General features: G+C 62.7%; 97 protein-coding genes. 46 read left to right on the forward strand and 51 right to left on the reverse strand.

Annotated elements, in window-relative coordinates; translation table 11 throughout:
- The first annotated feature begins 8 nt into the window (after nucleotides 1-8).
- The 7 genes from cpdA to OEG79_RS18315 all read left to right on the forward strand — a co-directional run bounded on the left by cpdA (nucleotide 9) and on the right by OEG79_RS18315 (nucleotide 8,059).
- Nucleotides 9-824 (forward strand): 3',5'-cyclic-AMP phosphodiesterase, encoded by an 816-nt coding sequence (gene cpdA / locus OEG79_RS18285; protein WP_264146359.1) that lies wholly within the window; start codon nucleotides 9-11, stop codon nucleotides 822-824.
- A gap of 61 nt (nucleotides 825-885) precedes the next feature.
- Nucleotides 886-1,497 carry a YqiA/YcfP family alpha/beta fold hydrolase gene (locus OEG79_RS18290; RefSeq protein WP_264146360.1) on the forward strand — a complete coding sequence of 204 codons (612 nt, stop codon included), beginning with the start codon at nucleotides 886-888 and terminating at the stop codon, nucleotides 1,495-1,497.
- A gap of 15 nt (nucleotides 1,498-1,512) precedes the next feature.
- The gene (gene parE / locus OEG79_RS18295) at nucleotides 1,513-3,411 is read left to right on the forward strand and encodes a DNA topoisomerase IV subunit B (RefSeq protein WP_264146361.1); all 1,899 of its coding nucleotides are present in this window, start codon (nucleotides 1,513-1,515) and stop codon (nucleotides 3,409-3,411) included.
- The gene (locus OEG79_RS18300) at nucleotides 3,411-4,394 is read left to right on the forward strand and encodes an esterase-like activity of phytase family protein (protein ID WP_264146362.1); all 984 of its coding nucleotides are present in this window, start codon (nucleotides 3,411-3,413) and stop codon (nucleotides 4,392-4,394) included. Before parE ends, OEG79_RS18300 begins: the two co-directional genes overlap by 1 nt.
- Nucleotides 4,391-4,915, forward strand: a complete 525-nt coding sequence (locus tag OEG79_RS18305; protein WP_264146363.1) for a TIGR02281 family clan AA aspartic protease — start codon at nucleotides 4,391-4,393, stop codon at nucleotides 4,913-4,915. The genes OEG79_RS18300 and OEG79_RS18305 overlap by 4 nt, the downstream gene beginning before the upstream one ends.
- A gap of 7 nt (nucleotides 4,916-4,922) precedes the next feature.
- Entirely contained in the window at nucleotides 4,923-7,172 is a 2,250-nt protein-coding gene (gene parC, locus OEG79_RS18310; protein ID WP_264146364.1) for a DNA topoisomerase IV subunit A, read from the forward strand.
- Between the two features lie 164 nt (nucleotides 7,173-7,336).
- Nucleotides 7,337-8,059, forward strand: coding sequence for a membrane integrity-associated transporter subunit PqiC (locus tag OEG79_RS18315; RefSeq protein ID WP_264146365.1), 723 nt, complete (start codon nucleotides 7,337-7,339; stop codon nucleotides 8,057-8,059).
- A 184-nt stretch (nucleotides 8,060-8,243) separates the two neighbouring features.
- Here OEG79_RS18315 and hldE read toward each other — a convergent pair whose 3' ends face one another.
- Genes hldE through msbA form a run of 5 tightly spaced genes read right to left on the reverse strand, consistent with a single transcriptional unit; the run spans nucleotide 8,244 to nucleotide 14,637 of the window.
- The gene (hldE, locus tag OEG79_RS18320; RefSeq protein WP_264146366.1) at nucleotides 8,244-9,665 is read right to left on the reverse strand and encodes a bifunctional D-glycero-beta-D-manno-heptose-7-phosphate kinase/D-glycero-beta-D-manno-heptose 1-phosphate adenylyltransferase HldE; all 1,422 of its coding nucleotides are present in this window, start codon (nucleotides 9,663-9,665) and stop codon (nucleotides 8,244-8,246) included.
- A 59-nt stretch (nucleotides 9,666-9,724) separates the two neighbouring features.
- Nucleotides 9,725-10,483 (reverse strand): lipopolysaccharide kinase InaA family protein, encoded by a 759-nt coding sequence (locus tag OEG79_RS18325; RefSeq protein WP_264146367.1) that lies wholly within the window; start codon nucleotides 10,481-10,483, stop codon nucleotides 9,725-9,727.
- 23 nt (nucleotides 10,484-10,506) lie between these two features.
- Complete coding sequence (locus tag OEG79_RS18330) at nucleotides 10,507-11,907, reverse strand: PIG-L deacetylase family protein (RefSeq protein WP_264146368.1); 1,401 nt, start codon at nucleotides 11,905-11,907, stop codon at nucleotides 10,507-10,509.
- Nucleotides 11,908-11,911: 4 nt separating this feature from the next.
- Entirely contained in the window at nucleotides 11,912-12,808 is an 897-nt protein-coding gene (locus tag OEG79_RS18335; protein WP_264146369.1) for an antimicrobial resistance protein Mig-14, read from the reverse strand.
- Nucleotides 12,808-14,637 carry a lipid A export permease/ATP-binding protein MsbA gene (msbA, locus tag OEG79_RS18340; protein ID WP_264146370.1) on the reverse strand — a complete coding sequence of 610 codons (1,830 nt, stop codon included), beginning with the start codon at nucleotides 14,635-14,637 and terminating at the stop codon, nucleotides 12,808-12,810. Before msbA ends, OEG79_RS18335 begins: the two co-directional genes overlap by 1 nt.
- Before the next feature lie 35 nt (nucleotides 14,638-14,672).
- Here msbA and OEG79_RS18345 point away from each other — a divergent pair, with 35 nt between their 5' ends.
- Nucleotides 14,673-15,284, forward strand: a complete 612-nt coding sequence (locus OEG79_RS18345; RefSeq protein WP_264146371.1) for a toluene tolerance protein — start codon at nucleotides 14,673-14,675, stop codon at nucleotides 15,282-15,284.
- On the opposite strand, the gene OEG79_RS18350 is transcribed toward OEG79_RS18345, so the two are convergent.
- From OEG79_RS18350 to glnE, 17 genes are all read right to left on the reverse strand, one after another.
- Nucleotides 15,254-16,441, reverse strand: coding sequence for an O-antigen ligase family protein (locus OEG79_RS18350; protein ID WP_264146372.1), 1,188 nt, complete (start codon nucleotides 16,439-16,441; stop codon nucleotides 15,254-15,256). The genes OEG79_RS18345 and OEG79_RS18350 overlap by 31 nt on opposite strands.
- A gap of 91 nt (nucleotides 16,442-16,532) precedes the next feature.
- Nucleotides 16,533-17,633 carry a capsular biosynthesis protein gene (locus OEG79_RS18355; RefSeq protein WP_264146373.1) on the reverse strand — a complete coding sequence of 367 codons (1,101 nt, stop codon included), beginning with the start codon at nucleotides 17,631-17,633 and terminating at the stop codon, nucleotides 16,533-16,535.
- 53 nt (nucleotides 17,634-17,686) lie between these two features.
- Nucleotides 17,687-18,820, reverse strand: a complete 1,134-nt coding sequence (locus tag OEG79_RS18360; RefSeq protein ID WP_264146374.1) for a glycosyltransferase — start codon at nucleotides 18,818-18,820, stop codon at nucleotides 17,687-17,689.
- Between the two features lie 185 nt (nucleotides 18,821-19,005).
- On the reverse strand, nucleotides 19,006-19,800 hold the full coding sequence (locus OEG79_RS18365; RefSeq protein WP_264146375.1) for a lipopolysaccharide core biosynthesis protein: 795 nt from the start codon (nucleotides 19,798-19,800) through the stop codon (nucleotides 19,006-19,008).
- Nucleotides 19,794-20,861 carry a polysaccharide pyruvyl transferase family protein gene (locus tag OEG79_RS18370; RefSeq protein ID WP_264146376.1) on the reverse strand — a complete coding sequence of 356 codons (1,068 nt, stop codon included), beginning with the start codon at nucleotides 20,859-20,861 and terminating at the stop codon, nucleotides 19,794-19,796. Before OEG79_RS18370 ends, OEG79_RS18365 begins: the two co-directional genes overlap by 7 nt.
- 44 nt (nucleotides 20,862-20,905) lie before the next feature.
- Entirely contained in the window at nucleotides 20,906-21,775 is an 870-nt protein-coding gene (locus OEG79_RS18375; RefSeq protein ID WP_264146377.1) for a DUF6625 family protein, read from the reverse strand.
- Nucleotides 21,772-22,896: a glycosyltransferase gene (locus tag OEG79_RS18380; RefSeq protein ID WP_264146378.1), complete on the reverse strand. Its 1,125-nt coding sequence runs from the start codon at nucleotides 22,894-22,896 to the stop codon at nucleotides 21,772-21,774. The genes OEG79_RS18375 and OEG79_RS18380 overlap by 4 nt, the downstream gene beginning before the upstream one ends.
- Nucleotides 22,883-24,637, reverse strand: coding sequence for a carbamoyltransferase (locus OEG79_RS18385; protein ID WP_264146379.1), 1,755 nt, complete (start codon nucleotides 24,635-24,637; stop codon nucleotides 22,883-22,885). The genes OEG79_RS18380 and OEG79_RS18385 overlap by 14 nt, the downstream gene beginning before the upstream one ends.
- 12 nt (nucleotides 24,638-24,649) lie before the next feature.
- Nucleotides 24,650-26,095: a lipopolysaccharide kinase InaA family protein gene (locus OEG79_RS18390; RefSeq protein WP_264146380.1), complete on the reverse strand. Its 1,446-nt coding sequence runs from the start codon at nucleotides 26,093-26,095 to the stop codon at nucleotides 24,650-24,652.
- Nucleotides 26,095-26,838 carry a lipopolysaccharide kinase InaA family protein gene (locus OEG79_RS18395; protein ID WP_264146381.1) on the reverse strand — a complete coding sequence of 248 codons (744 nt, stop codon included), beginning with the start codon at nucleotides 26,836-26,838 and terminating at the stop codon, nucleotides 26,095-26,097. Before OEG79_RS18395 ends, OEG79_RS18390 begins: the two co-directional genes overlap by 1 nt.
- Nucleotides 26,835-27,569: a lipopolysaccharide kinase InaA family protein gene (locus OEG79_RS18400; RefSeq protein WP_264146382.1), complete on the reverse strand. Its 735-nt coding sequence runs from the start codon at nucleotides 27,567-27,569 to the stop codon at nucleotides 26,835-26,837. The genes OEG79_RS18395 and OEG79_RS18400 overlap by 4 nt, the downstream gene beginning before the upstream one ends.
- The gene (gene rfaP, locus OEG79_RS18405; protein ID WP_264146383.1) at nucleotides 27,569-28,375 is read right to left on the reverse strand and encodes a lipopolysaccharide core heptose(I) kinase RfaP; all 807 of its coding nucleotides are present in this window, start codon (nucleotides 28,373-28,375) and stop codon (nucleotides 27,569-27,571) included. Before rfaP ends, OEG79_RS18400 begins: the two co-directional genes overlap by 1 nt.
- The gene (locus tag OEG79_RS18410) at nucleotides 28,372-29,496 is read right to left on the reverse strand and encodes a glycosyltransferase family 4 protein (RefSeq protein WP_264146384.1); all 1,125 of its coding nucleotides are present in this window, start codon (nucleotides 29,494-29,496) and stop codon (nucleotides 28,372-28,374) included. Before OEG79_RS18410 ends, rfaP begins: the two co-directional genes overlap by 4 nt.
- Nucleotides 29,497-29,505: 9 nt before the next feature.
- Nucleotides 29,506-30,510, reverse strand: a complete 1,005-nt coding sequence (gene rfaC / locus OEG79_RS18415; RefSeq protein WP_264146385.1) for a lipopolysaccharide heptosyltransferase RfaC — start codon at nucleotides 30,508-30,510, stop codon at nucleotides 29,506-29,508.
- Nucleotide 30,511: 1 nt separating this feature from the next.
- Nucleotides 30,512-31,555: a lipopolysaccharide heptosyltransferase II gene (gene waaF / locus OEG79_RS18420; RefSeq protein ID WP_264146386.1), complete on the reverse strand. Its 1,044-nt coding sequence runs from the start codon at nucleotides 31,553-31,555 to the stop codon at nucleotides 30,512-30,514.
- A 60-nt stretch (nucleotides 31,556-31,615) separates the two neighbouring features.
- Entirely contained in the window at nucleotides 31,616-32,539 is a 924-nt protein-coding gene (locus tag OEG79_RS18425; protein WP_264146387.1) for a branched-chain amino acid transaminase, read from the reverse strand.
- A 64-nt stretch (nucleotides 32,540-32,603) separates the two neighbouring features.
- Complete coding sequence (gene glnE / locus OEG79_RS18430) at nucleotides 32,604-35,546, reverse strand: bifunctional [glutamate--ammonia ligase]-adenylyl-L-tyrosine phosphorylase/[glutamate--ammonia-ligase] adenylyltransferase (protein ID WP_264146388.1); 2,943 nt, start codon at nucleotides 35,544-35,546, stop codon at nucleotides 32,604-32,606.
- A gap of 270 nt (nucleotides 35,547-35,816) precedes the next feature.
- Between glnE and aceE the strand changes: the two genes are divergently transcribed.
- The 3 genes from aceE (at nucleotide 35,817) to OEG79_RS18445 (ending at nucleotide 41,035) form a co-directional block, all read left to right on the forward strand.
- On the forward strand, nucleotides 35,817-38,462 hold the full coding sequence (aceE, locus tag OEG79_RS18435) for a pyruvate dehydrogenase (acetyl-transferring), homodimeric type (RefSeq protein ID WP_264146389.1): 2,646 nt from the start codon (nucleotides 35,817-35,819) through the stop codon (nucleotides 38,460-38,462).
- An 11-nt stretch (nucleotides 38,463-38,473) separates the two neighbouring features.
- Entirely contained in the window at nucleotides 38,474-40,444 is a 1,971-nt protein-coding gene (gene aceF, locus OEG79_RS18440) for a dihydrolipoyllysine-residue acetyltransferase (protein ID WP_264146390.1), read from the forward strand.
- A gap of 150 nt (nucleotides 40,445-40,594) precedes the next feature.
- Nucleotides 40,595-41,035, forward strand: coding sequence for a CopD family copper resistance protein (locus OEG79_RS18445; RefSeq protein ID WP_264148747.1), 441 nt, complete (start codon nucleotides 40,595-40,597; stop codon nucleotides 41,033-41,035).
- An 8-nt stretch (nucleotides 41,036-41,043) separates the two neighbouring features.
- Here the strand turns inward: OEG79_RS18445 and OEG79_RS18450 are convergent, their stop codons facing one another.
- A complete protein-coding gene (locus OEG79_RS18450; RefSeq protein ID WP_264146391.1) occupies nucleotides 41,044-41,550 on the reverse strand; it encodes a hypothetical protein in 507 nt (168 codons plus the stop codon).
- A 152-nt stretch (nucleotides 41,551-41,702) separates the two neighbouring features.
- Between OEG79_RS18450 and OEG79_RS18455 the strand changes: the two genes are divergently transcribed.
- From OEG79_RS18455 to OEG79_RS18465, 3 genes are read left to right on the forward strand one after another with little or no spacing between them, the layout of a single operon-like run.
- Nucleotides 41,703-44,408, forward strand: a complete 2,706-nt coding sequence (locus OEG79_RS18455; RefSeq protein ID WP_264146392.1) for a putative bifunctional diguanylate cyclase/phosphodiesterase — start codon at nucleotides 41,703-41,705, stop codon at nucleotides 44,406-44,408.
- Nucleotides 44,409-44,459: 51 nt separating this feature from the next.
- Nucleotides 44,460-45,113 (forward strand): peptide-methionine (S)-S-oxide reductase MsrA, encoded by a 654-nt coding sequence (gene msrA, locus OEG79_RS18460; RefSeq protein ID WP_264146393.1) that lies wholly within the window; start codon nucleotides 44,460-44,462, stop codon nucleotides 45,111-45,113.
- Nucleotides 45,114-45,126: 13 nt separating this feature from the next.
- Nucleotides 45,127-45,324: a putative motility protein gene (locus tag OEG79_RS18465; RefSeq protein ID WP_264146394.1), complete on the forward strand. Its 198-nt coding sequence runs from the start codon at nucleotides 45,127-45,129 to the stop codon at nucleotides 45,322-45,324.
- A 63-nt stretch (nucleotides 45,325-45,387) separates the two neighbouring features.
- On the opposite strand, the gene OEG79_RS18470 is transcribed toward OEG79_RS18465, so the two are convergent.
- On the reverse strand, nucleotides 45,388-46,236 hold the full coding sequence (locus OEG79_RS18470) for a 23S rRNA (adenine(2030)-N(6))-methyltransferase RlmJ (protein WP_264146395.1): 849 nt from the start codon (nucleotides 46,234-46,236) through the stop codon (nucleotides 45,388-45,390).
- A gap of 107 nt (nucleotides 46,237-46,343) precedes the next feature.
- Here OEG79_RS18470 and OEG79_RS18475 point away from each other — a divergent pair, with 107 nt between their 5' ends.
- From OEG79_RS18475 to OEG79_RS18520, 10 genes are all read left to right on the forward strand, one after another.
- A complete protein-coding gene (locus OEG79_RS18475) occupies nucleotides 46,344-47,396 on the forward strand; it encodes an NAD(P)H-dependent flavin oxidoreductase (RefSeq protein ID WP_264146396.1) in 1,053 nt (350 codons plus the stop codon).
- 119 nt (nucleotides 47,397-47,515) lie between these two features.
- Nucleotides 47,516-49,321: an acyl-CoA dehydrogenase gene (locus tag OEG79_RS18480; protein ID WP_264146397.1), complete on the forward strand. Its 1,806-nt coding sequence runs from the start codon at nucleotides 47,516-47,518 to the stop codon at nucleotides 49,319-49,321.
- Nucleotides 49,322-49,445: 124 nt separating this feature from the next.
- On the forward strand, nucleotides 49,446-51,191 hold the full coding sequence (locus OEG79_RS18485) for a potassium/proton antiporter (protein ID WP_264146398.1): 1,746 nt from the start codon (nucleotides 49,446-49,448) through the stop codon (nucleotides 51,189-51,191).
- Between the two features lie 125 nt (nucleotides 51,192-51,316).
- Nucleotides 51,317-54,664: a mechanosensitive channel MscK gene (mscK, locus tag OEG79_RS18490; protein ID WP_264146399.1), complete on the forward strand. Its 3,348-nt coding sequence runs from the start codon at nucleotides 51,317-51,319 to the stop codon at nucleotides 54,662-54,664.
- Nucleotides 54,665-54,681: 17 nt separating this feature from the next.
- The gene (gene selO / locus OEG79_RS18495) at nucleotides 54,682-56,145 is read left to right on the forward strand and encodes a protein adenylyltransferase SelO (RefSeq protein WP_264146400.1); all 1,464 of its coding nucleotides are present in this window, start codon (nucleotides 54,682-54,684) and stop codon (nucleotides 56,143-56,145) included.
- Between the two features lie 254 nt (nucleotides 56,146-56,399).
- Nucleotides 56,400-58,190 carry an SLC13 family permease gene (locus tag OEG79_RS18500; protein WP_264146401.1) on the forward strand — a complete coding sequence of 597 codons (1,791 nt, stop codon included), beginning with the start codon at nucleotides 56,400-56,402 and terminating at the stop codon, nucleotides 58,188-58,190.
- Nucleotides 58,191-58,312: 122 nt separating this feature from the next.
- Nucleotides 58,313-59,590 carry a bifunctional O-acetylhomoserine aminocarboxypropyltransferase/cysteine synthase gene (locus tag OEG79_RS18505; protein ID WP_264146402.1) on the forward strand — a complete coding sequence of 426 codons (1,278 nt, stop codon included), beginning with the start codon at nucleotides 58,313-58,315 and terminating at the stop codon, nucleotides 59,588-59,590.
- 59 nt (nucleotides 59,591-59,649) lie between these two features.
- Nucleotides 59,650-60,084: a thioredoxin TrxC gene (trxC, locus tag OEG79_RS18510; protein ID WP_264146403.1), complete on the forward strand. Its 435-nt coding sequence runs from the start codon at nucleotides 59,650-59,652 to the stop codon at nucleotides 60,082-60,084.
- A gap of 91 nt (nucleotides 60,085-60,175) precedes the next feature.
- Nucleotides 60,176-60,619, forward strand: a complete 444-nt coding sequence (locus OEG79_RS18515) for a PaaI family thioesterase (RefSeq protein ID WP_264146404.1) — start codon at nucleotides 60,176-60,178, stop codon at nucleotides 60,617-60,619.
- Between the two features lie 103 nt (nucleotides 60,620-60,722).
- Nucleotides 60,723-61,520, forward strand: coding sequence for a universal stress protein (locus OEG79_RS18520; protein WP_264146405.1), 798 nt, complete (start codon nucleotides 60,723-60,725; stop codon nucleotides 61,518-61,520).
- 45 nt (nucleotides 61,521-61,565) lie between these two features.
- Here the strand turns inward: OEG79_RS18520 and OEG79_RS18525 are convergent, their stop codons facing one another.
- The 12 genes from OEG79_RS18525 to OEG79_RS18580 all read right to left on the reverse strand — a co-directional run bounded on the left by OEG79_RS18525 (nucleotide 61,566) and on the right by OEG79_RS18580 (nucleotide 78,208).
- Nucleotides 61,566-62,336, reverse strand: a complete 771-nt coding sequence (locus OEG79_RS18525; RefSeq protein WP_264146406.1) for a ParA family protein — start codon at nucleotides 62,334-62,336, stop codon at nucleotides 61,566-61,568.
- 219 nt (nucleotides 62,337-62,555) lie between these two features.
- A complete protein-coding gene (gene hemE / locus OEG79_RS18530) occupies nucleotides 62,556-63,623 on the reverse strand; it encodes a uroporphyrinogen decarboxylase (RefSeq protein ID WP_264146407.1) in 1,068 nt (355 codons plus the stop codon).
- Between the two features lie 229 nt (nucleotides 63,624-63,852).
- Nucleotides 63,853-65,271, reverse strand: a complete 1,419-nt coding sequence (locus tag OEG79_RS18535; RefSeq protein ID WP_264146408.1) for an FAD-dependent oxidoreductase — start codon at nucleotides 65,269-65,271, stop codon at nucleotides 63,853-63,855.
- A 34-nt stretch (nucleotides 65,272-65,305) separates the two neighbouring features.
- A complete protein-coding gene (gene gltB / locus OEG79_RS18540) occupies nucleotides 65,306-69,751 on the reverse strand; it encodes a glutamate synthase large subunit (RefSeq protein WP_264146409.1) in 4,446 nt (1,481 codons plus the stop codon).
- Nucleotides 69,752-69,990: 239 nt separating this feature from the next.
- Nucleotides 69,991-71,565 carry an AAA family ATPase gene (locus OEG79_RS18545; RefSeq protein ID WP_264146410.1) on the reverse strand — a complete coding sequence of 525 codons (1,575 nt, stop codon included), beginning with the start codon at nucleotides 71,563-71,565 and terminating at the stop codon, nucleotides 69,991-69,993.
- 10 nt (nucleotides 71,566-71,575) lie between these two features.
- Nucleotides 71,576-72,679 (reverse strand): 3-dehydroquinate synthase, encoded by a 1,104-nt coding sequence (aroB, locus tag OEG79_RS18550; protein ID WP_264146411.1) that lies wholly within the window; start codon nucleotides 72,677-72,679, stop codon nucleotides 71,576-71,578.
- 51 nt (nucleotides 72,680-72,730) lie between these two features.
- Nucleotides 72,731-73,249 carry a shikimate kinase AroK gene (gene aroK, locus OEG79_RS18555; protein WP_264146412.1) on the reverse strand — a complete coding sequence of 173 codons (519 nt, stop codon included), beginning with the start codon at nucleotides 73,247-73,249 and terminating at the stop codon, nucleotides 72,731-72,733.
- 5 nt (nucleotides 73,250-73,254) lie between these two features.
- Nucleotides 73,255-75,375: a type IV pilus secretin PilQ gene (gene pilQ, locus OEG79_RS18560; RefSeq protein ID WP_264146413.1), complete on the reverse strand. Its 2,121-nt coding sequence runs from the start codon at nucleotides 75,373-75,375 to the stop codon at nucleotides 73,255-73,257.
- A gap of 55 nt (nucleotides 75,376-75,430) precedes the next feature.
- Complete coding sequence (pilP, locus tag OEG79_RS18565; RefSeq protein WP_264146414.1) at nucleotides 75,431-75,955, reverse strand: type 4a pilus biogenesis lipoprotein PilP; 525 nt, start codon at nucleotides 75,953-75,955, stop codon at nucleotides 75,431-75,433.
- Nucleotides 75,955-76,575, reverse strand: a complete 621-nt coding sequence (gene pilO, locus OEG79_RS18570) for a type 4a pilus biogenesis protein PilO (RefSeq protein WP_264146415.1) — start codon at nucleotides 76,573-76,575, stop codon at nucleotides 75,955-75,957. Before pilO ends, pilP begins: the two co-directional genes overlap by 1 nt.
- A complete protein-coding gene (gene pilN, locus OEG79_RS18575; protein WP_264146416.1) occupies nucleotides 76,572-77,144 on the reverse strand; it encodes a type 4a pilus biogenesis protein PilN in 573 nt (190 codons plus the stop codon). Before pilN ends, pilO begins: the two co-directional genes overlap by 4 nt.
- Nucleotides 77,144-78,208: a pilus assembly protein PilM gene (locus tag OEG79_RS18580; RefSeq protein WP_264146417.1), complete on the reverse strand. Its 1,065-nt coding sequence runs from the start codon at nucleotides 78,206-78,208 to the stop codon at nucleotides 77,144-77,146. Before OEG79_RS18580 ends, pilN begins: the two co-directional genes overlap by 1 nt.
- 184 nt (nucleotides 78,209-78,392) lie before the next feature.
- Here OEG79_RS18580 and OEG79_RS18585 point away from each other — a divergent pair, with 184 nt between their 5' ends.
- Entirely contained in the window at nucleotides 78,393-80,801 is a 2,409-nt protein-coding gene (locus OEG79_RS18585; protein ID WP_413247556.1) for a penicillin-binding protein 1A, read from the forward strand.
- 102 nt (nucleotides 80,802-80,903) lie between these two features.
- Here OEG79_RS18585 and OEG79_RS18590 read toward each other — a convergent pair whose 3' ends face one another.
- From OEG79_RS18590 to rpmE, 4 genes are all read right to left on the reverse strand, one after another.
- Complete coding sequence (locus OEG79_RS18590) at nucleotides 80,904-82,172, reverse strand: malic enzyme-like NAD(P)-binding protein (protein ID WP_264146419.1); 1,269 nt, start codon at nucleotides 82,170-82,172, stop codon at nucleotides 80,904-80,906.
- Nucleotides 82,173-82,276: 104 nt separating this feature from the next.
- Nucleotides 82,277-83,713, reverse strand: a complete 1,437-nt coding sequence (locus tag OEG79_RS18595; RefSeq protein WP_264146420.1) for a M48 family metalloprotease — start codon at nucleotides 83,711-83,713, stop codon at nucleotides 82,277-82,279.
- Nucleotides 83,710-84,510, reverse strand: coding sequence for a thermonuclease family protein (locus tag OEG79_RS18600; RefSeq protein WP_264146421.1), 801 nt, complete (start codon nucleotides 84,508-84,510; stop codon nucleotides 83,710-83,712). Before OEG79_RS18600 ends, OEG79_RS18595 begins: the two co-directional genes overlap by 4 nt.
- A 26-nt stretch (nucleotides 84,511-84,536) precedes the next feature.
- Nucleotides 84,537-84,749, reverse strand: coding sequence for a 50S ribosomal protein L31 (gene rpmE, locus OEG79_RS18605; RefSeq protein ID WP_003459015.1), 213 nt, complete (start codon nucleotides 84,747-84,749; stop codon nucleotides 84,537-84,539).
- A 158-nt stretch (nucleotides 84,750-84,907) separates the two neighbouring features.
- Between rpmE and OEG79_RS18610 the strand changes: the two genes are divergently transcribed.
- The 11 genes from OEG79_RS18610 (at nucleotide 84,908) to OEG79_RS18660 (ending at nucleotide 97,719) form a co-directional block, all read left to right on the forward strand.
- Entirely contained in the window at nucleotides 84,908-87,127 is a 2,220-nt protein-coding gene (locus tag OEG79_RS18610; RefSeq protein ID WP_264146422.1) for a primosomal protein N', read from the forward strand.
- A gap of 105 nt (nucleotides 87,128-87,232) precedes the next feature.
- Complete coding sequence (gene argS / locus OEG79_RS18615) at nucleotides 87,233-88,972, forward strand: arginine--tRNA ligase (protein WP_264146423.1); 1,740 nt, start codon at nucleotides 87,233-87,235, stop codon at nucleotides 88,970-88,972.
- Nucleotides 88,973-89,647 carry an SPOR domain-containing protein gene (locus OEG79_RS18620; RefSeq protein ID WP_264146424.1) on the forward strand — a complete coding sequence of 225 codons (675 nt, stop codon included), beginning with the start codon at nucleotides 88,973-88,975 and terminating at the stop codon, nucleotides 89,645-89,647. It begins immediately after the preceding gene.
- A 96-nt stretch (nucleotides 89,648-89,743) separates the two neighbouring features.
- Nucleotides 89,744-90,274: an ATP-dependent protease subunit HslV gene (gene hslV, locus OEG79_RS18625; RefSeq protein WP_037049870.1), complete on the forward strand. Its 531-nt coding sequence runs from the start codon at nucleotides 89,744-89,746 to the stop codon at nucleotides 90,272-90,274.
- A 44-nt stretch (nucleotides 90,275-90,318) separates the two neighbouring features.
- The gene (hslU, locus tag OEG79_RS18630) at nucleotides 90,319-91,659 is read left to right on the forward strand and encodes an HslU--HslV peptidase ATPase subunit (protein ID WP_264146425.1); all 1,341 of its coding nucleotides are present in this window, start codon (nucleotides 90,319-90,321) and stop codon (nucleotides 91,657-91,659) included.
- A 143-nt stretch (nucleotides 91,660-91,802) separates the two neighbouring features.
- Nucleotides 91,803-92,174: a DUF971 domain-containing protein gene (locus OEG79_RS18635; protein ID WP_264146426.1), complete on the forward strand. Its 372-nt coding sequence runs from the start codon at nucleotides 91,803-91,805 to the stop codon at nucleotides 92,172-92,174.
- A gap of 291 nt (nucleotides 92,175-92,465) precedes the next feature.
- Nucleotides 92,466-94,148, forward strand: coding sequence for a class II poly(R)-hydroxyalkanoic acid synthase (gene phaC, locus OEG79_RS18640; protein ID WP_264146428.1), 1,683 nt, complete (start codon nucleotides 92,466-92,468; stop codon nucleotides 94,146-94,148).
- A gap of 143 nt (nucleotides 94,149-94,291) precedes the next feature.
- Nucleotides 94,292-95,149, forward strand: coding sequence for a poly(3-hydroxyalkanoate) depolymerase (gene phaZ, locus OEG79_RS18645; protein ID WP_264146429.1), 858 nt, complete (start codon nucleotides 94,292-94,294; stop codon nucleotides 95,147-95,149).
- 29 nt (nucleotides 95,150-95,178) lie between these two features.
- Nucleotides 95,179-95,316 (forward strand): hypothetical protein, encoded by a 138-nt coding sequence (locus tag OEG79_RS18650; protein WP_264146430.1) that lies wholly within the window; start codon nucleotides 95,179-95,181, stop codon nucleotides 95,314-95,316.
- 36 nt (nucleotides 95,317-95,352) lie between these two features.
- A complete protein-coding gene (gene phaC / locus OEG79_RS18655) occupies nucleotides 95,353-97,035 on the forward strand; it encodes a class II poly(R)-hydroxyalkanoic acid synthase (RefSeq protein ID WP_264146431.1) in 1,683 nt (560 codons plus the stop codon).
- Nucleotides 97,036-97,104: 69 nt separating this feature from the next.
- Complete coding sequence (locus OEG79_RS18660; RefSeq protein WP_264146432.1) at nucleotides 97,105-97,719, forward strand: TetR/AcrR family transcriptional regulator; 615 nt, start codon at nucleotides 97,105-97,107, stop codon at nucleotides 97,717-97,719.
- Nucleotides 97,720-97,808: 89 nt separating this feature from the next.
- On the opposite strand, the gene OEG79_RS18665 is transcribed toward OEG79_RS18660, so the two are convergent.
- From OEG79_RS18665 to OEG79_RS18675, 3 genes are all read right to left on the reverse strand, one after another.
- On the reverse strand, nucleotides 97,809-98,717 hold the full coding sequence (locus OEG79_RS18665; RefSeq protein WP_264146433.1) for a phasin family protein: 909 nt from the start codon (nucleotides 98,715-98,717) through the stop codon (nucleotides 97,809-97,811).
- Nucleotides 98,718-98,727: 10 nt separating this feature from the next.
- On the reverse strand, nucleotides 98,728-99,174 hold the full coding sequence (locus tag OEG79_RS18670) for a phasin family protein (RefSeq protein ID WP_264146434.1): 447 nt from the start codon (nucleotides 99,172-99,174) through the stop codon (nucleotides 98,728-98,730).
- A gap of 163 nt (nucleotides 99,175-99,337) precedes the next feature.
- Complete coding sequence (locus OEG79_RS18675; RefSeq protein WP_264146435.1) at nucleotides 99,338-99,613, reverse strand: polyhydroxyalkanoic acid system family protein; 276 nt, start codon at nucleotides 99,611-99,613, stop codon at nucleotides 99,338-99,340.
- 148 nt (nucleotides 99,614-99,761) lie between these two features.
- Between OEG79_RS18675 and ubiE the strand changes: the two genes are divergently transcribed.
- The 9 genes from ubiE to OEG79_RS18720 all read left to right on the forward strand — a co-directional run bounded on the left by ubiE (nucleotide 99,762) and on the right by OEG79_RS18720 (nucleotide 105,622).
- Entirely contained in the window at nucleotides 99,762-100,532 is a 771-nt protein-coding gene (ubiE, locus tag OEG79_RS18680; protein ID WP_264146436.1) for a bifunctional demethylmenaquinone methyltransferase/2-methoxy-6-polyprenyl-1,4-benzoquinol methylase UbiE, read from the forward strand.
- Entirely contained in the window at nucleotides 100,532-101,149 is a 618-nt protein-coding gene (locus tag OEG79_RS18685) for an SCP2 domain-containing protein (RefSeq protein ID WP_264146437.1), read from the forward strand. Before ubiE ends, OEG79_RS18685 begins: the two co-directional genes overlap by 1 nt.
- On the forward strand, nucleotides 101,146-102,732 hold the full coding sequence (gene ubiB / locus OEG79_RS18690) for a ubiquinone biosynthesis regulatory protein kinase UbiB (protein ID WP_264146438.1): 1,587 nt from the start codon (nucleotides 101,146-101,148) through the stop codon (nucleotides 102,730-102,732). The genes OEG79_RS18685 and ubiB overlap by 4 nt, the downstream gene beginning before the upstream one ends.
- Before the next feature lie 70 nt (nucleotides 102,733-102,802).
- A complete protein-coding gene (hisI, locus tag OEG79_RS18695) occupies nucleotides 102,803-103,201 on the forward strand; it encodes a phosphoribosyl-AMP cyclohydrolase (protein ID WP_264146439.1) in 399 nt (132 codons plus the stop codon).
- On the forward strand, nucleotides 103,194-103,526 hold the full coding sequence (locus OEG79_RS18700; RefSeq protein ID WP_264146440.1) for a phosphoribosyl-ATP diphosphatase: 333 nt from the start codon (nucleotides 103,194-103,196) through the stop codon (nucleotides 103,524-103,526). The genes hisI and OEG79_RS18700 overlap by 8 nt, the downstream gene beginning before the upstream one ends.
- A 22-nt stretch (nucleotides 103,527-103,548) precedes the next feature.
- Complete coding sequence (tatA, locus tag OEG79_RS18705) at nucleotides 103,549-103,782, forward strand: twin-arginine translocase TatA/TatE family subunit (protein ID WP_024306614.1); 234 nt, start codon at nucleotides 103,549-103,551, stop codon at nucleotides 103,780-103,782.
- A 3-nt stretch (nucleotides 103,783-103,785) separates the two neighbouring features.
- On the forward strand, nucleotides 103,786-104,124 hold the full coding sequence (tatB, locus tag OEG79_RS18710) for a Sec-independent protein translocase protein TatB (protein WP_264146441.1): 339 nt from the start codon (nucleotides 103,786-103,788) through the stop codon (nucleotides 104,122-104,124).
- A complete protein-coding gene (gene tatC / locus OEG79_RS18715) occupies nucleotides 104,121-104,915 on the forward strand; it encodes a twin-arginine translocase subunit TatC (protein ID WP_264146442.1) in 795 nt (264 codons plus the stop codon). Before tatB ends, tatC begins: the two co-directional genes overlap by 4 nt.
- A complete protein-coding gene (locus tag OEG79_RS18720) occupies nucleotides 104,912-105,622 on the forward strand; it encodes a 16S rRNA (uracil(1498)-N(3))-methyltransferase (protein ID WP_264146443.1) in 711 nt (236 codons plus the stop codon). Before tatC ends, OEG79_RS18720 begins: the two co-directional genes overlap by 4 nt.
- Nucleotides 105,623-105,661: 39 nt before the next feature.
- Here OEG79_RS18720 and dtd read toward each other — a convergent pair whose 3' ends face one another.
- Nucleotides 105,662-106,099: a D-aminoacyl-tRNA deacylase gene (dtd, locus tag OEG79_RS18725; RefSeq protein WP_264146444.1), complete on the reverse strand. Its 438-nt coding sequence runs from the start codon at nucleotides 106,097-106,099 to the stop codon at nucleotides 105,662-105,664.
- Nucleotides 106,096-107,067 (reverse strand): prolyl aminopeptidase, encoded by a 972-nt coding sequence (gene pip, locus OEG79_RS18730; RefSeq protein ID WP_264146445.1) that lies wholly within the window; start codon nucleotides 107,065-107,067, stop codon nucleotides 106,096-106,098. Before pip ends, dtd begins: the two co-directional genes overlap by 4 nt.
- Nucleotides 107,068-107,144: 77 nt before the next feature.
- Between pip and OEG79_RS18735 the strand changes: the two genes are divergently transcribed.
- The gene (locus OEG79_RS18735; protein ID WP_264146446.1) at nucleotides 107,145-107,582 is read left to right on the forward strand and encodes a hypothetical protein; all 438 of its coding nucleotides are present in this window, start codon (nucleotides 107,145-107,147) and stop codon (nucleotides 107,580-107,582) included.
- A gap of 43 nt (nucleotides 107,583-107,625) precedes the next feature.
- Here the strand turns inward: OEG79_RS18735 and OEG79_RS18740 are convergent, their stop codons facing one another.
- The 6 genes from OEG79_RS18740 to OEG79_RS18765 all read right to left on the reverse strand — a co-directional run bounded on the left by OEG79_RS18740 (nucleotide 107,626) and on the right by OEG79_RS18765 (nucleotide 115,194).
- A complete protein-coding gene (locus OEG79_RS18740) occupies nucleotides 107,626-108,168 on the reverse strand; it encodes a lipocalin family protein (RefSeq protein WP_264146447.1) in 543 nt (180 codons plus the stop codon).
- Nucleotides 108,169-108,180: 12 nt separating this feature from the next.
- Nucleotides 108,181-108,432, reverse strand: coding sequence for an outer membrane protein assembly factor BamE (locus OEG79_RS18745; protein ID WP_264146448.1), 252 nt, complete (start codon nucleotides 108,430-108,432; stop codon nucleotides 108,181-108,183).
- 69 nt (nucleotides 108,433-108,501) lie between these two features.
- Nucleotides 108,502-109,104 carry a DUF924 family protein gene (locus OEG79_RS18750; protein ID WP_264146449.1) on the reverse strand — a complete coding sequence of 201 codons (603 nt, stop codon included), beginning with the start codon at nucleotides 109,102-109,104 and terminating at the stop codon, nucleotides 108,502-108,504.
- On the reverse strand, nucleotides 109,104-110,111 hold the full coding sequence (locus tag OEG79_RS18755) for a class 1 fructose-bisphosphatase (protein ID WP_264146450.1): 1,008 nt from the start codon (nucleotides 110,109-110,111) through the stop codon (nucleotides 109,104-109,106). The genes OEG79_RS18750 and OEG79_RS18755 overlap by 1 nt, the downstream gene beginning before the upstream one ends.
- A gap of 128 nt (nucleotides 110,112-110,239) precedes the next feature.
- Nucleotides 110,240-111,586: a DUF3999 domain-containing protein gene (locus OEG79_RS18760; RefSeq protein WP_264146451.1), complete on the reverse strand. Its 1,347-nt coding sequence runs from the start codon at nucleotides 111,584-111,586 to the stop codon at nucleotides 110,240-110,242.
- Complete coding sequence (locus tag OEG79_RS18765) at nucleotides 111,583-115,194, reverse strand: DUF2339 domain-containing protein (protein WP_264146452.1); 3,612 nt, start codon at nucleotides 115,192-115,194, stop codon at nucleotides 111,583-111,585. The genes OEG79_RS18760 and OEG79_RS18765 overlap by 4 nt, the downstream gene beginning before the upstream one ends.
- Nucleotides 115,195-115,343 lie beyond the last annotated feature (149 nt).

The following is a 115,343-nucleotide window of genomic DNA, read 5'->3' on the forward strand; positions in this document are numbered from 1 at the left end:
AGACGGTCTTGCCGAGCCTGCCCACCCTACCCTCTGATTCCTCGCTGCTGCTGGTGCAGTTGTCCGACAGCCATCTGTTCGCCGAAGCGGACGGCAAGCTGCTGGGCATGGACACCTGTGACAGCCTGCAACGAGTGATCCAGCAGGTACTGGAGGAGCAGCCGCAGATCGACCTGATCCTGGCCACCGGCGATCTTTCCCAGGACGGCAGCGAGGCCTCCTACCAGCGCTTTCATCAACTCACCACCGCCATCGGCGCACCGACTCGCTGGCTGGCCGGCAACCATGATGAAGCGCAGCCGATGCAGGCGGCATGCAAGGGCAGCGAGCTGCTGGAGCCGGTGATCGACCTCGGTGCCTGGCGTATCGTCATGCTCGACTCCTCGATTCCCGGCGCGGTACCGGGCTTTCTCGCCAAAGACCAACTGGAACTGCTCGAGCGCACCCTCGGCGAAGCACCGCAGCGCCATCATCTGATCTGCCTTCACCACCATCCGGTGTCGATCGGCTGCAAGTGGATGGAGCCCATCGGCTTGCGCAACTCAGATGCCCTGTTCGCCATCCTCGACCGTCACCCGCAGGCCCGGGCAGTGCTCTGGGGGCATGTTCACCAGGAATTCGACCAGATGCGCGGCAATCTGCGTCTGCTCGCCTCCCCCTCGACCTGCGTACAGTTCGCGCCTGGCAGCGAGGAATTCCAGGTCGGCAGCGAAGCCCCGGGTTATCGCTGGCTGCGCCTGCATGCCGACGGCAGACTGAACACCGGCGTATCACGCGTCACCGGCATCCATTTCGAAGTGGATTACAGCGTCAAGGGTTACTGACATACCCCCAATCAGCTTGAAGCTTGCAGCTTGAGGCCCCGGACGAGTAGCCTCCCGCTCCATGACTGTATCCATCCTCTATATACACGGCCTGAACAGCTCGCCAGCCTCGCTCAAAGCCAGCCAGTTGCGCCGCGCCATGGCTCATCTTGGCCTGGAAAACCAGTTGCGCGTGCCCGCCCTGCATCATCACCCGCGCCAGGCCATGGCCCAGTTGCAGGCGCTGGTCGCCGAGCTGGGCAATCCCGTTCTGGTCGGCAGCTCGCTGGGCGGCTACTACGCCACCTGTCTGGCCGAGCGGCATGGACTCAAGGCATTGCTGATCAACCCCGCCGTGCAGCCGCACCTGCGCTTCGACGGCTACCTCGGCCCGCAGAAGAACTACTACAGCGACGAGACCTGGGAGCTTACCGAGGATCACGTCAGCGCCCTGGCCGAACTTGAAGTGACGCCGCCGAGCGACCCTCTGCGCTACCAGGTGTGGCTGCAGACCGGTGACGAAACCCTCGACTACCGCGACGCCGAGCGCTTCTACCGCGCCTGCGCGCTGCGCATCCAGGCCGGCGGTGACCATGGTTTCCAGGGTTTCGCCGAGCACCTGCCGATGCTCTTCGCTTTTGCCGGTATTAACGCCACACTCTGGCGTGATACCGACTTTTCCGTACTCATTTGATGAACAAGAGACCCTATGGCCCAGCAGAACGCCTATAACGCAGACGCCATCGAAGTCCTTTCCGGCCTCGACCCGGTGCGCAAGCGCCCGGGCATGTACACCGACACCACGCGCCCCAACCACCTGGCCCAGGAAGTGATCGACAACAGCGTCGACGAGGCCCTGGCTGGGCACGCCAAATCGATCCAGGTGATTCTCCACGAGGACAACTCGCTGGAGGTCATCGACGACGGCCGCGGCATGCCGGTGGACATCCACCCGGAAGAAGGCGTGCCGGGGGTCGAGCTGATCCTCACCAAGCTGCACGCCGGGGGCAAGTTCAGCAACAAGAACTACCAGTTCTCCGGCGGCCTGCATGGCGTCGGCATCAGCGTGGTCAACGCCCTGTCGACCCGCGTGGTGGTCACCGTCAAGCGTGACGGCAACGAGTACCAGATGAGCTTCGCCGATGGTTTCAAGGCCAGCGAGCTGGAAGTGATCGGCACGGTCGGCAAGCGCAACACCGGCACCAGCGTGCACTTCTGGCCGGACGCCAAGTATTTCGACTCGTTCAAGTTCTCCGTCAGCCGCCTCAAGCATGTGCTCAAGGCCAAGGCCGTGCTGTGCCCGGGCCTGTCCGTCACCTTCGAGGACAAGGCCGCCGGCGAGAAGGTCGAGTGGCATTACGAGGACGGCCTGCGCTCCTACCTGGTCGATGCGGTCAGCGAGTTCGAGCGTCTGCCCGCCGAACCCTTCTGCGGCGCCCTGGCCGGCAGCAAGGAAGCCGTGGACTGGGCGCTGCTGTGGCTGCCCGAAGGCGGCGACGCGGTTCAGGAAAGCTACGTCAACCTGATCCCCACCGCGCAGGGCGGTACCCACGTCAACGGCCTGCGCCAGGGCCTGCTCGACGCCATGCGCGAGTTCTGCGAGTTCCGCAACCTGCTGCCGCGCGGTGTCAAGCTGGCCCCCGAAGACGTCTGGGAGCGCATCGCCTTCGTCCTCTCGATGAAGATGCAGGATGCGCAGTTCTCCGGGCAGACCAAGGAGCGCCTGTCCTCGCGCGAGGCAGCCGCCTTCGTTTCCGGCGTGGTCAAGGACGCCTTCAGCCTGTGGCTCAACGCCAACCCGGAAACCGGCCTGGCATTGGCCGAACTGGCCATCAGCAACGCCGGCCGCCGCCTCAAGGCGGGCAAGAAGGTCGAACGCAAGAAGATCACCCAGGGCCCGGCGCTGCCAGGCAAGCTGGCCGACTGCGCAGGGCAGAACCCGCTGCGCTGCGAGCTGTTCCTGGTCGAGGGTGACTCCGCCGGCGGCAGCGCCAAGCAGGCGCGCGACAAGGAATTCCAGGCCATCATGCCGCTGCGCGGCAAGATCCTGAACACCTGGGAAGTCGACGGCAGCGAAGTGCTGGCCTCGCAGGAAGTGCACGACATCGCCGTGGCCATCGGCATCGATCCGGGCTCCAACGATCTTTCCGGGCTGCGCTACGGCAAGATCTGCATCCTCGCCGACGCCGACTCCGACGGCCTGCACATCGCCACCCTGCTCTGCGCCCTGTTCGTGCGCCATTTCCGCACGCTGGTCGATGCCGGCCATGTCTATGTAGCCATGCCGCCGCTGTACCGTATCGACCTGGGCAAGGAGATTTTCTATGCCCTGGACGACGCCGAGCGCGATGGCATCCTCGACCGCCTGGTGGCCGAAAAACGCCGCGGCAAGCCGCAAGTCACCCGCTTCAAGGGCCTCGGCGAGATGAACCCGCCACAACTGCGCGAAACCACCATGGATCCGAACACCCGGCGCCTGGTGCAGCTGACCCTCGACGACTTCGAGGGCACCCGCGAAGTGATGGACATGCTGCTGGCGAAAAAACGCGCCAGTGACCGCAAGAACTGGCTGGAAACCAAGGGCAACCTGGCCGAGGTCCTGGCCTGATGCGTAATCATCTCCTTGCACTCGGTCTGTTGGCCGGCGTCGCGAACGCCGAGCCAGTGGTGCTGGAAGAATTGCAATTGCAGGCCGAGTACCCGGTGACGGAGATGCCCAGCGGCAACCTGTCCGGCCTGGCGCTGTGCGGCGAGACCATGTGGGCTGTATCCGACCGCGACGACGACCGCCTCTACCAGTTGCACCGCGAAGACGGCCTGCTGCGCGCCGAGGCGGAAACCTTCGTCGCCCCCGAGCCGCCAGAGAGCGCGCTACCCTGGGGCCTGCGCATGCGCAATTGGGCGGCCGGACTGGTACGCGGCGGCAAGCTCGACTTCGAAGGCCTGTCATGTGACGCGCAGGGCAACCGCTACCTGATCAGCGAGACTCGTGCCGCCGTGCTGCAGGTGAACAGCAACGGCAGCGCCCAGTGGCTCGGTCTGCCAGGCGGCCTGGTGCGCCAGGCCCGCGCCAGCGGCATGCTGCTGCACTTCAACCAGGGTTTCGAAGGCATCGCCATCGACCCCGCCGGGGAGCGCCTGTGGCTGGCCGCCGAACAGCGCCGCCGCGGCCTTACCGTGCTGCATCGGCGCGGCAGCAGCTGGCGCTGCACCGGTGGCTGCGTGCTGACCAGCGAAAGCGGCGATGAAGCCTCACCGCAAGCGCTCGGCGGTCATCCGGCGCCACGCGACTTCTCCGGCCTGACCTATTTCGAGGAGAAACTCTTCACGCTGGAGCGTCAGGCCCATCGCATCTGCCGCCGCGCTCTGGGTGACGGCGTCGCGGAGCTCTGCTGGTCGTTCGCCGCCGAGGCCCTGAGCGAGCCGCGTCGCTATTCAGCGAATTACGGCATGGCCGAAGCGCTGTGGATCGACAAGGATGGTGCCTGGGTCGGTGTCGACAATGGCAGTCAGATCCGCGCCGATGGCGAAGAGCGCCCCATCGTCTGGCGCTTCGCCGCACCCAAGGGCGGCTGGAGCCGTCGCCCGTGAGTGAGCAGGCGCCCGGCTATCGTGCCGGACGGGTGATGTGGGTGCTCGCCTGGGGCGCCGGCCTGCTGCTGGCCACGCATTTCTTCGGCAACTGGGAAGACGCACAGCGCAACCCCAACCGGACGCCGGAGTCGCGCCACGGAGAGGGGTTCGTCGAAGTCAGCCTTGCCAGCAGCCGTCAGGGCCACTATCTGGTCAACGGGCAGATCGACGGCCACGACGTGACCTTCATGCTCGACACCGGCGCCACTCAGGTGGCGATTCCCAGCGAAGTGGCCGAACGCCTCGGCCTGCAACGCGGCGCGCCGATCACCATCAGCACCGCCAACGGCCGCGCCACAGGGCATCGCACGCGCCTGGAAAGCCTGCGCCTGGGCGATATCGAACTGCATGACGTGGCCGCGTTGATCGCCCCCGGCATGGCCGGTGATGAGGTGCTGCTGGGCATGAGCGCTTTGAAACAACTCGAATTCAGTCAGAAGGGCGGCACCCTGGTGCTGCGCCAATCAACCTTGCAATGAGGCCCGCATGAGCGAATCCCTCGATTTGAGCCTGGAAGGCGTTGAACGCCGGTCACTCGCCGACTTCACCGAGCAGGCTTATCTCAACTACTCCATGTACGTAATCATGGACCGCGCCCTGCCGCACATCGGCGACGGCCTGAAACCCGTGCAGCGCCGCATCGTCTATGCCATGAGCGAATTGGGTCTGGACGCCGACTCCAAGCACAAGAAGTCGGCGCGGACCGTCGGTGACGTGCTCGGCAAGTTCCACCCGCACGGTGACAGCGCTTGCTACGAAGCCATGGTGCTGATGGCGCAGCCGTTCAGCTACCGCTATACGCTGGTCGACGGCCAGGGCAACTGGGGCGCGCCGGACGATCCCAAATCCTTCGCTGCCATGCGCTACACCGAGGCGCGCCTGTCGCGTTACTCGGAAGTGCTGCTCTCCGAGCTCGGCCAAGGCACGGTCGACTGGGTGCCGAACTTCGACGGCACCATGAACGAGCCGGCGACCCTGCCGGCGCGCCTGCCCAACCTGCTGCTCAACGGCACCACCGGCATCGCCGTGGGCATGGCCACCGACGTGCCACCGCACAACCTGCGCGAGGTCGCCGCAGCCTGCGTGCGTCTGCTGGATGAGCCGAGCGCAACGGTCGAGCAGCTCTGCGAGCATATCCAGGGCCCTGACTTCCCCACCGAAGCCGAAGTCATCACACCCAAGGCCGACCTGCTGAAGATTTACGAAACCGGCCGCGGCTCGGTGCGCATGCGCGCCGTCTACAGTGTCGAGGACGGTGACATCGTCGTCACCGCCCTGCCGCATCAGGTCTCCGGGTCCAAGGTGCTGGAGCAGATCGCGGCACAGATGCAGGCCAAGAAGCTGCCGATGGTCGCTGACCTGCGTGATGAGTCGGACCACGAGAACCCGTGCCGCATCGTCATCATCCCGCGCTCCAACCGCGTCGATGCCGATGAACTGATGACCCACCTGTTCGCCACCACCGATCTGGAGTCCAGCTACCGGGTCAACACCAACGTCATCGGCCTCGATGGTAAGCCGCAGGTCAAGGATCTGCGCACCCTGCTCAGCGAATGGCTGGTGTACCGCGTCGGCACCGTGCGCCGCCGCCTGCAGTTCCGCCTGGACAAGGTGGAAAAGCGCCTGCACCTGTTGGAAGGTTTGTTGATTGCCTTCCTCAACCTCGACGAGGTGATCCGCATCATCCGCACCGAGGATTCGCCCAAGCCGGTGCTGATGGAAACCTTCGGTCTCACCGATGTGCAGGCTGATTACATTCTCGACACCCGCCTGCGCCAACTGGCCCGCCTGGAAGAAATGAAGATCCGTGGCGAGCAGGACGAGCTGGCCAAGGAGCGCGAAAAGCTGCTGGCTCTGCTCGGCAGCGAAGCCAAGTTGAAGAAGCTGGTACGCAAGGAGATCATCGGGGACGCCGAAAAGTACGGCGATGACCGCCGCTCGCCGATCGTCGCCCGCGCCGAAGCCAAGGCCCTGTCGGAAACCGAGCTGATGCCGACCGAACCGGTCACCGTGGTGCTCTCGGAAAAAGGCTGGGTGCGCTGCGCCAAGGGTCATGACATCGACGCCACCGGTCTGTCCTACAAGGCCGGCGACGGCTTCAAGGCGGCCGCACCGGGCCGTTCGAACCAGTACGCGGTGTTTATCGACTCGACAGGCAGGAGCTATTCGCTCGCCGCACACAGCCTGCCGTCGGCGCGCGGCCAGGGTGAACCGCTGACCGGTCGTCTGACACCACCACCGGGGGCAACCTTCGAATGCGTGATGCTGCCGGAGGACAGCGCGCTGTACGTCATCGCCTCCGACGCCGGCTACGGCTTCGTGGTCAAGGGCGAGGATCTGCAGGCCAAGAACAAGGCAGGCAAGGCGCTGCTGACCCTACCCAACGGCGCCAAAGTGGTCGCCCCCAAGCCCGTCAGCAATCTGGAAGACGGCTGGCTGGCCGCGGTGACCACCGAAGGCCGCCTGCTGCTGTTCAAGGTCACCGATCTGCCGCAACTGGGCAAAGGCAAGGGCAACAAGATCATCGGCATTCCGGGTGAGCGAGTGGCGTCACGCGAGGAGTATTTGACCGATCTGGCCGTGCTGCCCAGCGGCGCCAGTTTGGTTTTGCAGGCCGGGAAGCGTACCCTGACACTCAAAGCCGACGATCTCGAGCACTACAAGGGCGAGCGCGGCCGACGTGGCAACAAGCTGCCGCGCGGCTTCCAGCGTGTCGACCAGCTTCTGGTGGAATAGCGTCGACCACACGCCCCGTTCAACCGGAACATCCGCGCTACCGGCAAGCGGCCAAGGCTGGAGTCGTAGCGCGGTTTGACGGATGATACGCGCCCCGGGTCATCCATGACCCCGCATGATATGAGATCGATGCGCAGCTGCCCCAAGGCGGCTGCCTGGAACTGATGATGACTGTAGTACGCTCTACGGCCCTGTTTCTGACCGCGCTGCTCGCACTGAGCGGTTGCAGCCTGCTGCAGCAGAAGCCGGTATCTCTTTACCAACTCGACAGCGGCGATGCCGTGACCCCGAATCAGGACAACGGCGTGACCGTGCTGGTCGGCCCGATCAGCGTAGCCGACTACCTGCGCCAGCAGCACCTGCTGCAGCGCCAGGCCGATGGCAGCCTGGTTGCCGCACGGGACGCTCGCTGGGCCAGCGGCCTGGCCGACGATATCGACCAGCAGATGCTGCGCCAGCTGGCCTGGCGCCTGGACAGCCAGCGCCTGGCACTGGCTCCGGCCGCCCCCGGTTTCAGCGCCGATGCACAGGTCATGCTGACCATCACCCGCCTGGACTCCGGCCCGCTTCAGCCCGCTGTGCTCGAGGCCCAGTGGCGCCTGCTCGACCGTCGTGGACAGTTGCGCGACAGCCGCCTGATTCGCCTGGAGCAAGCACACGGAGGCCCGCTGGCCGAGCAGGTCAAGGCCCAGAGCATTCTGCTGCAGCGCCTGGCTGCCGAGATGGCAGCGGCCATCCAGCCTGTCGCCGCCGTTGAACCGGAGCCCGAACCGACGCGCAAGAAGGCTCCGGTAGCCAGCAGCAAAAAGCAGGAGCCCGCCACTGCCGGCCCGAAGATTCCGGTGGCAGAGCCGATCAAGATCGATACGGAAGTATTCCGGTTTTAAGCAAAAAGCCCGCAAAAGCGGGCTTTTTGCTTAACAGATGCCGTTGAGGCTCGACATGTCCCCGGCAAAGCCTCGCCGGATTCAATCCGGCGCTGCGCACAGACTTGGCTGCCGGCCCCGGCAATCGGTCAAGACAGATTCGCGGCCATGGGCCGGTGATACCGAGCCCGGCACAAACGAGCCGTTACTTGCTGCGAATCTTCTCGACGATCGCAGTGGTGGAGCTGTTCTCCACCAGGCCAAGTACCCGCACTTCACCGCCATAGGCCTGGACGATATCGGCACCGACCACCTGATCGATGCCATAGTCACCACCCTTGACCAGCACGTCGGGTTGCACCTGCTTGAGCAGACGCTCGGGCGTGTCTTCGCTGAAGCTCACCACCCAGTCCACCGCTCCAAGACCGGCTAGCACCGCCATACGGCGGTCGACAGCATTGATCGGGCGGCCCGGACCTTTGAGACGACTGACCGAGGCGTCGTCATTGATCGCCACGATCAGGCGATCGCCCTGGGCACGGGCCTGCTCCAGATAGGTCACGTGACCGGCATGGAGGATGTCGAAGCAACCGTTGGTAAAGACGATCTTCTCACCATGGGCGCGGGCATCCTCGATGGCGAGCAGCAATTGATCCAGACTCAGCACGCCACGCTCGGAGCCTTCCTCGCGCTGTACCGCGCGGCGCAGCTCCGGCGCGCTGATGGCCGCCGTGCCCAGCTTGCCGACCACGATACCGGCAGCCAGGTTGGCCAGAGCTACGGCATTGGGCAGCTCTTCACCTGCCGCGATGGAAGCGGCCAAGGTGGAAATCACCGTATCCCCGGCCCCCGTAACATCGAACACCTCACGGGCGCGGGCCGGCAGGTGCAGCGGAGCATGCTCGGGACGCAACAGGGTCATGCCGTGCTCCCCACGGGTGACCAGCAACGCGCCCAGCTCAAGCTCGCGCATCAGCCTGGCACCCTTACTGACCAGCTCGGCTTCATCAGCGCAGCCACCGACGATGGTCTCGAACTCGTGCAGATTCGGCGTGATCAGACTGGCGCCGCGATAGATGGAGAAATCCTTGCCTTTCGGGTCGGCCAGCACGGGGATGCCCTTCCTGCGCGCTACCTGGATCAGGGCTTGGTGATTCTGCAGCGCACCCTTGCCGTAGTCCGACAGCACCAGCACCATAACCCCGGCGAGCAGCGCATCGACATCGCGCTCCAGCGCAGCGGTATCGGTATTGAAGGGTTCCTCGAAATCCATACGCAGCAGCTGCTGATGGCGGCTCATTACGCGCAGCTTGACGATGGTCGGCTGGCCATCAAGACGCTGGAAGTGAGTTTCCACACCGGCACCACGCAGGCTGTCGCTGAGGCTTTCGGCGGCTTCGTCTTCACCAGTGACCCCCACCAGCAGGGCGCGGGAACCAAGCGCCGCGATATTCAGCGCCACGTTGGCGGCACCGCCCGGGCGGTCCTCGATCTGATCGACACGCACCACGGGGACGGGGGCTTCCGGGGAAATCCGCGAGGTGCCGCCATGCCAGTAGCGATCAAGCATCACGTCGCCCACCACCAGAACGGCAGCTTGGTCATAGCGGGGCATGGTCAGTTTCATGGTGACTCCGGGCCGTCGAAAACGCCGCGAATGATAACACAGGCTATATTGCGACTTTCTCAAGCGCCCGGAGCATGGATGACAACATTAATGAACTGCGGCCGACGCCAACGCGTGATTATTGGGGGAATTTCGCACGCTTGAATTTTAGTAAGAAGCCCATCGAGGTCGAATAGCGGCAGCGGAAGCACTTTCAAATAAGCCTGAGAAAGTCGTTCTAGCAGGTGCGCTTTTCCCTCTGCCTTAATGCGCGAAAGGAACTTTTGTACGTCTGCCTCGGCTAGCTGTGGAGTCAACTCGGTGGCCCTTTCAAAATCGATGACATGAACATCCTCAGCGACAAGAAAGTTATAGAGATTGCAGTCGCCATGGGCAACGCCCTGGGCATGCAGCGCGGCAATCATCTCCATCGAGCGCAACGCGCCTCTCTCAAAGCGCTGGTCTGCCAGCAAAGCCAACGGTATACCCGCAATTTCGCTCATCACCAGAAAGGTTTCTACTCGTTTCCCGGTGCGCCGTTCCATAAACAGCCAAGGTTGTGGCGCCGCAAATCCTCTTGTTTCAAGACTTTGCAGCCAGTGCAGTTCGTTAAGCATTGACCGGCGTAACTTACTGCGTCCTACCGAGTGCCAAAAGCGCAGCGGAGCTCTGTAGCGCTTGACGAAAAAACGCTCACCGTTCACTTCGAAACCTGAAACTGACCGCCCCTCGGCGAAGTCCTCCAGGCAATGGTGCAACGCCAAAAACGATTGGATGGCATGCCCCTTGTCGTTCCGACGGACACCACGAAAGCCCTGCCATACGAACTGCTCCAGCACCTTTACTACTCCTTTAAGGCGTCTTACTTATCAATGTTCCGATTAATCGGTCGCACCCAAAACAGCTCGTGCCGGCGTACCGCCTTGCGGAAGAACTCATCCTCACCGGTTGCAGGCCAGCGGCGCCCCACCAGCGCCCGCTGGATCAACCGACGCCAGCGCCTTTTCAGCGGTAGCGGGCCCTGCAGGTCGTGCTGCAGCCCCAGCGCCATGGCTTTGTCCAGTTGCTGCTGGGCATCCAGCGAGGGACTCCACAGGCGATCGGCCGGCAATGGCGTAATGGCCGGAGGCAGGGCGATGCCATTGCCTGCAGGGCCCATCGGCCAACGGTCGTTGTCATGCAGATGGTTGGCATATAGCAGCAGGGTCTGCGCCTGCCAGGCGGCACGCTCGCAAGCTTCGAGCAAAGCCCGCGTGCTGGCGACATGATCGTGATGCGGGTCGAGTTGCGGGTGCGGCGTCAGCACCACCTCGGGGCGGTAGTGGTCGATGACGGCAGCCAGATCGGCAATCAGGTTGTTCCAGCTCGGCAGCCCATCAGCGTCGGCAGGCAGACGTATCGGATTGTGATTACGCACGCTGCGCACATCATTTTCACCGGACTCGCGTGAACCGAACGGCTGCTGCGGACGCTCAGCCATGAGCGGCAGTTGCAGACAGTAATAGCCAAGCTGTACGCAATGGGTCTGCGGTACCCCCCCCCAAAGCGGAGCAGCGAGACTGTCCCAGGCGCGCAAACGTCCCTTGAGGCGCGCTGCAGCGTCTTTTTCCAGACCCAATCGCTGATAGTTCTCCGCCTCGATCTCGCCCTGGGTCAGGGTAACGATGGCAACCTCGGCCGCCCGACTGTAAAGGCCGAAAGCTGCCAGCTCGGCGTCGTCAGCATGTGGCGCGACGATCAACAGACGCTGCCCCGCGTAATCCGGGTTACGCATGGCATGCAGACGCAGCTCACCGTCGATGCGGCAGAATCGCGGCCTGACGGCCAGGCCGTCAGCCGGCAGCCCGGAAAGATTGAGGTATCGTCGGCCGGCAACACCCCGCTCGAAATCCTGGCGGTCACCACCCAACAGCACATGGGGATCCAGCAATCGCCCGAGCCATGTAGCCTTGAGCCGCAGTTCTAGAATCAGCGTGTCATAGCCGTCCACTTGCGCTTCGACCTGCAGCACTCCCTGTTCGATACGCGCTGGTACGCTCAGACAATCTGCGGGGAATTCATGCTGGTAATCGTCCCGAGGTGAATAGAAAAGGTGGTCGGCAAACCAGGCTTCATGCACCACCCAGCCCAACACCAGTAGCAGAAGCGGCAGCCACCAAGCGATGAGCACGCCGACCGCCAGCAGGGTCAGCAGGGCCAGCAACAAGGCCATGCGCTTGTTACGCCGATGCTGCTTGAGCAGTTGCTGCTTGCGTCCGTTCATCGCCTCACACCTGATAGACCGGCACCCGGTTGCACCAGCGATCCTTGTATTCGCGGTCGGCGCGGCCGAAGGAGTAGCGCAGCGGCTTACCCAGCGCTCGCGCATGCTCCCATTCACTCTGCGTATTGACGAAGCTGAGCACGCTGCCGGGGCTGAACTCGCGCTGCTGCGGGTCGACCCCGCCGTTGATGTACTCCAGGCTGACCCATTGCGGCGCCTCGACACGGTAGAGCACCTGGATCGCCACCGGCTCGTCGTTGAGATAGATCAGCGCGCCGGTCATGAACTCGCGCAACAAGCCGAACACTTCGCCCAGATGATCTTTGCCGGTGGCCGCGAAGCCCCAGCGGCGCTGGAACAGATCGGCGTAGATGCGTGCCTGTTCCTCGGGCGTCAGCTCCAGCATCGGCCGGATCACCCCGCCCGCCTCTTCCAGCAGGCGCTGTTCGCGGCGCTGGTTGTAGCGAAACTTCTTGCTGTACTGCTCGGGTTCGCGGGCCAGCGCTAGGCCTTCGGGCTGCTCGCTGATGCCGATGAGCCCGGTCGCATTGAGTTCGGACAGGTAGCGCACCCGATGGCGCAGCGCAACCTGCGCACCAGTTGCCAGCGGCAGAATGATCTCGGCATTACCCAGATCGAACAGACCGCGCTTGCCCTGCTGCTTGAGCACATCCTTGGACAAGGCCAGATGCCGCCCCCAGGTCGGGATAGCGGCCTGCAGCTCGCCATCGACCAGCCACCCCAGGTAACGCACCGGGATAGCGGCCAGATCGGCCAACCGCGCCACCACCTCGGGGTGAGTGGCAACGCTGCCACCGAAACGCCCCCAGGCCTCGGCGTAGTCAGCCGCATTGATTGGCGCCCAGCCACGCTCACGCCAGAATTGCAGACGATTCAGCATCAGGCGTTCAGCTCGGCTACGACGGACTCGTCGCCGTCCTCGAACTGCTTGGCATGCAGTCTGGCGTAGTAGCCATTCTGTGCCAGCAACTCGGCATGCGTACCGCGCTCGACGATCTGCCCCTGATCCATCACCAGAATCAGATCGGCCTTCTCGATGGTAGTCAGGCGGTGCGCGATCACCAGCGTGGTACGACCCTGCATCACCTGATCCAGGGCCGCCTGGATATGCCGCTCGGACTCGGTATCCAGGGCCGAAGTGGCCTCGTCGAGAATCAGCAGCGGCGCATCCTTGAGCAGCGCACGGGCAATGGCCAGGCGCTGACGCTGGCCACCGGAGAGCAACACGCCGTTCTCGCCGACCAAGGTGTCATACCCCTGCGGCATCTTCTCGATGAACTCGGCGGCATAGGCATCGGCGGCCGCCTGCTGCACAGCTTCGAGCGGCGCGCCAGCCAGATCGCCATAGGCGATATTGTTGCGCACCGTGTCATTGAACAGGGTGACGTGCTGAGTCACCAGAGCAATGTGGCGACGCAAATTGCGCAGGGTGTAATCCTCGACATCGACACCATCGAGCAGGATCTGCCCCTGCTCATGGTGATAAAAACGCGGAATCAGGTTGGCCAAGGTCGACTTGCCGCTGCCGGAGCGGCCGACCAGCGCCACCATCTGCCCTGGCTCGGCGACGAAAGAGATGTTGTTCAGCACAGGCTTTTCCGCACCGGGGTAGCTGAAGCTCAGATCCTTGACGTCCAGCCGGCCGCTGATGCGCTCTCGAGCCTGGGTACCACGATCAACTTCCGGCTCCTCGTCGAGTTGCTCGAAGATACTCTCGGCACCCGCCAGGCCTTTCTGAATCGTCGAACTGACCTCGGACAACTGGCGAATCGGCTTGGGCAGCAAACCGGCCAACGTGATGTAGGCCACCAGGTCTCCCGCCGAAGCATCACCACGCAACAGCAACACCAGAAACATCAGCACCGCCATGGCGCTGTAAATCACCAGTTGCAGTGATGGCGTATAGACAGCATTGGTCTTGACCATCTTCAACTGTTTGAGCTTGTTCTGCTCGCTGGCATCAAGAAAGCGCTGCTTCTCGTAGTCTTCGCCGCCGAAGCTACGGACCACCCGATAGCCCTGGATACTCTCCGAGGTCACATGCGTGACATCACCCATGCTGGTCTGGATCTTCTTGCTCTGCTTGCGAAATTTCTTGCTGGTGCTGGTCACCATCAGACCGATGACCGGCAGGATGGCGACCATGACCAGGGTCAGCTTCCAGTTCATCCACAACAACGTGGCGAACAGAAACACCACCGTCATGCCTTCGCGCACCACCACCTTGATCGCATCGGTGGCAGCCCCGGTGACCATGGTCACGTTGTAGGTGATGCGCGAGATCAGATGCCCGGAGTTGTGGTTGTCGAAGTAGCGGTTGGGCAGGGTCATCAGGTTGTTGAACAGCTCAACTCGCAAGTCCTGGACCAGCCCCATAGACACCTTGGCCAGGTAGTAATTTCCAAGGAACGAACCAATGCCCTGCCACAAGGCGATCAGTACGATAAGAAGTGGCACAGCCTGGAGCAGCTTGAGATGCGCCAACCAGGGCGCGTGCTCTAGTAGCCAAGGTATCCCAGTGAACAGACTGGCATCCGGGTTGGATAGGCCATCGACAAAGTACTTGAGGATGTAGCCCAGCATCGGCTGGGTGGAGGCGAAAATCAGGAACCCCGTAAGGCTGATGGTAAACAGTCCCCAATAGGGAACTACATAGCGCAGCAATCGCAGATACACCCGCAGGCTGGATTGCTGGGTAGAATTGGCCATTCGGTATGTCCCACGAAACTGGCTAGAGGAATACGATGCGGATTGTAACAGCGAACGAACTACAAAACTGGCTGACCAATGGCCAAGTGCTGGAGCAAGACAGTCGCGGTCCCAAGGTCGTTCGCCTGGACAATGGCAACTTCCTGAAGATATTCCACAGTCGCAAAGCCCTGCTCTCTCGTTGGCGCCCCAAAGCACGGCGCTTTGCTCGCAACGCGGAAAGACTACAGGCCTTGGGAATCCCGACCCCTGAGGTACTGGAGTGCTGCTGGCTGGAGCAGCAACGCGCCACCAGTGTTTGCCTCTATAGCCCGCTTCAAGGTGTCCCTCTCGACAGCATATTCAGCGAACAGCGAGAACAGTTCGACAGAGACCTTCCCAATTTCGTCGCATTCATACGGCAACTGCATCGCAAAGGCATTTACTTTCGCTCACTGCATCTCGGCAATGTCCTCAAACTCCCCAACGGGGGCTTTGGGCTGATTGACTTCCTCGACCTAAGCTTCAAAGGCGCCCCCTTGAGCCGGAACCTAATTAAAAGGAATTTTGCTCACTTGAGAAACTACCTGGAACGGCGCCAAGTAGAGAACTTCCCTTGGAGCAGGCTAACAGAGTGCTATGAGCGCGGCCTGTCTGAGGAAGCGTAATCAGCGTTCCGACGAGCCAGAAGCAAGCCCAAGGCAATCGGCAGCCAGGTAATAAGCCAGTCTGCATTAGGCTTACGCCACAGACCTATGCCATCAGTCATCAAGCTTACGGTGGCAAACAGCCACAGCGCCAACAGTGCTCGCCCCAGAGCCGAGTCTCTGGCTTGCCAGGCGCGCCAGAGACAGAGCAACCAGAGTACGCAAAAGATCAGTAGCCCCCCGACACCCAGTCGCACACCCGTATCGATAAAAAGGTTATGGGGATGTTTGAACTGATTTGTAAGCCCCGGGACGGTGAGCTTGAACTCATGAAAACCAATACCGAACCAGGTATTTTCGGCAATCAACTGCAACCCACCGCCCCAAAGTTCCAGGCGGTAGGACAGCCCGCGCTGCATCAGCATCTGCACGTCATAGATCGCGACTGCAGCGACCGCCAGTAGCAACCCAAACAAGACAGTCAGCCCGATCCATCGCGGCACCGATACCAGAATCACCATCAGCGATGCCAGCAATGCCAGCCAGACACCACGAGTCTGGCTGGACAGCAGAAATGCCAGATAGCCTATGGCAGCCACACCGGCAGGCAGCAGCCAAGCAAGTCGCCACGGGCGCCCCACCACCATTGCCAGACCGACGACAGCGAGCGCTCCGACGGCATGAGCCGCCATGATGACCGTATCCCATATACCCAGTGCCGTCAGACGACTCGAGAAAGGATTTTGCTCAAGCACATAAAAATGCAGCCATGACAGACCCGCTCCGACCCCGCCCAGTAGCACCCCAAAAATCAATAGTCGCTCGACAGAAGCGTCACCGGCTCTGGCTGCCAGCAAAAAACCAAGCAAACTCAAAGTCACGTAGGCCACAACCTTCGCATCACTGACAGGCTCCTCACTGCCCCGCACGATCAAAATCAACAAGGTCCAGGCAGCGAAAGCGACGTATAGCCATAGGTCAGGAGATGCCAAATGCGACCTGAACGCGGCATATCCCAAGCTGCACAATGCTGGCAGCCAAAGCAAAACCGCGAGCAATTGGTGATAAACCTTGCTGCTCGGTACCAGCCACGGCGCACAGAGAAGAACAGCCACTCCTATAGCCGCCCACCGAGCCAGCAAAGCCTGCCCCCCCATCACACCCGCTTGTTTATACATAACAACCCTACCCCCACCCCATGGTCAACAAGGGGCAATTCTGTATACGAAACAGCATTGCGCGCCGTGCACTTTTGCTATCGCTGCGCTGCTAGTCCCGACCGGTCAAACGTGCAACCACACGATCGATGTGAGCTTGATTTGGATGCTGCCAACTGCCAGGGATGCAGTACTCTTCGTGCAGATAATGGATAAACCCCTCGCGAGTCGCATCACTTAACGGCCAATCGGGGAAGTTACACGCCAGACGGATCGCGGAGCGTTCCGAGTCTGCGTGAACCACCACCCCCTCGATGTTGTAACAAGCCTGCCCGAGCGTCATCACAGCTTTAGCGTACAGCAAGCTTTCCAAACCCACGGTCGAGTTAACCGTGACGACAAACTGACTTCGACGTATCAGCTCCTCGGTACTGTTTGCATTCGCAAATATCAGCCGATCATTCGCCTTCGCATGAAGATCTGGATATTCATGCTTACTAGAAGGATGCTCCTTGAAAACCGCCGGAAGGCCACAAGCCTCGCTCATCCGCTCAGCCAGCGCGAACAAGTCACGCATATTGCGGATCCAGGGCGAGAAGAATCGTATCTGGGTGTCGCTATCGACTTGAAACGGAAAAAAGATAAAACGCTCCGGCAGCTCGATAGACGACCCAAAGTCGCGCCGACCTTGTCTAGGTACAAGCACGAAAGACGAGACGCCGGGCACCACGCCGCGGCATCGATAAAACTCGGGGTCGCGCGCTAACGAGCTTTGGTAGTTCACCCCAAGCGGGTCGACCGTGGTGGTACTCGGCAGCAGCCCATTCTCAAAGAAGAAGCGCCTGGTTGACCCCGGAGTCAATGCCATAAGCAAACGACAATAACGATGGGAGCCATTCCAGACCGCGACCCCAACTGGTTTTTTTGCCTCGAGTAGTGCCTTGATGCTCAGCGCCACCAATAGCAGTTCGAGATACAGCCCAAAACGATAAAATCGCCCCGCGTACTTACGCTTCAGGCGCCGCTCGGCACATTTCTCATCAACAATTTCCCGCCAGTTGATGCACCGCAGTGTCGACCTCATCTCACGCCAAAGAGGCCATGGCAACTGACGGAGCGAAATCACCTCGCCCGAAAGATCACCGTCATCGAGCAAAGCCTGAAAATATCGACTCTGAAAAGGAGCGACAGAAAAGAAGATAAAACCGTTCATTTTGCCAATACCTGGGTACAACCCAGCCCGCAACAAGGTCTACTAAACCGCGACTAACGAGGACAACCTTCGACCAAGGCCAGATACTGGCTACGGTACTGCCCAACACTGTGGTGTGCTTGCAGATAGCCGAAAGCACAGAGTCCTCGTTCACGCAACGCGGTGCCCGGCAACTCAAAATGCTCAACCAGCGCTTTCGTCAGTCCGCCAACATCTCCGACACGAACGGCCGTTCCCCCGGCGCCCTTGATAATCGGCGCCATAGCCGGGATGTCCGAAGCGATCACTGGGAGTTCGCCGCTCATCGCCTCCAACAGCGCCAACGGCAAGCCTTCACTCAGAGACGGCATCACAAAAACGTCAAAAGCCCGAACGAACCTCAGAGCGTCGGCCCTGGCACCAGGAAGTAGCACTCGTCCGGACAACCCCAGTCGCTCAATCGCCGCCTCCAAATCAGGCCGGGCACGCCCTTCACCTATGATCACCAGCAAGGCACCTGGCAGCCGTTCGACACAACTGGCGAACGCCTCAACGAGGTGGATATGCCCCTTGACGGGTACGAGGCGACCAATAGCGCCAAACACGAAGGCGCCATCTGGCAGCCCTAGAGCCGCCCGAGCCTCATCACGAGATAGCTGTAAGGCTCGCGCCTTGTCGATGTCGATCGCGTTGTTTATCACGAGGGTATTTCCCTCGACGAAACCGCAACGACATTGAAGCAGGTAGTCCTTGACGGCTGCCGAGACCGCAACGAATCGCCAAGCCCGATCAATCATCCTCGCGGCCTGCGTGCGTCGATAAACTCGCTCATACTCGCCAAACCCATGGGTGATGCCGATACAAGTGGGAATACGCAGCCAGCGGTTCAGCCACAACATCATGTTGATGGCCTTAAAACGGTTGCAGATCACCACGTCGAATCGCTCCGCTCTGCAAAAACGAAACAGTCTCCACAGCGCCATAAAGCGCATCCCTTTCAGTTGCTCCTGCGACAACTCAAAATACACCGAGCGCTCTGCCACGCTCACTGGCTGCCCCTCAGATGGAACTCCACCCAGATAGGCGGATACCACCTCGTAGCGCTCGACAGGAAACGCCTTCACCACTTGCTCGGCAAGATCGGCAAAGTCGTGATTTTTAACGTTGTAATCCGGCTGCAGTTGCAGAACCTTGACTCGTTTCTTCACCAGCCCCACCTCTCAGTCAAGATGCAACATAGATCAATGCCTTGAACACGATAGTGGCCGACAATCCAGCGAAGCCACATGTAACACGAATCCTGTCTTCGCTATGAAAACCAATCACACACCGCTTGAAAATAAGCTGTTCCATCACTGAACCGCACGGCAAGCAGGACACAGAGCAACAGCGATCAGACTGGTTCATCGAAAATTTGGTTCCAAGCGACTCTCGGGGTCAACTGCTCTGGTAGGCGGGAGCACGGGGAAAGATTGAACACTTCAAAACGTCCCGGCTGGATAATACGTTGCCGCATAAAACGAAAGCTGGGCAGGATGTAGTCTTCGAAGTCGTCGTCAAGCGTGCTGGGTAATGTTTTTTCCTCTTGGTAACTGCGGCCCGCAGCGGGGTCAAGATCGACCCCCACCAGCAGAACCTTGGAAAAACCGAGATGAAAGGCCAACTGAACGCCAACGTACGCAATAGTTCTTGCGCAAAAGTAACCCTTGGAGAAATTACAACTAAAACCAATGCGGTTGGGTTTGCGCCGCCAGAGAGAAAAGTCGCTATGTAATTCCCTATCGTCGCGAATCGACCATGCGAATCGCCTGTCACCCAGAGGAACCTGCCCTCTCATGCGGTTGACCCGCTCCAGCAAGAAGTATGGCTTGTCTTCAGGCAGCGCAATCCCACGCTTTTCGGCCTCCAGAAAACAGAGATCGCTCAACGCTACGTGTTCGGAACTGGCTATACCCATTGCCAGGAGTTCAGGCCTGCCGCGGGCAAAGTTCACGTCATCGCACAAATAGTAAAACGGTTTCACCGCCAGCCCGTCGAAGCTGTGCACTGAGCCGTTCACCGCAATCACAGGAAAGGGGCAAGCAGCCAGTGGAAACCCCTTGGCAGAAGGCCCTGACGCCAGAATGACTACTGTTCCAGAATAACGGCCCCGGCTCTGTTCAAAACTCTGAGGCTTGATGCTCAGCATGTGCGCTCCTGTTCGACCGCATGAGTCACAGCTTTGGCAATATCGGCGAACATCTGCTCAGCCCTGGCTCGCGCAGACTGCAGGAAGGCATCAATCGCATGAAGCTCCTCGTCTTTGAAGGCAGCGCTATTGGCATGCGATAGCGCCTCGGGAAAACCATCGAACACACGCCCAGGCAACCCGATGTCCGCCAGCAGCGCCTGCGTCTTGCTGGTATTGGAACCTACCGCCACGAATGGCGTACGACTGGCCAGACATAGCGTCACCATGTGATAGCGGCCGGTCACCACCGTTCGAGCGCAGGCAATACGAGCCAGAAATCTGCGCTGGGACAGTTTGGCATGTCTCCAGCGCCAACGACTGGCGAGCTTCTTGGGTGGGCTCATCGCAAGCGGTAGAGCACGACTCTGCAACCAGTGCCGCATTGCCTTGCCCAACTGTCGCAAACGAAATCCCAGGGCGGCGCGCGTGCCCAACGCAAGATCCGGCAGGCAACGGATGCTCAAGTACTCACTGCCTACTGGACAAGTCGGGTAGGCGATCGCCATAAGCGCCTGCAGCTGCTTTCCGAGGACACTGCCGCTGAGCACAACCCCGTGCCGCAATTTGCCGCTCCAGGGCGTGAAATCGCTCAACAAGGTCAGATCCGGAACCACATTGACCTGATCCCGATACGGCGCGGCGGCTATGGCACTGGCCTGATCGCGAAAATAGGTAGCGGTAAAACAAGGCAGATACTGGTTGAGCTGAACGTTGTTTTGCCAAACAGAGTTGACTAGAAAACAAGGGATGCCTTGGGTATGGCAGTAGCGGGCAACCTCTCCCAACGTCAACGCAACGGGCGCGTCATCATGCATGGTTCCCTCGCCATTGATTAGGCACAGGTCCATACCGTCCAGCCACTGTTGAAGCCCTCCGGACTCACATTTGAACCCCAGAGGCACTCGACGAACGACTTCGACACCATGATTCTGGCAACCAAGCAGCAATTGCGCCGTCACAATCGCACAGCCATGATGGTCCTCAACCGAAGTGTCGTTAAATAATACCGCCTTAACCATTTTCGCCCCGTCGCATCGCTTAAAAACAATCGAGCTATTTCGCTTCACCCAACAAGGTGAAAACCATCTTTATCGACCATCCAAGCGCTGGCCTTGGCGACTTGCTCAGCCTCGCTCTGCGAGAGAGGGGAGTATTTGTCCCAGAGAGTTTTCCATCCAAGAAAGTGAAAGTAGGGGAAGCTCATCGACCCTGTGAGATTGGTAGTAATTACTCCTTCGCGCCAGAACCAACTACTGGGAAAATTATAACTACCATCAACCCAGGCCTTGCCTGCATTCGGGGTACTGAACAACTCTTCGAACGACGCATTCCGCCGCCAAGAATTAAAGCGCGCCATCAAGTTAAACAAGGGCTCAGGAAAATTTTTATGTCGTATGAACAGCTTCGAAAATGCACCTTCATCAAGTGCATGATGTTGCTGCTCACAGAGGCGCGGCAGGTAATTTTTCGCACTCAGAAATGCCTGCCGCATCCTCTCATTATTCCGCATCAGGCACAGATGCCCAGATACTCGTCGCTCGTGAGTGGAAAAGAAATCGAACCGAGCCAAGCGCTGCTCATTAAAGTACTGGCGAAGATCCCCGTAGATCAGGTCAAGGTCACTGAAGCCCCAAAAATCATAAGGGGCAATATCCAATTCATGGATATAACCTAACGCTGGTTTGAGGTCGCAGAGTTTGTAAGGATGTTCAGGGGCAAAATTGATAGAAAGTCGCTCCGAAACTAAAGCACAGTACTCACTGAAGCTCAGCTGTCGATAACGTACATTCGCCGGTAGATTGGAGGGCTCGCCACAGTCGCTGTACAACAGCCAGTCGATATCCGGATTACAGGCGCAGCTCCTCAGAAAATAAGGCATCCAGAACGGCCAGCGTCCAAAGTAGGGAATAACGAACACCAACGACGAGTTCATTGGAACATTTCCTGATGCAGCTTGGTAAATAGAACACGTACAGCTTCATCACTGAAACTATTCTGCAAATGCTGTTGCAGTGCAAACGGCACCGACTGCGGGATCTCTGGAGTCGATCCGAGCAAATCGGCGAGCGCCAATACATTACCCAGCGGAAAAAGTTGCCCCACTCCCTCGACCACCTCACGCCCGCCACCACAATCACTGCAGATCACAGGCACTCCTGCGGCCATCGCCTCCAGCAACACCATGCCGAACGGCTCATGATCGGAGGTCAACGCAAATACATCGAAAGCCTTGAAATAGCGCCGCCCATTCGCCACCTGACCAAGAAAGCGCACGGACTCGTTAACGCCCAGCTCCAACGCCAGTTCCTTGAGCTGCGCCTCTAGGCGACCACTACCCATGACCACCAGCAGGCTTCCCGCCGGCAGTTGTGGCAACGCCAGGGCGAAACCGCGAATCAGCGTGGCCTGATCCTTGTCCGGATGCAGACGGCCAACGTTACCAACTACCCAAGCGTCCTGGGGCAGCCCCAGATGCTCGCGCGCGACCTCGCGGGATACCTGCTCGGCCTGCACGGCCTCGACGTCTATGCGGTTGTACAGCGTTTCAATACGCTCGGCAGGCCAACCAGGCAGGCAGGTGCGCATGTCGTCGCGCACGGCGTTGGACACCCCGAGTAGCATCAGGCGCTTGCGAAAGAAGTTGGCGAACAGCTGTCGGGAACGACGCTTGTAGTCACCGAAGGCGTGATGCACGCCGATCACCGGCAGGCTGCTGCCGAGCAGCGCGACGTAGATCGGCTTGAAGCGGTGGGCGATGCACAGGGCGAAGTCGCGCGAAGCAGCGATCCGCCGGAAATCGCGGATCGCCCCCAGTTTGAGGCCGCGCACCTGAGCGCTGGAGTAGTCGAGGAAGATCACCTCGTCCGAGGCCGAGCCGCGCTCGACCTCGGCACTTGGCTTGCCGGTCAGGTAAACCGTGCAGACCTTGTAGGACGTGCCCTTGAACAGCACGGCGTATTGCCGCGCACAATCCAGAAAGGGGCCGTCATAGCCGTGGCAGAACTGCAGAACCCAGCGCTGCGTTTGGCCATCTGCCTGCTCAGACGTGGTCATACCAGTCCTTGCCATCCTTGACCACGAGAATATCTTCCATGATCAGGTACTGCAGGTCGGAGCCATAGAACATGTTCAGCGCATCGGTCGGCGAGCAGATCATCGGTTCCCCGCGACGGTTGAGCGAGGTGTTCAGCGACACGCCATTGCCGGTCAGTTTTTCCAGCTCCAACATCAGGTCATACCAGCGCGGGTTGAAACGGCGCTCCAATACCTGGGCACGTGAGGTGCCGTCCTCGTGGACCACTTCGCCGACGCGCTCCTTCCACTCTTCATTGACCTCAAAGGTGAAGGTCATGAACGGGCTGGGGTGGTCGACCTTGAGCATCTGCGGCGCCACGGTGTCGAGCATCGACGGGCAGAAGGGTCTCCAGCGCTCGCGGAACTTGATCTGCTCGTTGATACGGTCGGCCACACCCGGCACGCTCGGGCAGCCGATGATCGAACGACCACCGAGGGCACGCGGGCCGAACTCCATGCGCCCCTGGAACCAGGCCACCGGGTTGCCATCGGCCATGATCCGGGCGATACGTTCGGGCGTGTTGTCGATGCGCTTGAACACCGGCTGGTTCGGGTGCTTGGCGCAGGCGGCGATAACCTCCTCGTTGCTGTAGGAGGGACCGAGGTAGACGTGTTCCATCTTCTCCACTGGCACGCCGCGCTGATGCGAGACGTAGGCGGCAGCGCCGACAGCAGTGCCCGCATCGCCGGAAGCCGGCTGCACGAACAGCTCCTTGACGTCGTCGCGGGCGATGATCTTCTGGTTGAGTTTCACGTTCAGCGCACAGCCCCCAGCGAAGGCGATCTTGCCGGTTTCCTTGAGGATGTCGCCGAGGTAGTACTCCATCATCTCCAACGCCAGCTTCTCGAACAGCGCCTGCATGCTGGCCGCGTAATGGATGTAGGGATCGTCGGCGATGTCGCCCTGGCGCTTGGGCCCCAGCCACTCGATCAGCTTGGGCGAAAAATAGTAGCCCTTGCCGTTTTCCTTGTAGCGGCGGAAACCGATGACGTTGGCGTAGTCGGTGTTGATGATCAGCTCGCCGTTTTCGAACTTGGCCAGACGCGAGAAGTCATACTTGGCGGCGTCACCGTAAGGTGCCATCCCCATGACCTTGAACTCACCGTCGAGCATTTCGAAGCCCAGGTACTCGGTGATCGCACCGTAGAGGCCGCCGAGCGAATCCGGGTCGTAGAACTCCTTGATCTTGTGGATCCTGCCGTTCTCGCCGTAGCCGAAGAAGGTGGTGGCGTATTCACCCTTGCCGTCGATGCCGAGGATCGCGGTTTTCTCCTTGAAACCCGAGCAATGGTAGGCGCTGGAGGCGTGAGCCAGATGGTGCTCGACCGGCTCGATCTTGACCTTTTTCAGGTCGAAACCGAGTTGTACCAGGCACCACTCGATACGCTTCTTGTAGCGGTAGTAACGGCGGTTACCGAACAGAATGGCATCCAGGGCACGATCCGGCGCATAGGCATAGCGCTTGGCGTACTGCCAGCGGGCCTTCTCGAAGATGCTGATGGGGGCGAACGGAATGGCCACCACGTCGACATCCGACGGCTTGATACCTGCCTGCTCCAGACAGAACTTGGCCGACTCGTAGGGCATGCGGTTCTTCGCGTGCTTGTCACGCACGAAGCGCTCCTCTTCCACGGCCGCGATCAGCTTGCCGTCAATATAAAGCGCAGCGGACGGGTCGTGACTGAGGGCGCCGGACAGGCCGAGAATGGTCAGTGCCACAGGTGTAAGCCTCTAATTCGGGCAGGTGTCAGGCACCTGCGGTAAACGTTGGTCGAGCAACCGGTACAGGGCAGAGTCCGCCGACCAGTTGCGCAGAAAACGGGCGCGGTCGCGGGCATAGGCCCGGGCGAAACTGCGCGCACTGCGATGCTGCCGCAGGGCATCCAGGTCGATCAGCGACCAGGCGCCCTGCGTATCATCCCAAAACAGGTTGTGCCCCTTGAAATCACCGTGGCTGATGCGTTCACGCAGCAGGGCAGCGAACAGACGATCGAGCGCCAGCAACTCGGTTTCGGGGGGAGTAACCTGCTTGTATGCCTCAAAACGCGCGATTATATCCTGCCCGCCGCAATAGTCGGTAATCAGGTACGCGCGCCCACGCAGCCAGCACCAACGCTGCTCGATTACCGCCAATGGCCGCGGGGTGGGTATGCCCAGCAGTTGCAGGCGATTACCTTCACGCCAGCTATGCCAGGCGCGACTGGGCCGCCAGAAGCGCTTGAGCCAGTGCCACAGACTCTTTACGTTGTAGCGTTTGACCACCAGCGGGCGGCCATTCGACTCGACCCGCGCGACCGTGGCGGCACCACCGGTCTTGTAGATATGTCCGGCCTCAATGCGGGCATCCAGATCGACCAATAGCGGCTGCAGCTCAGGCTCGCACTCTCGCCGCAGCACACGCAGGCCAAAGGCACCCACGTGCGCAGCAAACAGGCTGCAATCGCGTGCGGTCTTCTTCAGGTAATCGCTCAACCGCCAGCGGCGCACCCTGGCGATCTCGGCCTGGAGCAGTTCCAGCGGTAGCGCGTGCTCGCCGTTGGCCAGCAGATAATGAATCAGAAGCTCTTCGAGATAGGGATCCAACTCGGCCGGCAACTGGGCGAAGAACACCCCGAGGTTTTCCAATACCCGCGCTCGCGACAGCGGCTGCCCGGGCGTCTCGCAGCGAACCCCACCGCCGTCGATCAGATACAGGCGACCCGCGTACTGCAACAGGTTGTCCAGATGCAGGTCATCCTGCCACAGCCCCTGAGCATGCATTTGCCCGATCGCGCCCAGCGCTTCGGCCAGCACGGCCTGCTGAGCATCCGTCAGCACCGGCTCGCGCGCCGCCTGATCCCAGGCGCTCCAGAGGCTCTGCGCGCCATCCAGATAGTCGAACAGCAGCCAGCCGCCCTGACCTTCGCTGACCCCATGGGCCAACAGTTCAGGCGTGACCAAGCCCTGCCGAGCCATCAGCTCTGCCCCCTCGAGCTCACGCTGAAAGTGCCGCTGCGACTTGCCGCCCACCAACAGCTTGGCCAGCACCCGGCGGCCCTGCCAGCGGGCAACACCCACATAGCGCTGTCCCGGCAATACACGCAGCAGGCGCTCCAGCGCCAGCGATTCGCCGTCGACATCCAGCGTCAACGGCAGCTCAGGGGAGCGTCCGGTCTGGCCCAGCTCATTCAGGCGCATCAGCGTGTCTCCTTGTTACGCTGGCGCTCGCTGAGCAGGCGCCACCAGGCGTCAACATCTGCAGATCCTCCCAAGTAAGCGCTCAGCATTTCGCGGCGCTCGCTTTCGCTCCAGATCCTGGCGCGGCGCAGCAGCGGCTCAAGATCCTTGACTCGATCACGACGCCCCAGCAGCAACGGCCTGGTCTTCTCCAGATCGATCAACTGCGCGTCGAATCCATCGTCCATCTCACGCAGGAAAATGTGCTTCGGATAGAAACAGCCGTGCATCTGCCCCGCCTGGTGCAGGCGACGCGCCAGCGCGCCGCAGGCGCGCAGAATGCCCGCCTGCTGCTTGGCCGCCAGGAGCGGCCAGCGCGCCAGATAGCTATCGAGGTCCTGCCAACCGTCGAGCGCACAGGTCAGCAGTACCGCCCGTCGCTCACCGGATACCCGACGCTGGGCAAAGAAGGCAGCCTGCAGCGCGGGGATCCCCAGGCTGGCATAACGCTGGATATTGCGGAATTCACGGGCAAAGGTAGGTTCACCCAAGGGATGCAGCAGGCTGCGCGTCAGGTGATTGCTCTGGCGCTTAAGGTAGTACGCGCGATCATCCAGCTCGAGACGGTAGACACTGCTCCAGCCACCACGCTCGGTATTGGGCTCGTCCACGGCCTCCAGCTTCAGCGACCAAAGGGCATCGAAACTGGCCAGCCCGTGACGCTCCAGCAGCGCACGTTCCTGCGCTGCAATGAAATCACTCATTCACGCCCCTCGAAAAATTTCAGCACCTGCCGGACGCGGCGCTTATCGCCATCACTGAGCTGATTGCGGCCACGGTACTGCAGGTAAAAGCGCAGGCGCTGGGTGCGTGACAAAACCCGCTTGGCTACTTTGTCGAGGCAGGCCAGGTCCTTGACAATGCGGTAGCGCAACAACGGCCCCCACCAGAAGCTGCCGGTGGGACAGTCGATGAAAAAAAGCTCGGCCTTCTCGTTGACCAGCAGGTTGCGCCACTTCAGGTCATTGTGAGTGAAGCGGTGATCGTGCATCAGTCGGGTTGCACGGGCCAATTGGAGACTCACTCTGTTGACCCATACAGCATCCTTGAGGCGCGCATCCCCTGTGCCGGCCAACACAGCCAGATCTACGGTTCCCTCGAGCTCTCGGGTGATGAGCGCACCACGCACGAACGCCCCGTGCCTTCGCTCCAGACCATGAGCCACGATAGGAGCAGTAGGAATTCCCCATTTGGCGAAGTGCCTGAGGTTCTGCCACTCGGCCTTCACCCGGGGCCTGCCAACATAGCGCCGCAAGCCTTTGCCTGCGCCCCAGTAGCGTTTGACGTAATAACGGATGCCTTGCCGCTCGATGCGGACGACTTCCGACAGCGGGTCCTTGGTCAGTCGCTCACCTTCGATGGCGAAAACTGCCTCGAGTGATCCGAAGTCCGCCGAGAGCGCACGATATTCAGGGGCAAGAGTCCAGCTAGCCATCAGAGCGCATCCCCATAACGCTGCTTACGCTCGTACAGCTTTGCGGCCTTGCGCTCAAGCTTGGCCAACAGACTGGCCTCCTCACGCAACACCTCGCGCAATGAGCGCTGGAAGTAGGTACGCAGAAAACGCAGCTTGTCGCGCCGGGTCAGACCGATATCCAGCGCCGAGAAGTACAGGGCGGCCAGGTCCTTGTCACGCCAGCGGCGGGGCACTGCGTCTCGAACCTGGGCCCGATGCAGATCGATCACCGATAGGCGCAGGTCGCTGGCCTGGATCGGCCGGTCGGTGTGCAGGAGGAAGTGACAGATGTAGCAATCCCGGTGATTGACCCCGGCGCGATGCATGTTGCCGGTCATCTGCGCCACCTCGCGGATCAGTGCCCACTTTAGGGCTGGTTTGGGCGGCTGTTGCGTCCAGTTCAGACTGAGCTGCTCCAGGTCGACGGTCGGCGCCAGTTCCTCGGTGATGATGAACGAGTGCTGGCTGGCCGGATTGCTGCCACGCTCGCCGTAGGCCACAGCGGTCATGGTCGGCACGCCGGCCTCGGTCAGGCGCCAGATCGCCTGCCACTCCTGCGCAGCGCCGAGCACCGGCGCCTTGGCACTGAGCAGGTTCTTGACGATCTCGCCCCAGCCAATACCGCGGTGAATCTTGACGAAGTAACCCCGCCCGTCGACTTCGGTGCGCAGGGTACGGCGGCCTTCCAGCTCACGGTAGACCTGGCCCTGCAACGCCTCGACGGCCTCGAAGGCGTCGCGACCGGCCCACAGGCTCTTGAACGGCTCGGCGAGAATCAGCTTCACGCGTGTTTCTCCGCGAGGATCACGTCGGCGGCCTTCTTCGGCATCGAATACAGATCGGCGCTGTCGGCATAGGCAAGCCCATTGCGCCCCCAGAAGGCGCGCTGCTGCGGATCGGCGAGCATATCGGCCAGGGTTCGGTTGAGCTGGTCCTGCTCGAACGGGCTGGGCAGCACCCGGCCGCAGTCGGCATCGGCAATGTAATGCGCGTATCCGCAGACATCGGTAACCAGCACCGGCAGGCCGGACACCAGAGCCTCCAGCAGTACGGTACCGGTATTCTCGTTGTAGGCCGGGTGGATCAGCAGGTCGGCACCGAGCAGGAAACGTGGAATGTCGCTACGCCCCTTGAGGATCTGCACCTGGTCGCTCAGGCCCAGCGCCTTGACCTGCAGCAGGAACGGCTTGGGGTCATCCTGGCCAATTGCGATCAGCCGGGTGCGTTTGCGCAACTCACGCGGCAGGGACGCCAGCGCCTTTAGGCTACGGTCCAGCCCCTTGGTCTTGAAGCCGGAGCCGATCTGCACCAGCAGCAGATCGTCGTCGCCCAGCTCGAACTCGCGGCGGAACTCGGCACGGATCTCGGCGGCATTGGCCGGTGCGCGGCGATCCTGGGCAATTCCCGGTGGCAGCAGATGGAAGCGCTGCACAGGTGTCTTGTAGTGCTTGATGAACAGCGGCTGCTGCACCTCGGAGATCATCAGTATCTCGGTCTTCGACTCCGGCGCGAACACCGCTCGCTCGTACTCGGCGAAATGCTTGTAGCGCCCCCAGCGACGATAGATCGGGTTGCGCAGGGTCTGCGCCTTGTCCTCGAAACAGCCGTCGGCGGCGTAGTACACGTCCAGGCCCGGCATCTTGTTGAAGCCGATCAACCGGTCGACAGGGTCACGCTTGAGATCGGCTTGCAGCCAGGCAGTGAATTTCTCGTTGCGGCGGTGATTGAACAGGGCGCGAACCGGTGCCACGCGCACGTCGAAGCCGCCGGGGTTTTCCCCTTCCCAGATCGGCGTATAGACGCGAATGGCGTGACCACGCGCCTGGCACTCCAGGGCGATGCGCATGAAGTCGCGCTGCAGCCCGCCGAACGGGAAATATTTGTAGAGAACGAAGGCCAGTTGCATAGCCGCTCCTTAAAGGGTGCCGGGAGGCGCGAGCAGCAGCGCCTCCAGTTCCAGGCCGACGCGCTCGGCATCGAGGCCATCGAAGCAAGGCTTGTCACGGTCACCGCTGCCGGCGCCCGGGCCAGTAGCACACAGGTGAATCTGGCTACGGCCGTAGGCGCCCACCTTGCCAGGCAGGGTCGGGCCGTAGAGGGAAATGTTCGGCACATCCAGTGCGGCAGCCAGGTGGCCGAGCCCGGTATCGACGGACACGCAGGCGGCGGCGCCGGCGATCACCTTGGCCACACCGGCCAGGTTCAGCTTCGGCAACACGGCGGCATGGCTGAGTCCGGCAACGATGCGCTCGGCACGCGCCTTCTCGGCCTCGTTGCCCCAGGGCAGGCGCACGGCCCAGCCCAGCGCGTCCATGCGTTCGGCCAGTGCGCGCCAGTCGGCCTCCGGCCAGTGCTTGCTGGCCCAGGTAGTGCCATGCAGGAATACCAGGTAGGGCTGCGCGGTAGCGTCCGTCATCGCGGCGCGGTTCAGACCGTAGTCACCGGTTCCGGAGGGAAGCGAGTACCCCAGCGCCTTGGCGAACAGCTGACGCACACGCTCGAGGGCGTGCTGATCCTTGGCGACCGCATAGCGGCGATCGTAGAAGCGGCTGGCCAGCGGCTCACGCGCCGAATCTCGATCCAGCCCAGCCACCGGTGCGGAAACATAGCGAGTCAGCCAGGCGCTCTTGAGCAGGCCCTGGGCGTCGATCACCAGATCGTAGGAAGTTTCGCGCAGACGCTGCTTGAAGCGCGCCCATTCACCACTGCGCCAGGTGCGCAGCGGATGCTTGCGCCAGCGGCGGATGGCCACTGGAATCACCTGGGAAACGGCCGGGTGCCAGGCCGGAATCTCGGCAAAGCCCTCTTCCACCACCCAGTCGAAGCGGATGCCGGGAATAGCGCGGGCGGCATCGGTCAGCGCCGGCAGCGTATGGACCACGTCGCCCAGCGACGAGGTCTTGATGATCAGCACCCGCAAGTCAGTCGCCCTCGACCAGGGTCAGGGGCTCACCGACCAGCCGATCCAGCGCCTCGATCACCGGTCGCGGCTTGAGCTCGCGCAAACAGTTGTAGTGACCAAAGCGACAGGTGCGCTCGAAGCATGGGCTGCACTCCAGCCCGAGACGAACGATCTCGACGCGGTCAGCCAGCGGCGGGGTGAATTGCGGCGAGGTTGAACCGTAGACCGCCACCAGCGGACGGTTCAGCGCGGCAGCCACATGCATCAGGCCGGAGTCGTTGGACACCACGGCGGTCGCAGCCGACATCAGGTCGATGGCTTCGGCCAGGCTGGTCTGCCCCGACAGGTTGCTGACCTCTTCGCGCAACCCCGGAATCAGGCGCAGGCGAATGTCCTCGCCGCCGGCATGATCGTTCTTCGAGCCGAACAGCCAGACCTGCCAGCCCTGACGGATCTTGACCTCGGCAACCTTGGCATAGTGCTCGGCCGGCCAGCGTTTGGCCTCGCCAAACTCGGCGCCCGGGCACAGAGCCAGCACCGGACGATCCAGCTGCAGGCCGAACTTGCTCAGCGCCGCATCGCGACTGGCCTCGTCGATCTGCAGACGCGGCTGCGGATAAGGCTGCGGCAACGCAGCGCCCGGCTCATAGGCCAGCGCCATGAAGCGCTCGATCATCAACGGGTAGCGGTCTTTATCCAGCGTGCGGATATCGTTGAGCAGCCCATAGCGCATTTCGCCCTTCCAGCCAGTGCGCCTGGGGATGCCGGCAAACCACGGAACCAGTGCGGACTTGAGCGAGTTCGGCAGCAGGATCGCCTGGTCGTACTGACCGGCCAGCGACTTGCCGATACGCCGGCGCGTGGCCAGATCGAGTACGCCATGGCCCAGCGGCAGGCTCAGCGCAGCACGCACCTCGGGCATGCGTTCGAGGATCGGCCGGCTCCAGTCCGGTGCCAGCACGTCGACCTCGCACCCGGGATGACGCTGTTTCAGGCACTGGAACAGCGTCTGCGCCATCACCATGTCGCCTACCCAGCTCGGTCCAACGATCAATATCTTCATGTCTTTTCCAGAAACGACCAGGGAGGCTTTCGCCTCCCCGTCGAGCCTTCGAGGAATCGCTTACTTGACCAGCGTACGCCATTCGGCGTGGCCGCTGGTCTTGCCGGTGACCAGGTCGAAGTAGGCCTTCTGCAGTTTCTCGGTGACCGGACCACGGCGACCGATGCCGATCTTGCGGCCATCGACCTCACGGATCGGCGTGACTTCGGCAGCGGTGCCGGTGAAGAACGCTTCGTCGGCGATGTACACCTCGTCACGGGTGATGCGCTTCTCGACCACCTTGATGCCGTTTTCTTCGGCCAGGGTCAGGATGGTGCTGCGGGTGATGCCATTGAGGCAGGAGGTCACTTCCGGGGTGTACACCACACCGTCCTTGACCAGGAAGATGTTCTCGCCCGAACCCTCGGCCACGTAGCCTTCCGGATCCAGCAGCATGGCCTCGTCGGCACCACCGGAAATGGCTTCCTGCAGGGCCAGCATCGAGTTGATGTAGTTGCCGTTGGCCTTGGCGCGGGTCATGGCGATGTTGACGTGGTGACGGGTGTAGGAGCTGGTGCGCACCTTGATGCCGGCTTCCAGCGCTTCTTCGCCCATGTAGGCGCCCCAGTGCCAGGCGGCGACAATCACGTGAACCTTCAGGCCGGCGGCGCGCAGGCCCATGCCCTCGCTACCGAAGAACACCATCGGGCGCAGGTAGGCACTTTCCAGGCCATTCTCACGCACGGCGGCGCGCTGCGCGTCGTTGATTTCTTCCTTGGTGAAAGGAATCTGCATGTTGAAGATGTGCGCGGAGTCGAACAGACGGTCGGTGTGCGCCTGCAGGCGGAAGATCGCAGTGCCGTCCGGGGTGTTGTAGGCACGCACACCTTCGAACACGCCCATGCCGTAGTGCAGGGTGTGGGTCAGCACATGGGTGTTGGCTTCGCGCCACGGCACCAGTTTGCCGTCGTACCAGATCACGCCATCACGGTCGGACATCGACATCTTGCCTGCTCCTCAAATTCGCTTCACGGTTCGAACAAATAAGATGGGGCCACGGCCCCGCCAATCATTTCAGCCCCAGCTCGCGCCACAGGCGCATCACGGCGCGGCGCTCGTCCTGGAACTGATCCCCCGGCACCACACCAGGCTGCTTCTGCAATGCCTGACGATGGGCGGCCGAGCGATAGATCTTGTAGACCTCTCGCAGCAACGCAGCATCCTCGCTCGCCATCAGGCCGACCCGTTCCAGACCTTCCAGAATGCGGATGTTGTCGGTGAACTCGAGTAACTGCGGGTGTTGCCACGACCAGGCCAGAGCCGCGTATTGCACCATAAATTCGATATCGACGATACCACCGGCGTCCTGCTTCAGATCGAAGGAGGACGTGGCCTCGAAGGCATTCGCCGCCGTTCCCGCCGCAGTGCTGCGAGTGCCCAGGTTGTCGCGCATCTTCGCGCGCATCTCGCTCACCTCGACCCGCAGTGCCTCGATGTCGCGCTGGCGGCCAAGCACCTCGGCGCGCACGCGGGCGAATTCGCCAGCCAGCCTCGGGCAGCCGACAAGGACCCGTGCGCGCACCAGCGCCTGGTGTTCCCAGGTCCAGGCCTCGTTTTCCTGATAACGCTGGAACGCACCGAGCGAGCTGACCAGGAGCCCGGCTGCGCCGGATGGTCGCAGACGCATGTCCACCTCATACAGCGCGCCGGACGTGGTCTGGGTGGTCAGCAGATGAATGATGCGCTGGCCCAGGCGAGTGAAGAACTGCGCACCGTCGATGGGCTTGGCGCCATCGGTCTCGGCCTGCGGGTCGCCGTCATGGATGAACACCAGATCCAGATCCGAACCGTGGCCGAATTCCAGGCCACCGACCTTGCCGTAGCCGACGATGATGAAGTCCGGATCGCACGGTGTGCCATCGACGCGAAACGGCCGGCCATGGCGTTGCACGGTGTGCTGCCAGGCCAGCGCCAGCACCTGATCGAGAATCGCCTCGGCCAGCCAGGTCAGGTAATCCGAGACTTTCATCAAGGGCAGCGTGCCGGCGATTTCCGAAGCAGCCACACGCAGACTGTGAGCCAGCTTGAAGTGACGCAGCGCCTCCATCTGCTGCTCCAGATCCTCCTCCGGAATACGCACCAGCCGCTCGCGCAATTCGGCTGCCAGCTCCGGGGCCAGCGGCGGGGAGTACAGCCGCCCCTCATTGAGCAGCTCGTCGAGCAACAGCGGATAACGGGCGATCTGCTCGGCGATCCAGGGGCTGGCAGCGCACAGCGCGATCAGGCGCTCCAGCGCACCCGGATTTTCGCTCAACAGCACCAGATAGGCCGAGCGCCGGGCGACCTTCTCCACCAATGGCAATACCCGTTCGAGCACCAGATCCGGCGCCGCATGCTCTACCGTCTGTGCCAGCAGACGCGGAATGAAGGCGTCCAGGCGCTCGCGTCCTAGTCGCTGCATGGCGCGCACCTGCGGCCCGCTGCGCAGATCGCCGAGACGCCGACTGGCCGTGGAGGCCTCGGCAAAGCCGGCCTCCTGCAGCTGCTGTACGGCCGCCTCCTCGTCCAGCGCCCCTTGCCATAGAGGCAGCCACTCGGCGCCGACCGCGGTTTCGCCGGCCTGCGCCTCATCCTCGTCGGGATCGGCAATCACCTGCTGGAAATGCCACTCGATGCGACCGCGCCAGTGCGTCAAACGCTCATGAAAGCTCGCCCAGTCGGCAAAGCCCATGATCGCAGCCACCCGCACCTGGTCCTGCGCATCGGCCGGCAACATCTGCGTCTGCCGGTCACCGATGCCTTGCAGGGCGTGCTCGGTATAGCGCAGGAACTCGTAGCCTTCCTTCATCTCGGCGACCACCGCGGGCGGCAGATAGCCCTGTCCTTCCAACGTGCCCAGCACCTTGAGCAGCGGCCGTTGCTGCAGACTCAGGTCACGCCCACCGTGGATCAGCTGGAACGCCTGGGCGATGAACTCGATCTCGCGGATACCGCCGGCGCCGAGCTTGATGTTCTCGCTCATGCCCTTGCGCCGCACTTCCTGCTGGATCAGCAGCTTCATCGCACGCAGCGCCTCGATGGCGGAGAAGTCCAGATAGCGGCGATAGACGAAGGGCCGAAGCATTTCCAGCAGTTCGGCGCCCGCAACCTGATCACCCCCCACCACACGCGCCTTGATCATCGCGTAACGTTCCCAGTCGCGCCCCTGGTCCTGGTAGTACTGCTCCAGCGCATTGAAGCTGAACACCAGCGCGCCGGACGAACCATAGGGGCGCAGGCGCATGTCGGTGCGGAACACGAAGCCGTCGACGGTGATCGCATCCAGCGCCTTGATCAGCTTCTGCCCCAGGCGGATGAAGAACTCCTGGTTGTCCAGCGGGCGCTTGACGCCCTCGGTCTCGCCCCCTTCCGGGTAGCCGAAGATCAGATCGATATCCGAAGACAGATTGAGCTCATGCGCGCCGAGCTTGCCCATGCCGAGGATGACCATGTGCTGCGGCTGCCCGCTGCGTCGCCCCACCGGCGTGCCGAACTGCGCGCAATGGCGCGGATAGAGCCAGTGGTAGGCCAGATCGATACAGGCATCGGCAAGATCGGAGAGGTCGCGACAGGTCTCCGCCAGCGCCGCCTGTCGGCTGAAGTCGCGCCAGATGATGCGCAGTTGCTGACGATTGCGAAAACGCCGCAGGCAGCGTCCCAGCGCATCTTCATCGGCGCAGTCGGCCACCTGCACTTCCAGTTGCTGACGCAGTTCGCCAGGCGCCAGGCTGCGTTCCAGCTCGCCGGATTCGGCCAGTGCGACGAACATCTGCGGGTCGCGCCGCGCCTGTTCGGCGACGAAGTCGCTCAGGGCCGACACCTGCCGCCAGGCATCGCGCCGCTCCTGCGGCCAGGCGGCAACGCGCCCGGCCAGCGCATCATGCTCGGCCAGGGCAGCCTGCAGTGACTGTTCGGCTCGCTCGGCCAGGGAGATCAGGGAAGAGGGCAACTCGACCAGCAACGGCAGGCTCATGGTCTATCCTTTTGGCGGACTGCCGACGCACGGCGCAAGCACCCGGAACCCCACTCCTGCGGGGCACGTGCGGCCGGCAGTGCCGCGGATTGTAGTTTTACTACGAAAGAATTGTATCCAGAGGGCTGAATCCGCCATCGAAATGTAGTAAAACTACATGTGGCCGGTCCTACCCCCGGTAAATCCAAGAATTTCAACTCGCCCGCCCACAAAGCCGGCGAGACCCAACTGGCCTCCGATTCTGGAAGCCTTTCCGCCCTGGAGCAAGCCATGCAAGACCTCGATCCGATCGAAACCCAGGAATGGCTGGACGCCCTTGAATCCGTCCTCGACCGTGAGGGTGAAGACCGTGCCCATTACCTGATGACCCGTCTGGGCGAGCTGGCCACCCGCAGCGGTGCGCAACTGCCCTACGCGATCACCACTCCCTACCGCAACACCATCCCGGTAACCCACGAAGCGCGCATGCCCGGCGACCTGTTCATGGAGCGCCGCATCCGTTCGCTGGTGCGCTGGAACGCCCTGGCCATGGTGATGCGCACCAACCTGGACGACCCGGATCTGGGCGGCCACATTTCCAGCTTCGCCTCCTCGGCGACGCTGTATGACATCGGCTTCAACTACTTCTTCCAGGCCCCGACCGAAGAGCACGGCGGCGACCTGGTGTTCTATCAGGGCCACGCAAGCCCTGGCGTCTACGCCCGCGCCTTCATGGAAGGCCGCATCAGCGAAGACCAGATGCAGAACTTCCGCCGCGAAGTGGATGGCAAGGGCCTGTCCTCCTACCCGCACCCCTGGCTGATGCCGGACTTCTGGCAGTTCCCCACCGTATCCATGGGCCTCGGCCCGATCCAGGCCATCTACCAGGCCCGCTTCATGAAGTACCTGGAAGCGCGCGGCTTCATCCCGGCCGGCAAGCAGAAGGTCTGGTGCTTCATGGGCGACGGCGAGTGCGACGAGCCGGAATCCCTCGGTGCCATCTCCCTGGCCGGCCGCGAGAAGCTGGACAACCTGATCTTCGTCATCAACTGCAACCTGCAGCGCCTCGACGGCCCGGTTCGCGGCAACGGCAAGATCATTCAGGAACTCGAAGGCGTGTTCCGCGGCGCCCAGTGGAACGTCAACAAGGTCGTCTGGGGTCGTTTCTGGGATCCGCTGTTCGCCAAGGACAAGGACGGTGCCCTGCAGCGCCGCATGGACGAAGTGGTCGACGGTGAATACCAGAACTACAAGGCCAAAGACGGCGCCTACGTTCGCGAAAACTTCTTCAACACCCCGGAACTCAAGGAGATGGTCAAGGACCTCTCCGACGAGGAGATCTGGAAGCTCAACCGTGGCGGCCACGACCCGTACAAGGTCTATGCTGCCTACCACCAGGCCGTGAACCACGAAGGCCAGCCGACCGTGATCCTGGCCAAGACCATCAAGGGCTACGGTACCGGCGCCGGTGAAGCGAAAAACACCGCGCACAACACCAAGAAGGTGGACGTGGAGAGCCTGCGTCAGTTCCGCGACCGCTTCGACATCCCGGTCAAGGACGAGGACCTGGAGAACCTGCCGTTCGTGCGCCCGGAACCGGGCAGCCCCGAGTACAAGTACCTGCACGAGCGCCGCGCGGCCCTCGGCGGCTTCGTACCGCAGCGCCGGCAGAAGAGCTTCAGCATCCCCACTCCGCCGCTGGATACCCTCAAGGCCATCCTCGACGGCTCGGGCGATCGTGAAATTTCCACCACCATGGCCTTCGTGCGCATCCTCGCGCAACTGGTCAAGGACAAGGAACTCGGCCAGCGCATCGTCCCGATCATTCCGGACGAAGCCCGTACCTTCGGTATGGAAGGCATGTTTCGTCAGCTCGGCATCTACTCCTCGGTCGGCCAGCTGTACGAGCCGGTCGATAAAGACCAGGTGATGTTCTACAAAGAGGACAAGAAAGGTCAGATCCTCGAGGAAGGCATCAACGAGGCGGGGGCCATGAGCTCCTTCATCGCCGCCGGCACCTCCTACTCCACCCACAACCAGCCGATGCTGCCGTTCTACATCTTCTACTCGATGTTCGGCCTGCAGCGGATCGGTGACCTGGCCTGGGCCGCTGGCGACAGCCGCACCCGCGGCTTCCTGGTCGGCGGTACCGCCGGACGTACCACGCTCAACGGCGAAGGCCTGCAGCATGAGGACGGTCACAGCCACATCCTGGCCTCGACCATTCCCAACTGCCGTACCTACGACCCGACCTACGGCTACGAACTGGCGGTGATCATCCGCGAAGGCATCCGCCAGATGGTCGAAGAGCAACAGGACATCTTCTACTACATCACCGTGATGAACGAGTCGTACCAGCAGCCGGCCATGCCGGAAGGCGTGGAAGACGGCATCATCAAGGGCATGTACCTGCTCGAGGAAGACAAGAAGGAAGCCGCGCACCACGTGCAGCTGCTGGGCAGCGGCACCATCCTGCGCGAAGTCCGCGAAGCGGCGAAGATCCTGCGCGACGAGTTCAACATCGGCGCCGATGTCTGGAGCGTCACCAGCTTCAACGAACTGCGCCGCGACGGCCTGGCCGTGGAACGCAGCAACCGCCTGCACCCGGGCCAGAAGCCGAAACAGACCTACATCGAGCAGTGCCTGAGCGGTCGCAAGGGTCCGGTCATCGCCTCCACCGACTACATGAAGCTGTTCGCCGAACAGGTTCGTCAGTGGGTTCCGAGCAAGGAATACAAGGTCCTCGGCACCGACGGCTTCGGCCGCAGCGACAGCCGCAAGCAGCTGCGCCACTTCTTCGAAGTGGATCGCAACTGGGTCGTGCTCGCCGCCTTGGAAGCCCTGGTAGACCGTGGCGAAATCGAAGCCAAGGTGCTGGCCGACGCCATCACCAAGTTCGGCATCAATGCCGATAAAGCCAACCCCCTGGACTGCTAAGGAGCGTAGCGATGAGTGAATTGATTCGCGTACCCGACCTCGGCGGCGAAGGCGAGGTCATTGAACTGCTGGTCAAGGTCGGCGACCGCATCGAAGCCGACCAGAGCGTACTGACCCTGGAGTCCGACAAGGCTTCCATGGAAGTGCCCTCGCCCAAGGCCGGCGTGATCAAGGAGCTGAAGGTCAAGATCGGCGACCGCCTGAAGGAAGGCGACGAGCTGCTGGTGCTGGAAGTCGAAGGAGCCGCCGAAGCGGCGCCTGCGCCGAAAGCCGAAGCTGCACCAGCCGAAGCACCGAAAGCGGCCGCTCCGGCAGCCGCGCCCGCCGCAGCTGCCACCAGCAGCGTGCAGGACGTGCATGTGCCGGATATCGGTTCCAGCGCCAAGGGCAAGGTCATCGAAATCATGGTCAAGGCCGGCGACCGTATCGAAGCCGACCAGAGCCTGCTGACCCTCGAATCCGACAAGGCCTCCATGGAAATCCCCGCGCCGGCTGCCGGCGTGGTGGAAGAAGTGCTGGTCAAGCTGGATGACGAAATCGGCACCGGTGATCTGATTCTCAAGCTGAAAGTCGAAGGGGCTGCTCCTGCAGCCTCTGCTCAGGCTCCGGCTGCTGCCCCCGCGCCTGCGGCCGCTCCGGCAGCTGCACCGGCACCGGCCGCCGCAGCAAGCGGCAGCAGCGTGCAGGACGTGCATGTGCCGGACATCGGCTCCAGCGCCAAGGGCAAGGTCATCGAGATCATGGTCAAGGCCGGCGACAGCATCGAAGCCGATCAGAGCCTGCTGACCCTGGAATCGGACAAGGCCTCCATGGAAATCCCCTCGCCGGCTGCCGGTGTGGTGGAAGAAGTGCTGGTCAAGCTGGATGACGAGATCGGCACCGGCGACCTGATCCTCAAGCTCAAGGTAGCTGGCGCAGCCCCTGCTGCCGCCCCTGCGCAAGCCAGCCAGGAAGTGCACCGTGTACCGGAAGGTGCAGCGCCGGAAGTGGCCGCAGAAGTGCGCGCCATTGCCTCGCTGTCGGCCGCTGCAGCCGCGGCTGCCGCCGCGCCCAAGCGCGACGGCTCGCGCGTGCATGCCGGTCCGGCCGTGCGCCAGCTGGCGCGCGATTTCGGCGTGGAGCTGGCAGATATCGCCGGCACCGGCCCGAAGGGCCGCATCCTCAAGGAAGACGTGCAGGTTTACGTCAAGGCGATGATGCACAAGGCCAAGGCAGCGCCAGAAGCGGCCGCTGCCACTGGCGGGGCCGGCATCCCGCCGATCCCGGCCGTGGACTTCAGCAAGTTCGGTGAAGTCGAAGAAGTGGCGATGACCCGCCTGATGCAGGTCGGCGCTGCCAACCTGCACCGCAGCTGGCTCAACGTGCCGCACGTGACCCAGTTCGACTCGGCCGACATCACCGACCTGGAAGCCTTCCGCGTCGCGCAGAAGGCCGTGGCCGAAAAGGCCGGCGTCAAGCTGACCGTGCTGCCGCTGCTGCTCAAGGCCTGCGCCCACCTGCTCAAGGAACTGCCGGACTTCAACAGTTCGCTGGCCCCGAGCGGCAAGGCGATCATCCGCAAGAAGTACGTGCACATCGGTTTCGCCGTCGATACCCCGGACGGCCTGCTGGTACCGGTGATCAAGAACGTCGATCAGAAGAGCCTGCTGCAACTGGCTGGCGAAGCGGCCGAGCTGGCCGACAAGGCCCGCAAGAAGAAGCTTTCGGCTGACGACATGCAGGGTGCCTGCTTCACCATTTCCAGCCTCGGCCACATTGGCGGCACCGGCTTCACGCCGATCGTCAACGCGCCGGAAGTGGCGATCCTCGGCGTGAGCAAGGCGACCATGCAGCCGGTCTGGGACGGCAAGGCCTTCCAGCCCAAGCTGATGCTGCCGCTGTCGCTGTCCTACGATCACCGTGTGATCAATGGCGCGGCCGCCGCACGCTTCACTCAGCGCCTGTCTCAGCTGCTGGCCGACATCCGCACCATCCTGCTGTAAATCGTTTCGAGCACGCCACGCTCGCATCCTCAACCCCGCCCATTTGGGTGGGGTTTTTTTTGCCTGGCCATAACGGACTTGATCCCGGTCATGGCATGAACCGCAGCAACCGCCATGATCGAACCATCGATGCGACCCGGCGTATTGCACATGTCCTATCTGCTGCTCAAGTTCGCCCACCTGTCTGCCGCTGCCTTCTTCATCGGCGGCGTATTCTTCGAAGTGATGATCCTCAGCCGCGCCACGCGCGAGCTTCCGGAGGAGGCCAGGGCCGGCTTTTCTCGCGCACTAGGACGACGCGCCCGACAGGTCATGCACTGGGTGATCCTTACGCTCTACGCGGCCGGCCTGGGTCTGGCCTGGCACTACCGCGCGGCATTGCAGGCGCCGCTGGCCAGCAGCTTCGGCATCCTGCTCAGCCTGAAAATCACTCTGGCCTTGAGCATCCTCGGACATTTTCTGCTGGTGGTTTTCCTGATGCGCAGCGGCCGCATGACTGCGGCGCGCTCGCGGCGTATCCACCTGAGTGTACTGCTGCAGATGCTGGCCATTGTGTTCCTGGCCAAGGCCATGTTCCTGGTGAGTCTGTAACTCCGCGATCAGCCTTTCTGCACGTTGCGAATCAGGAAGCTCAGGGCCTTGGCCAGCTCACCTGCGCCCTGGTGATCACGCACGATGCTCAGTAGCTGGCTGCCATCGACCGGATTGAGCAGCACACAGCGGATACCACCGGTCGGACATTCGTAGCGGATGAACGGATCGATGCCGAATACCGAAACACGCTGATTGCGCACAGAGATGGCGGTGCCCTGCTGGCCACGGCTCTCTTCGCGCAGGATGAGGTCACCGGCATTGCCGACTTCGAAGCGGTACAGCAGGTCCTGCCGCTGCGCCTGGCCAACCTGATAACCGGCCCGCAGCGCGTACGTTTCCAGCAGGGCATTGGTGTGTGTCAGCAGTGCCTGACGCTCGTTGCCGGTCAGATAGAGACGCTTGAGTTCTTCCAGATAAGCCGCCTGCTCGGCGCCCTGCAGTGCGCCCTTGTCATCGGCAGCGGCCAGGACGGGTACGGCAGCAGAAAGCGCTGCCCCCAAAAACACCGCCATCAGTTTCCTTGTCAGTCTTGCTTGCATGATGCACCCTTGCCGAACGCTATAGTGAAGTAGGCCTGAGCCTCGGCCACCGTCCGTGTCGCTGTGCCCTGGCAGCAGCGGAAACGGAAGCCTCGCCGGTCAGCATACTGGAAGCCCGACGCCCAATGAAAAGCCATCCCGATGCCGGCATCCGTCCGGCAGCCGAGGTTGTGACGCAGTTGCCAGTGCCCTCGCGGCTCGGCATGTTGCGTTTCGAGCGCTTGAACGAGCCAAGCTGGGCCCTGCTTTTTCTCGACCCGGCCTGCGAACGTAAACTCGGCATCAGCGCCGCCGATCTTTGCGCCCTGGTGGACGCACCCTATGCCAGCCTGATGGAGCCGGAAGCACGCTGTCGTCTGCACGATGCCATCCAGCAGCAACTGCAGCAGAATGCGCATTATCTGGTGCGCTATACCCTGCACACGCCAATGGGCGCGCTGAACCTGCTGGAGATCGGCGAACACTTCAAGCAGCGCAACCGCCACCTGCTACGTGGCTATCTGCTGATCGCCGATGACAGCTTCGATGCCTTCGCCCCTGGCGAGCTGGATTTGCAAATCCAGAACCAGAAGCTGCGCACGTCCCTGCAGCAGTACCAGCGCACCCAGGACAACCACCTGCAGCATCTGGCCCGCTCGCACACCCAGCAACAGCTGATCGTACGCCTGGCGCGCCAGCGCTATGTCTCCGACTCTCCGCGCCAGGAAGCCGCCGAGCTGATTACCCGGGCAGCCTGCGAGGTCTACGGCGTAGCCCGTGCCGGGATCTGGCAATTGAGCAGCCACAGCCTCGAGTCCATATCGCTGTACCGGCGCGACCTGGACCGACACGAGCAACTGCCACCGGTCGATAACCGCAATTTCCCGCATTATCTGGAAGCCCTGCACAGCGGCCGGGCGATCGATGCCCATGATGCCCAGAACGATCCGCGCACGCGCGAACTGGCATCCGGTTATCTGCAGCCGCTGGGGATCACCTCGAAGCTCGATGCCAGCATCCGCATCGAAGGCGAAGTGGTCGGTATTCTCTGCCTCGAGCACATCGGACCCCAACGTACCTGGCAGGCCGACGAGATCGCCTTCGCCGGCGAGCTGGCCGATCAGTTCGCCCAGGTACTGATCAACCAGGAGAAGCGCACGGTCTCCCATGCGCTGTACCTCTTCCAGCGCGCCGTCGAACAGAGTGCCAGCGCCTTCCTGCTGGTCGACCGCGACGGCCGGGTGGAGTACGTCAATCCCAGCTTCACCGCCATTACCCTGTACAGCAGCGACGAGGTCTGCGGCCATCGACTGTCGGAGCTGCCGGCTCTGGCCAACCTCAGCGACCTGCTGTTCGATACCGACTCCAGCCTGGCCGAACACAGCAGCTGGCAGGGCGAGTTTCGCAGCCGACGCAAGAATCAGGAGCCGTACTGGGGCCACCTGTCGATCTCCAAGGTGTATGGCGACAATGGCGAGCTGACCCATTACATCGGCATCTACGAAGACATCACCGAATCCAAGCTGGCGCAGCAACGCATCGAGCGCCTGGCCTATACCGACAATCTGACCAACCTGGGCAACCGTCCCTCGTTCATCCGCAGCCTGGAAGAGCGCTTCGCGCGCAATGCCCAGCAGGCGCAGGGCCTGCTGCTGGTGGATATCGACAACTTCAAGCGCATCAACGACAGCCTCGGCCACCAGACCGGTGACAAGCTGCTGTCGTCGCTGGCCCGGCGCCTGCGCAACAGCCTCGGTACCAGGGGCACGCTGGCACGTTTCGCCAGCAACGAATTTGCCATCCTGCTGGACGGCTGCGACCAGGGCAGCGGTCTGGAAGTCGCGCACCAGGTGCTGCAGACGCTGGACAAACCCCTGTTCGTCGACAACCAGCTGATCAGCATCACCGGCTCGGTGGGTCTGGCCATTGCCCCGGAGCACGGCAACGACCCGCAGACTCTGATGAAGCACGCCGGTCTTGCCTTGCACAAGGCCAAGGCCAACGGCAAGCACCAGGTGCAGCTGTTCACCGAAGCGCTGAATGCCGAGGCGAACTACAAGCTGTTCGTCGAGAACAACCTGCGCCGCGCCCTGACCCAGAACGAGCTGGAAGTCTTCTACCAGCCCAAGTTGTGCCTGAAGAGCGGCCAGTTGATTGGCATGGAAGCGCTGCTGCGCTGGCACCATCCTGAGAAGGGCATGATCCGCCCCGACCAGTTCATCGGCGTTGCCGAGGAAACCGGCCTGATCATCCCCATCGGCAAGTGGGTGATCCGCCAGGCCTGCCGCATGAGCAAGCAGATCTCCGCCATCGGCATGGGCGAGCTGCAGGTGGCCATCAACCTGTCGCCCAAGCAGTTCTCCGATCCCGATCTGGTCGGCTCCATCGCGGCCATCCTGCACGAAGAACAGCTTGACCCACAGCTGCTGGAGCTGGAGCTGACCGAAAGCCTGCTGCTGGAAGCCACCGACGACACCCGCCATCAGCTCGGCCGCCTCAAGAGCCTGGGCCTGACCCTGGCCATGGACGACTTCGGCACCGGTTATTCTTCGCTCAGCTACCTGAAGAAATTCCCCATCGACGTGATCAAGATCGACCGCAGTTTCATCAAGGACATCCCGGACAATCAGGACGACATGGAAATCACCTCTGCGGTGATCGCCATGGCCCATAACCTCAAGCTCAAGGTTGTCGCCGAAGGCGTCGAAACCGGCTCACAACTTGCGTTCCTGCGCCGCCAGCAATGCGACGTCGGCCAGGGTTACCTGTTCGACAGACCGATTCCCGGCCGAGAGCTGATCGACAGCCTGCGCCGCTATCCCTGCCGGCCACAGGCCGACCAACGGACGTAATACGCGGCACAACGCGTAGTCCATTCTTCAGTCACTTTTCAGGAAATCACCATGGTTCTGCGTTCCCAGATCCTCGTCAACAAACACACCCTGCCGACTGCCGAGCAGGCCCTGCCCGGACGTGCCGAGCCACTGCCGGTGGCCGACACCCACTATGTCAACGGCAACCCGATCAAGGCGCCCTTCCCCGCCGGCCTGCAGCAGGCGGTGTTCGGCCTGGGCTGTTTCTGGGGCGCCGAACGCCGCTTCTGGCAACAGCCAGGCGTGCTCAGCACGGCGGTCGGCTATGCCGGCGGCTTCACTCCCAACCCCACCTACGAGGAAGTGTGCTCCGGCCTGACCGGGCACGCCGAAGTCGTGCTGGTGGTGTTCGACCCGCAGCAGACCAGCTTCGAAGCGCTGCTCAAGGTGTTCTGGGAAGTGCACAATCCGACCCAGGGCATGCGTCAGGGCAACGATCAGGGCACACAGTACCGGTCGGTGATCTACTGCCAGGACGAGGCCCAACTGAAGGCAGCCAAGGACAGTCAGGCACGTTTCCAGGCCGAGCTGGACAAGGCAGATCTGGGTTCCATCACCACCGAGATCATCGAGGCGCCGACCTTCTACTACGCCGAGACCTATCACCAGCAATACCTGGCGAAGAACCCCGAAGGCTATTGCGGCCTCGGCGGAACAGGCGTATGTCTACCCCCTCAACGCTGAGAGGCAGATGGTCATGGAGCTGAGCAGCATCTCCAGTCAGGTATCGAGCCAGGCATCGACGCAGATCGCGGCGCAGATGTCGCTCCTGCTGCTGCGCAAGACACTGGAGCTGCAGGCCGCCAGCATCAGCGGGCTGGTACAGTCTGCTGCACCGGTCAGCGCCCCGAGCAACCCGCCACATCTGGGCAACCATGTCGATGTGATGGCCTGAGGGGCTGCCCTCGCATCCCGCCCCTGGCCGCCAGACTGTGCCAGCACAGAGCCTGAAGGTGACTCAACCCGCCGGTTTTTCCTCGATCAGCCAGTCCAGACGCCAGCCACCCAGGCTCTGCCCCAGGGCATCGGCCAGCCAGGGCAGCAGCTGCCTGAGCTCATCCTCCAGCCCCCATGGCGGATTGCTGATCACCAGACCCGAGCCGGTCAGGCGCATCGCATCGTCGGGGGCATGCACGTAGAGTTCGGCACGCAGCAGCTTGGGCGCGGCACTCTTTTGCAGATCGCGATAGAAGCGCGCCAGCTGGCGCTCGTCCTTGATCGGATACCAGATCGCCACGATGGCCTGACGCATGCGGCCGTGCGCTTCATTCAGCGCTTCGACACAACGCTGCAGCTCGTCCGTCTTCTCGAACGGCGGGTCGATCAGCAGCAGCACGCGCTTCTCACGAGTCGGCATCAGCGCTCGCGGTACGTGCCAGCCCTCGCCCAGGTGCACGGCGACGCGGCGGTCGCCACGCATGTTGTCCTTGAGCAGGCGACCGTCCTCGGGATGTTTTTCGTTGAGCTGCAGGCGATCCTGCTCGCGGCTGAGCAGGCGCGCCAGCTCCGGCGAGCCTGGGTAGTAGCGCAACTCGCCATCGGGGTTCATTGCCCGCACCACCTCCAGGTAGGCTTCCACCGCATCCGGCAATTGCGTGGCCTGCCACAGGCGACCGATACCCTCCAGGTATTCGCCGGTGCGGCTGGCCTGGTCGCCCAGCAGATCGTAGAGGCCGAGTCCGGCATGGCTGTCGAGGTAGGCGAAAGGCGCCTCCTTCTTCGACAGCAGGGCGAGCAGGCGGGTCAGCACCAAGTGCTTGAGCACATCGGCGTGATTGCCGGCATGGAAGGCGTGGCGGTAGTTCATTCGGGAGTCCTCGAATCAGGCGCGCAGTTTAACAGGGCGGCGCCCGCTTGCTCGACAGTGCCTGCAAGGCCTAGGCTGCACATTCCTCAAGGACAGCGAGAACCGCCATGTCTCTGCAACGATTGCTCGGCAGCGAACTGCCCCTGGTCCAGGCACCGATGGCCGGCTCGCAGGATCACCGTCTGGCCGCCGCCGTATGTGAGGCCGGCGGTCTTGGCTCCATTCCCTGCGCGATGCTCACCCCCGCCGCCCTGCGCCAGGAACTGCAGGCCATGCGTGCTCTGACCGAGCGCCCGTTCAATCTCAACTTCTTCAGCCATGTACCGCCGCAAGCGGATACGGCTCGCGACTCAGCCTGGCGCAAGGCCCTTGCGCCCTACTACGCCGAGCTGGGTGTGGACCCGGCGAACATTGCCAGCGGGCCGGGGCGCCTGCCATTCAACGACGAAGCAGCAGCCCTGGTGGAAGAGTTCCGCCCGGCGGTGGTCAGTTTCCATTTCGGTCTGCCGGAGGAAGCTCTTCTGCAGCGCGTACGGCGCAGCGGCGCGAAAATCCTGTCCAGCGCCACCACGCTGGACGAAGCGCTGTGGCTGCAGGAACGCGGCGTCGATGCGGTGATCGCCCAAGGGCTTGAAGCCGGCGGCCATCGCGGACACTTTCTCGATCAGGACCTGAGTCGTCAGCTCGGCACCTTCGCCCTGCTGCCGCAGCTGGTCGATGCCCTCTCGGTGCCGGTGATCGCTGCCGGCGGCATCAGCGACGCACGCGGCGTGGCAGCAGCCATGGCGCTGGGTGCGGCAGGCGTGCAGGTCGGCAGCGCCTACCTGCTGTGCCCGGAAACCAATACTACTGCCCTGCACCGGGCAGCCCTGCAAAGCCCGGCAGCGCGCCATACGGCGCTGACCAACCTGTTCAGCGGGCGCCCGGCACGCGGCATCGTCAACCGCCTGATGCGCGAGCTGGGACCGCTCAGTACGCAGGCGCCGGCCTTCCCGCTGGCCACCGCCGCCATCGCACCGTTGCGTGCCGCGGCCGAAGCGCAGGGCAGCGGGGATTTCTCGCCGCTGTGGGCCGGGCAGAATATCGCCAACTGCCATCCGATGCCGGCGGCCGAGCTGACCCGCGAGCTGGCAAGGGGTCTTGAATCGCATCGAGGCTGAAACGAAGTACTGCCCAACGGCTCCACGGCTGATGTAGCGCTTTATCACGGCCGATGATGATGCTGGGCAGCCAGGCAACCGGCTGCCTAGACTCGGTGGATCATCTGGAGGCCCGATCCATGACCGAGACACTGCTCAGCTCCCGCAACCTGGCGTTCGAACTCTACGAAGTGCTCGACGCCGAAGCTCTGACCCAGCGCCCGCGCTTCGCCGATCACAACCGCGAGACCTTCGATGCGGCGATCAGCACCGCACGCGGTATCGCCGAGGAGCTGTTCGCCCCGCACAACCGCAAGAACGACGAGCACGAGCCGCAATACGTCGACGGTGGCGCGGTGCTGATTCCAGAAGTCGAGCCGGCGCTGCGCGCCTTCCATGAAGCGGGCTTTCTCAACGCCACCCGCGATTTCGAGCAGGGCGGCATGCAGCTGCCCAACCTGCTGTCGCAGGCCTGTTTCGCGCACTTCCAGGCCGCCAACATCGCCACCAGCTCCTACTCGATGCTGACCATGGGTGTGGCCAACCTGATCGAGGCCTTCGGCAGCGAGGAGCAGAAGTCCCGCTACCTGCAGCCGATCATCGACGGCCGCTTCTTCGGCACCATGGCCTTGACCGAGCCGCACGCCGGCTCGTCGCTGTCGGACATCAGAACCCGCGCCGAGCCGCACGCCGATGGCAGCTATCGGATCAAGGGCAACAAGATCTTCATCTCCGGCGGTGACCAGCCGATCTCCGAAAACATCGTGCACATGGTTCTGGCCAAGCTGCCGGACGCACCGCCCGGGGTGAAGGGCATCAGCCTGTTCCTGGTGCCCAAGTTCCACGTCAACGATGACGGGTCGCTGGGCGCACGCAACGATGTGACCCTGGCCGGGCTGTTCCACAAGATGGGCTGGCGCGGCACCACGTCCACGGCGCTGAACTTCGGCGACAACGGCGAATGCGTCGGTTACCTGGTGGGCAAGCCGCATCACGGCCTTTCCTACATGTTCCAGATGATGAACGAGGCGCGTATCGGCGTCGGCATGGGTGCGATCATGCTCGGCTACGCCGGCTACCTCTATTCGCTGGACTATGCGCGCAACCGTCCGCAGGGTCGCCAGCCGGACGGCAAGGATCCGAGCAGCCCGCAGATTTCCATCGTCGAGCACGCCGACGTACGCCGCATGCTGCTGACGCAGAAAGCCTACGTCGAAGGCGCCTTCGACCTCGGCCTGTACGCCGCACGCCTGTTCGACGACACCCATACACTGGAAACCGCCGAAGACCGCACCCGCGCGCTGGAGCTGCTAGACCTGCTCACCCCGATCGTCAAATCCTGGCCATCGGAGTTCTGCCTCAAGGCCAACGATCTGGCGATCCAGGTCCTCGGTGGCCACGGCTATACCCGCGAGTATCCGGTGGAACAGTACTACCGCGACAACCGCCTCAACCCGATTCACGAGGGCACCCACGGCATCCAGTCGCTGGACCTGCTCGGGCGCAAGGTTTCACAGAACGGTGGCGCCGCGCTCAAGCAGTTGCTCAAGCTGATCAACGATTGCTGCCAGCGCGCCAGCGCGTCCGAATCGCTCAACGCCCTGCGCCAGCCGCTGGAACAACTGCTGGCACGCCTGCAGGCAGTGACCCTGGCGCTGCTCGGCGACCTGATGAACGGCAAGGTCAACCAGGGCCTGGCCAATTCGGCGCTGTACCTGAAGGTGTTCGGCCACACGGTGATCGGCTGGCGCTGGCTGGAGCAGGCGATCCGCGCCGAACAGGGCCTGGCGAACACCGCCAATGCCGACGAGCAGGCCTTCTATCGCGGCAAGCTGCAAGCCGCGCGCTACTTCCTGACCTGGGAGGTCCCCGGCTGCCACCACGATCTGAGCATTCTGGAAGCCCGTGACGACACATGCCTGGGCATGCAGGACACCTGGTTCTGAGTTCTGATGCCTTCTGTTACGCGCTGAAACAAGGGAGGATGGATTTTTTGACAGTCGTGGCACGCGTCAGGTTAGAATCGCTGGCACGCTGAATGCATATATAACCATCGCAAGGAGTTAGACATTGGACGCAGGCACCATCAATCAGCTGTTCTTGATCGGTGCCCTGTTGGTTGCCTTCAGCATCATGGTCAGCTCGGTGTCCACCCGCGTGGGCATCCCGATTCTGGTCATCTTCCTCGGTGTCGGCATGCTCGCCGGCGTCGACGGCATTGGTGGCATCGTCTTCAACGACTACTCCCTGGCCTACCTGGTCAGTAACCTGGCGCTGGCTGTCATTCTTCTCGACGGTGGCATGCGTACGCGCGCCTCGACCTTCCGCGTGGCGCTGTGGCCGTCCATGTCACTGGCCACGCTGGGCGTGGCCATCACTGCCGGCTTGACCGGTGTGGCGGCCGCCTGGCTGTTCAACCTGAGTCTGATCGAAGGCCTGCTGATCGGCGCCATCGTCGGTTCCACCGATGCCGCCGTGGTGTTCAACCTGCTCAACGGCAAGGGCCTCAACGAGCGTGTTGGCCCGACACTGGAAATCGAGTCGGGCAGTAACGACCCGATGGCCATGTTCCTCACTGTCACCCTGATCAGCATGATCGCCTCCGGGCAGAACAGCTTTAGCTGGGGCATTCTCAGCAGCCTGGTTCAGCAGTTCGCTCTGGGCATCGCCCTGGGCGCGCTGGGCGGCTGGCTGCTCCTGCAGCTGATCAACCGCCTGTCGGTGGCTGACGGCCTGTACCCACTGCTTGCCGTCAGCGGCGGCATCATGATTTACGCGATTTCCGGCATCATCGGCGGCAGCGGCATCCTCGCCGTCTATGTCTGCGGCCTGCTGCTGGGCAACCGGCCGATCCGCAACCGTCACGGCATTCTTCATATGTTCGATGGTCTGGCCTGGCTCAGCCAGATCGGCATGTTCCTGGTACTCGGCCTGCTGCTGACCCCGAGCAATCTGCTGCCGATCGCCGTGCCGGCGCTGCTGCTGTCGTTGTGGATGATTTTCTTCGCACGGCCATTGTCGGTATTCATCGGCCTGCTGCCCTTCAAGAGTTTCAACCTGCGCGAACGCGTGTTCATCTCCTGGATTGGCCTGCGCGGCGCAGTGCCGGTGATCCTCGCGGTGTTCCCACTGATGGCCGGCCTGGAGAATGCACAACTGTTCTTCAACGTCGCCTTCTTCATCGTGCTGGTTTCCCTGCTGCTGCAGGGCACCACGCTGGGTTGGGCAGCGCGCAAGGCCCGGGTGGAGGTGCCGCCAGTGCCCTCGCCGATATCGCGTGCCGGCCTGGAAGTCCACCTGACCAGCCAGTGGGAGCTGTTCGTCTATCGTCTTGGTGCCGAAAAATGGTGTATCGGAGCGCCGCTGCGGGCGCTGAACATGCCGCAAGGCACGCGTATCGCTGCGCTGTTCCGGGGGCGCGAGCTGCTCCACCCATCAGGTAGTACTACCCTGCAGGAAGGCGACATTCTCTGCGTGATCGGCCACGACGAGGACTTGCCAGCGCTGGGCAAACTCTTCAGCCAGGCCCCGAAACGTGGCCAGGATTTGCGCTTCTTCGGCGATTTCGTACTCGAAGGTGACGCCGAGCTGGCTGCCGTCGCAGCGCTGTACGGCCTGAAGTTGGATGGAGTGGAGAGCAATCAGCCTCTGGGACGTTTCATCGCCCACGAGATTGGCGGCGAGCCTATCGTCGGCGACCAGACCGAGTGGCAAGGTCTGACCTGGACGGTGGCGCAGATGGAAGGGAACAAGATACGCAAGGTTGGCGTCAAATTCCCCGAGGGCGCACGCCCGGGCCCTGCGCTGCACTTCTAGCAGGCGATTAAAAACTCCCGACAGGGACTCTGCTAGCATCAGCATCGTGCGCGGGCCATCAGGCCCGCGTGTTCGTTGTGCTGCGGCCACCAGATCGCAACCGTCCACTAAACAGACCAATCGCCATGCCATTGTCGCGCCGCTCTCTCGCAGCCGTCCTGTTCGCCTTTTGCCTCGGCAGCTCGCAGGTTTTTGCCGAGGAGCCACCGAAGATCGAAAGCGTCCAGCAAAGCCTGGACGGCCTGGCCGAGCGCAAGCTGCCGGAGGCCGAACAGCAGGCGCTCAAGCAGACATTCGAGCAGACGTTGCGCATGCTTCAGGATCGGCAGAATGCCGAGCAGCGTCTCAAGGATCTGCGCACACAACTGGACAATGCACCGCGTCTGATCAGTGAAGCCCAGCGAGAACTGGAAAAGCTGAAAACCAGCCCGGAAGTGCCGGTCGCCGAACGCCACCTGCGCACCAGCCTGCCCCAGCTGGAACAGTTGCTCGCGGACCGCTCCAGCCAACTCAGCGAGTGGAACAAGGCGATCATCGAAGCCAACAGCCTGGTGATTACCGCGCAAACCCGTCCAGAGCGCGCGCAGGCGGAAATCAGCCAGAACCAGGCCCGCAGCCAGCAGATCAGCAACAGTCTGAAAAGCGGTCGCGACAGCGGCAAGACGCTCACGCCCGAACGTCGGGATCAGCTCAACGCCGAGCAGGCGCTACTTGTTTCGCTGACCCAGCTTCGCCGCCAGGAGCTGGCCGGCAACAGCCTGCTGCAGGATCTGGGCAACGCCAAGCGGGCGCTGCTCGAGGAGCGCATACGCCGGGCCGAGCAGGAGCGCCTGGACCTGCAGAACCTGATCAATGAACGCCGCCGCGCCGAATCCGAACAGACCGTCGCCGAACAGTCGCGAGAGGCCGAGCGGGCCGGTTCGGACAAGCTGCTGGCAGGCGAAAGCAACCTCAACCTCAAGCTCTCCGACTATCTGTTGCGTGCCACCGAGCGCCTCAATCAACTGACCCAGGAAAACCTCAAGACGCGCCAGCAGCTGGACAATCTGGTGCAGGCCGACCAGGCGCTGGATGAGCAGATCGGCGTCCTGCAGGGCAGCCTGCTGCTGTCACGGATTCTCTACCAGCAGAAACAGGCGCTGCCCAACCTGAAGCTGGAAGACAGCAAGCTGGCGGACGAAATTGCCGACATCCGCCTGTACCAGTTCGACCTGGGCAAACAGCGCGAGCAGATCAGCAACCCCGAGGCCTATATCGATCGGCTGCTGTCCAACCAGCCCGCCGAGGAAGTCACGGGCGAGTTGCGCAACACCCTGCGCGATCAGCTGAACACCCGCCGCGAACTGCTCGAACGCCTCAACCGCGAGCTCAACGCCCTGCTCAACGAGTCGATCACCCTGCAGCTCAATCAGAAGGAGCTGTCCAGCACGGCCAGCAGCCTGCGGGCCACCATAGACGAGCAGATGTTCTGGATTCCCAGCAACAAGCCGCTGGACCTCGACTGGCTCAGAAACGCACCACGGCGTCTGATGCTGCAACTTGAGCACCTGCCCTGGAGCGAAGTCGCCACGGATCTGCGTATGGTGCTGCTGGAGCGGCCACTGGTCTTTCTGCCGTTATTGCTGCTCTGTGCCCTGATCGTCTGGCGACGCCAGTATCTGTTCCGCAAACTCGACAGCCTGCATCAGGATATTGGCCACTACAAACGCGACAGCCAGTTGCACACGCCGCTCGCCATCGGCCTGAACCTCGTACTGGCCCTACCCGGCGCGCTGTTCCTCAGTCTGTGCGGCTATGCGCTGATGATGGATCCGCGTGGGCAAAGCCTCTATCTCGGCACAGCGCTGTACGAGATGGCGCAAGCCTGGCTGGTGCTCTACACGCTGTATCGCATCCTCTCGCCCAACGGCGTGGCGGTGCTGCACTTCCACTGGCCGCCCGCCAGCGTCAGCTTCATTCGCCGCCATATTCGCAACCTGGGCTTCGTGGTCCTGGCTCTGGTGGCGGTCACCAGCATTGCCGAGCACCAGCCTGCCAGCCTGGCCAACGATGTCATAGGCATCGCCGTGGTGCTGAGCTGCTACGTCCTGATGGCCTGGCAACTGTTCCGTGTATTGCTCGGCACGCCGCAACGGGAGAATACCTCGCCCCTGCGCTCCACCGCTGGCCTGCTGTTCTGTCTGCTGCCGTTCGTACTGATGGGCGCCGTCGGGCTGGGCTACTACTACACCGCCCTGAAGCTCACCGACCGCCTGATCGACACGCTCTACCTGCTGGTCTTCTGGCTGATTCTGGAAGCCGCCTTCGTTCGCGGCCTCAGCGTCGCCGCGCGGCGCCTGGCCTATCAACGCGCCCTGGCCCAGCGTCAGGCGCATGACAGCGACCACGACTCGACCATCGACGAGCCGACGCTGGACATCGAACAGATCAATCAGCAGTCGTTGCGCATCATCCGCCTGGCCTTGTTCAGCGGTTTTCTGCTCTGCCTCTACTGGGTCTGGTCCGAACTCATCAGCGTCTTCACCTACCTCGAGACCATCAGCCTTTACGAGTACAGCAGCGGCACTGGCGATGCAGCGACCATGGTCCCCATCAGCCTGATGGATGTGCTGGGCGCCCTGCTCATCATCGCCATTACCTTCGCCCTGGCGCGCAACCTGCCAGGCCTGCTGGAGGTACTGGTACTGTCGCGCATGCGCCTGGCACAAGGCAGCGCCTATGCCACCACCACCCTGCTGTCCTATGTGCTGGTCGGTATTGGTATCGTCAGTACGCTCTCAACGCTCGGCGTGAGCTGGGACAAATTGCAGTGGCTGGTGGCAGCGCTGTCGGTGGGCCTCGGTTTCGGCCTGCAGGAAATCTTTGCCAACTTCATCTCCGGCCTGATCATCCTGTTCGAGCGCCCGGTGCGCATCGGCGACGTGGTGACCATCGGCAATCTGTCCGGCACGGTGAGTCGGATTCGCATCCGGGCCACCACCATTACCGACTTCGACCACAAGGAAATCATCGTTCCGAACAAGACCTTCATCACCGGCCAACTGATCAACTGGTCGCTGAGCGATACCGTGACCCGCGTGACCGTCAAGGTCGGCGTAGGCTACGGCTCGGATCTGGACCTGGTGCGCAACCTGCTGCTTGAGGCTGCGAAGGAAAACTCTCGCGTTCTCAAGGAGCCCGAGCCGATCGTGTACTTCCTCAAGTTCGCTGACAGCAGCCTGGAACACGAACTGCGCGTCCATGTACGCGACCTCGGCGACCGCAATCCGGCGACCGACGAAATCAACCGGTTCATCGACCGTGAATTTGCCAAGCATGGCATCAGCATCGCCTTCCGCCAGGTCGAGGTTCACGTCAAGAACTTCCAGCATGACGAACACCTGCTCGAGAACAAGCAGGCCCTGCAAACCGCAGCGGCTGCCGGCGCGGCCGCTTCCCTGTCGCGTAAATCGTCGCCGCCAGCCACCACCTGAGCCCGCACAGACCGCCCATGAAAACGCTAGACGCACTGACCTTCGACAACCGCTTCGCCCGCCTCGGTGACGTCTTCTCCACCGAAGTGCTGCCCGAGCCCATCGAGCAGCCACGCCTGGTGGTGGCAAGCGAAGCGGCCATGACCCTGCTCGATCTGGCGCCCGACCAAGCCCAGCGCAGCGAGTTCGCCGAACTGTTCGCCGGACACAAGCTGTGGGAACAGGCCGAACCGCGCGCCATGGTCTACTCCGGCCACCAGTTCGGTGGCTACACTCCGCGCCTGGGCGACGGTCGCGGCCTGCTGCTCGGCGAAGTGGTCAACGACGCTGGCGAACACTGGGATCTGCACCTCAAAGGCGCCGGCATGACGCCCTACTCGCGCATGGGCGACGGCCGCGCGGTGCTGCGCAGCTCGATTCGCGAGTTTCTTGCCAGCGAACATCTGCACGCACTCGGCATCCCCAGCTCGCGCGCGCTGTGCGTCACCGGCTCGACAACACCGGTGTGGCGCGAGAAAAAGGAAAGCGCGGCGATGGTGCTGCGCCTGGCGCAAAGCCACGTGCGCTTCGGCCACTTCGAATACTTCTACTACACGCGCCAGCACGAACACCTGAAGACCCTCGGCGAGCACGTCATGGCCTGTCATTTCCCGGCCTGCCTGGAGCAGGACGAACCCTGGCTGGCGCTGCTGAGTGAGGTAATCGAGCGCACCGCCGCGATGATCGCCCACTGGCAAGCCTACGGGTTCTGCCACGGCGTGATGAACACCGACAACATGTCGATTCTCGGCATCACCTTCGACTACGGCCCCTACGCCTTCCTCGACGACTTCGACACCAACCACATCTGCAACCACTCCGACGACAGCGGCCGCTACAGCTTCAGCAATCAGGTGCCCATTGCCCACTGGAACCTCGCCGCCCTGGCCCAGGCGCTGACGCCCTTCGCCGCCGTGGAGAAGCTGCGCGAGGCGCTGGAACTGTTCCTGCCGCTGTATCAGGCGCACTACCTGGACCTGATGCGCAAGCGTCTGGGCTTCGTCAGCGCCGAGGACGGCGACGAAGCGCTGATCCAGCGTCTGCTGCAGCTGATGCAGCAGGGCAAGGCCACCGACTACACGCTGTTCTTCCGCCACCTTGGCGAACAGGCACCTGCCGGGGCGCTGCAGGTGGTGCGCAACGATTTCGTCGACCTGGCCGGCTTCGATGCCTGGGGCCAGGACTACCTGGCGCGTTGCGAACGGGAAGGCGGCGAACAGAACGAACGCCGGGCGCGCATGCATGCGGTCAACCCGAAGTACATCCTGCGCAACTACCTGGCGCAGCAGGTCATCGAAGCCGCCGAGGCCGGCGACTACGCTCCGGTACGCGAACTGCACGCGGTGCTGTCACGTCCGTTCGACGAACAGCCGGGTCAGGAGCGCTACGCCGAACGTCCACCGGAGTGGGGCAAGCACCTGGAAATCAGTTGCTCCTCGTAAGGCCCTGGATCAGCGCAGCAACACCATCAAGGCAGCCGACCTGTTAAATCGAAATGGCATATCAATCTGCCCAAACATTCTTAGACTATCTATAAGAAGCCCTCTATCTTGGCGCCCAGCCAGGCCGCCCAGTGCGCGCCCGATACCTCACACGAGATTCGACGCAAAGAATCTGCCCAGCTCCAGCCCACTGAATCCTGCCGCCTGAAAGGCCGGGGCAGCTTGCGGAGCAGAGGCCGGTTCCAAGGATTTTCATGCTCTGGGATTCCCTGCCCCTTCTGTTCGTCGGCGCCCTGCTGATCTGGGTGCTCTATGCCTTCGTCCGCGAGAAATGGAGCCCGGACATCGTCGCGGCCATCGCCGTAGCGGCCCTGCTGGTCACCCAGTTGCTGACGCCGGGCGAGGTGCTCAGCGTACTGTCGAACTCCGCGCCGGTAACCATCGCCTGCATGTTCGTGATCTCCGCCGCACTGGAACGTACCGGCTGCATCGATGCACTCGGCAACTGGCTGGGTGAACTGGTCGGCACCAGCCCGATCCGCGTACTCACCGGCCTGACCGTCACCGCCCTGGTGGCATCCGCCTGCCTGAACAACACACCGGTGGTGGCCATCCTCACACCAGTGGCCATCGCCCTGGCACGCCGCGCCGGCACCCTGCCGTCCAAGCTACTGATCCCGCTGTCCTACGCCACCATCCTCGGTGGCACCCTGACCATGATCGGAACCTCGACCAACATTCTGGTCGACGGCGTGGCACGCAAGGCCGGCATGGCGCCGTTCGGCATCTTCGAGATCACCGGCGTCGGTCTGGTGATGGCGGCCTTCGGCATGCTCTATCTGCTGACCATCGGCTATCGCCTGCTGCCGGAACGGGAAACCCTGTCACGCCAGCTGCGTCCGGATCTGTCCCGTACCTTCATGACCGAACTGCTGGTGCCGCACGACTCGCCGATGATCGGCAAGACCCTGCACGAGGCCCACCTCAACGGTGGTAGCGGCCTGCAGGTGCTCAAGTTGTTTCGTGACGAACGCGAGCTGACCGAGCCGAGCGCCGAGACCCTGCTCGCCAGCGGCGACCGCCTGGTGCTGCACGGCCAGGTCAAGGATGTCGTGGAACTGCGCGAAAGCGGCCACCTGAGTTTCAACCGTGGTGATGCCTTCGAGACCATCAGCAGCCACGACGTGATCCTCGCTGAAGCCATCGTCGGGCGTAACTCGCGTTACAGCCACCGACCGATGCGCGACCTCGACCTCACCGCGCGTTACGGCATCGCCGTGCTCGCCGTGCACCGCCAGGACGAGAACGTGCAGGGCAACCTCGACGAGTTCGAGCTGCAGTTCGGCGACGTCATGCTGGTCGAAGGCACGCCGGCGCAGATCAGGCGTTTCGCCGACAACGGCGAGCTGATCAGCCTCAACGCCGTGCAGGAACGGGCCTTCCGCCGCGACAAGGCGCCCATCGCCATTCTCGCGACCCTGGCCGTGATGCTGTTGGCCGCCTGTGACGTGATGCCCATCGAGGGATTGGCGATCATTGGCGCCGTGACCGTACTGGCCACCCGCTGCCTGGACGTGGAAGATGCCTACAAGGCCGTGGACTGGAAGATTCTCAGCCTGATCTTCGGCATGCTGGCCATCAGCGTCGCCATGGACAAGGTGGGCCTGGTCAAGCTGCTGGTGGAGAACATCATGGGCTGGCTGCCGTGGGCAGGCCCTCTGCTGATGCTGAGCTTCATCTACCTGTTCACCTCTATCCTTACCGAGATGCTGTCGAACAACGCGGTGGCCGTACTGGTAACGCCCATCGCCATCGGCATGGCTCAGCACCTGGGCGTCGATCCACGCGCCTTCGTGGTCGCAGTGATGTTCGCCGCCAGCGCCAGCTTCGCCACCCCGATCGGCTACCAGACCAACACCTTCGTCTACAACGCCGGCGGCTATCGCTTCACCGACTTCATGAAAATCGGTATCCCGCTGAACCTGCTGCTGTGGGGCGTCGCTACGCTGTTCATCCCCTGGTTCTTCCCGCTGACGCCGGTGTAAGGCATAAGCCGCGAATACAAAGTTCTAAATCAAGGCCCGTTTCATTGCTCCAGCGCATTGACTGGGCCTTGTTGCTTTCTCCATGCTGCGATCCTTTCAAGCTGCCCTCAAGGAACGTGCGCATGAAACTGGAAACCCTGGCCATTCACGCCGGCTACAGCCCCGATCCGACCACCAAGGCGGTGGCGGTGCCGATCTACCAGACCAGCTCCTTCGCCTTCGACGACACCCAGCACGGTGCCGACCTGTTCGACCTGAAGGTCGCCGGCAACATCTATTCACGCATCATGAACCCGACCAACGCCGTGCTCGAAGAGCGTGTGGCGGCGCTGGAAGGTGGTGTCGGAGCGCTGGCCGTGGCCTCGGGCATGGCCGCCATCACCTATGCCATCCAGACCGTGGCCGAGGCCGGCGACAACATCGTCTCGGTGGCCAAGCTCTACGGCGGCACCTACAACCTGCTGGCCCACACCCTGCCGCGTTTCGGCATCGAGACCCGCTTCGCCGCCCACGATGACATCGCCGCGCTGGAAGCGCTTATCGACGAACGCACCAAGGCCGTATTCTGCGAGTCCATCGGCAACCCGGCCGGCAACATCGTCGACCTCAAGGCGCTGGCCGACGCCGCGCACCGCCATGGTGTGCCGCTGATCGTCGACAACACCGTGGCCACGCCGATTCTCTGCCGCCCCTTCGAGCATGGCGCGGACATCGTCGTGCACTCGCTGACCAAGTACATCGGCGGCCACGGCACCAGCATCGGCGGCATCATCGTCGACTCCGGCAAGTTCCCCTGGGTCGACAACAAGGCGCGCTTCCCGCTGCTCAACACCCCGGACCCGTCCTACCACGGCGTGACCTACACCGAAGCCTTCGGCCCCGCCGCCTTCATCGGCCGCTGCCGCGTGGTACCGCTGCGCAACACCGGCGCGGCGCTGTCGCCGTTCAACGCCTTCCTCATCCTGCAGGGCCTGGAAACCCTGGCCCTGCGAATGGAGCGGCACACCGAGAACGCGCTGAAAGTGGCGCAGTACCTGCAAAGTCACCCGCAAGTGGCCTGGGTGAAATACGCCGGCCTGGCCGATCACCCCGAACACGATCTGGCGCAGCGCTACTTCGGCGGCAAGCCGGCGGCGATCCTCTCGTTCGGCATTCAGGGCGGGCAGGAGGCCGGCGCGCGCTTCATCGACGCGCTGCAACTGGTAGTACGCCTGGTCAATATCGGCGATGCCAAGTCGCTGGCCTGCCACCCGGCGTCCACCACCCATCGCCAGCTCAGCGACGAGGAACTGCAGAAGGCCGGCGTACCACGCGACATGGTGCGCCTGTCCATCGGCATCGAGCATATCGACGACATCCTTGCCGACCTGAGCCAGGCGCTCGAGGCATCGCGCGGCTGATCGCTTGAAAAGCCATGGTGTCGGCTCCAGATAGATGTCATTGCCGCTGGAGCCGAACCATGAGCGATCCCCTGCTGATACCCTGCCCGCATTGCAACGGGCTCAACCGCATTCCTGCCGAGCGTCTGGGCGACACGCCGCGCTGCGGCCGCTGCAAGAGCGAAGTACTGCCCGCCACACCATTCACCCTGACGCAAGCCAACTTTGCCAGCCAGTTGAAGGGCGACCTGCCGCTGCTGGTGGATGTCTGGGCCAGTTGGTGCGGCCCCTGCCAGGCCTTCGCGCCGATCTTCCAGCAGGCTGCTACGCAACTGCAAGGCCGCTGCCGCCTGGGCAAGCTCGATAGCGAAGCCAACCCCAATCTGGCCGGGCAAATGGGCATCCGCTCCATTCCCAGCCTGATTCTGTTCAAGGGCGGCGTCGAAGTCGCCCGCCAGAGCGGCGCCATGCCGCTGCCACAACTGCAGGAATGGTTGCGCCAGCAGGGCATCTGAGCGCTTCGGTCAGTCACCACGGGCGCTGCGGTCAATTGCAGCGCGCCGCCCGCCCCTTAGTCTGGCCAAACGCCCATCAAGGAGTTTCGCCATGCCGCTGCCCGTGGAAATCGCCCGCCAACTCACCGAGAAACAGATCGCCTTCGTCAAACGCAGCGGCCTCAGGGCCGAAGTCCTCGAGCCTGGGTTCGTGCGCCTGCGCATGCCGCTACAGGGCAATCAGAACCATATCGGCAGCATGTACGCAGGCGCATTGTTCACCCTCGCGGAAATCCCCGGTGGCGCGCTGTTCCTGACCAGCTTCGACGCCCAGCGCTTCTATCCCGTCATCAAGGAGATGAACCTGCGCTTTCGCCGCCCGGCCCTGGGCGATATCCAGGTGGAAGCGCGTCTCTCGGCAGAGGAGATCGCCCGCCTCGAAGAGCAGGCGAGCCAGCAGGGCAAGGCCGAGTATCAGCTGGACCTGCAACTGACCGACGGCAGCGGCGAAATGGTCGCGGAAAGTCGCGGCTGCTATCAATTGCGTTTACGCTGAAGGCGCCGCTTAACAGTCCCTGACCTTGCCACAGGTCAAAAGAGCGGCTATCTGAACAGGCAGAATAAAATTGCCGACGGGTATCGGCAGGGGAGCCGTCACCATGTTCAAGCACATCCTCATCGCTCATGACCTGCGCGACACCGCCGACATGGCGCTGTGCCGCGCCACCCAGCTGGCCCGTCAGCACGGTGCCCGCCTGACCATCCTGCATGTGCTGGAGCCGGGCCATAACAGCGAGCAACAGGAAAAGGCACGCCAGGCACTGGATCGCAGCCTGACCCAGTACGCCCCGCCCGGCACCGAACTGCACATGCTCAGCGGCAAACCCTGGGAAGTGGTATTGCAGCAGGTGCAGGACAGCGGCTGCGATCTGCTGGTACTGGGTGGACACCATACACGCCACGATTTCTTCTCCGGCACCAGCCTCGATCGCATTGCCCGTCGCTGCACCGTGCCGCTACTGCTGGTAGCGCGTAACGACTTCCAGCCCTATCAGCGCGCCCTGGCCGCCATCGACTTTTCCCTGTGCGCCTGCAGCGCCCTGGAGCAGGCCTATCTCCTGCTGCCTGGCGAGGCCGAACTGCATGCCCTGCACGTGTTCGAGCCGGACAAGGGCACGCCGCAGCAGGTGGAACAACAGCTACAGACCCAGCAGGGGCTGATCGATCAGTTGCTGCATGACGAAGCGCAGAAATTGCCGGTAGGCGGCCCGAGGCTGAGCCACGAAGTGCTCCAGGGCGGCATCCTGCGAAGCCTGCAGGAGCAGATCAAGACCCGTCGCGCAGAACTGCTGGTGCTCGGCAGTCATGGCCGCAGCGCCTTTTCCCAGGCGCTGCTGGGCAGCCTGGCGCAGCACTTTTTGCACAAGGCGCCCTGCGACGTGTTCGTGGTTCGCTAGCAACAGCAACCCACGCAAAAAGGCACCTTCAGGCGCCTTTATCATTCAGCTGGCGTTGAGCAGGTCATGCAGCTCGACGAACTGCAGGGTCAGCTTGTGCCGTGCATCCAGATGGATCAGCGGTGTGCAAACCTGGTGCGATTCTCGCATCTTCACCGAGCTCATCAGGTTCACCGGCAGCACCGGCAGCCCTTCTTCGATCAGTTCATCCAGCAACTGCTGCGGCAGGGTGGCGCGAGGCTGAAACTGATTGACCACGATGCCCTCCACTTCCAGCGCCTCGTTGTAATCATCCTTGAGTTCCTCGATCTCGGCCAGCAGGCCGTAGAGGGCATTGCGCGAGAAGCTGTCGCAATCGAAGGGAATCAACACGCGATCGGCTGCTATCAACGCGGAAACCGTATAGAAGTTCAGCGCCGGCGGGGTGTCGAGGTAGATGTAGTCATAGTCTTGCGCCAACTCGTCGAGCAGTTTGCGCAGCTTGTTGATCTTGTGCTTCTGCTCCAGCTTGGGCTGCAACTCGGCGAGCTCGGCAGTAGCGGTGACCACATGCAGGTTGTCGAACGGTGTCTCGTAGATGTCGACCTTGCCCTTTCTGCCAAACGGGCCGGAAGAAAGGCTCTGCTTGAAGAAATCGGCGATGCCCATGGGGATATCCTCGCCGGTCAGCCCGGTGAGGTAGTGGGTCGAGTTGGCCTGGGCGTCGAGGTCGATCAGCAGCGTGCGATACCCCTGCGCCGCACTCACCGCCGCGAGATTGCACGCGATGCTGGACTTGCCTACGCCACCCTTCTGGTTGAACACCACACGTCGCATCGTCACGCTCCCGGATTCGAAGGTTTCCGATTCCATGCAAAGCCCATGACAGCCGGTGAACACCGAAGGCAATCACGGCCTGGTGCCATCCGGCATCACAGGTTGTGCCCGCGCCAAACGCGCACAAGGGCAACATGCACACCAAGGATATGCAATGCAGCGTCAGTGCACACAGCGACTTCCAAGAAAAAGCCCGGCATTGCCGGGCTTTTTTATGCGTCACTGGTGGTACTGCGCCGACAACTCGTGGACGGCCTCGAAGAAGGCTCCAGCGTGAGCCGGATCGACTTCCGGGGTGATGCCATGGCCGAGGTTGAACACGTGGCCGCTGCCGGCGCCATAGGCCGCGAGGACGCGCGCCACCTCGGCGCGAATCGCCGCAGGCTTGGCATAGAGCACCGCCGGGTCCATGTTGCCCTGCAGGGCAACCTTGGCACCGACACGGGCGCGGGCGCTACCGATGTCGCAGGTCCAGTCCAGACCCAGCGCTTCAGCGCCGCTGTCAGCCATGGATTCGAGCCACAGACCGCCGCCCTTGGTGAACAGGATCACCGGCACACGACGACCTTCATGCTCGCGGATCAGGCCATCGACGATCTTCTTCATGTAGGCCAGGGAGAATTCCTGGTAAGCCGCCGCCGACAGCGCGCCGCCCCAGGAATCGAAGATCTGCACTGCCTGCGCACCGGCCAGGATCTGCCCGTTGAGGTAGGCAGTGACCGACTGCGCCAGCTTGTCCAACAGCGCGTGCAAGGCTTGCGGATTGTCGTAGAGCATCGCCTTGGTCTTGCGGAAGTCCTTCGACGAGCCGCCTTCGACCATGTAGGTGGCCAGCGTCCAGGGGCTGCCGGAGAAGCCGATCAGCGGCACACGGCCACCCAGCTCGCGGCGGATGGTACGCACGGCGTCCATCACATAGCCCAGGTCCTTCTCGGCATCCGTCACCGGCAGCGCCTCGACATCAGCCAGGCTGCTGACCACTTTCCTGAAGCGCGGGCCTTCGCCGGTCTCGAAGTACAGGCCCTGGCCCATGGCATCGGGGATGGTGAGGATGTCGGAGAACAGAATCGCCGCATCCAGTTGCGGGTAGCGGTCCAGCGGCTGGATGGTGACCTCGCAAGCCAGCTCCGGGTTCTTCATCAGGCTCACGAAGTCGCCGGCCTTGGCCCGAGTCGCGCGGTATTCCGGCAGATAGCGGCCGGCCTGGCGCATCATCCAGATCGGCGTGACATCTACGGGTTGCTTGAGCAGGGCACGAAGGAAACGGTCGTTCTTCAGGGCGGTCATGGCAGAGTCCTAGAAAAAAGTGCGGGCATTTTCGCAGACCAGAAAACAAAAGGCACGGCGGGTGCCGTGCCTTTTGTCCATCGGGTCAATTTGTCGCGGGCAAATGCCTAATGCTAAGCGTAACGAGCGAAGGTCAGGCAAGGCGAAAGCGGGCGAGGAAGCGGAGTGTACGAGCTGTACATGAGCATTCCGAGCCTGCTTTCAACGCAGCATGGCCGAGCGCAGTAGCTTAGACGCCCAGATAGTCGAGGATGCCTTCGGCGGCGTTCCTACCCTCGAAGATCGCCGTCACCACCAGGTCGGAACCACGCACCATGTCGCCACCGGCAAAGATCTTCGGGTTGCTGGTCTGGTGCTTGAAGGTGTTCTTCTCCGGCGCCACGACGCGGCCCTGGCTGTCGGTCTGGATATCGAACTGTTCGAACCAGGGTGCCGGGCTCGGACGGAAACCGAAGGCGATCAGCACGGCCTCGGCCGGGATGACCTCCTCGGAACCCGGGATCGGCTCGGGGCTGCGACGGCCACGGGCGTCCGGCTCGCCGAGACGGGTCTCGACCACCTTGATGCCTTCCACCTTGCCTTCGCCGACGATGGCGATGGGCTGGCGGTTGAAGAGGAACTTCACGCCCTCTTCCTTGGCATTCTTCACTTCCTTGCGCGAGCCCGGCATGTTCTCTTCGTCACGGCGATAGGCACAGGTCACGGCCTTGGCGCCCTGACGGATCGAGGTGCGGTTGCAGTCCATCGCGGTGTCGCCACCGCCCAGTACCACCACGCGCTTGCCCTTCATGTCGATGAAGTCTTCCGGCGACTTCTCGAAACCAAGGTTGCGGTTGACGTTGGCGATGAGGAAGTCCAGCGCGTCGTAGACACCCGGCAGGTCCTCGCCGGGGAAGCCGCCCTTCATGTAGGTGTAGGTACCCATTCCCATGAACACGGCATCGTATTCATCCAGCAGCTGCTGCATGGTCACGTCCTTGCCGATCTCGGTGTTCAGGCGGAACTCGATACCCATGCCGGTGAAGACTTCACGGCGGCGGCTGAGCACGGTCTTTTCCAGCTTGAACTCGGGGATGCCGAAGGTCAGCAGGCCACCGATTTCCGGGTTCTTGTCGAACACCACCGGGGTCACACCGTTACGCACCAGCACGTCGGCGCAACCGAGGCCGGCCGGGCCGGCGCCGATCACCGCGACACGCTTGCCGGTCGGCTTGACCTTGGACATGTCCGGGCGCCAGCCCATGGCGAAGGCGGTGTCGGTGATGTACTTCTCCACCGAACCGATGGTCACCGCGCCGAAGCCGTCATTGAGGGTGCAGGCACCTTCGCAGAGGCGATCCTGCGGGCACACGCGGCCGCAGACTTCCGGCAGGGTGTTGGTCTGGTGCGAGAGCTCGGCGGCAGCCAGGATGTTGCCTTCCGAGACCAGCTTCAGCCAGTTCGGAATGAAGTTGTGTACCGGGCACTTCCACTCGCAATACGGGTTGCCGCAGCCCAGGCAGCGATGCGCCTGGTCTGCAGCTTGCGCCGGCTTGAAGTTGTCGTAGATCTCGACGAATTCCTTCTTGCGCTGACGCAGCAGTTTCTTCTTCGGGTCTTTGCGCCCGACTTCGATGAACTGGAAGTCGTTGTTCAGACGTTCAGTCATTGCATTACCTCATCAAACCACTTCAGGCGCATTCTTATTGCGGGTTGGCACGGGTGCTGGACAGCAGCGACTTCAGGCTGGCCGCTTTCGGTTTCACCAGCCAGAACTTGCGCAGGTAATCGTCCAGGTTCTCCAGCAGGTTCTGGCCCCACTCGCTGCCGGTCTCTTCAACGTACTCGGCGAGCACGCTCTCGAGGTGGCTGCGGTAGGCTTCCATCGCTTCGTTGTTGATGCGCTGGATTTCTACCAGTTCGTGGTTGACGCGATCGTAGAAGCCGTTGTCCAGGTCGAGCACATAGGCGAAACCGCCGGTCATGCCCGAGCCGAAGTTGTAGCCGGTCTTGCCCAGTACGCAGACGAAACCGCCGGTCATGTACTCGCAGCAGTGATCACCAGTGCCTTCCACTACGGCGTGAGCGCCGGAGTTGCGCACGGCGAAACGCTCACCTGCGGTACCGGTGGCGAACAGCTTGCCGCCGGTGGCACCGTACAGGCAGGTGTTGCCGATGATGGCGCTGTCTTCGGTGGCGAACGGGCTGCCGGCAGGCGGGGTGATGACGATCTTGCCGCCAGTCATGCCCTTGCCCACGTAATCGTTGGCATCGCCTTCCAGGCGCAGATGCAGGCCGCCAGCGTTCCACACGCCGAAGCTCTGACCGGCAGTGCCGGTGAAGCGGAAGGTGATCGGCGCGTCGCTCATGCCCTGGTTGCCATGCACGCGGGCGATCTCGCCGGAAATGCGTGCACCAATGGAACGGTCGCAGTTGCCGATGCTCAGCTCGAACTCACCACCGGTCTTGCCGGCGATGGCGTCCTTGGCCATCTCGACCATCTTCTCGGCCAGACGGCCTTCGTCGAACGGCGGGTTCTTCGCCACCTGGCAGAACTGCGGCTTGTCAGCCGGGATATGCGCGCTGGCCAGCAGCGGCGACAGATCCAGGTTGCCCTGCTTGGCGGTTTCGCCCGGCAGCACTTCGAGCAGATCGGTACGACCGATCAGCTCCTCCAGGCTGCGTACGCCCAGCCTGGCCAGCCACTCGCGGGTTTCCTCGGCGACGTAGGTGAAGAAGTTCATCACCATCTCGACGGTACCGATGAAGTGATTGCGCAGCTTGTCGTTCTGCGTGGCCACGCCGGTGGCGCAGTTGTTCAGGTGACAGATGCGCAGGTATTTGCAGCCCAGTGCCACCATCGGCGCGGTGCCGAAGCCGAAGCTTTCGGCGCCGAGGATGGCGGCCTTGATCACGTCCAGACCGGTCTTCAGACCACCGTCGGTCTGCACCCGCACCTTGCCGCGCAGGTCGTTGCCACGCAGGGTCTGGTGAGTTTCGGCCAGGCCCAGCTCCCACGGTGCGCCGGCATAGCGGATGGAGGTCAGCGGCGATGCGCCGGTACCACCGTCGTAGCCGGAAATGGTGATCAGGTCGGCGTAGGCCTTGGCCACACCGGCAGCGATGGTGCCTACACCGGCTTCCGCCACCAGCTTGACCGACACCAGCGCCTTCGGGTTGACCTGCTTGAGGTCATAGATCAGCTGCGCCAGGTCTTCGATCGAGTAGATGTCGTGATGCGGCGGCGGCGAGATCAGGGTCACCCCCGGTACCGCGTAGCGCAGCTTGGCGATCAGGCCGTTGACCTTGCCGCCGGGCAGTTGGCCGCCCTCACCAGGCTTGGCGCCCTGGGCCACCTTGATCTGCAGCACTTCGGCGTTGACCAGGTATTCCGGGGTTACACCGAAGCGACCGGTGGCCACCTGCTTGATCTTCGAGCTCTTGATGGTGCCATAGCGGGCCGGATCTTCACCGCCCTCACCGGAGTTGGAACGGCCACCCAGGCGGTTCATCGCCTCGGCCAGCGCCTCGTGCGCCTCGGGCGACAGCGCGCCGAGGGAGATGCCGGCGGCATCGAAGCGCTTGAAGATCGACTGCAGTGGCTCGACTTCGTCGATGCTGATCGGCGTGGCGGACTCCTTGACCTTGAGCAGGTCGCGGATCATCGACACCGGACGCGTGTCGACCAGCGTCGAGTATTCCTTGTACTTCTCGTAGTTGCCCTGCTGCACGGCTTCCTGCAGCGTGCGCACCACATCCGGGTTGTAGGCGTGGTATTCGCCACCGTAGACGAACTTGAGCAGACCGCCCTGCTGGATCGGCTTGCGGTTGTTCCAGGCCTCGAAGGACAGCAGCTTCTGCTCGTTCTCGATATCGACGAAACGCGCGCCCTGAATGCGGCTGGCCACGCCGCGGAAGCACAGCTCGGTGACTTCGTCGGACAGGCCGACGGCCTCGAACAGCTGCGCACCACGATAGGAGGCGATGGTGGAGATGCCCATCTTCGACAGGATCTTCAGCAGGCCCTTGGAGATGCCCTTGCGGTAGTACTTGAACACTTCGTACAGATCGCCCAGCACTTCGCCGGTGCGGATCAGATCGCCCAGCACTTCGTAGGCCAGGAACGGATAGACCGCCGAGGCGCCGAAGCCCAGCAGCACGGCATAGTGGTGCGGGTCACGCGCGGTGGCGGTCTCCACCAGAATGTTGCAGTCGCAGCGCAGGCCCTGCTCCACCAGACGGTGGTGCACAGCGCCGGTAACCAGCGCAGCATGCGCCGGCAGCTTGCCCGGGGCGATGTGACGATCGGTCAGTACCAGCAGTACCTTGCCGGCGCGCACGGCTTCCTCGGCCTGGTCGGCCATGTTGCGCACGGCGGCCTCCAGGCCCAGCGACTCGTCGTAGTTCATGTCGATGACATGACGGTCGAAGCCCGGGCGGTCCAGGCTCATCAGCGCACGCCACTTGGCTGGCGAGATCACCGGACTGCTGAGGATCACGCGGGTGGCGTGCTCCGGCGACTCGCTGAAGATGTTGCGCTCGGCACCCAGGCAGATTTCCAGGGACATGACGATCGCTTCGCGCAGCGGGTCGATCGGCGGGTTGGTAACCTGCGCGAACTGCTGGCGGAAGTAATCGTAAGGCGAACGCACGCGCTGGCTGAGCACCGCCATCGGCGTGTCGTCACCCATGGAACCAACCGCTTCCTGGCCCTGCTCGCCGAGCGGGCGCAGCACCTGGTCACGCTCCTCGAAGGTGACCTGGAACATCTTCATGTACTGCTTGAGCTGATCCGGGTCGTAGAAGGCCGAACCATGGTCGCGGTCTTCCAGCGTCGCCTTGATGCGCTGGGCATGCTTGCGCAGCCACAGCTTGTACGGGTGGCGCGACTTCAGGCGGCTGTCGATGGACTCGGTATCCAGCACCTGGCCGGTTTCGGTGTCGACGGCGAGGATCTGCCCCGGACCGACACGACCTTTGGCGATGACGTCTTCGGGCTGGTAGTCCCACACGCCGATTTCCGACGCCAGGGTGATGTAGCCGTTCTTGGTGGTGACCCAGCGCGCCGGACGCAGACCGTTACGATCGAGCAGGCACACGGCGTGACGACCATCGGTCAGCACCACGCCGGCCGGGCCATCCCAGGGCTCCATGTGCATGGAGTTGTATTCGTAGAACGCGCGCAGATCGGCGTCCATGGTCTCGACGTTCTGCCATGCCGGCGGAATGATCATGCGCAGGCCGCGGAACAGGTCGATGCCGCCGGTGACCATCAGCTCAAGCATGTTGTCCATGCTCGAAGAGTCGGAGCCGACGCGGTTGACCAGCGGGCCCAGCTCGTCGAGATCGGGGATCAACTCGTTGGCGAACTTGGTGCGACGGGCCTGCGCCCAGTTGCGGTTGCCGGTAATGGTGTTGATCTCGCCGTTGTGCGCGAGGAAGCGGAAGGGCTGAGCCAGCGGCCACTTCGGCAGGGTATTGGTGGAGAAGCGCTGGTGGAAAACCGCGATGGCGGTCTTCAGGCGCTCATCCCCCAGATCCGGGTAGAACTGCTGCAGGTCCGCCGGCATCATCAGGCCTTTATAGATGATGGTCTTGTGCGAGAAGCTGCAGATGTAGTGATCGGTGTCGTCGGCGTTGGCCACCGAGGAACGACGACGGGCGCTGAACAGCTTGATGGAGAATTCCTGATCGGACAGCCCATCACCACCGATGAACACCTGTTCGATCTGCGGCAGGCGCTCCAGCGCCAGCTGACCGAGTACGCTGGTGTCGATCGGCACCTTGCGCCAGCCCACCAGTTGCAGGCCAGCCGCAAGGATTTCGCGGTTCATGTTCTCGCGCGCAGCCTCGGCCTTGGCCGAATCCTGATTGAAGAACACCATGCCCACGGCGTACTGCCCGGGCAGTTCGACGCCGAACTGCTCCTGGGCGACAGCGCGCAGAAATTGATCGGGCTTCTGGATCAGCAGGCCACAGCCATCACCGGTCTTGCCGTCGGCGTTGATACCGCCGCGGTGAGTCATGCAGGTGAGGGCTTCAATAGCGGTCTTGAGCAGGTGATGGCTAGCCTCACCTTGCATGTGGGCAATCAAGCCGAAGCCGCAGTTATCCTTGAACTCATCAGGACGGTACAAACCTGCTTTCATAGGGGAAACTCTCACCAGTCTGCCTAGACTTCAGGCAAATTACTTTCTAATTCAATTACTTAAACCCAAAAAGCGGGCACGGGCCAGCTTTGCACAGGGCAAAAGGGAGGTCATTGTACATATCCACCCATGACGCCACAAACTTTCGTGACGAGGGGGTGAAAATTTATGTCGCAAAAACGAAGGATAAGACTGCAAGGTCATGCTAACGACCTTGCAGTCATCTTGACGCAGAGCGTTTAGCGGCTCATTTCCTGCTGGATACTGCCCAATGTACGAGGCCAGGGTTTGCCTGCCTGCAGCTTGGCAGGCAAGGTTTTCACTGCGGCCTGGGCAGCATCGCGACTGGCGAAGCTACCGTAGGTCAGTACATACAGCGGCTGGCCCTGATGCGTCTTCTTGAAGTAGCGATATTCGCTGCCCCCCTCACGCACCAACGCCTGAATGTTGGCCTCCGAACGCGAACCGACCACCTGCAGGGCGTAACGGGACGCCGGCTGCTGGGCATACCAGCTTCCTGCCGCACCGCTTGAGGCCACGACCGGCGCTGCGGCGGGTTTGGGAGCAGACACAGGGCTCGGGGCCGGGGCTGCAGGTTTGGCCACCACGGGCTCAGGCTGCTTTGCAGGTGCAGGTGCAGGTGCAGGTGCAGGTGCAGGTGCAGGTGCAGGTGCAGCAGCGATTGGAGCCGATGGCAGTGTCACTGTCGAGGGTTCGAGCGACGCTGGCGGCTCAAAGTTATTCAGCTCTTCACCTGCGGCCTCGGCCAATGGCTGGCGAATCACTGTCTGCGATTCCCCCACCAGCGGCAAAGGCAGCGGCTGGCTGCCACCCGCAAACTCGATGGCCGGCGTACGACTCTCGGATACAGAAGCCTGAGCCGGCTCCTCAGCCTCGACCGCCGAACTGGAGGACTGCAAAGGTAGCGATGTATTGCTGGCTACCGGCGCATGCGTGGAGGACTCGCGCCCCTGCATGAACCAGGCAGCTGCGACGCCGATCAGGACGACCGCCAGTGCCAGCAGATGCTTCCTAGGCAACGCGAAACCGCCGCCTGCGGCACCACGGCCCGCCGCGCGCTGTGCAAGCATCTGCTCGACCAGCAACTCACGCGCTTCGTGATTGATCGCTCCCGGCCACCCCTGAGAGCGCACATGAATTTCCTCGATCTGCTCATCGCTCAACAACTCGATGTCCTGACCGGCCCCTTCCAGCCGCTGAGCGAGATAATCGCGCGTTTCATCCTCGCTATAGGGCTGCAGCTCGATCGCGTGGTAGCACTCCTCACCATTCGCCAGAGCCTCCAGTCGAGCCAACAGCTCATGCTCTGCGAACAGAAAAACATGTGGCCGCCCTTCGCTGCCCCCCGCGGCGAGCACCAGTAGATTCTTCAGCGCGACATCATCCAGCTGCTGCGCATCATCGACCAGCAGGTATACCTCCTGTCCCGTCAGCGCCAACTGCCCAACCTGCGCCAGAATCGAGCGCACGTCGGCCTGAGCGATGGACAAACCTTGCGCGACTTGTCGCAGCAAAGCCTCGCTACTGGCGGCACCCTGCGCAATGACGATGCTTTGCACCGCCTGCTTGTTGGTACTGGCGACCAGCGCCTGACGCAGCAGCGTCTTGCCGCTGCCCTCCGGGCCGACTACCGCCAGCAGAAGCTGGCTGTAGCGCGCAAGATGATGCAATTGCCCCAGCACCGGCTTGCGTTGCGCCGGAAAGAACTTGAAGCCGGGCACGCGTGGCGCAAAAGGGTCGTGGCTGAACTGGTAATGGGCCAGGAAAGCTTCGTCAGCATGCAAACTGGTCATGAATCACTCTTCAAGAGTTGGACGACTGGGCCAGCGCAACGTAGTCGCTACGCAGCGTGGCGTCGAGAATTTCGCGCGGGTAATCCGCAGTCACCACTGCCTCCCCCAGACGCTTGAGCAATACGAGGCGCAACTGGCCATCAAGCACCTTCTTGTCCACCGCCATATGCTCCAGAAAGCGCTCGGGCGTCATATCTTGAGGCGGCACCACCGGCAACCCGGCAGCCTGCAACAGGCGCACGCCGCGATTCCGATCCGCCTCCGACAACCAGCCGAGACGATGGGACATCTCCAGCGCCATCACCGTTCCGGCAGCAACCGCTTCACCGTGCAACCAAACACCATAGCCCTGCTCGGTCTCGATGGCATGACCGAAGGTGTGCCCTAGATTCAGAGTGGCCCGCACCCCCGACTCTCGCTCATCGGCGCCCACCACTCGCGCCTTGGCCGCACAGGAGCGCTCGATCGCATAGGTCAGCGCAGCTCCGTCCAGAGTGCGCAGGGCAGCCATGTTTTCCTCGAGCCAAGTCAGGAAAGGCTCATCACAAATCAGGCCATACTTGATCACCTCAGCCAGACCAGCGGAAAGCTCACGCACCGGCAAGGTGTGCAGGCTGGCGGTATCGATCAGCACAGCCTTCGGCTGATAGAAGGCCCCGACCATGTTCTTGCCCAGCGGATGGTTGATCCCGGTCTTGCCTCCTACCGAAGAGTCCACCTGGGACAGCAGCGTCGTCGGCACCTGAATGAAATCCACACCCCGCTGGTAACAGGCAGCCGCGAAGCCCGCCATGTCACCGATCACACCGCCGCCCAAGGCGATAACGGTCGTACGCCGATCATGCCGAGCCTTCAGCAACCCATCGAAAATCAGCTGCAGGGTTTCCCAGTTTTTGAATGACTCACCATCAGGCAACACGACCGAGTCAACCTTGAAGCCGTCCAGAGAACGCTGCAGCGCATCGAGATAAAGAGGAGCAATGGTCTCATTGGTGACCACCGCCACCTGCCGCCCGGCGATATGACGCGCGAACAACTCGGATCGCGCCAGCAGGCCATCGCCGATATAAATGGGATAACTGCGCTCGCCGAGTTCAACGTGAAGAGTCTGCATGAGGCCCCCAGAATAGAAAGGCCCCTAGGATAGCGCAGTTCGCCCCGTGCTTTAACGGGGCGACAAGTCTTCCAGACGCGCGAGAATTTCCTGAACCACCATGCGCGGCGGACGCTCGTCCGTCTCGATGATGATGTCGGCAACCTCCCGGTAGAGAGGGTCACGAACAGCCATCAGATCCCTGAGCACCTGGGCCGGATTGGCTGTGCGCAAAAGCGGACGATTGCGGTCACGCGACGTCCGGTCGATCTGCTGTTCCACAGAGGTATGCAGGTAAACGACTCGCCCCCCCGCATGCAGCGCCTGGCGATTCTCGGGCCTCATCACTGCACCGCCGCCAGTTGCCAGGACCAGGCCATCCTGACGAGAGAGTTCGGCGATTACCGCCTGCTCCCGCTCACGAAAACCCTGCTCGCCCTCGACATCGAAGATCCAGGGAATATCGGCACCCGTACGCTGCTCGATCTCCTTGTCGGAGTCCTTGAAAGGCAAGCGCAGTTCTTTGGCAAGCAAACGCCCGATGGTGCTCTTTCCAGCTCCCATCGGGCCAACGAGGATTACATTCCGCACTTAGGTCATCGATTCACGGCAATGGCTTGGTTGTTCATGATGCGCGGAGTGATGAAAACCAGCAACTCGGCCTTGTTGTCGCTGACGATGTCACGACGGAATACTCGGCCCAGGAATGGCAGGTCACCAAGGAATGGGACTTTCTCTACACCCTTGGTCTGGGTGTTGGAGAACACCCCGCCGATCACAATGGTCTCGCCATCATTGACCAGTACCTTGGCATTGACTTCGTTCTTGTTGATCGGCGGCACCCCGTTCAGGGCCCGGGCGAAATCTGGCGCATCCTTGGTTACCTTCACCTCCATGATGATGCGATTATCCGGAGTGATCTGAGGAGTAACCTCCAGGGAGAGAGCCGCCTCTTTGAAGGATGTACTGGTCGCGCCACTAGAGCTGGCTTCCTGATAGGGAACTTCCTGCCCCTTCAAGATTTTCGCCGTCTCTTTGTCCGAAGTAACAACCTTGGGCTGGGAGACAATCTCGCCATTACCGGTCTTCTCCATGGCCGACAGCTGTAGATCCAGCGTCACATTGTCGGTAAGGAAGCCGATGCCTATACCCGAAGTACTGCCGAGAACCCCCATATCGACGAAGGGCACAGGAGCCACACCATCCTGCAGCGAAACGTTGCCTACCGTATCGGTGCCCGGCAAATAGACCTGCCCGCTATCATTATCGAAGGATGTCGCGCCGTCCTTGCCGTAAACGCTCCAGTTTCCGCGACGAGTTGCCCCGCCCCAACGCACGCCCAAGGCCTTGTCATAATCCACGTTGGCCTCGACGATACGCGCCTCGATCATTACCTGACGCACAGGAATGTCAAGCTGGGCAATGATACGCCGCAGCTCATCCAGACGATCTTGCGTCTGGTAAGCAATGATGCTGTTGGTACGCTCATCAACCGTTACAGAACCACGGACATCTGATGATGCACCATCAGCACTTGTGACCGACTGAAACAGCTTCGCCATATCAGCAGCCTTCGCATAATTCACCTGAATCAACTCACGACGCAGGGGAGCGAGCTCGGCAATCTGCTTCTGCGATTCCAACTCCTGACGCTCGCGAGCAGCAATTTCGTCCGCTGGCGCCACCAAGAGAACATTACCAACCTGGCGCTTATCGAGCCCTTTGGTCTTCAGCACCAGGTCCAGCGCCTGATCCCAAGGCACATTCTGCAGACGCAGTGTGATGTTGCCCGCGACAGTATCACTGGCTACCAGATTCAGATCGGTAAAATCAGCAATCAACTGCAGAACGGATCGTACATCGATATCCTGGAAGTTCAGCGACAGCTTCTCCCCGGTATATGCAAAACGCTCAGCATTACGACGCTCAACATCGTCCTGACTCAGCGGCTTCACACTCAGAGTAAGCTTGTTTTCAGTCTGATATGCCAGGTAATCATATATACCGACCGGTTCAATCAGGATGCTGGTCTTGTCCGCACCGCCTGTTGCGCTTACAAACTGAACCGGAGTCGCGAAGTCCTTCACATCAAGGCGAACCCGCAGAGACTCGGGCAGTTCGGTCTTGGCGAAATCAAGCCGGATTTTACCGCCCTGCTCTTGGATGTCCGGGCTTACAGACGCATCAGAAAGCGTGATGACAACATTGCCCTCGCCCTGCTCGCCACGCTGAAAGTCTATATTGCTGATGGACTTCGGTTGCAAGCCATAGGATTTCTTGGGCGCCGGCTGGGCAACGGCAGTCGTGGCCGCAGCATTTGGACGAGCACTTGCAGCAGACGACTCACCAACCAGAACGAACAGGTCACTGCCTTCAACTCGAGTGCTATAAGGTGCCAGATTATTCAGATTGACAATCAGGCGAGTACGGTCCTTGGCCTCGACGATGGTAACGCTGCGCGCGTTGCCTACGCCAAGCTCCCGGTTTTTCGACCCAAGCTTGTTGGCCACCCCCGGCAGATCCAGAGCGATTCGGGCAGGCTGCTCGATCGTATAGCCTCGCGGAGCAGTCACCGGCTCATCGAAGGAAAGCTTCAGCTCAACCCTGTCGCCGGGCAGGCTGGCCACATCAAGACCTTGTAGATTGGCCGCCAATATGGAGGGCGACAGCAGTGCCGCCATCAGGGCGACGCTAAGACGCGAAAGAGAGCCATTCATTTTCGTATCCCGTTTGGCAGACAGATTATTTATATTCATTCGTTAAATCACTCCGTCAGGAGCGCTCCTTCAAGGAAAGGCTGCGTGGTCGCTCAAGCCAGCCACCTTCGCCATCCGGCACAATTTCCATAACGTCGATTTTGGATTCGTCGATCACAAGCACCTTGCCGTGATTACGCCCCAAATAATCGCCCACTTTGACGCGATGAACGCCACCGGCTCCATTAACCAGAGCAAAAAGCTCTCGATCGTTCCTGAGTGTCCCAACCATTTCAAAGGTCTCGATATTGAAACCTTCGAGAAACTGCTTGACCCGAGACTCATCAGGTTTGATTTCCTGAGAGCCTTTCTGCCTGGCCACCACGTCTATCTTTACTGGTGGCTGGAACGGGCTACGCAACGACGCCGCTCGATAGGTAAAACTCTCATACGGCTGGAATGTTGGCAGCGGCTCGATCGCCCCCTTCGGCTTGGCACGAACTTCATCCATGTAGTTACGCAGGTCAGCAAAATCACCACTGGAACCACAGCCAGCGAGAGCGGACAAACTCACCACCAGAAGCACACGATAGAAACTCATCATTGAGCCCCCTTATCGTTATAGCGGTAGGTCTTTGCCATTATCTGCATGCTCAGGCGGCTGGAACTATCGGCACTAGCCGGCGCCAACTGGAAATCATGCAACGTCACAATACGAGGCAAACTGGCTACACCACTGACAAAGGTTGCAAGATCGTGATAACCGCCACTTACCTTTATCTGAATGGGTAGTTCTATATAGAACTGCTGAGCAACTTCGGGCAGCAACTTGATCTCTTCGAACTCCAGACCACTGCCCAAGCCCGTACGGGTAATATCCTCCAAGAGCCCTGGAACCTCGGTATCACTCGGCAGCTGCCGCAATAGCGCGCCGAACGAAACTTCCATTTCCTGCATTTGCTCCTTGTATGCTTCCAGATTCGCTGCCTGAAAAGCCTTGGTAGAAAACTGCTGCTTGAGCGTCTCTTCTTCGCTCTGGCGTTGTTCCAGAAGACTCTGAAGATCTTTCAAGTGAAAGTTGTACCCCAGCCCAAGCACCACCAGAAGCAGCAGCACGCCCGCTATGAACTTAACTGCCGCCGGCCAGGAGCCGACATTGTTCATATCCAGATCATTGAGGTCGACGCTGCGCAGACTCTCAAGAGAACTTTTAATACTCATCGCGCCGCCTCCGTTTGTTCCTGATCAGGCTGAGTCTGCTGAACCGTTAGCTGGAACACGTTTGCCTGATCCAAAGCGCCTGCCGTAACAGCTTTCACCTCAGTCAGGTTGGGGGCGGTCAACCAATCAGAACCATCCAGGTTACGCATGAGGTTTGAAACTCGATTGTTGGACTCGGCAGCACCGACAATCGCGATGCTTTTACCGGTCATCTTGACACTGGTGAAGTACACACCATCAGGCAAGGTTCTGACCAACTGATCGAACACACGACCAATAATCGGGCGGTTACCCTGCAGGTCCTGAATGATCTTCATACGCTCCAGCAGTTGCTGACGACGCGTTTTCAGCTCACTGATTTCCTTGATGCGCGCATCCAGAACAGCGATTTCCTTCTTGATGAAGTCATTGCGAGCGTTCTGATTGCTGATCGCGGCGTTAAGAAATTGATCACCGAGAAAGACCAACCCGGCAGCGACGATGAAAACACCCACCAGACTGACCAGAAAGCGCTGCTTGCGCTCTTCACGCAACTGCTCGCGCCAGGGAAGTAAGTTAATCCGCGCCATCAGTCGAAACTCCTCATCGCCAGACCACAGGCAATCATCAGTGCCGGCGCATCACTGGCCAGCGCCCCGGCGTTGACCTTGCTGCTGAGCGCCATATCGGCAAAGGGATTGGCCACCAGCGTCTGCGTACCGATCTTCTGCTGAATCAGCCGGTCGAGATCGGGAATGGACGCAGTACCGCCAGCCAGAAGGATGTAGTCGACATCGTTGAACTGCCCGGCGGCGAAGAAGAACTGCAGCGAACGGGAAACCTGTTGAACGACAGCCTCTTTGAACGGTTGCAACACCTCGCTGTCGTAGTCATCTGGAAGACCACCTTGCTTCTTGGCAAGGCCAGCTTCCTCGACAGACAGTCCATAGCGCCGCTGAATTTCCTCAGTCAGCTGCTTGCCACCGAAGAGCTGTTCACGGGTATAGATGGTGCGACCATTGTGCAGAACACTGAGCGTGGTCATGGTGGCGCCGATATCGACCACTGCGACCGTCAACTCATCATGCGCTCCGCCCAGCTGCGCCTCCACCAGACTGTAGGCACGCTCCAGAGCGTACGCCTCGACGTCCACCACTTTGGCGGTCAGGCCGGCGAGCGCCAGCGCAGCCTCACGGACTTCGACGTTCTCCTTGCGGCATGCGGCCAGAAGCACCTCGACGCGCTCGGGGTTGCGCGGAGCCGGACCCTGAACTTCAAAATCGATGGCGACTTCTTCCAGCGGATAGGGAATGTACTGGTCAGCCTCGATCTTCAGCTGATTTTCCAGATCATCCTCGGAAAGCCCGGCTTCCATCTCGATGGTCTTGGTGATGACAGCCGAACCGGCAACGGCGACAGCCGCTGCCTTGACGCCACTCTTGGCCTTGGCCAAAACGCGGGAAAGCGCCTGACCGACCCCCTCCAGCTCGGCAATGTTCTTTTCAACCACAGCATTTGGAGGAAGCGGCTCGACAGCGTAAGCCTCTACCTTGTAGCGGCTTCCCGAGCGACTCAATTCGAGGAGCTTGACCGAAGTCGAGCTGATATCGATCCCCAGCAGCGTATTCGCTTTCTTAGTGAAGAGCCCTAGCACGACCGTTTTCCTATTGGCATCCGCGACTTACGGACTATTTATGTTTTTCCACATTAAATATCAGTCTTGACAGAAGCGCAAATGGCTCCCCGGGAAAAAAAACGCTTATAATGTGATCAGCTTTTCCCTTTTTGCCTCGACTCCTGCTTAACTCATTCTTTTACTTGGAATTCCGAACATTTTGATACGCCTGCTGAAGTTTATCTGGTGGTCTTGCGTTGCCGTTTTTTGTGGGCTGTTGCTCAGTTTCAGCGGTGCGTTTCTTTACCTTAGTCCGACCCTTCCGTCCGTCGAATCGCTGCGCCAGGTTCAGCTGCAGATCCCCCTGCGCGTCTACAGCAGCGACGCCAAGCTGATCGCCGAGTTTGGCGAAATGCGCCGCTCCCCCATTCGCTTCGACGAGATCCCCAAGGATTTCATCAGCGCCCTGCTGGCAGCAGAAGACGACAATTTCGCCAATCATTATGGCGTCGATGTGACCAGCCTGATGCGCGCTGCCACGCAATTATTGAAAAGCGGTCAGATTCAGAGTGGCGGCAGCACCATCACCATGCAGGTGGCGAAGAACTTTTTCCTCACCAGCGAACGCAGCTTCTCGCGCAAGGCCACCGAGATACTCCTGGCCCTGCAGATCGAGCGCGAGCTGAGCAAGGACGAGATCCTCGAGCTTTACGTCAACAAGATCTATCTCGGTCATCGCGCCTACGGCATCGAAGCCGCCGCACAGGTCTACTACGGAAAGTCGATCCGCGACCTGAACCTGGCGCAGATGGCCATGATCGCAGGCCTGCCGAAAGCGCCGTCCCGCTATAACCCGCTGGTCAACCCGACCCGCGCCAAGGAACGTCGCGACTGGATTCTCGGACGTCTGTATCGCCTTGGCCGCATCGATCAAACCAGCTATGAGGAAGCACTGGCCGAGGAAGTCGACGCGCGTTATCACGTCCCCACCCCCGAACTCAGCGCTCCTTACATAGCCGAGATGGCACGGGCGGAAATGGTCGGCCGCTATGGCAGCGAGGCCTACACCGAAGGCTTCAACGTCACCACAACCGTCCCCAGCCACCTGCAGGAAGTGGCCAATATTGCGCTGCGCGACGGGCTGATTGCCTACGATCAGCGCCACGGCTATCGCGGTCCCGAGAGCCGTCTGCCGGGACTGACACGCGAAACCTGGCTCACCGAGCTGAGCAAGTTCCGCAGCATCGGCGGCCTTGAACCTGCGGTGGTTACCCAAGTCGAGAAGAGCGGCATCCTGGTCATGAACCGCAACGGCGAAGAACAGGCCGTGGCCTGGGACAGCATGAAATGGGCGCGCCCCTTCCTCAATACCAATAGCCTTGGCCCACGTCCGCAGCAGCCAGGCGACGTCGCCCAGGTCGGCGATATCGTGCGCGTCCAGCGCCAGGAGGACGGCAGCCTGCGCTTTACTCAGGTCCCTGCGGCACAAAGTGCGCTAGTCTCGCTCGACCCATACAGCGGCGCCATTCAGGCACTGGTCGGTGGCTTCTCCTTCGACCAGAGCAATTACAACCGTGCCGTGCAGGCCAAGCGCCAGCCTGGCTCCAGCTTCAAGCCCTTCATTTACAGTGCGGCACTGGACAGCGGCTATACCGCGGCGACTCTGGTCAACGACGCGCCGATCATCCTCTCCGACGACTACCTGTCACAGAAGTGGCGACCGAAGAACGACAACAACACCTTCCTCGGCCCGATCCGCATGCGCGAGGCGCTGTACAGGTCGCGCAACCTGGTCTCGATTCGCCTGCTGCAGGACATGGGCATCGACCGCAGCCTCCGCTACATCGAACGCTTCGGCTTCGACCCACAGGACCTGCCACGCAACCTGTCTCTGGCACTCGGTACCGCCAGTCTCACACCGCTGGAAATCGCCGAAGGCTGGGCCACCTTCGCCAACGGCGGCTACAAGATCGAGCCCTATCTGATCGAACGCATCGATGATCGCAACGGCAAGCCGTTGTTCCGCGCCAACCCGGCACGTGTACCCGGCAGCAAGCCAACCGAAGAGAACGCTAACCTGGCAGTGAATGCGAACGACGAACTGCCTCTGGAAGAACCCAAGGTTGCCGAGCAGATCATCGACGAGCGTACCGCCTACATCATGACCAGCATGCTGCAGGACGTAATCAAGCGCGGCACGGGCCGCCGCGCCCTGGCCCTGGGCCGCAACGACCTGGCCGGCAAGACCGGCACCACCAATGAATCGAAGGACAGCTGGTTCTCCGGCTACAACGGCGACTACGTGACTACCGTGTGGGCAGGTTTCGACCAGCCGGAAAGTCTCGGCCGTAACGAATATGGCGGCACTGTCGCCCTGCCGATATGGATGAACTACATGGGCCCGGTACTCAAGGACCGCCCTAGCCATCTGCCGAAGGAACCCAAGGGCCTGCTGACCCTGCGTGTCGACCCGGTCAGCGGCCGCGCCGCCGCACCAGGCACCCCGGATGCCTATTTCGAACTCTTCAAGAGCGAAGACTCACCACCACCAATGGGTGAGTTCGAGCCCGGCATGAGTATTCCCGGCAGCCCGCTGCCGGCTGACGAGATGGCGCCGATCGACCTGTTCTGAAGGCAGCTGCCAGCAGCAGGCAAAAGCCTGCCGCCTGCAGCCAGTTCGAGCCCAACAAAAAACCCGCCTAGGCGGGTTTCTTGTTTGCTGCTTCCGGTCGGCTTAGCCTTTGAACACGTCATCCACCGAAGTCAGCGGATAGTGTTTCGGATAGGGCAGAGTCGCCACACCGGATTCGATGGCAGCCTTGGCCACGGCATCGCAAACCACGGTGATCAGACGCTGATCCATCGGCTTCGGAATGATGTACTCACGGCCGAACGACAGTTCGATGCCACCGTAGGCATCGCAGACTTCCTTCGGCACCGGCTGCTTGGCCAGGTCACGCAGCGCCAGCGCGGCGGCGATCTTCATCTCTTCGTTGATGCGGGTAGCGCGAACATCCAGAGCACCGCGGAAGATGAAGGGGAAGCCCAGCACGTTGTTGACCTGGTTCGGGTAGTCGGACCGACCGGTGGCCATGATCACGTCATTGCGGGTCTCGTGCGCCAGCTCCGGCTTGATTTCCGGATCCGGGTTGGAGCAGGCGAAGACGATCGGGTTGGCCGCCATGCGCTTGAGGTCTTCCGGGCTCAGCAGATTGGCGCCGGACAGGCCGACGAACACGTCAGCGCCTTCGAGCGCATCGGACAGCGTGCGCTTGTCGGTCTCGGTGGCGAACACGGCCTTGTACTGGTTCAGGTCATCACGACCAGCGTGAATCACGCCCTTGCGGTCGATCATGAAGATGTTCTCGACCTTGGCGCCCATGCTCACCAGCAGCTTCATGCAGGAGATGGCGGCTGCACCGGCACCCAGGCAGACGATTTTCGCCTCTTCCAGAGTCTTGCCGGCGATTTCCAGGGCGTTGAGCATACCGGCAGCAGTCACGATCGCGGTGCCGTGCTGGTCATCGTGGAAGACCGGAATGTCGCACTGCTCGATCAGTGCGCGCTCGATCTCGAAGCACTCGGGGGCCTTGATATCTTCCAAGTTGATGCCGCCGAAGGTGATGGAGATGCGCTTTACGGTGTCGATGAAGGCCTGCGGGCTCTCCGAATCGACTTCGATATCGAACACATCGATACCGGCAAAACGCTTGAACAGCACGCCTTTACCTTCCATCACCGGCTTGGAGGCCAGCGGGCCGAGGTTACCCAGACCGAGGATGGCGGTACCGTCGGAAATGACCGCTACCAGGTTGCCCTTACCGGTGTAACGGTAGGCCAGCTCGGCGTCACGCGCGATTTCGCGTACCGGCTCGGCGACACCCGGGCTGTAGGCCAGCGAAAGGTCGCGGGCAGTGGCAGTGGCTTTGGTCAACTCGACACTCAGCTTACCGGGGCGGGGCTGGGCATGATATTCGAGAGCGGCAGTTTTTAGATCTGTCATAGTAGCATTTCCGCTTTTGTTGGCTGTTGAACGGGCAGGCGGCCGAGGATACGCAAGTTGTATACACCTGCACAAGACCGTTCGGTCGCGATTGAAGCACCGCGCTAGCGCAGCGTTTTCAGCCATTCGCCGGGGCGCGGCTCACCATTCGGATAGAGGCCGTTGAGCAGACGCAACTGCGCTTCGCCATCAACCGGCAAGGGGGAATCCTTGGCCAGGACCGAGAGACTCTGCCCAGCCTTGGCCCGTACCAGATGCAGACGCACCGGCTCGGCCAGCTTGCGTTCGGATGTTTTCAGCGACCGGTAACTGCGAATCACATCGAGGAAACGCTGATCTTCGGTTTCCAGCGAAGCACGCCCTTTCACTGCCGCCACGAACAGGTAGGCACTGTCGCCTCGGTAGATCACCGCCACGCGACGCGCCGATTGCCCCTGCAACACTGCCGTATGGCCTTGCAGCGTGCCCAGATGCAGATCCTCGCCGGCAACCAGACGCTGATTGCCAACGCGCCTGCGCAGGAACTCGGCAGGCGACAGCTGTTTGTCCGCTGCCTCCAGAGTCATGGCGATAAAGGCCTGCTCATCCGGGGTGTGACCGATCAGCACATCGGGGCGATTGACCAGTTGCCAACCCTGCGGAAAGGTCAGGGTGAAATCCAGCTCGCCGTGATAGAAATGCCGCCCCCGGCGGATGCCACTGGCGGCGGAGTCGCCAAACACCAGGCCATCGAGCATCTGCAGGAAACTGTCACGCCCCACCTCCTGGTTGCTGCCGACCAGCGCGCTCGCCGGACCGATCACCTCCTGCAGACGACGATCGTTATCCGGATGGGTGTCGAACAGACCGTGATAACCACCCGCAGTCGGGGCCTCACCGCGCCGGGCGGCCTGCTCGCGGGCAAAATCCTCCTGCGCCTTGAGCACCTTGACCACTTCGATCATCGCCTGCGGGTCATAGCCGCTGCGCGCCAGGTATTGCGCGCCCAGGCCATCGGCCTCGAGCTCCATGTCACGACCGTAACCGCGCACGAAGGCATTGCCCATGACACTGGTCAGATCACCCACTGCACCGACACCGGTTCCGATGGCGGCAGCCTGGCCGAGCAGTCCCCAGGCAGTGGACTGACTCTGCTGGCGCACGCTGTGACGCGCCGTCACGTGACCGACCTCATGCCCCAGGACGGCGGCCAGCTCTGCCTCGGAGTTGAGATAGGCAAGCAGGCCACGATGGATATAGATGTAGCCGCCCGGCAGCGCGAAGGCATTGACGTCCGGACTGTCGACCAGGGTAAAGACGTAGTTGAGCTGGTTGCGATGGCTGCTGCGCGCTACCCGCTCGCCCACGCGCTGTATATAGGCCTGCAGTTTGGCGTCTTCGTAGCGCGGGTATTGCTTGAGGATTTCCTGGTTGTAACGCGCGCCGAGGTCCAGCTCCTGACGCTCGCTCATCATCACGAAGTCGGTGCGACCGGTCGCCGGGTTGACCGCACAACCGGCCAGCCAGCTGCAGCACAGACACAGCATCAATGCACGTATCATGGCAACACCTCCAGCATCGCCGAATGGGTAAGCGGCAGCATCCAGCGTGCCTGCCCGGATTTCAAGCCACCGCGACTCTGGCGGTCAATTACCCAGCCACGTGCCTCCACTCGTCGGCCCTTGAGCTTCTGCAAGGCATGCACATCGAACTCGTCGAGCATCTCTGGCGCCACGCGCAGAACCCGACCGCCATCGAGGTCGATCCAGAGGCCGCCGCGATTGCGCTGCACGCCGGTGATCCGCCCGCCGAGCAAGGCGAAGCCGCCACCACTCAGTTGGCCGGCGCTCTTCACCTGAGCGGAGCGCCACAGGCCGAGGCGCTGGCTGCGCGCCTGCCGTTCGGCCTGTACATGACAGCTCACCAGCGCACTGTTGGGCGCCACGACGACCATGAAGCCGAGGCCTTCGCCGAGCAGTTGTGCTTCGAGATTGCGCCCCTGGCGGTCGTAGAGATGGGCCAGTGTGCGGCCGTAGCGGTCCTTGCGCTGCTTGCCGTAGAGCAGACCGACACGACCATCGCTGGCATCCACCAGCGCCTGCAGACGGCGCCTGGCCTGCACCGCATAGGGCTCATCACTGCGCCCTTTTCGCCCCAGTTCGGGCGTGTTGATGCCGATCAGGCGAATGCTGCGTCCGTCGACCAGGCGTACGGTATCGCCGTCAACCACCTGACGCACGGCGATCTGGGCAAGATCGAGGCGCTGGGGACAGAAGGCCTGAGCCTGGTCCACACAAAGCAGAGAAACGAAAAAGGCGCCCGCCAGGGACGCCTTTTTCAGAATCACGGAGTGGCGCATGCCAGATTCCGTTTTCGTTTGGTCGCTTACTTGGCGCCGAATACGCCGAAACGCTGCTTGAAGCGATCGATACGGCCGCCGGTGTCCAGCACTTTCTGCTTACCGGTGTAGAACGGGTGGCACTCGGAGCAAACGTCCAGGCTCAGGTTCTTGCCCAGGGTGGAGCGGGTCTTGATCACGTTGCCGCAGGAGCAGGTGGCGTCGATCTCGACATAGTTCGGATGGATATCGGCTTTCATGGTGCTTTCCTCGGGGTAGTCGTGCCGCCACCCGACCAACGTCAGGCACCGCACAGAAATAGGCCGCGCATATTACCAGACGCTTAAGTCGATGCAAGCCGCACAAGGCGCCAGTCGTCGCATGCTAAGATCGCCGGCCTGTCAAAGGAGCTCCTGGCTTGCCCAACCTGATCCTGCGCCTCGCCCTGCCCTCGCCGCTGCGCCGCCTGTTCGACTATCTCGCGCCTGCAGGCGTGTCGCGCAGTGCCCTGCAGCCAGGTGTACGCCTGCGCGTGCCCTTCGGCAGGCGGGAGATGATCGGTGTGCTGGTGGAGGTCGACAGCCAGAGCGAAGTCCCTCTCGACAAGCTCAAGCCCGCGCTGGAACTGCTCGACGCCCGCCCACCGCTGCCGGCGTCGCTGTTCAAGCTGTGCCTGTGGACGGCCCAGTACTACCAGCACAGCCTTGGCGACACCCTGAGCTGGGCCTTGCCGGTGATGCTGCGCCAGGGCGAACCGGCCGAAAACCGTCAGGAGCGTTACTGGCTGGCCAGCAAGGACGCCAGTGTCGACGACCCACGCCTGGCCCGCGCCCCGCGCCAGCGCGACGCGCTCAAGGCCCTGGCGCAACATCCGCACGGTGTGGCCCACAGCCTGCTCAGCCAGCTGCAACTCAACCGCGACAGCCTGCAATTGCTGCACGAGAAGGGGTTGGTACGGGTCGAGGTGCGCCGCACCCAGCCGCATGCCAAGCCGGCGCACTGGCTGGCGCAGCCGGAGCTGCCGCTGAATGCCGAGCAGCGCGCCGCCGTGAATGCCGTGGCCTCAGGCTGGGACCAGTTCAATGCCTTTCTGCTCGCCGGCGTCACCGGCAGTGGCAAGACCGAAGTCTACCTGCAGCTGATCCATCAGTGCCTGGAGGCCGGCAAGCAGGCGCTGGTGCTGATCCCCGAGATCAACCTCGGCCCACAGACCTTCGACCGTTTCGCCCGCCGCTTCAACGCCCGCATCGCCCTGCTGCATTCGGCTGTGAACGATCGAGATCGTCTGGACGCCTGGCTGGCCGCGCGCGATGGCGAGGCCGACATCATCATCGGCACCCGTTCGGCGCTGTTCACGCCGATGAAGAACCCAGGACTGATCATCGTCGATGAAGAACACGACGCCTCCTATAAACAGCAGGAAGGCCTGCGCTACCACGCCCGCGATCTGGCGCTGGTTCGCGCGCGCCAGGAGAACGTGCCGATCGTGCTCGGCTCGGCCACACCTTCGTTGGAAAGCCTGCATAACGCCCATGCCGGCCGCTACGCCCTGCTCAGGCTGACCCAGCGTGCCGGCGGCGCCAGCCAGCCGCGCTTCCTGCGTCTGGATGTGAAGAGCCGGCCACTGGATTCCGGCATCTCCGGGCCGATGCAGCAGGCCATTGCCCAGACCCTGGCAGCCGGCCAGCAGGTACTGGTGTTTCTCAACCGCCGCGGTTTCGCTCCGACTCTGCTCTGCCACGACTGCGGCTGGCTGTCGGAATGTCCGCGTTGCGATGCACGCATGACCGTACATCAGCGTTATCAGGAGCTGCGCTGCCATCACTGCGGCCATGTCGAGCGACAGCCGAGCAACTGCCCAAAATGCCAGCACGTCGACCTGCGCCCGGTCGGCGCCGGCACCGAGCGTGCCGAAGAGCGTCTGGCGCTGTTGTTCCCCGATTACCCGGTGCTGCGCATCGACCGCGACAGCACCTCACGCAAAGGCGCAATGGATCGCCTGTTCGCCACCATCAACAAGGGCGAGCCGTGCATCCTGGTGGGCACCCAGATGCTCGCCAAGGGCCACCACTTCCCGCGGGTGACGCTGGTGTCGATTCTCGATGCCGACGGCGGCCTGTTCTCCGCTGACTTTCGCGCCAGCGAGCGCATGGCGCAGCTGATCGTGCAGGTTGCAGGGCGCGCCGGGCGTGCCGAGGAACCGGGCAAGGTGATCATCCAGAGCCACCTGGCCGATCATCCGCTGCTGGTACAACTGACCGAACAGGGCTATTTCGCCTTCGCCGAGCAGGCGCTGAGCGAACGCCGCAGCGCCGGCCTGCCTCCGTTCTGTCATCTGGCCCTGTTGCGCGCCGAAGCGCACAAACCCGGCCAGGCGGAGGGTTTCCTCGACGAGGCCTGCAGCGAAGCCGAGCATCTGCTCGCTGAGCTGGGCCTCTCCGGTATCGAGCTGCTCGGCCCGGTGCCGGCGCCAATGGAACGCCGCGCCGGCCGCTTCCGTGCCCAGTTGCTGCTGCAGGGCAATGCCCGCGCCCCGCTGCACCGGCTGCTCAACCGCTGGCTGCATGCACTGGAACAAATGCCCAGCGGCCGTGCGGTGCGCTGGTCGCTGGACGTGGACCCGATTGACCTGTTCTGAGCCTGCGCGCGGTAACCGGGTGACGCCTGCTTATGGCTTGCAGCTCGCCGCTGCTTTTATAATGCGCAGTTTTCGACCAACGCCCCAAGGCAACCCGAGCCGAACATGAAAGACAGCATTCGCCACCTGATCCAGCAAGCCCTCGACCGCCTGACCGCCGAAGGCGTGCTGCCCGCCGGCCTGACGCCGGCCATCCAGGTGGAGAACACCAAGGACAAGAGCCACGGTGATTTCGCCAGCAACATCGCCATGATGCTGGCCAAACCGGCGGGCATGAAACCGCGCGACCTGGCCGAGAAGCTGATCGCGGCATTGCCGGCCGATGAGCAGATCACCAAGGTGGAAATCGCCGGCCCCGGTTTTCTCAACTTCTTCCAGAACAGCGATGTACTGGCCCAGCGTCTGGAAGCGGCACTGGCCGACGCCAGGCTCGGAGTGCGCAAGAACGGTCCGGCGCAGCGCGTGGTGGTCGACATGTCCGCGCCCAACCTGGCCAAGGAAATGCACGTCGGCCATCTGCGCTCGACCATCATCGGCGACGGCGTGGCGCGCGTACTGGAGTTCCTCGGCGACACCGTGATCCGTCAGAACCACGTCGGCGACTGGGGCACCCAGTTCGGCATGCTGCTGGCCTACATGCAGGAGAACCCGGCGGCCGCCGAAAGCGAGCTGTCCGACCTGGAAGGCTTCTATCGCGCAGCCAAGAAACGCTTCGACGAGTCTCCCGAATTCGCCGACCGCGCCCGCGAGCTGGTGGTCCAGCTGCAGGCCGGCGATGCCGAATGCCTGCGCCTGTGGAACCGCTTCAACGACATATCCCTGAGCCACTGCCAGGCCATCTACGACCGCCTCGGCGTCAAGCTGACGATGGCCGACGTCAGGGGCGAGAGCGCCTACAACGATGACCTGCCCAACGTCATTGCCGACCTCCAGGCCAAGGGCCTGCTGACCGAAGACAATGGCGCGCAGTGCGTCTTCATGGACGAGTTCAAGAATGCCGAAGGCAACCCGCTACCGCTGATCGTGCAGAAGGCCGGCGGCGGCTACCTGTATGCCACCACCGACCTGGCCGCCACCCGCTACCGCGCCGGCACGCTCAAGGCCGACCGCGTGCTGTACTTCGTCGACCAGCGCCAGGCCCTGCACTTCCAGATGGTCTTCGCCTGCGCGCGCCTGGCAGGCTTCGTCCCGGCCAGCATGGAAATGGAACACATGGGCTTCGGCACCATGAACGGTCCGGACGGTCGCCCGTTCAAGACCCGCGACGGCGGTACTGTGAAGCTGGTGCAACTGCTCGACGAAGCCGAACAGCGCGCCTACAGCCTGGTCAAGGACAAGAACCCGGACCTCGGCGAAGAGGAACTGCGCAAAATTGCACGTGTGGTTGGCATCGCCTCGGTGAAATACGCCGATCTGTCCAAGCACCGCACCAGCGACTACAGCTTCAACTTCGACCTGATGCTGAGCTTCGAGGGCAATACCGCACCCTACCTGCTGTACGCCTATACCCGCGTGGCCGGTGTGTTCCGCAAGCTGGGCAAGGGCGTGGACGAGATCGGCGGGCAAATCACCCTGGTTGCCGATCAGGAGCAAGCCCTGGCCGCCAAGCTGGCACAATTCAACGAGCTGCTCGGCAACGTCGCCGACAAGGGCACGCCGCACATTCTTTGTGCCTACCTGTATGACCTCGCCGGCCTGTTCTCCAGCTTCTATGAGAATTGCCCGATCCTGAGTGCCGAGGACGAAGCCACGCGCGACAGCCGTCTGCGTCTGGCCGCCCTCACCGGCCGCACTCTCAAGCAGGGCCTGGAGCTGCTCGGCCTGGAAACCCTGGAGCGGATGTAAATGGCAGCGCGCAAGAAGCCGGCGCCGAAACGCGGCGCCAGTCGCTATCAGGCCCCGGCGAAGAAGCCCGTCCCCGGCTGGATCTGGCTGGTTTGCGGCCTGGTGGTCGGCGGTTTCTTCATGTTCCTGTTCAGCCTCGAACCGGGCCGTGACGAGATCAAGCGCGACAAGGGCGAACAGGTGCGCAGCACCAAGCCTGAGCCGAAGCCGACGCAACCCGAGCCATCCAGGCCCAAGTACGATTTCTACACCCTGCTGCCGGAGTCGGAAGTGATCCTGCCGCAGGCCCTGGAAGAAACGCCGCCCCCCGTGCCCGAACAGAAACCGGTCACCCCGGAAGAGGCTGCGAAGATCGACACCGCTCGCGCCGAAGCTGCGCTCAACGGCCAGGTGCCGCCGCCTGCGCCGCCGGTACTGGCCAGCGCGCCAGTCACCACGCAGTTCTTCCTCCAGGCAGGCTCGTTCCGCAAGCGTGACGATGCCGACACTGTGCGCGCGCAGATCATCCTGCTCGGCCAGAACGTACGCGTGGAAACTGGCAAGGTGCGCGACGAGACCTGGCACCGGGTTCTGGTCGGCCCCTTCGCCAGTCGCGAGCAACTCGCGGCCGCGCAGAAGACCCTCGCTGGCAACGGCTACAGCAATCTGCTGTTACAGCAGCGCCAGGTCCGCTGATCGCCGTTTGATCCGCCGCAGGTTGAAAAGCTGCGGCGGGCACCCCATCTGAGTTTCCATCCGGGCAAGTTCGCCCCGCAGCGTGGAGATTCACCCTTGACCACCATCGTTTCAGTGCGCCGCCACGGCAAGGTCGTGATGGCTGGCGACGGCCAGGTATCCCTGGGCAACACCGTCATGAAGGGCAACGCCAAGAAGGTGCGCCGCCTCTACCACGGCCAGGTGCTGGCCGGCTTCGCCGGCGCCACCGCCGATGCCTTCACCCTGTTCGAGCGCTTCGAAGGCCAGCTGGAAAAACACCAGGGACATTTGGTGCGCGCCGCCGTCGAGCTGGCCAAGGACTGGCGGACCGACCGCAGCCTGAGCCGCCTGGAAGCCATGCTGGCCGTGGCCAACAAGGATGCCTCGCTGATCATTACCGGCAACGGCGACGTGGTCGAGCCCGAGGAAGGCCTGATCGCCATGGGCTCCGGTGGCAACTTCGCCCAGGCCGCCGCGCGCGCCCTGCTGATGAAGACCGACCTGTCGGCCCGTGAAGTGGCGGAAACCGCGCTGGGCATCGCCGGCGACATCTGCGTATTCACCAATCACCACCAGACAATCGAGGAACTGGACGCTGCCGAGTAGCGTCCACTGCCTCACCGCTATCTGTTTATTGCGAGCCCGATTCCATGTCCATGACGCCCCGCGAGATCGTCCACGAACTCAACCGCCACATCATCGGCCAGGACGACGCCAAGCGCGCCGTCGCCATCGCCCTGCGCAACCGCTGGCGGCGCATGCAGCTGCCGGCTGAGCTGCGCCAGGAAGTGACGCCGAAGAACATCCTGATGATCGGCCCGACCGGTGTCGGCAAGACCGAAATCGCCCGGCGCCTGGCCAAGCTGGCCAATGCGCCCTTTCTGAAAGTGGAAGCCACCAAGTTCACCGAGGTCGGCTACGTCGGTCGCGACGTCGAATCGATCATCCGTGACCTGGCCGATGCCGCGGTGAAGATGCTGCGCGAACAGGAAATGATCAAGGTTCGCCACCGAGCCGAGGATGCCGCCGAAGAGCGCATTCTCGACGCGCTGCTACCGCCCCCGCGCCAGGGCTTTGGCGACGAGCCGGCGCGCAGCGAGGATTCCAATACCCGTCAGCTGTTCCGCAAGCGCCTGCGCGAAGGCCAGTTGGACGACAAGGAAATCGACATCGAAGTGGCCGACTCGCCCATGGGCGTGGAAATCATGACTCCGCCTGGCATGGAGGAGATGACCAACCAGCTGCAAAGCCTGTTCGCCGGCCTCGGCAAGGGCAAGAAAAAGAGCCGCAAGCTCAAGGTCGCCGATGCCCTGAAACTGGTACGCGACGAAGAAGCGGCGCGCCTGGTCAATGAGGAAGAGCTCAAGGCCCGTGCGCTGGAAGCCGTCGAGCAGCACGGCATCGTCTTCATCGACGAGATCGACAAGGTGGCCAAACGCGCCAATGCCGGCGGCGCAGACGTTTCGCGCGAAGGCGTACAGCGCGACCTGCTGCCGCTGATCGAAGGCTGCACGGTCAACACCAAGCTGGGCATGGTCAAGACCGACCATATCCTGTTCATCGCCTCCGGCGCCTTCCACCTGAGCAAGCCGAGCGATCTGGTACCCGAGCTGCAGGGCCGCCTGCCGATCCGCGTCGAACTCAAGGCACTGAGCCCGCAGGATTTCGAACGCATCCTCAGCGAGCCGCACGCTTCGCTCACCGAGCAGTACAGCGCGCTGCTGAAGACCGAAGGGCTGGATATCGAGTTCACCGAAGACGGCATCAAGCGCCTTGCCGAGATCGCCTGGCAGGTCAACGAGAAGACCGAGAACATCGGTGCCCGTCGCCTGCACACCCTGCTCGAACGCCTGCTCGAGGAAGTCTCCTTCAGCGCCGGCGATCTGGCCGGTCAGCAGAATGGCGAACCGATCCGTATCGACGCCGACTACGTCAACAGCCACCTCGGCGAACTGGCGCAGGACGAAGACCTGTCGCGCTATATTCTGTAAATCCGGGAGTACGACCCTGTCGCAGGTGGTCGGCGTCATTCTGCAGGAGCGGCTGGGCGGCATTCCGCTTCAGCCGCGAAGTTCGCGGACGGCGCAAATCACTCACCTGAGCCTAACGCCTGAAACGATCACGGAAACCAGCCATGCCCATCCCCAGCGCGATCAAACTGCACAAGGCGTCGAAAACGCTGGAACTGCGTTATGGCGACCAGAGCTACCAGCTGAGCGCCGAGTTCCTGCGCGTGCATTCCCCCTCGGCCGAAGTGCAGGGCCATGGCCAGCCGATCCTGCAGACCGGCAAACTCAATGTCGGCCTCGAACGCATCGAGCCGGCCGGCAACTATGCACTGAAACTGTGCTTCGACGACGGCCATGACAGCGGTTTGTTCACCTGGGAATACCTGCACGAACTGGCGACCCGGCACGACCAGCTGTGGGCCGATTACCTGGCGCAGCTCAGCGCCGCCGGCAAATCCCGCGACCCCAACGAGTCCGTCGTCCGACTGATGCTCTGAGCTCTGACGCAAGCGCTCGATATAGAGCGCTCGCCCGCATTCATCCCGCTCATTACCCGGTAGTTAGAACGATTTTTCTAAACTATCGCGGCATACTCCTGCTCCATCGATCAGCTTGCCTAACGGCAAAAACTCGGGTAACCAAGGAACTGGCAGGTTCCCTGCATTTGGTCCAGCCAGATGCAATGCATGACGCGGACTCGATCCGCCCCCGGCAACCCGAGCAGTACCTGGCCCTTGTTTCGCCGCGAGCACGGCCGGTGCGCGACTCAGGACATTGGAGCGTCGTAGATGAGTGACAAGAATAATGAAGACCTGAAACGCCAGGCCTCGGAAAACACCCTGGGACTCAACCCTGTGATCGGCATCCGCGGCAAGGACCTACTGACCTCCGCCCGCATGGTGCTCGCCCAGGCGCTCAAGCAACCCTTCCACAGCGCCAAGCACGTCGCTCATTTCGGCCTCGAGCTGAAGAACGTCATGCTCGGCCAGTCCGCACTCAAGCCCGAGGACGGCGACCGCCGCTTTGCCGACCCGGCGTGGAGCCAGAACCCGCTGTATCGCCGCTACCTGCAAACCTACCTGGCCTGGCGCAAGGAACTGCACGACTGGATCGAGCACAGCTCGCTGTCCGAGCAGGACGCCAGCCGCGGCCATTTCGTGATCAACCTGATGACCGAAGCCATGGCTCCCAGCAACAGCATGGCCAACCCGGCAGCGGTCAAACGCTTTTTCGAAACCGGCGGCAAGAGCCTGCTCGACGGCCTCTCGCACCTGGCCAAGGATCTGGTGAACAACGGCGGCATGCCCAGCCAGGTCAACATGGACGCTTTCGAAGTCGGCAAGAACCTGGCCACCACCGAAGGCGCGGTAGTGTTTCGCAACGACGTGCTGGAGCTGATCCAGTACAAGCCGATCACCGAGAGCGTGCATGAGCGCCCGCTGCTGGTGGTGCCGCCGCAGATCAACAAGTTCTACGTGTTCGACCTGTCGCCGGACAAGAGCCTGGCGCGCTTCCTGCTGCGCAACCACATCCAGACCTTCATCGTCAGCTGGCGCAACCCGACCCCGGCCAACCGCGAGTGGGGCCTGACGACCTACATCGAGGCGCTCAAGGAGGCCATCGACGTGGTCTGCGCGATCACCGGCAGCAAGGACGTCAACACCCTTGGCGCCTGCTCCGGCGGCATCACCGTGGCCGCCCTGCTCGGCCACTACGCAGCCCTCGGCACGCAGAAGATCAATGCGGTGTCGCAGGTGGTCAGCGTGCTGGACTTCAGCCTCGACACCCAGGTCGCGCTGTTCGCCGACGAGAAGACTCTGGAAGCGGCCAAGCGCCGCTCGTACCAGGCCGGCGTGCTGGAAGGCAAGGACATGGCCAAGGTGTTCGCCTGGATGCGTCCCAACGACCTGATCTGGAACTACTGGGTCAACAACTATCTGCTCGGCAACGAGCCGCCAGTGTTCGACATCCTCTACTGGAACAACGACACCACGCGCCTGCCCGCGGCCTTCCACGGTGAACTGGTGGAGATGTTCAAGCACAACCCGCTGCTGCGCCCCAACGCGCTGGAGGTGTGCGGCACGCCGATCGACCTGAGCCAGGTCAAGACCGACATCTACTGCGTCGCCGGCACCACCGACCACATCACCCCGTGGGAGACCTGCTACAAGTCGTCGCTGCTGTTCAGCGGCTGCAACGTCGAGTTCATCCTCTCCAACAGTGGGCACATCCAGAGCATCCTCAACCCGCCGGGCAACCCGAAGGCGCGCTTCTCCACCAACAGCGAACGCCCGGCCTCGCCGCGCGAATGGCTCGAAGGGGCGACCAAGCACGCCGATTCCTGGTGGCTGCACTGGCAGAACTGGCTGACGGAGCGCTCGGGCGAAATCAAGAACGCACCCCGAGCCTTGGGCAACAAGAAATTCCCGGCCGGCGAAGCCGCCCCGGGCACCTATGTACACGAGCGCTGATCGATAGCCTCAACCGCAGCGGCACCGGGAAGTGCCGCACGCCACGCCGGTACTACCGGCGCGGCGAACCAGGCATAGCCTGGTAATCCTGGAGCCGGCCCGGACGGCCGTCCCCAGCGCTCAACTCCACAGGGGCTGCGCCCATGCCGCAACCATTCGTATTCCGCACCATCGATCTCGATGGGCAGACCATCCGCACCGCGGTGCGGCCGGGCAACAGCCAGCTGGTGCCGCTGCTGATCTTCAACGGCATCGGTGCCAACCTGGAGCTGGTGATGCCCTTCGTCGCCGCCCTCGATCCGGAGCTGGAAATCATCGCCTTCGACGTACCCGGCGTCGGCGGCTCATCGACCCCGGCCACACCCTATCGCTTCCCGGGCCTGGCCAAGCTGGCGGCACGCATGCTGGATTACCTCGACTACGGTCAGGTCAACGCCATCGGCGTATCCTGGGGCGGCGCCCTGGCCCAGCAGTTCGCCCACGACTACCCGGAGCGCTGCAAGAAGCTGATCCTCGCCGCCACCTCGGCCGGTGCGGTGATGGTGCCGGGCAAACCCAAGGTGCTCTGGCGCATGGCCAGCCCACGGCGCTATGTGCAGCCTTCCTATGGCGTGCGCATCGCCCCGGACATCTACGGCGGCGCCTTCCGCCGCGATCCCAAGCTGGCCATGGCGCACGCGAGCAAGGTGCGCTCGGGCGGCAAGATGGGCTACTACTGGCAACTGTTCGCCGGACTCGGCTGGACCAGCATCCACTGGCTGCACAAGATTCGTCAGCCGACCCTGGTGATGGCCGGTGACGACGATCCGCTGATTCCGCTGATCAACATGCGCCTGCTGGCCTGGCGCATTCCCAACGCGGAATTGCACATCATCGACGACGGCCACCTGTTTCTAGTGACCCGCGCCGAGGCGGTGGCCCCGATCATCATGAAGTTTCTCGAAGAGGAGCGGCAGCGCGCGGTGATGCACCCGCAGCCAACGCCAGTGCGTCAGCATTGACCGCACCCGCTTGGTGCGCATCGTCGTACATGCCCGACAACGGGGCCGACGATGCCCCCCTGGTTTTCGACGCAGTGCTCTGCAATGCCCTTTCCGCACGCCTGGTACAGGGCTTGCTGCACGTCATGCACAAGTACGAGGTGCGCGCCAGGCAGTCCGCGCCGTGAAAGTCTCTAGAAGGTTTGACGACGGAGTGTTGCCCCATGCGAGACAAGTCGAACCCGGCCTCACTGCCGGCACCTGCCAGCTTCATGAATGCCCAGAGCGCGGTGGTGGGCGTACGTGGTCGCGACCTGCTATCGACCGTGCGCCTGCTGGCCGCCCAGGGCTTGAAGAACCCGGTACGCAGCGGCCGCCACCTGCTGGCCTTCGGTGGCCAGCTTGGCCGCGTGCTGCTCGGCGACACCCTGCACAAGGTCAACCCGCAGGATGCCCGTTTCGCCGATCCGACCTGGCACCTCAACCCCTTCTATCGCCGCAGCCTGCAGGCCTACCTGGCCTGGCAGAAACAGCTGGCGGCCTGGATCGACGACAGCGACCTGTCGGCCGATGATCGTGCCCGCGCCCGCTTTCTCGCCTCGCTGATGAGCGATGCGCTGTCACCGTCCAACAGCCCGCTCAATCCGCAGGCACTCAAGGAACTGTTCAACACCGGTGGCAGCAGCGCTCTGAAGGGTCTGCGTCATCTGTTCGACGACCTGCTGCACAACGACGGCCTGCCCAGCCAGGTCAGCAAGCACTCCTTCGAGGTCGGTCGTAATCTGGCCTGCACGCCGGGCGCCGTGGTGTTTCGCAATGAACTGCTGGAGCTGATCCAGTACAGGCCGATGAGCGAAAAGCAGTACCTGCGCCCACTGCTGATCGTTCCGCCGCAGATCAACAAGTACTACATATTCGACCTGTCCAACGAAAAGAGCTTCGTCCAGTACGCGCTGAAGAACGACTTGCAGACCTTCATGATCAGCTGGCGCAATCCGGACCCGCAACACCGCGAGTGGGGCCTGTCGAGTTACGTGCAGGCGGTCGAGGAAGCCGTCGACGCCTGCCGCGCCATCACTGGCAGCAAGAACGTCAACCTGCTCGGCGCCTGCGCTGGCGGCCTGACCATCGCCGCTCTGCAGGGGCACCTGCAGGCGCGCCGGCAACTGCGCAAGATTGCCAGCGCCACCTACATGGTCAGCCTGCTCGACAGCCAGATCGACAGCCCGGCGATGCTGTTTGCCGACGAGCAAACCCTGGAGTCGGCCAAGCGCCGCTCCTATCAGCAGGGTGTGCTGGATGGCCGCGACATGGCCCGGGTGTTCGCCTGGATGCGTCCCAACGACCTGATCTGGAGTTACTGGGTCAACAATTACCTGCTCGGCAGGCAGCCACCGGCGTTCGACATCCTCTACTGGAACAACGACAACACCCGCCTGCCCGCCGCCCTGCATGGCGACCTGATCGACTTCTTCAAGCACAACCCACTCAGCCGCCCCGGTGGGCTGGAGGTCTGCGGCACGCCGGTGGACCTGGCCAAGGTCAACGTCGACAGCTTCAGCGTGGCCGGCATCAACGATCACATTACGCCCTGGGACGCGGTCTATCGCTCGACCCTGCTGCTCGGCGGCAACCGTCGCTTCATCCTGTCCAACAGCGGCCATATCCAGAGCATTCTCAATCCGCCGGGCAACCCGAAGGCCAACTACTACGAGAACACCAAGCTCACCTCCGACCCACGCGCCTGGTATCACGAGGCCCAGCATCAGCAGGGCAGTTGGTGGCCGCAGTGGCTGGAGTGGATCCAGGCGCGCTCCGGCGAACGACGGGAAATGCTGATGGCACTGGGCAACCCGACCTATCCGGCCATGGAGGCGGCACCGGGCACCTACGTGCATATCCGCTGAAAGCGATGGCCGGCAGCGTAGCGGCCGGTTATCGTCAGCCTTCGCGCCCAGTCGAACAAGAAGCCAAGGATGAAAACCCGCGAACGCATTCTGCAAACCGCCCTGCAGCTGTTCAACGAGCAGGGTGAGCCCAACGTTTCGACCCTGGAAATTGCCAACGAACTGGAGATCAGCCCGGGCAATCTCTACTACCACTTCCACGGCAAGGAGCCACTGGTTCTGGAGCTGTTCGAGCGCTTCCAGAGCGAGATGGCCCCACTGCTCGACCCGCCGGCAGACGCCGAACTGGATGTGGAGGACTACTGGCTGTTCCTGCACCTGATCGTCGAGCGTCTGTCTCAGTACCGCTTTCTCTTCCAGGACATGTCCAACCTGGCCGGGCGCCTGCCGAAACTGGCGCGCGGCATTCGCCACTGGCTGAACGCGCTGAAACGCACCCTGGCCGCCCTGCTCGCCCGCCTGATGGCGGACGGCCAACTGAACAGCAACACCCAGGCGCTCGGCCAACTGGTCGAGCAGATCACCCTGACCCTGCTGTTCTCCCTCGACTACCAGCGCATCCTCGGTCAGGACGGAGAAGTACGCCTGGTGGTCTACCAGATCATGATGCTGGTCGCGCCACACCTGAACCAGCCATCACGCGGCACTGTCGAGCATCTGGCGCAGCGTTATCTGCAAGCCTGACGCGCATCACAGCCGAGGCGCGAGGCGCTCGCAGCGGGCCGAAATGAAAACGCCCGGCATCAGGCCGGGCGTTTGGGCTACAGAGACACTCAGGATGACGTGGCTGGAGTTGCCGGGGCGACAGCCGGAGCAGGTGCAGCGGCCGGTGTGGCAGCTGCGGCAGGGGCCGGGGCCGGAGCCGGAGCCGGTGCGGCCGGTTTCGGCGCAGCAGCCTTGGGTGCTGCAGGTTTTTTCGCGGCCGGTTTCTTCGCCGCTGCCGGTTTCGCGGCAGGTTTACTTGCTCCCGGCTTGGCGGCGGCCGCAGGTTTGGCTGCAGCTGGCTTGGCAGCCGGTTTCGCGGCGGCCTTGGCGGCCGGTTTGGCTGCGGGCTTGGCTGCAGATTTGGCTGCAGATTTGGCGGCCGGTTTTGCAGCCGCAGGTTTGGCGGCGGCTTTGGCAGCGACTGGTTTAGCAGCCGGTTTGGCTGCAGCTTTGGCAGCAGGCTTGGCGGCAGACTTCGCAGCAGGTTTGACCGCCGTTTTCGCAGCCGGCTTGGCGGCAGCCTTGGCAGCGGGTTTAGGCGCGGCTTTGGCGGCAGGCTTGGCCGACACGCCGGTGATTTTCTCCAGCTGCCTGGTCAGGCTGTCGACCTTGTCGTTCAATGCCTTCACTTCATTGCGGCTGGGTACGCCCAGGCGCGAGATGGCATTGTTCAGACGCTTGTCGAAAGCCTCTTCCAGCTCGTTCCACTTGCCGAACGCCTTGCCCTTGACCTCATCGACCTTGGACTTGGCGGAGCCAACCTTGCTGCCGACACTGGACTTCACCGCGTCCACTTCGCTCTTGGCCAGCTTCTCGGCCTTCTCGCCGTCCTTGACCAGGGTATCGAACAGCTTGGTGCCGTCCTTGCTGACCTTGGAGTAAGCGCCCAAGCCTGCCAACCAGATCTGGCGCGAGTATTTCTCGACCTCGCCGATCCAGGAGCTGGTCTGTTTCTCGGTTTTCTTCTTAACAGCCATCCTGATCTCCTTATTTGGTACGCGCGACATGCTCGAGCAACGCGCTCAGCTCATCCAGCTTAGCAGAGAGTGCTTCAACATCCTGCTTGGACGGAATGCCGATACGGTTCAGAGCGGCAGCCACGCGAGTGTCGAAAGCCTTCTCGATCTTGTCGAGCTGCACTTCGACCTTGCCTTTGACTCTGGTGACATTGGAATTGACCGACTGCTTGACCGATTCGATCTGGCTGTTGGCGGCCTCTACCTGTTCGTCGACCAGTTTCTTGCCTTTGCTCTCTACGCTTTCACCGGCCTTGACCAGCTCCTTGAAGTATTCGGCCCCCTCCACACCTGCCTTGGCGTAAGCACCCAGGCCGGCGAGGTAGATCTTGCGGGCGTAGCCCTTCACGTCGTCGAACAGACCGGCCTTGTCTTCGACCACGGCTTCGACTTTTTTCTTCACGGCAACTTTCGACATGGTGCACCTCACGCGCTTTGACAGTTAGCGGAAACGCCCACGCAATGCAGGCTTGGGTACACCCTAGGGAGAAAAATTAGAAATCGCATACTAGGCGCATGCGCCAGTACCGATGCTTGGCCTGAAGGCCGTGCAGACTGCGCCGTCTACCGGCCCGCGACTGTCAGGCCAGCGACTTGTCCAGCACCTGTTCGATCTCGCGCTGGATCATGCCGCCCATGGGCGACAGCAGCAGGCCGAGCTTGAGCTCGACACGCACCGTATCCTCACCGACAGCGATGCTGCCGCCGGCACCGCTGCGCTTGAATTCCAGTGTGTCGCCGTTCCAGCGATAACGCACGTCGTACTCGCTGGCCAGGCGCTCGGCCAGACGCTCGGCCTTTTCGCGGGCGCCGTCGCGACCGAGGGAATGAGATCGTTCGACACGAATGCGGGACATGACAACTCCTTGAACTGGCAGCGTGCCGCAAGGCTGCGGCATGAGGTCACATCACTCTACCAGCCCACCGCGCGACCGGGCACCCAGGCAAGACAAAGACTGCAATGCAGCTTTAGAATGGAGCGGTTTTCCATCCGGTGAGAGCGACATGAGCGATCCACGCAAGGCCCACGAGCAGGAACCCACCACCCACTTCGGTTTCCAGGACGTACCGGAAAGCCAGAAGGCGGAGAAGGTAGCCGAGGTTTTCCACTCGGTGGCAGCCAAGTACGACCTGATGAACGACGTGCTGTCCGGCGGCATGCACCGCCTGTGGAAGCGCTTCACCATCGAGTTGTCAGGCGTGCGCCCGGGCAATCGCGTGCTGGATATCGCCGGCGGCACTGGTGACCTGACACGCAAATTCTCCAGCCTGGTCGGGCCGACCGGCGAGGTGGTGCTGGCCGACATCAACGACTCCATGCTCAAGGTCGGTCGTGACCGTCTGCTGGACAAGGGCGTGGCCGGCAACGTTTCGTTCGTCCAGGCCGACGCCGAAAAGCTGCCCTTCCCGGACAACCACTTCGACGTGGTCACCATCGCCTTCGGCCTGCGCAACGTCACCCACAAGGAAGACGCCCTGCGCTCCATGCTGCGCGTGCTCAAGCCGGGCGGCCGCCTGCTGGTGCTGGAGTTCTCCAAGCCGGGCAACCCGCTGCTGGCCAAGGTCTATGACACCTACTCGTTCAGCTTCATGCCGCTTGCCGGCAAGCTGATCACCAACGATGCCGACAGCTACCGCTACCTCGCCGAGTCGATCCGCATGCACCCGGATCAGGAAACGCTCAAGGCGATGATGGTCGACGCCGGCTTCGAGCGCGTGACCTACCACAACATGACCGGCGGCATCGTCGCCCTGCACCGCGGCATCAAACCTTAATGCTCATCACGGGACTGCTGGCAGGCGTCGAAACGGGCCTCAACCGGGTCCTCAGCCTCGACGGCACGGCTCTGCCGCGCCTGCAGGCGCTGAGCGGCAAGGTGATCGCCGTGCATTGCCAAAGCCCGGTGCTGGAATTGTTCATCCTGCCCAGCGGCTCCGGTCTGCAATTGGCTTCCCAGTGGCACGCTCCGGCAGACTGCACGCTCACTGCTCCCGCCGCCAGCCTGGCGCGTCTGGCCCTGAGCCGCGAAAAAACCGCTGTCCTGCATCGCCCGGAAGTCTCGCTCGACGGAGACAGCGCCGTGCTGCTGCAACTGGCCGACATCCTGCAGGATCTGGAGCTGGACTGGGAATACGAAATCTCCCGCTGGCTCGGCCCGCTGGCCACTACCTTGCTCGCCGGGCATCTGCGCAGCCGGGTGAACCTGGCCAGCAACGGCGCCGCCAGCCTCAGGCAGGATCTGGCCGATTATCTGGCCGAAGAGTCACGCACTCTGGTGGGCCAGCGCGAAGCCGATGTGCGCTTCGCCGAACTGGACCAACTCAAACTCGCCCTCGACCGCCTGGAAGCACGCATCGAGCGCCTCACTTCTGCCAATAAGCCCGACGCATGAAGCTGCTTGCCGTTCGCCGTCTGCTGCGCATCCAGCGCGTAGTGATCCGCTATCAACTGGACGAGATGCTCTTCGAGCTGCCGCTGCCGTTCTGGCTGCGCAGCTTGTCCTGCCTGCTGCCCTGGCGCTGGCTGCCGCGCAAGCCACTGGAGCTGTCGCGCGGCGCGCGCCTGCGTCTGGCGCTGGAGGACCTGGGGCCGATCTTCATCAAGTTCGGCCAGTTGCTCTCCACTCGACGCGACCTGCTGCCGCCGGACATCGCCGACGAGCTGGCGCACCTGCAGGACCGTGTTCCGCCATTCCCCGAAGATCAGGCCATCGCCCTGATCGAACGCCAGCTCGGCGCTCCGGTGAGTGAGCTGTTCGCCCGCTTCGACAGCCAGCCGCTGGCCTCGGCCTCGGTAGCACAGGTACACGCCGCGCAGCTCAAGACCGGCGAGGAAGTGGTGGTCAAGGTGGTGCGCCCGGGCCTGAAACCGGTGATCCGCCAGGATCTGGCCTGGCTGTATCTGATCGCCCGCATCGCCGAAAAGGCTTCGGCCGATGCCCGTCGTCTGCATCCGGTAGAAGTGGTCAGCGACTACGAGAAAACCATCTTCGATGAGCTCGACCTGCTGCGCGAGGCCGCCAACGCCAGCCAGCTGCGGCGCAACTTCGAAGGCTCGCCCCTGCTATACGTACCGCAGGTTTACTGGGATCTGTGCCGTCCGCAGGTATTGGTGATGGAGCGCATCTACGGCATTCCGGTGACCGACCTGGCCACCCTGGCCGACCAGCGCACCGACATGAAACTGCTGGCCGAGCGCGGCGTGGAGATTTTCTTCACCCAGGTGTTCCGCGACAGCTTCTTCCACGCCGACATGCACCCCGGCAACATTTTCGTCAGCACCCGCACGCCCTGGAGCCCGCAGTACATCGCCATCGATTGCGGCATCGTCGGCAGCCTCACCGACGAGGACCAGGACTACCTGGCGCGCAACCTGCTGGCTTTCTTCAAACGTGACTACCGCAAGGTGGCGCAGTTGCACATCGACTCGGGCTGGGTGCCGGCGGAAACCAAGGTCAACGAGTTCGAGGCCGCCATCCGTACCGTGTGCGAGCCGATCTTCGAGAAGCCGCTGAAGGACATCTCTTTCGGCCAGCTGTTGCTGCGCCTGTTCCAGACCGCACGGCGCTTCAACATGGAAGTGCAGCCGCAGCTCGTGCTGCTGCAGAAGACCCTGCTCAATATCGAAGGCCTGGGCCGTCAGCTGTATCCGGATCTGGATCTGTGGAGTACTGCCCAGCCCTACCTCGAACGCTGGATGCGCGAGCGCATCAGCCCGCTGCATCTGCTGCGCAACCTGCAGCAGCAGGCCGAACAGGTGCCGCATCTGTCGCAAATTGCCCGCGACACCCTGGAACGCCTGCAGCGTTCACAGCAGCGGGAAGAACAACACCCGTCCCGTGATCAATGGCCGCTACGCCTGCTCGGCGCCGCACTGATCGGTGCCGGTGCCGTTCAAGGCCTGGCGCCGCTGCTGACAGCCTGGCCGGCGTGGCTGATGGTCGTAGGCGGACTTTATCTGGTGCTGCGCCGATAGCCAGCCAGCCACAGCGCTGGCACACTTGGCGAATTGAAAGTCCGGCAGCCCCGGCAGAATTGGAACACCGATGAACGATTGGCTCGACGAAATCCACTGGAACGAAGACGGCCTGGTGCCGGCCATCGCCCAGGACTACCAGACCGGCCGCATCCTGATGATGGCCTGGATGAACCGCGAATCCCTCGCCCTTACCGTCAGCGAACAGCGCGCCATCTACTGGTCGCGCTCGCGCGGCAAGCTGTGGCGCAAGGGAGAGGAATCCGGCCACGTGCAGAAGCTGCACGAACTGCGTCTGGACTGCGACGCCGATGTCATCGTACTGATGGTCGAGCAACTGGGCGGCATCGCCTGCCACACCGGGCGCGAAAGCTGCTTCTACCGCTTATACGAGAATGGCGGCTGGAAAACCGTCGACGCCGTGCTGAAAGATCCGCACGCCATCTATGCAGGACACAGCCATGAGTGACACCCTGAACCGCCTGGCCGAAGTACTGGAAGCGCGCAAGGGCGCAGCGCCCGACAGCTCCTACGTCGCCAGCCTGTATCACAAGGGCCTGAACAAGATTCTGGAAAAGGTCGGTGAGGAGTCGGTGGAAACCATCATCGCCGCCAAGGACGCCGCCACCAGCGGTGACTGCCAGGACCTGATCTACGAAACCGCCGATCTGTGGTTCCACAGCCTGGTCATGCTCGCTGCACTCGGCCAGCACCCGCAGGCCGTGCTGGATGAACTGGATCGCCGTTTCGGCCTGTCCGGCCACGCGGAAAAAGCCGCGCGGCAATCCGAATAACTTTCACAACGGAGAAATCATCATGGGTTTCGGCGGCATCAGCATCTGGCAACTCCTGATCATCCTGCTCATCGTGGTCATGCTGTTCGGCACCAAGCGCCTGAAGAACCTTGGCTCGGACCTGGGCGACGCGATCAAGGGCTTCCGCAAGTCGATGGACAACGGTGAAGCCGACAAACCTGCCGTTGAAGAGCCCAAGGGGCAGACCATCGACGCCCAGGCACGCAAGGTCGAAGAGCCGGCGAAGAAAGACTGAGCCATGTTCGACATCGGTTTCAGCGAACTGCTGCTGGTCGGCCTGGTGGCCCTGGTGGTGCTCGGCCCCGAGCGCCTGCCCGGTGCCGTACGCACGGCCGGCCTGTGGGTCGGCCGGATCAAGCGTAGCTTCAACTCGATCAAAGCCGAGGTGGAGCGCGAAATCGGCGCCGACGAGATCCGCCGCCAGTTGCACAACGAGCGGATTCTTGAGCTGGAGCGGGAAATGAAGGCGATGAAGCAGGACATCCTCGACACCGCAAACCTCAAACCGGGTCGCGAGGCGAGCAAGAGCGCCGAAACCACGCAGCCCGCCGCCCAGGACAAGAATCCCCAGCCATGAGCAAACTGCCGGACGCCGACCAGGAAATGCCTCTGGTCTCGCACCTGACCGAGCTACGTACGCGCCTGTTGCGCTGCGTCGTGATCATCCTGCTGATCTTCGCCGGGCTGTTCTACTTCGCGCAGGACATCTACGCCCTGGTCGCGGCACCGCTGCGCGCCTACCTACCGGAGGGCGCGACGATGATCGCCACGGGCGTCGCCTCGCCCTTCCTCACGCCCTTCAAGCTGACCCTGATGTGCGCGCTGTTCCTCGGCATGCCGGTGATCCTGCACCAGGCCTGGGGCTTCATCGCACCGGGGCTGTACACCCACGAGCGACGCATCGCAGTGCCGCTGCTGATCTCCAGCATTTTCCTGTTCTACGCCGGCATGGCCTTCGCCTACTTCGTGGTGTTCCCGATCATGTTCGGCTTCTTTGCCAGCGTGACCCCGCAAGGGGTTGCGATGATGACCGACATCGGCCAGTACCTGGACTTCGTCCTGACCCTGTTCTTTGCTTTCGGCGTGGCCTTCGAGATCCCCATCGCCACCTTCCTGGTGATCTGGGTCGGCCTGGTCGACGTCGCCACGCTGCGCAATAGCCGCCCCTATGTGATCGTCGGCTGCTTCGTGGTCGGCATGGTGCTGACACCGCCGGACGTGTTCTCGCAGACGCTGCTGGCCGTGCCGATGTGGCTGCTGTTCGAAAGCGGTCTGCTGGCTGGCGCGCTAGTCAAGCGCAAACGCGACGAGGAACAGGTCGAGGACGAGAGCAAGCCCGAAGACCACCCACCCGCACCACTGTCGTGAATCTTCTGTTGCTGGAAGACGCCGACTTCGTCGGCGTCGATCGGGTCCGCCTCACTGGCAGGCGCCTGAAGCATCTACATGAAGTGCATCGCGCCGAAGCGGGTGATCGTCTGCGCGTCGGCCGCCTTGGCGGGATGATGGGCGAAGGTCGACTGCTCGCGCTGGATGCCGGCCAGGCAGAGCTGCAGGTCAGCCTCGACCAACCTCCACCGGCCAAGCTGCCGCTGACCCTGATCCTCGCCCTGCCTCGCCCCAAAATGCTCAAGCGCGTACTGCAGACCGTAAGTGCGATGGGCGTGCCACGTCTGGTTCTGGTCAACAGCTACCGCGTGGAGAAGAGTTTCTGGCAGACACCGTTTCTCGAGACAGAGGCGATTCGCGAACAACTGATCCTCGGCCTGGAGCAGGCACGCGATACCGTGCTGCCCGAGGTGAGCATCGAGAAACGCTTCAAGCCCTTCGTCGAGGACCGCCTGCCGGCACTGGCAGCAGGCACGCTCGGTCTGGTCGGCCACCCTGGCGACTACGCGGCCTGCCCCCGCGCCGTGCAGGAGCCGGTAACCCTCGCCATCGGCCCGGAAGGCGGCTGGATTCCGTACGAAGTGGAGTTGCTGAAACAGGCGGCAGGGTTGCAGCCCGTGCAGCTCGGTGAACGCATCCTGCGCGTGGAAACCGCCGTGCCGGTGTTGCTGGCGCGACTGTTCTAGCTTCGCTCTGCGCGAACGCCTGCCAATAGCTCCGGCGCCTCAGACTTCCAGCAGAAAGGTCACCGGCCCGTCGTTGACCAGGTGTACCTGCATATTGGCGCCGAAGCGTCCTGTCGCCACCTGGGGATGCTGCGCCCGCGCCTGCTCGACCAGCGCATCGAACAGTGCAGCCCCCTGGGCAGGCGGCGCTGCGCTGGAGAAGCTGGGGCGCATGCCACTTTTGGTGTCTGCTGCCAGAGTGAACTGCGAGACCAGCAGCAGACCGCCCTGCACATCCTTCAGCGAGCGATTCATCTTGCCCGCGTCATCGCTGAACACTCGGTAGTTGAGCAGCTTGTGCAGGGCACGAGCGAGACTGGCCTGATCGTCCTGCGGCTCGATGCCGACCAGCGCCAGCAGCCCCTGATCGATGCTGCCCACCACCTCGCCGTCGACCTCAACTCTTGCTGCGCTGACGCGCTGGATCAGCAGCTTCATGCGTCCTCCGGCGGCAGGTCGAGCAGGCGGCGGGCCATCTGTTCGGCGGCGCGAATCAGCGCATCGGTGATACCGGGTTCCGCCGCCGAATGGCCGGCATCACGGATGATCTGCAACTCGCTGTTGGGCCAGGCCTGATGCAGTGCCCAGGCGTTGTCCAGCGGGCAGATGGCGTCGTAGCGGCCATGCACGATGATGCCCGGCAGGTGGGCGATCTTCGGCATGTCGCGAAGCAGCTGATCGGGTTCGAGGAAGGCCTTGTTGACAAAGTAGTGGCACTCGATACGGGCGATGGACAGTGCCCGATGTGCCTCGCTGAAGTGATCGACCACCTGGGGGTTGGGGCGCAGGGTGGCAGTGCGTCCCTCCCAGGTCGACCAGGCCCTGGCAGCATGCATCTGGGCGATCTGGTCGGGGCCGGTAAGGCGCTTGTAGAAGGCCTGCATCAGGTCGCCACGCTCCTCTGGCGGAATTGGTGCGACATAGTCTTCCCAATAATCGGGAAACAGGCGGCTGGCGCCTTCCTGATAAAACCAGCTGAACTCCTGCGGGCGGCACAGGAAGATGCCACGCAGGATCAGACCCTGCACGCGCTGCGGATGCGCTTGCGCATAGGCTAGCGCCAGGGTGGAGCCCCAGGAGCCGCCAAACAGCACGAATCTGTCGATGCCCAGATGCTCACGAATACGCTCGATATCGGCGATCAGCGCCTGGGTGGTATTGTGCTCCAGGCTCGCGTGAGGGGTGGAACGACCGCAGCCGCGCTGATCGAAGGTGACAATGCGATACAGGGCAGGATCGAAGTAACGGCGACTGGCGGAATCGCAGCCGGCGCCGGGACCACCATGAATGAACAGCACCGGCAACCCGTCCGCCGAGCCACTCTCGTCGACGTACAGCACATGCGGTGGCTCGACCGCCAGCTCATGGCGTGCGTAGGGTTTGATCTCCGGATACAAAGTCTGCATGGTCGGCTCCTGTTCGATGGGCTACAACTGCCGTGTCCGCTCTGCCCGGCATCATAACCATGAAAAGGAAGTTCGGCATGTCGATGCGTCACCTGTCCTGGTCGCTGCTTGTCTCTCTCACCCTTCTGCTCGCCGGTTGCGGCGGCCGCGACGACCCGCAGGCTGCGCTGGAAGCCGCCGTGCAGCTGCTGCAGGACAATATCGAGGCCAAGAACACCGGCGCGGTGATGGAGCAGCTGCATGGCGATTTCCTGGCCCGCCAGGAGCAGGACCGCGAATGGGCCAGGCACACCATGACCCTGCTGTTTCTACGCCACAAGAACATCAAGGTGCTCGCGCTGGGCAAGCGCAGCTGGATCGACTTGGCAATCAGCCGCAAGGGCTATACCGAGGCGCAGGTCGGCCTGAGCGGTGCAGAGGGGCTGATCCCCGACAGCGCGCGACACTATTCGGTGAAGCTGGAATGGTGGCTCGACGGCGGCGAGTGGAAACTCGCGCGTCTGGAATGGGAGTGACGCCGCAGCCCGGATGCACTCCGGACTGCGGACGACCGCCGGATCAGTCGGCCTGGCGCCAGATCAGATCCGAAGTGACGTAACCCTGCTCACGGGCGATGCTGAGCAGCTTGTCGCGGGTTTCCTGGTCAACTTCCGGGGTACGCGACAGCAGCCACAGATACTTGTGCTCCGGGTGGCCGACCAGGGCCACGCGATAATCCTCGTCGTGATAGATCACCCAGTAGTCGCCCTTGATGCGCAGCAGCTTGCTGGCCCAGTTGTCGAAGCGCACCCACAGCTTGTCGGTTTGTCCTTCGACCTGCGGCTCGGCGACGCCCTTGGCCTCGATCCACTCGCCATCCTTGTCACGGCAGCGGTTGGTCACGTCGATGCGGCCATCGTCACGCAGGCCGTAATGCGCTTCCGACTGCACGCATTTGCGCTGGAAGAACATCGGCAGCCGCGCCAGCTCGTACCAGGTGCCCTGGTAGCGCTGCAGGTCGACCTGCATGGTCTGCGGCGGCGATTTGTGAATGTTACCGGTACCGGAGTTGGCACAGCCGGCGAGGGCGAGAATGGCGCTGGCGAGTAGGATCGAACGCATGGAGGCTCCTGTTTATTTGAGTCCCTTGCCGGAGAACAGCATGACCTTGTCTCCGGCGTACTGGACACTGATATAGGCCTTGTCGTCGCCCCAGGTGCAGCTGGTCATGCCCAAGGCACCTGCACATTCGCCCGGCGCACCGAGCAGGCTTTCCACCTCTGTCTTGCTCATGCCCGCCTTGAGCTTGGAGTAGTTTTCCTGATTGATCTTGCTGCAGGCGGCAAGTAGACAGCAGGCGAGCAACGCGAAGATACGCATCGACATGGGTGAAGCTCCTGATGGGAAGATGCCAGCAAGCTTGGCATAGCCGAAGGCGACTTGCCCGTTTGGAGTTCAGAAACGCGAGCCGGGTTCCCGCAGAAAAGCCTGTTCTTCGTCAGTGGAGGAGCGGGCCAGGATCGCATTGCGATGGGGAAAGCGGCCGAAACGCGCGATTATCCGCTGGTGGCGCTCGGCAAAATCGAGGTAGCCGGCGAATACCGCACGTTCATCGTCGGCGGCTTCGTTCAGCAGATCGGTAAACAGCCCGACGGCGCGGTTCTGCAAGGGCAGGTCTTCGGCGTGCTCGAAGATCAGATAGGCAAACACCCGCTGGATCGGCGCAAGCCTGCGATCCCAGCCGCGGTCCAGGCCGTCGCGCAATAACGGGCGGGCCAGGCTGTCACCAGCGAAGGCCCGCGGCGTGTCGCGAAAGATCATGCGTGGCAGCTGATCGAGCAGGATCAGCAGCGCCAGCCAGCCCTGCGGATCATCACCCCACTCGCGCAGCCCACCGGCGAGGGCCTGCTCGACCTGCGCGCCGAAACGCGCTTCGGCCTCACGATCCTGGCTGTCGCGCTTGCCGAACCACAAGCCATGGCGAGCCGCCTCGATCTCGGTGGCCGTGCCCGGATCGGCACCGAACCACCAGTCGAGAAGCGGCTGCCAGGCGTGCATCAGTTGCGGTGGTAGGCGGTGATGCGCAGCACTTCTTCCTTCGAACCGAGGAATACCGGCACGCGCTGGTGCAGGGAAGTGGGCTGGATATCGAGGATGCGCTGGCTGCCGTCGGTGGCGGCACCGCCGGCCTGCTCGATGATCATCGACATCGGGTTGGCCTCGTACATCAGGCGCAGCTTGCCTGGCATCGAAGGATCGCGGGCATCACGCGGGTACATGAACACACCGCCACGGGTGAGGATGCGGTGCACGTCGGCCACCATCGAGGCGATCCAGCGCATGTTGTAGTTCTTGCCCAGCGGGCCGGTCTCGCCGGCCAGCAGCTCGTCGACGTAGCGCTGCACCGGGGCTTCCCAGTGACGCTGGTTGGACATGTTGATGGCGAATTCCTTGGTCGCCTCCGGCACCTTGATGCTGTCGTGGGTGAGCACGAAGCTGCCCAGCTCGCGGTCCAGGGTGAAGCCCTTGACGCCGTCACCTAGGGTCAGCATGAGCATGGTCTGCGGGCCGTAGATGGCGTAGCCGGCAGCGACCTGCTGGGTACCCGGCTGGAGGAAGGCTTCCTCGCCCAGGTCGCCGGTCTCGCCGTGACGGTCGGGGCAACGCAGCACCGAGAAGATGGTGCCGACCGAAACGTTGACGTCGATGTTGCTGGAGCCGTCCAGCGGGTCGAACACCAGCAGATAGGCGCCTTTCGGATACTTGCCCGGGATCTGATAGGCGTTGTCCATTTCCTCGGAGGCCATACCGGCCAGGTGGCCGCCCCACTCATTGGCTTCGAGGAGGATCTCGTTGGAGATCACGTCGAGCTTCTTCTGCACCTCGCCCTGCACGTTTTCGGTGTCCAGGCTGCCCAGTACGCCGCCGAGGGCGCCCTTGGAAACCTGATGGCTGATCGCCTTGCAGGCACGCGCCACGACTTCGATAAGGAAACGCAGGTCAGCCGGGGTGTTGTGGCTGCGAGTCTGCTCGATCAGGTAGCGGCTCAGGGTGACGCGGGACATGGACGGCTCCGGAAAGGGAAAAAACGCGCGCAGTTTAACCCGAGTCGCTGCGCAATGCTGCCTGCCGGGATGGATGGCTGACGATGCCACCTGCCAGCAGGCCGCCGATACGGGCGCTCTGGCCTGGCTCAGCCTTTTTCAGGCCGCCGCAGAAGGCTCGCCGCCATCGCGGCCAGCAAGACCACGCCAAGCAGCAACACGGCCCAGAGCCCCCAGCGCTTCCAGTCCGTCGCCACGCTCGCCGGCGCATTCACCTCGGACGGGACAGCACTGACGTCGACCCGTGCCAGCGCCAGCGAGGCCAGACGCTCTGTCGAGTAACCGGGAATCAGCGTGCCGACGGGAAGCGCCGCCGACGCCGCAGCGGCGCGGCCTGTCGCCAGTCGGTAAGGCGGCTCGCCACGCGCCAGAAACACCACTTGAGTGGCACGTACCGCGAAGCTCGCGGTCGGCGTCTGCTGGCCCAGACCACCGCCACGCGCGTCGACCTTCATGCGCACCTGGCGCACTGGCCAGGCCGGCAGGGGCAGTTCGTCCTGTCGCGCTTCGCCGCCATCCTGCGGCAGCCGGTACAGCACGCCGCTGGCAAGCGCCCGCCAGCGGTCTTTTTCCGCCGCACGCGCCTCGAACCGCACAGGTGCCAGGGTGTTGGGTTCTTCCAGATTGATGCGCAGGCGTTGCAACACCAGGGCTTGCGGCAATTGCCACTGGTAATGCCCGTCGCTCATGGCCTGCGCCGGCATCGGCTCGGACCAGATCAGCGGCGCCGGGCTGCTCGCCTGGCGACGACTGCGCAGCGTCACCGCGTCCAGTTCCGGAGCCTGGCGCGGGCTGCTCCAGAGCAGACGAATGTAGCGTGCCGTGCGGGCGGGCAGTTCCACCTGGCGCTGGTCGATCCTGTCGCCGGCGAAACTCAGGCGCGCAACCTGCCCCTCGCCCCAGCCACGCCAGTGCTGCAGGTCGTCGCTGGCCTCGATGGTGAAGTGCTGAAAGCCCTCCTCAACGCCATTCCAACCCAGGCTCATGCGCACCAGCGGTGCATCGATGGCACTGGCGTCGAACAGCCAGCCGCGCAGCTGACGTTCAGCGGGCGCTGGTTCCTCGCCACTCAATTCGATCAGGGTGCCGTCGCTGCTGCGTTGCACGCGCAGGCGCGGCACATCGCCCTGCTGCGCATCGGCGTACAGCGGAAACCAGCGCACGCCATGCTCCTGCTCCTGATCACGCGATTCGCTCTGACCGGGCAGCAGCGCATAGGCCTGGGCCTGGCCTGCGCCGTTGAAGATGCGCAGATCACGCAGATCGGCATGCTGGGCCGCATAGTGCACGGCCATCGGCAGCTCCAGCCGATACCAGGGCCCCTCTCCCTCCAGAGTCAGGGGCAGCAACTGGCGATAGTCCTGCGGACGCTCCTCTGCCTGCACGCTGCTGAGCAGTGACAGGCCAACGGCCAGAACGGTGGCGAAGATTTTCACGACAACGACTCCTTGTTCCCTGGGTTTTCATCGGTCTTGCGCGGCGGCAGCGGGGCGAAATAACCCACAACCAGGAGCAGCACGCCGACACCGATGAACGACACGATGCGCTCCAGACCGCCACGATTGCCCAGCTCGATGAAGAACAGCTTGGCCACCACCAGAGCGATCAGCGCGGCGCCGACCAGCCACAGCTCGCGACGCACCCGCAGGTGGCCGACGAGCATCAGTGCCAGGGCGATCAGCGTCCAGACGATGGACAGGCCGGCCTGCACCAGCATCGATTCGAACAATGCCGGGCTGCTCCAGGGCACGCCGCCCCAGTGATGCGCCGTGCGCATCACCACCACCGTCAGCAGAGCGAACAGTGACAGCCCGGCGACGCCCTGCAGCAGCTGCAGCGCACGCGTCGGCTCCAGCCCCAAACGCGGCAATGCATCACGCGCCCAGACAAACAGCGCAGCCAGGCACAGCAGCAGGCCCAGTTCCAGCGGATTGATCAGCGGCAGGTAGGGCAGCGGGTCACTGTCACCGGCACTGTTGGCGTTGGCCAGCCAGAACCAGACGAGCATCAATGCCGCCAGCGGCGCCGCTGCCCACAGCCGGTATTCACGCTCGAAACCAGAAACCGGCCAGGGCAGACGACGCGACTGAGCCATGGCCCACAGATAGGCGGTCGGCAGCAGTGCCCAGCCCAGCCAGCGCCAGGCGTTGTAGTGATCGGACAGGCTCAGCAGCAGATAGCGCAACTCCAGCGCCAGCACGCCGATCAACAGCCAGCAACCGAGCACATGGGCGGCGCTGGCCGCCGCCCCCGGCAGCAGATCGCTCAGACGTCGCAGTGCCAGCAGATGTACCGCGAACACGGCAGACCAGGCCAACCAGCCGAAACTGGCGGCTGGATGGTAGAGCGGATGCCAGGCATGCATCAGGATCAACCCGGCCACCGGCGCCAGCAGGCTGCACAACACCGCCATCTCGCACCAGCGGGTGCGCAGGGCCAGCAGCATCCAGATCAGCGCCGACAATGCCGCCAGCACCAGCAACGCGCTGCTCTGCAGATCCGCCGCGACGAAGCGCAGCACTTCGCTGCTTACCGCCAGCGCCCACCAGCCGGCGCCCCAAGCCAGCAGCAACTGGCCCAGGCGCTGCAGGCTGACACCGTCGATGCCGGTCTCTCGGCCACTGCGCACCAGGCTGTGCAGGCGCCAGGCGCCGACCTGTGCGGCCAGCCCCAGCACGGCGGGCGTCCAGAAACCGGTATGCGCCAGCGGTGACAGCCCCTCACCACTGATTCCCGCCAGCAACAGCGGCCCCTCGGCGAGGAACACCAGCCCGGCGAACACCTGCAGCACCAGACTGAAGAGGAAGGCTGCGCGCTGCTGCAGATACAGCGCCAGCCAGAGAATCATCAGCCCCGTGCCGCCCCACACCGCGGCGGCGGCTACCCAGGGCAGGACGAACAGCACGGCCAGATTGATGAATACCAGACCCACCAGCATGATCGCCGACAGTGCGCCGAGCAGCCGGCGGTTCTCGCGGATGTGCGGATCACGCGCCGCCAGCAGCATGCCGGCAAGCAGGCCGAATCCCACGACCGACGCAGCCAGCAGACCGAACCAGCCGCTGTTGAAGCCGCCGCGCCCGGACAGCGAATCCAGCGCCGCCTGGCCGAGGAACAGCAGACCGCCGAGCAACTGGATGGCGAACGCGCTGTAGACGAAGCTCGGCGCCGCGATACGCAGACCGACGAACAGCGTCGCCAGCCCGGCCAGCGCCCAGGCGATGGCCGTGCCGGGCGCCGCGAACAGCAGCGGCGCGATCAGATAGAGGAATGACAAACCGGCCAGCCCCAGCCAGGGCAGCAAGCGGTTTTCCCAGGCACTGGCGGCCTGCGGCGCCTGGCGCAGCTGCCAGTAGCTGAACAACAGCGCCACACCGAGCATCAGTGCGCCCAGCGGCGAACCGTCGAGCAGGCGGTGGTGAGCAAAATCCAGACGACCGAGGAAAACCAGTGCCGCCCCCACCTGCAACAGCAGGGCAAACGCCCGCGCCAGCGGCCGGCCCTGACGCAAGCCCAGCCAATAGATACCGGCGCCTTCCACGGCCCAGGCCGCCGTCGTCCAGCGTGCCTCGAGGCCAAGCGGAATGGCCAGGCTGGCGAACACCACGCCAAGCGCCAGGCAGGTTTCCACCAGCAACAGCGCACGCTCACCGGCACGCGCCTTGAGTACCCGCGCCAGCAACAGATAGAACAGGCCAAGGCCCAGGGCACTGAAGGCTGCAGCGAACTCGATGTGGCGTACCAGCGCCACCTGCAGGCCGAAGCCGACCAGCGGCGGGCCGAACAGGGTGGTGGCATCGACGTAGTCACCGCGCCGCGCCGACCAGCGCAGCAATTCATCACGCGCTGCGGGTGCCTCAGTCGCTTCCTGCAAGGTACGCCGGGCGAACAGCAGACCGATGGCCACGTACATCAGGAAGAACAGGATCAGGAAAGGCTCGGTGCTCCACAGCAGCTCAGGCTTGTAGGAACGCAGGCCCCAGGCGAAACCGATGCCGAAGGTGCCGACGAAACCGATCAGGTTGAGCAGGCGCCAGGCCTTGAACCAGGCGATGGCGAAGATGCCGGCATTGAGCAGGGCGAAATAGGAGAACAGCGCGACATGGTTGCCGCTGCCGGTGGATGTGAGGATCGGTGCGGCAAAACCGCCCAGCGCAGCGGCGGCGGCCAGGCCAAGGGCATTCTGCTGTACCGAGAGAATGGCCGAGAACAGCGTCACCGCTACCAGCAAGCCCAGCGCCATGCCCGGGTCGAGCAACGGATGCAGGCGCATGGCGGCGAATACGGTCAGGTACAGCACGGCGATACCGGTGCCCTGCAGTACCAGGGCATAGTTGCGGTTACGCCGCCGCAGCCACCAGCCGAGGCCCAGCAATGCCAGAGCACTGGCGGCAACGCCCATGTAACGCAGCTCCACCGGCACCTCGACACCTTCGGTGGCGTAACGCAGGAGGAAGGCCAGGCCAAGGAACAGCAGCACCACCCCGACACGCAGCACGGTGTTGCCGCCAAACAGCCAGGCCTTGGCGGCGGCAAGGCCACGCTCGATCAGATTGGGTTCGCGCGGCGCCTGCTCGCGCCACGGGCTTTGCCGGGGAGCCGGCTGCGGCTCGGGAACGACCTTCGCAGCGATCGCAGCAGGCTGTTCGGCCAGGGGCGTGTCCACTTCCGGCAGCGTCCAGTCGAGCTCCAGAACGAGCTCCTCAGCAGCGGGCTCTTCGGCAGCGACCGCTTCTGGTTCCTGCTCGGGCACCGGCTGCGAGATCGGTTCAGCAGTCACTGACGCCGGAGCGGGCTCCGGCTCGCTGCGTTCGCTCTGCTCCACCTTCAACAGGCGTTCGTGGATTGCGCGGGTACCGCGGTCGAAGCGCTCGGCGAAATCCTTGAGCTGCGCGCTGAGCTGCGCATTGCGCGACTCCAGACTCTGCAACCGCAGCGCCTGCCCCAGGGCAAGGCCCATCAGTCCGCCAAGAATTGCGCCCGTGGCCGATTCGCTGACGCCCACGCCGAGCAGCAAACCGACCAGCATGAAGATCCATTGCATGCGTTATATCCCGATCCTGAGAAAGAGGTCGCCTCGCGTTCCTGCTGGCCCCTCGAGACGGGCACACAGTATAGGAGTCGCATCGACCAACACCCAGAGAGACGACTGCCAAACCGTTCACAGGCACAGCGCATGGCAATCAGCCGCCA

The sequence above is a fragment of the Pseudomonas sp. Z8(2022) genome (assembly GCF_025837155.1).
Classification (GTDB): Bacteria; Pseudomonadota; Gammaproteobacteria; order Pseudomonadales; family Pseudomonadaceae; genus Aquipseudomonas.

Coding starts and splice junctions, on each gene's coding strand:
- OEG79_RS18290 (WP_264146360.1), top strand. CDS start 886: ATGACTGTATCCATCCTCTATATACACGGCCTGAACAGCTCGCCAGCC.
- parE (WP_264146361.1), top strand. CDS start 1,513: ATGGCCCAGCAGAACGCCTATAACGCAGACGCCATCGAAGTCCTTTCC.
- OEG79_RS18300 (WP_264146362.1), top strand. CDS start 3,411: ATGCGTAATCATCTCCTTGCACTCGGTCTGTTGGCCGGCGTCGCGAAC.
- parC (WP_264146364.1), top strand. CDS start 4,923: ATGAGCGAATCCCTCGATTTGAGCCTGGAAGGCGTTGAACGCCGGTCA.
- OEG79_RS18315 (WP_264146365.1), top strand. CDS start 7,337: ATGATGACTGTAGTACGCTCTACGGCCCTGTTTCTGACCGCGCTGCTC.
- hldE (WP_264146366.1), bottom strand. CDS start 9,665: ATGAAACTGACCATGCCCCGCTATGACCAAGCTGCCGTTCTGGTGGTG.
- OEG79_RS18330 (WP_264146368.1), bottom strand. CDS start 11,907: ATGAACGGACGCAAGCAGCAACTGCTCAAGCAGCATCGGCGTAACAAG.
- OEG79_RS18335 (WP_264146369.1), bottom strand. CDS start 12,808: ATGCTGAATCGTCTGCAATTCTGGCGTGAGCGTGGCTGGGCGCCAATC.
- msbA (WP_264146370.1), bottom strand. CDS start 14,637: ATGGCCAATTCTACCCAGCAATCCAGCCTGCGGGTGTATCTGCGATTG.
- OEG79_RS18345 (WP_264146371.1), top strand. CDS start 14,673: ATGCGGATTGTAACAGCGAACGAACTACAAAACTGGCTGACCAATGGC.
- OEG79_RS18350 (WP_264146372.1), bottom strand. CDS start 16,441: ATGTATAAACAAGCGGGTGTGATGGGGGGGCAGGCTTTGCTGGCTCGG.
- OEG79_RS18355 (WP_264146373.1), bottom strand. CDS start 17,633: ATGAACGGTTTTATCTTCTTTTCTGTCGCTCCTTTTCAGAGTCGATAT.
- OEG79_RS18365 (WP_264146375.1), bottom strand. CDS start 19,800: ATGCTGAGCATCAAGCCTCAGAGTTTTGAACAGAGCCGGGGCCGTTAT.
- OEG79_RS18370 (WP_264146376.1), bottom strand. CDS start 20,861: ATGGTTAAGGCGGTATTATTTAACGACACTTCGGTTGAGGACCATCAT.
- OEG79_RS18375 (WP_264146377.1), bottom strand. CDS start 21,775: ATGAACTCGTCGTTGGTGTTCGTTATTCCCTACTTTGGACGCTGGCCG.
- OEG79_RS18380 (WP_264146378.1), bottom strand. CDS start 22,896: ATGACCACGTCTGAGCAGGCAGATGGCCAAACGCAGCGCTGGGTTCTG.
- OEG79_RS18390 (WP_264146380.1), bottom strand. CDS start 26,095: ATGCGCCTGAATGAGCTGGGCCAGACCGGACGCTCCCCTGAGCTGCCG.
- OEG79_RS18395 (WP_264146381.1), bottom strand. CDS start 26,838: ATGAGTGATTTCATTGCAGCGCAGGAACGTGCGCTGCTGGAGCGTCAC.
- OEG79_RS18400 (WP_264146382.1), bottom strand. CDS start 27,569: ATGGCTAGCTGGACTCTTGCCCCTGAATATCGTGCGCTCTCGGCGGAC.
- OEG79_RS18410 (WP_264146384.1), bottom strand. CDS start 29,496: ATGCAACTGGCCTTCGTTCTCTACAAATATTTCCCGTTCGGCGGGCTG.
- waaF (WP_264146386.1), bottom strand. CDS start 31,555: ATGAAGATATTGATCGTTGGACCGAGCTGGGTAGGCGACATGGTGATG.
- OEG79_RS18425 (WP_264146387.1), bottom strand. CDS start 32,539: ATGTCGATGTCCGACCGTGATGGCGTGATCTGGTACGACGGCAAACTG.
- glnE (WP_264146388.1), bottom strand. CDS start 35,546: ATGAGCCTGCCGTTGCTGGTCGAGTTGCCCTCTTCCCTGATCTCCCTG.
- aceE (WP_264146389.1), top strand. CDS start 35,817: ATGCAAGACCTCGATCCGATCGAAACCCAGGAATGGCTGGACGCCCTT.
- aceF (WP_264146390.1), top strand. CDS start 38,474: ATGAGTGAATTGATTCGCGTACCCGACCTCGGCGGCGAAGGCGAGGTC.
- OEG79_RS18445 (WP_264148747.1), top strand. CDS start 40,595: ATGTCCTATCTGCTGCTCAAGTTCGCCCACCTGTCTGCCGCTGCCTTC.
- OEG79_RS18450 (WP_264146391.1), bottom strand. CDS start 41,550: ATGGCGGTGTTTTTGGGGGCAGCGCTTTCTGCTGCCGTACCCGTCCTG.
- OEG79_RS18455 (WP_264146392.1), top strand. CDS start 41,703: ATGAAAAGCCATCCCGATGCCGGCATCCGTCCGGCAGCCGAGGTTGTG.
- msrA (WP_264146393.1), top strand. CDS start 44,460: ATGGTTCTGCGTTCCCAGATCCTCGTCAACAAACACACCCTGCCGACT.
- OEG79_RS18465 (WP_264146394.1), top strand. CDS start 45,127: ATGGAGCTGAGCAGCATCTCCAGTCAGGTATCGAGCCAGGCATCGACG.
- OEG79_RS18470 (WP_264146395.1), bottom strand. CDS start 46,236: ATGAACTACCGCCACGCCTTCCATGCCGGCAATCACGCCGATGTGCTC.
- OEG79_RS18475 (WP_264146396.1), top strand. CDS start 46,344: ATGTCTCTGCAACGATTGCTCGGCAGCGAACTGCCCCTGGTCCAGGCA.
- OEG79_RS18480 (WP_264146397.1), top strand. CDS start 47,516: ATGACCGAGACACTGCTCAGCTCCCGCAACCTGGCGTTCGAACTCTAC.
- mscK (WP_264146399.1), top strand. CDS start 51,317: ATGCCATTGTCGCGCCGCTCTCTCGCAGCCGTCCTGTTCGCCTTTTGC.
- selO (WP_264146400.1), top strand. CDS start 54,682: ATGAAAACGCTAGACGCACTGACCTTCGACAACCGCTTCGCCCGCCTC.
- OEG79_RS18500 (WP_264146401.1), top strand. CDS start 56,400: ATGCTCTGGGATTCCCTGCCCCTTCTGTTCGTCGGCGCCCTGCTGATC.
- OEG79_RS18505 (WP_264146402.1), top strand. CDS start 58,313: ATGAAACTGGAAACCCTGGCCATTCACGCCGGCTACAGCCCCGATCCG.
- trxC (WP_264146403.1), top strand. CDS start 59,650: ATGAGCGATCCCCTGCTGATACCCTGCCCGCATTGCAACGGGCTCAAC.
- OEG79_RS18515 (WP_264146404.1), top strand. CDS start 60,176: ATGCCGCTGCCCGTGGAAATCGCCCGCCAACTCACCGAGAAACAGATC.
- OEG79_RS18520 (WP_264146405.1), top strand. CDS start 60,723: ATGTTCAAGCACATCCTCATCGCTCATGACCTGCGCGACACCGCCGAC.
- OEG79_RS18525 (WP_264146406.1), bottom strand. CDS start 62,336: ATGCGACGTGTGGTGTTCAACCAGAAGGGTGGCGTAGGCAAGTCCAGC.
- hemE (WP_264146407.1), bottom strand. CDS start 63,623: ATGACCGCCCTGAAGAACGACCGTTTCCTTCGTGCCCTGCTCAAGCAA.
- OEG79_RS18535 (WP_264146408.1), bottom strand. CDS start 65,271: ATGACTGAACGTCTGAACAACGACTTCCAGTTCATCGAAGTCGGGCGC.
- gltB (WP_264146409.1), bottom strand. CDS start 69,751: ATGAAAGCAGGTTTGTACCGTCCTGATGAGTTCAAGGATAACTGCGGC.
- OEG79_RS18545 (WP_264146410.1), bottom strand. CDS start 71,565: ATGACCAGTTTGCATGCTGACGAAGCTTTCCTGGCCCATTACCAGTTC.
- aroB (WP_264146411.1), bottom strand. CDS start 72,679: ATGCAGACTCTTCACGTTGAACTCGGCGAGCGCAGTTATCCCATTTAT.
- pilQ (WP_264146413.1), bottom strand. CDS start 75,375: ATGAATGGCTCTCTTTCGCGTCTTAGCGTCGCCCTGATGGCGGCACTG.
- pilP (WP_264146414.1), bottom strand. CDS start 75,955: ATGAGTTTCTATCGTGTGCTTCTGGTGGTGAGTTTGTCCGCTCTCGCT.
- pilO (WP_264146415.1), bottom strand. CDS start 76,575: ATGAGTATTAAAAGTTCTCTTGAGAGTCTGCGCAGCGTCGACCTCAAT.
- pilN (WP_264146416.1), bottom strand. CDS start 77,144: ATGGCGCGGATTAACTTACTTCCCTGGCGCGAGCAGTTGCGTGAAGAG.
- OEG79_RS18590 (WP_264146419.1), bottom strand. CDS start 82,172: ATGACAGATCTAAAAACTGCCGCTCTCGAATATCATGCCCAGCCCCGC.
- OEG79_RS18595 (WP_264146420.1), bottom strand. CDS start 83,713: ATGATACGTGCATTGATGCTGTGTCTGTGCTGCAGCTGGCTGGCCGGT.
- OEG79_RS18600 (WP_264146421.1), bottom strand. CDS start 84,510: ATGCGCCACTCCGTGATTCTGAAAAAGGCGTCCCTGGCGGGCGCCTTT.
- rpmE (WP_003459015.1), bottom strand. CDS start 84,749: ATGAAAGCCGATATCCATCCGAACTATGTCGAGATCGACGCCACCTGC.
- argS (WP_264146423.1), top strand. CDS start 87,233: ATGAAAGACAGCATTCGCCACCTGATCCAGCAAGCCCTCGACCGCCTG.
- OEG79_RS18620 (WP_264146424.1), top strand. CDS start 88,973: ATGGCAGCGCGCAAGAAGCCGGCGCCGAAACGCGGCGCCAGTCGCTAT.
- hslU (WP_264146425.1), top strand. CDS start 90,319: ATGTCCATGACGCCCCGCGAGATCGTCCACGAACTCAACCGCCACATC.
- OEG79_RS18635 (WP_264146426.1), top strand. CDS start 91,803: ATGCCCATCCCCAGCGCGATCAAACTGCACAAGGCGTCGAAAACGCTG.
- phaC (WP_264146428.1), top strand. CDS start 92,466: ATGAGTGACAAGAATAATGAAGACCTGAAACGCCAGGCCTCGGAAAAC.
- phaZ (WP_264146429.1), top strand. CDS start 94,292: ATGCCGCAACCATTCGTATTCCGCACCATCGATCTCGATGGGCAGACC.
- OEG79_RS18650 (WP_264146430.1), top strand. CDS start 95,179: ATGCCCGACAACGGGGCCGACGATGCCCCCCTGGTTTTCGACGCAGTG.
- phaC (WP_264146431.1), top strand. CDS start 95,353: ATGCGAGACAAGTCGAACCCGGCCTCACTGCCGGCACCTGCCAGCTTC.
- OEG79_RS18660 (WP_264146432.1), top strand. CDS start 97,105: ATGAAAACCCGCGAACGCATTCTGCAAACCGCCCTGCAGCTGTTCAAC.
- OEG79_RS18665 (WP_264146433.1), bottom strand. CDS start 98,717: ATGGCTGTTAAGAAGAAAACCGAGAAACAGACCAGCTCCTGGATCGGC.
- OEG79_RS18670 (WP_264146434.1), bottom strand. CDS start 99,174: ATGTCGAAAGTTGCCGTGAAGAAAAAAGTCGAAGCCGTGGTCGAAGAC.
- OEG79_RS18675 (WP_264146435.1), bottom strand. CDS start 99,613: ATGTCCCGCATTCGTGTCGAACGATCTCATTCCCTCGGTCGCGACGGC.
- ubiE (WP_264146436.1), top strand. CDS start 99,762: ATGAGCGATCCACGCAAGGCCCACGAGCAGGAACCCACCACCCACTTC.
- OEG79_RS18685 (WP_264146437.1), top strand. CDS start 100,532: ATGCTCATCACGGGACTGCTGGCAGGCGTCGAAACGGGCCTCAACCGG.
- ubiB (WP_264146438.1), top strand. CDS start 101,146: ATGAAGCTGCTTGCCGTTCGCCGTCTGCTGCGCATCCAGCGCGTAGTG.
- hisI (WP_264146439.1), top strand. CDS start 102,803: ATGAACGATTGGCTCGACGAAATCCACTGGAACGAAGACGGCCTGGTG.
- OEG79_RS18700 (WP_264146440.1), top strand. CDS start 103,194: ATGAGTGACACCCTGAACCGCCTGGCCGAAGTACTGGAAGCGCGCAAG.
- tatA (WP_024306614.1), top strand. CDS start 103,549: ATGGGTTTCGGCGGCATCAGCATCTGGCAACTCCTGATCATCCTGCTC.
- tatB (WP_264146441.1), top strand. CDS start 103,786: ATGTTCGACATCGGTTTCAGCGAACTGCTGCTGGTCGGCCTGGTGGCC.
- tatC (WP_264146442.1), top strand. CDS start 104,121: ATGAGCAAACTGCCGGACGCCGACCAGGAAATGCCTCTGGTCTCGCAC.
- dtd (WP_264146444.1), bottom strand. CDS start 106,099: ATGAAGCTGCTGATCCAGCGCGTCAGCGCAGCAAGAGTTGAGGTCGAC.
- pip (WP_264146445.1), bottom strand. CDS start 107,067: ATGCAGACTTTGTATCCGGAGATCAAACCCTACGCACGCCATGAGCTG.
- OEG79_RS18735 (WP_264146446.1), top strand. CDS start 107,145: ATGTCGATGCGTCACCTGTCCTGGTCGCTGCTTGTCTCTCTCACCCTT.
- OEG79_RS18740 (WP_264146447.1), bottom strand. CDS start 108,168: ATGCGTTCGATCCTACTCGCCAGCGCCATTCTCGCCCTCGCCGGCTGT.
- OEG79_RS18745 (WP_264146448.1), bottom strand. CDS start 108,432: ATGTCGATGCGTATCTTCGCGTTGCTCGCCTGCTGTCTACTTGCCGCC.
- OEG79_RS18750 (WP_264146449.1), bottom strand. CDS start 109,104: ATGCACGCCTGGCAGCCGCTTCTCGACTGGTGGTTCGGTGCCGATCCG.
- OEG79_RS18755 (WP_264146450.1), bottom strand. CDS start 110,111: ATGTCCCGCGTCACCCTGAGCCGCTACCTGATCGAGCAGACTCGCAGC.
- OEG79_RS18765 (WP_264146452.1), bottom strand. CDS start 115,194: ATGCAATGGATCTTCATGCTGGTCGGTTTGCTGCTCGGCGTGGGCGTC.